The 115343-nt window shown below is 69.0% G+C and carries 100 protein-coding genes and 4 tRNA genes (2 of these 104 cut by a window edge); 50 read left to right on the top strand and 54 right to left on the bottom strand.

The genetic code is table 11. The features are described 5' to 3' along the window. The 6 genes from tuf to IPK71_33735 all read right to left on the bottom strand — a co-directional run. A protein-coding gene (tuf, locus tag IPK71_33710; protein ID MBK8218715.1) for an elongation factor Tu crosses the window boundary here: on the bottom strand, positions 1 to 658 show its 5' portion. 533 nt of this gene lie to the left of the window's left edge; 658 of the gene's 1191 nt are visible here — the first part of the coding sequence; it begins with the start codon at positions 656 to 658; its stop codon lies off the left edge, out of view. Between the two features lie 61 nt (positions 659 to 719). Next, positions 720 to 791: transfer RNA gene (locus tag IPK71_33715), tRNA-Thr, on the bottom strand. Positions 792 to 833: 42 nt separating this feature from the next. Continuing rightward, positions 834 to 909, bottom strand: a tRNA-Gly gene (locus tag IPK71_33720). 76 nt (positions 910 to 985) lie between these two features. Beyond that, positions 986 to 1067 (bottom strand) — tRNA-Tyr (locus tag IPK71_33725). A gap of 80 nt (positions 1068 to 1147) precedes the next feature. Then, a tRNA-Thr gene (locus tag IPK71_33730) sits at positions 1148 to 1220 on the bottom strand. A 219-nt stretch (positions 1221 to 1439) separates the two neighbouring features. Beyond that, entirely contained in the window at positions 1440 to 2603 is a 1164-nt protein-coding gene (locus IPK71_33735) for a hypothetical protein (GenBank protein ID MBK8218716.1), read from the bottom strand. Positions 2604 to 2882: 279 nt separating this feature from the next. Between IPK71_33735 and IPK71_33740 the strand changes: the two genes are divergently transcribed. The 4 genes from IPK71_33740 (at position 2883) to IPK71_33755 (ending at position 8693) form a co-directional block, all read left to right on the top strand. Continuing rightward, positions 2883 to 5000 (top strand): serine/threonine protein kinase, encoded by a 2118-nt coding sequence (locus tag IPK71_33740; protein MBK8218717.1) that lies wholly within the window; start codon positions 2883 to 2885, stop codon positions 4998 to 5000. A 132-nt stretch (positions 5001 to 5132) separates the two neighbouring features. Then, on the top strand, positions 5133 to 5999 hold the full coding sequence (locus IPK71_33745; protein MBK8218718.1) for a hypothetical protein: 867 nt from the start codon (positions 5133 to 5135) through the stop codon (positions 5997 to 5999). Then, the gene (locus tag IPK71_33750) at positions 5989 to 7566 is read left to right on the top strand and encodes a serine/threonine protein kinase (GenBank protein ID MBK8218719.1); all 1578 of its coding nucleotides are present in this window, start codon (positions 5989 to 5991) and stop codon (positions 7564 to 7566) included. The genes IPK71_33745 and IPK71_33750 overlap by 11 nt, the downstream gene beginning before the upstream one ends. Continuing rightward, positions 7566 to 8693, top strand: a complete 1128-nt coding sequence (locus tag IPK71_33755; protein MBK8218720.1) for a hypothetical protein — start codon at positions 7566 to 7568, stop codon at positions 8691 to 8693. Before IPK71_33750 ends, IPK71_33755 begins: the two co-directional genes overlap by 1 nt. A 42-nt stretch (positions 8694 to 8735) precedes the next feature. Here IPK71_33755 and IPK71_33760 read toward each other — a convergent pair whose 3' ends face one another. After that, positions 8736 to 9386: a hypothetical protein gene (locus tag IPK71_33760; protein MBK8218721.1), complete on the bottom strand. Its 651-nt coding sequence runs from the start codon at positions 9384 to 9386 to the stop codon at positions 8736 to 8738. A gap of 1 nt (position 9387) precedes the next feature. Next, positions 9388 to 10038: a tRNA (guanine-N7)-methyltransferase gene (locus IPK71_33765; GenBank protein ID MBK8218722.1), complete on the bottom strand. Its 651-nt coding sequence runs from the start codon at positions 10036 to 10038 to the stop codon at positions 9388 to 9390. Between the two features lie 108 nt (positions 10039 to 10146). Between IPK71_33765 and IPK71_33770 the strand changes: the two genes are divergently transcribed. Continuing rightward, complete coding sequence (locus IPK71_33770) at positions 10147 to 12249, top strand: hypothetical protein (GenBank protein MBK8218723.1); 2103 nt, start codon at positions 10147 to 10149, stop codon at positions 12247 to 12249. An 11-nt stretch (positions 12250 to 12260) separates the two neighbouring features. Here IPK71_33770 and IPK71_33775 read toward each other — a convergent pair whose 3' ends face one another. After that, the gene (locus IPK71_33775) at positions 12261 to 12659 is read right to left on the bottom strand and encodes a helix-turn-helix domain-containing protein (GenBank protein MBK8218724.1); all 399 of its coding nucleotides are present in this window, start codon (positions 12657 to 12659) and stop codon (positions 12261 to 12263) included. Positions 12660 to 13141: 482 nt separating this feature from the next. After that, positions 13142 to 14287 (bottom strand): ester cyclase, encoded by a 1146-nt coding sequence (locus IPK71_33780; protein MBK8218725.1) that lies wholly within the window; start codon positions 14285 to 14287, stop codon positions 13142 to 13144. Positions 14288 to 14409: 122 nt separating this feature from the next. Between IPK71_33780 and IPK71_33785 the strand changes: the two genes are divergently transcribed. From IPK71_33785 to IPK71_33805, 5 genes are all read left to right on the top strand, one after another. Further along, positions 14410 to 15366, top strand: coding sequence for an aldo/keto reductase (locus IPK71_33785; protein MBK8218726.1), 957 nt, complete (start codon positions 14410 to 14412; stop codon positions 15364 to 15366). Further along, a complete protein-coding gene (locus IPK71_33790; protein ID MBK8218727.1) occupies positions 15363 to 16190 on the top strand; it encodes a 3'(2'),5'-bisphosphate nucleotidase CysQ in 828 nt (275 codons plus the stop codon). The genes IPK71_33785 and IPK71_33790 overlap by 4 nt, the downstream gene beginning before the upstream one ends. Positions 16191 to 16255: 65 nt before the next feature. After that, positions 16256 to 17392: an FAD-binding oxidoreductase gene (locus IPK71_33795; protein ID MBK8218728.1), complete on the top strand. Its 1137-nt coding sequence runs from the start codon at positions 16256 to 16258 to the stop codon at positions 17390 to 17392. A 177-nt stretch (positions 17393 to 17569) separates the two neighbouring features. Next, complete coding sequence (locus tag IPK71_33800; protein MBK8218729.1) at positions 17570 to 19312, top strand: hypothetical protein; 1743 nt, start codon at positions 17570 to 17572, stop codon at positions 19310 to 19312. 32 nt (positions 19313 to 19344) lie between these two features. Continuing rightward, the gene (locus tag IPK71_33805; protein ID MBK8218730.1) at positions 19345 to 21282 is read left to right on the top strand and encodes a sigma 54-interacting transcriptional regulator; all 1938 of its coding nucleotides are present in this window, start codon (positions 19345 to 19347) and stop codon (positions 21280 to 21282) included. Positions 21283 to 21322: 40 nt separating this feature from the next. Here the strand turns inward: IPK71_33805 and folK are convergent, their stop codons facing one another. The 3 genes from folK to IPK71_33820 all read right to left on the bottom strand — a co-directional run bounded on the left by folK (position 21323) and on the right by IPK71_33820 (position 23914). Next, positions 21323 to 21805 carry a 2-amino-4-hydroxy-6-hydroxymethyldihydropteridine diphosphokinase gene (gene folK / locus IPK71_33810; GenBank protein MBK8218731.1) on the bottom strand — a complete coding sequence of 161 codons (483 nt, stop codon included), beginning with the start codon at positions 21803 to 21805 and terminating at the stop codon, positions 21323 to 21325. After that, positions 21802 to 22383 carry a hypothetical protein gene (locus tag IPK71_33815; protein ID MBK8218732.1) on the bottom strand — a complete coding sequence of 194 codons (582 nt, stop codon included), beginning with the start codon at positions 22381 to 22383 and terminating at the stop codon, positions 21802 to 21804. Before IPK71_33815 ends, folK begins: the two co-directional genes overlap by 4 nt. 61 nt (positions 22384 to 22444) lie before the next feature. Further along, positions 22445 to 23914 (bottom strand): hypothetical protein, encoded by a 1470-nt coding sequence (locus IPK71_33820; protein ID MBK8218733.1) that lies wholly within the window; start codon positions 23912 to 23914, stop codon positions 22445 to 22447. 340 nt (positions 23915 to 24254) lie between these two features. On the opposite strand from IPK71_33820, the gene IPK71_33825 reads away from it, so the two are divergent. Next, a complete protein-coding gene (locus IPK71_33825) occupies positions 24255 to 26315 on the top strand; it encodes a serine protein kinase (GenBank protein MBK8218734.1) in 2061 nt (686 codons plus the stop codon). Positions 26316 to 26506: 191 nt separating this feature from the next. Continuing rightward, a complete protein-coding gene (locus IPK71_33830; GenBank protein ID MBK8218735.1) occupies positions 26507 to 26788 on the top strand; it encodes a hypothetical protein in 282 nt (93 codons plus the stop codon). Positions 26789 to 26849: 61 nt separating this feature from the next. Here IPK71_33830 and IPK71_33835 read toward each other — a convergent pair whose 3' ends face one another. Further along, positions 26850 to 27863 (bottom strand): alpha/beta fold hydrolase, encoded by a 1014-nt coding sequence (locus IPK71_33835; GenBank protein ID MBK8218736.1) that lies wholly within the window; start codon positions 27861 to 27863, stop codon positions 26850 to 26852. Positions 27864 to 28060: 197 nt separating this feature from the next. Between IPK71_33835 and IPK71_33840 the strand changes: the two genes are divergently transcribed. The 7 genes from IPK71_33840 to IPK71_33870 all read left to right on the top strand — a co-directional run bounded on the left by IPK71_33840 (position 28061) and on the right by IPK71_33870 (position 40128). After that, positions 28061 to 29014, top strand: a complete 954-nt coding sequence (locus IPK71_33840; protein ID MBK8218737.1) for a hypothetical protein — start codon at positions 28061 to 28063, stop codon at positions 29012 to 29014. A 13-nt stretch (positions 29015 to 29027) separates the two neighbouring features. After that, positions 29028 to 33449, top strand: a complete 4422-nt coding sequence (locus IPK71_33845) for a sigma 54-interacting transcriptional regulator (GenBank protein MBK8218738.1) — start codon at positions 29028 to 29030, stop codon at positions 33447 to 33449. Between the two features lie 228 nt (positions 33450 to 33677). Next, positions 33678 to 34883 carry an iron-regulated protein gene (locus IPK71_33850; protein ID MBK8218739.1) on the top strand — a complete coding sequence of 402 codons (1206 nt, stop codon included), beginning with the start codon at positions 33678 to 33680 and terminating at the stop codon, positions 34881 to 34883. Between the two features lie 50 nt (positions 34884 to 34933). Beyond that, positions 34934 to 36301 carry a thiol oxidoreductase gene (locus IPK71_33855; protein MBK8218740.1) on the top strand — a complete coding sequence of 456 codons (1368 nt, stop codon included), beginning with the start codon at positions 34934 to 34936 and terminating at the stop codon, positions 36299 to 36301. After that, positions 36298 to 37623 (top strand): thiol oxidoreductase, encoded by a 1326-nt coding sequence (locus IPK71_33860; GenBank protein ID MBK8218741.1) that lies wholly within the window; start codon positions 36298 to 36300, stop codon positions 37621 to 37623. Before IPK71_33855 ends, IPK71_33860 begins: the two co-directional genes overlap by 4 nt. Beyond that, positions 37623 to 38741 (top strand): imelysin family protein, encoded by a 1119-nt coding sequence (locus IPK71_33865; GenBank protein ID MBK8218742.1) that lies wholly within the window; start codon positions 37623 to 37625, stop codon positions 38739 to 38741. The genes IPK71_33860 and IPK71_33865 overlap by 1 nt, the downstream gene beginning before the upstream one ends. 1 nt (position 38742) lies before the next feature. After that, a complete protein-coding gene (locus IPK71_33870) occupies positions 38743 to 40128 on the top strand; it encodes an HTTM domain-containing protein (GenBank protein MBK8218743.1) in 1386 nt (461 codons plus the stop codon). Here IPK71_33870 and miaA read toward each other — a convergent pair. Genes miaA through IPK71_33885 form a run of 3 tightly spaced genes read right to left on the bottom strand, consistent with a single transcriptional unit; the run spans position 40122 to position 43484 of the window. After that, positions 40122 to 41048 (bottom strand): tRNA (adenosine(37)-N6)-dimethylallyltransferase MiaA, encoded by a 927-nt coding sequence (gene miaA / locus IPK71_33875; protein ID MBK8218744.1) that lies wholly within the window; start codon positions 41046 to 41048, stop codon positions 40122 to 40124. The two genes, IPK71_33870 and miaA, sit on opposite strands and share 7 nt — an antisense overlap. Beyond that, on the bottom strand, positions 41035 to 42867 hold the full coding sequence (gene mutL / locus IPK71_33880) for a DNA mismatch repair endonuclease MutL (protein ID MBK8218745.1): 1833 nt from the start codon (positions 42865 to 42867) through the stop codon (positions 41035 to 41037). The genes miaA and mutL overlap by 14 nt, the downstream gene beginning before the upstream one ends. Then, a complete protein-coding gene (locus IPK71_33885) occupies positions 42864 to 43484 on the bottom strand; it encodes a hypothetical protein (protein ID MBK8218746.1) in 621 nt (206 codons plus the stop codon). The genes mutL and IPK71_33885 overlap by 4 nt, the downstream gene beginning before the upstream one ends. 109 nt (positions 43485 to 43593) lie before the next feature. On the opposite strand from IPK71_33885, the gene IPK71_33890 reads away from it, so the two are divergent. The 10 genes from IPK71_33890 to IPK71_33935 all read left to right on the top strand — a co-directional run bounded on the left by IPK71_33890 (position 43594) and on the right by IPK71_33935 (position 55241). Next, entirely contained in the window at positions 43594 to 44214 is a 621-nt protein-coding gene (locus IPK71_33890; protein MBK8218747.1) for a sigma-70 family RNA polymerase sigma factor, read from the top strand. Beyond that, complete coding sequence (locus IPK71_33895; GenBank protein MBK8218748.1) at positions 44211 to 44720, top strand: hypothetical protein; 510 nt, start codon at positions 44211 to 44213, stop codon at positions 44718 to 44720. The genes IPK71_33890 and IPK71_33895 overlap by 4 nt, the downstream gene beginning before the upstream one ends. A gap of 39 nt (positions 44721 to 44759) precedes the next feature. After that, the gene (locus IPK71_33900) at positions 44760 to 46028 is read left to right on the top strand and encodes a hypothetical protein (protein ID MBK8218749.1); all 1269 of its coding nucleotides are present in this window, start codon (positions 44760 to 44762) and stop codon (positions 46026 to 46028) included. An 80-nt stretch (positions 46029 to 46108) separates the two neighbouring features. Further along, the gene (gene pap / locus IPK71_33905; protein ID MBK8218750.1) at positions 46109 to 47734 is read left to right on the top strand and encodes a polyphosphate:AMP phosphotransferase; all 1626 of its coding nucleotides are present in this window, start codon (positions 46109 to 46111) and stop codon (positions 47732 to 47734) included. Then, positions 47727 to 48620 carry a hypothetical protein gene (locus IPK71_33910; protein ID MBK8218751.1) on the top strand — a complete coding sequence of 298 codons (894 nt, stop codon included), beginning with the start codon at positions 47727 to 47729 and terminating at the stop codon, positions 48618 to 48620. Before pap ends, IPK71_33910 begins: the two co-directional genes overlap by 8 nt. A 150-nt stretch (positions 48621 to 48770) precedes the next feature. Next, complete coding sequence (locus IPK71_33915; GenBank protein MBK8218752.1) at positions 48771 to 50000, top strand: hypothetical protein; 1230 nt, start codon at positions 48771 to 48773, stop codon at positions 49998 to 50000. Between the two features lie 96 nt (positions 50001 to 50096). Then, positions 50097 to 51968, top strand: a complete 1872-nt coding sequence (locus tag IPK71_33920; protein ID MBK8218753.1) for a hypothetical protein — start codon at positions 50097 to 50099, stop codon at positions 51966 to 51968. Between the two features lie 111 nt (positions 51969 to 52079). Continuing rightward, the gene (locus tag IPK71_33925) at positions 52080 to 52436 is read left to right on the top strand and encodes a hypothetical protein (protein MBK8218754.1); all 357 of its coding nucleotides are present in this window, start codon (positions 52080 to 52082) and stop codon (positions 52434 to 52436) included. Continuing rightward, positions 52433 to 53857 carry a TolC family protein gene (locus IPK71_33930; protein MBK8218755.1) on the top strand — a complete coding sequence of 475 codons (1425 nt, stop codon included), beginning with the start codon at positions 52433 to 52435 and terminating at the stop codon, positions 53855 to 53857. The genes IPK71_33925 and IPK71_33930 overlap by 4 nt, the downstream gene beginning before the upstream one ends. A gap of 4 nt (positions 53858 to 53861) precedes the next feature. Next, the gene (locus tag IPK71_33935; GenBank protein ID MBK8218756.1) at positions 53862 to 55241 is read left to right on the top strand and encodes a copper oxidase; all 1380 of its coding nucleotides are present in this window, start codon (positions 53862 to 53864) and stop codon (positions 55239 to 55241) included. A 128-nt stretch (positions 55242 to 55369) separates the two neighbouring features. On the opposite strand, the gene IPK71_33940 is transcribed toward IPK71_33935, so the two are convergent. The 15 genes from IPK71_33940 to IPK71_34010 form a co-directional block, all read right to left on the bottom strand. Continuing rightward, a complete protein-coding gene (locus IPK71_33940; protein ID MBK8218757.1) occupies positions 55370 to 55837 on the bottom strand; it encodes a cytochrome C oxidase subunit IV family protein in 468 nt (155 codons plus the stop codon). Between the two features lie 13 nt (positions 55838 to 55850). Continuing rightward, on the bottom strand, positions 55851 to 56576 hold the full coding sequence (locus tag IPK71_33945) for a cytochrome c oxidase subunit 3 family protein (GenBank protein ID MBK8218758.1): 726 nt from the start codon (positions 56574 to 56576) through the stop codon (positions 55851 to 55853). 52 nt (positions 56577 to 56628) lie between these two features. Then, the gene (ctaD, locus tag IPK71_33950) at positions 56629 to 58293 is read right to left on the bottom strand and encodes a cytochrome c oxidase subunit I (protein MBK8218759.1); all 1665 of its coding nucleotides are present in this window, start codon (positions 58291 to 58293) and stop codon (positions 56629 to 56631) included. A 15-nt stretch (positions 58294 to 58308) separates the two neighbouring features. Continuing rightward, positions 58309 to 59265 (bottom strand): cytochrome c oxidase subunit II, encoded by a 957-nt coding sequence (coxB, locus tag IPK71_33955; protein MBK8218760.1) that lies wholly within the window; start codon positions 59263 to 59265, stop codon positions 58309 to 58311. 54 nt (positions 59266 to 59319) lie between these two features. After that, positions 59320 to 60240, bottom strand: coding sequence for an SCO family protein (locus IPK71_33960; GenBank protein MBK8218761.1), 921 nt, complete (start codon positions 60238 to 60240; stop codon positions 59320 to 59322). 4 nt (positions 60241 to 60244) lie between these two features. Continuing rightward, positions 60245 to 61069 (bottom strand): OmpA family protein, encoded by an 825-nt coding sequence (locus IPK71_33965; protein ID MBK8218762.1) that lies wholly within the window; start codon positions 61067 to 61069, stop codon positions 60245 to 60247. 9 nt (positions 61070 to 61078) lie between these two features. Then, positions 61079 to 62515: a hypothetical protein gene (locus tag IPK71_33970; GenBank protein MBK8218763.1), complete on the bottom strand. Its 1437-nt coding sequence runs from the start codon at positions 62513 to 62515 to the stop codon at positions 61079 to 61081. Beyond that, positions 62512 to 63144, bottom strand: a complete 633-nt coding sequence (locus tag IPK71_33975; GenBank protein ID MBK8218764.1) for a cytochrome c — start codon at positions 63142 to 63144, stop codon at positions 62512 to 62514. Before IPK71_33975 ends, IPK71_33970 begins: the two co-directional genes overlap by 4 nt. Further along, entirely contained in the window at positions 63141 to 63731 is a 591-nt protein-coding gene (locus IPK71_33980; GenBank protein ID MBK8218765.1) for a DUF3341 domain-containing protein, read from the bottom strand. Before IPK71_33980 ends, IPK71_33975 begins: the two co-directional genes overlap by 4 nt. Then, positions 63731 to 65182 (bottom strand): polysulfide reductase NrfD, encoded by a 1452-nt coding sequence (gene nrfD / locus IPK71_33985; protein MBK8218766.1) that lies wholly within the window; start codon positions 65180 to 65182, stop codon positions 63731 to 63733. Before nrfD ends, IPK71_33980 begins: the two co-directional genes overlap by 1 nt. Before the next feature lies 1 nt (position 65183). Then, positions 65184 to 68093: a 4Fe-4S dicluster domain-containing protein gene (locus tag IPK71_33990; GenBank protein ID MBK8218767.1), complete on the bottom strand. Its 2910-nt coding sequence runs from the start codon at positions 68091 to 68093 to the stop codon at positions 65184 to 65186. 359 nt (positions 68094 to 68452) lie between these two features. Next, positions 68453 to 69079 carry a cytochrome c3 family protein gene (locus IPK71_33995; GenBank protein ID MBK8218768.1) on the bottom strand — a complete coding sequence of 209 codons (627 nt, stop codon included), beginning with the start codon at positions 69077 to 69079 and terminating at the stop codon, positions 68453 to 68455. A gap of 281 nt (positions 69080 to 69360) precedes the next feature. Then, positions 69361 to 69795: a hypothetical protein gene (locus tag IPK71_34000; GenBank protein MBK8218769.1), complete on the bottom strand. Its 435-nt coding sequence runs from the start codon at positions 69793 to 69795 to the stop codon at positions 69361 to 69363. A 68-nt stretch (positions 69796 to 69863) separates the two neighbouring features. Further along, positions 69864 to 70328, bottom strand: a complete 465-nt coding sequence (locus tag IPK71_34005) for a GNAT family N-acetyltransferase (protein ID MBK8218770.1) — start codon at positions 70326 to 70328, stop codon at positions 69864 to 69866. Continuing rightward, the gene (locus IPK71_34010) at positions 70325 to 70726 is read right to left on the bottom strand and encodes a hypothetical protein (protein ID MBK8218771.1); all 402 of its coding nucleotides are present in this window, start codon (positions 70724 to 70726) and stop codon (positions 70325 to 70327) included. The genes IPK71_34005 and IPK71_34010 overlap by 4 nt, the downstream gene beginning before the upstream one ends. A 66-nt stretch (positions 70727 to 70792) precedes the next feature. On the opposite strand from IPK71_34010, the gene IPK71_34015 reads away from it, so the two are divergent. Beyond that, complete coding sequence (locus IPK71_34015) at positions 70793 to 71473, top strand: RNA polymerase sigma factor (protein ID MBK8218772.1); 681 nt, start codon at positions 70793 to 70795, stop codon at positions 71471 to 71473. Then, positions 71470 to 72138, top strand: coding sequence for a DUF1109 family protein (locus IPK71_34020; GenBank protein ID MBK8218773.1), 669 nt, complete (start codon positions 71470 to 71472; stop codon positions 72136 to 72138). Before IPK71_34015 ends, IPK71_34020 begins: the two co-directional genes overlap by 4 nt. Positions 72139 to 72253: 115 nt before the next feature. On the opposite strand, the gene IPK71_34025 is transcribed toward IPK71_34020, so the two are convergent. From IPK71_34025 to IPK71_34040, 4 genes are all read right to left on the bottom strand, one after another. Then, complete coding sequence (locus IPK71_34025; protein ID MBK8218774.1) at positions 72254 to 72862, bottom strand: hypothetical protein; 609 nt, start codon at positions 72860 to 72862, stop codon at positions 72254 to 72256. A 268-nt stretch (positions 72863 to 73130) separates the two neighbouring features. Beyond that, positions 73131 to 74711: a hypothetical protein gene (locus IPK71_34030; protein ID MBK8218775.1), complete on the bottom strand. Its 1581-nt coding sequence runs from the start codon at positions 74709 to 74711 to the stop codon at positions 73131 to 73133. Positions 74712 to 74949: 238 nt separating this feature from the next. Next, the gene (locus IPK71_34035; GenBank protein ID MBK8218776.1) at positions 74950 to 76503 is read right to left on the bottom strand and encodes a hypothetical protein; all 1554 of its coding nucleotides are present in this window, start codon (positions 76501 to 76503) and stop codon (positions 74950 to 74952) included. A gap of 233 nt (positions 76504 to 76736) precedes the next feature. After that, entirely contained in the window at positions 76737 to 78269 is a 1533-nt protein-coding gene (locus tag IPK71_34040) for a hypothetical protein (protein ID MBK8218777.1), read from the bottom strand. Between the two features lie 253 nt (positions 78270 to 78522). Between IPK71_34040 and IPK71_34045 the strand changes: the two genes are divergently transcribed. Together IPK71_34045 and IPK71_34050 are read left to right on the top strand one after the other, a co-directional pair. Further along, entirely contained in the window at positions 78523 to 80271 is a 1749-nt protein-coding gene (locus tag IPK71_34045) for a glycoside hydrolase family 44 protein (GenBank protein ID MBK8218778.1), read from the top strand. A gap of 87 nt (positions 80272 to 80358) precedes the next feature. Continuing rightward, positions 80359 to 81021, top strand: coding sequence for a hypothetical protein (locus IPK71_34050; GenBank protein MBK8218779.1), 663 nt, complete (start codon positions 80359 to 80361; stop codon positions 81019 to 81021). A 1-nt stretch (position 81022) separates the two neighbouring features. On the opposite strand, the gene IPK71_34055 is transcribed toward IPK71_34050, so the two are convergent. After that, entirely contained in the window at positions 81023 to 82153 is a 1131-nt protein-coding gene (locus tag IPK71_34055; GenBank protein ID MBK8218780.1) for a hypothetical protein, read from the bottom strand. Between the two features lie 62 nt (positions 82154 to 82215). Between IPK71_34055 and IPK71_34060 the strand changes: the two genes are divergently transcribed. The 3 genes from IPK71_34060 to IPK71_34070 all read left to right on the top strand — a co-directional run bounded on the left by IPK71_34060 (position 82216) and on the right by IPK71_34070 (position 86002). Continuing rightward, positions 82216 to 83589 (top strand): sigma-54-dependent Fis family transcriptional regulator, encoded by a 1374-nt coding sequence (locus tag IPK71_34060; protein MBK8218781.1) that lies wholly within the window; start codon positions 82216 to 82218, stop codon positions 83587 to 83589. A gap of 189 nt (positions 83590 to 83778) precedes the next feature. Next, entirely contained in the window at positions 83779 to 85113 is a 1335-nt protein-coding gene (locus tag IPK71_34065) for a Stp1/IreP family PP2C-type Ser/Thr phosphatase (protein MBK8218782.1), read from the top strand. 13 nt (positions 85114 to 85126) lie between these two features. Further along, positions 85127 to 86002: a hypothetical protein gene (locus IPK71_34070; GenBank protein ID MBK8218783.1), complete on the top strand. Its 876-nt coding sequence runs from the start codon at positions 85127 to 85129 to the stop codon at positions 86000 to 86002. Here IPK71_34070 and IPK71_34075 read toward each other — a convergent pair. Next, entirely contained in the window at positions 85989 to 86858 is an 870-nt protein-coding gene (locus IPK71_34075; protein ID MBK8218784.1) for a DUF3445 domain-containing protein, read from the bottom strand. The two genes, IPK71_34070 and IPK71_34075, sit on opposite strands and share 14 nt — an antisense overlap. Positions 86859 to 87077: 219 nt before the next feature. On the opposite strand from IPK71_34075, the gene IPK71_34080 reads away from it, so the two are divergent. The 4 genes from IPK71_34080 (at position 87078) to IPK71_34095 (ending at position 90536) form a co-directional block, all read left to right on the top strand. Beyond that, complete coding sequence (locus IPK71_34080) at positions 87078 to 88385, top strand: Glu/Leu/Phe/Val dehydrogenase (GenBank protein MBK8218785.1); 1308 nt, start codon at positions 87078 to 87080, stop codon at positions 88383 to 88385. Between the two features lie 183 nt (positions 88386 to 88568). Further along, complete coding sequence (locus tag IPK71_34085; GenBank protein ID MBK8218786.1) at positions 88569 to 89288, top strand: hypothetical protein; 720 nt, start codon at positions 88569 to 88571, stop codon at positions 89286 to 89288. Positions 89289 to 89327: 39 nt separating this feature from the next. After that, positions 89328 to 90146 carry an alpha/beta fold hydrolase gene (locus tag IPK71_34090; protein MBK8218787.1) on the top strand — a complete coding sequence of 273 codons (819 nt, stop codon included), beginning with the start codon at positions 89328 to 89330 and terminating at the stop codon, positions 90144 to 90146. 75 nt (positions 90147 to 90221) lie between these two features. Further along, positions 90222 to 90536, top strand: coding sequence for a hypothetical protein (locus IPK71_34095; GenBank protein MBK8218788.1), 315 nt, complete (start codon positions 90222 to 90224; stop codon positions 90534 to 90536). 143 nt (positions 90537 to 90679) lie between these two features. Here IPK71_34095 and IPK71_34100 read toward each other — a convergent pair whose 3' ends face one another. Together IPK71_34100 and IPK71_34105 are read right to left on the bottom strand one after the other, a co-directional pair. Next, the gene (locus IPK71_34100) at positions 90680 to 92221 is read right to left on the bottom strand and encodes a hypothetical protein (GenBank protein ID MBK8218789.1); all 1542 of its coding nucleotides are present in this window, start codon (positions 92219 to 92221) and stop codon (positions 90680 to 90682) included. Between the two features lie 185 nt (positions 92222 to 92406). After that, complete coding sequence (locus IPK71_34105) at positions 92407 to 93204, bottom strand: phosphatidate cytidylyltransferase (GenBank protein ID MBK8218790.1); 798 nt, start codon at positions 93202 to 93204, stop codon at positions 92407 to 92409. Positions 93205 to 93393: 189 nt separating this feature from the next. Here IPK71_34105 and vanZ point away from each other — a divergent pair, with 189 nt between their 5' ends. Then, positions 93394 to 93813, top strand: coding sequence for a VanZ family protein (vanZ, locus tag IPK71_34110; protein MBK8218791.1), 420 nt, complete (start codon positions 93394 to 93396; stop codon positions 93811 to 93813). A gap of 27 nt (positions 93814 to 93840) precedes the next feature. Here vanZ and uppS read toward each other — a convergent pair whose 3' ends face one another. Continuing rightward, positions 93841 to 94794 carry a di-trans,poly-cis-decaprenylcistransferase gene (gene uppS / locus IPK71_34115; protein MBK8218792.1) on the bottom strand — a complete coding sequence of 318 codons (954 nt, stop codon included), beginning with the start codon at positions 94792 to 94794 and terminating at the stop codon, positions 93841 to 93843. Positions 94795 to 94867: 73 nt separating this feature from the next. Between uppS and IPK71_34120 the strand changes: the two genes are divergently transcribed. Continuing rightward, positions 94868 to 96067 (top strand): 3-keto-5-aminohexanoate cleavage protein, encoded by a 1200-nt coding sequence (locus IPK71_34120; protein ID MBK8218793.1) that lies wholly within the window; start codon positions 94868 to 94870, stop codon positions 96065 to 96067. After that, a complete protein-coding gene (locus IPK71_34125; protein MBK8218794.1) occupies positions 96067 to 97497 on the top strand; it encodes an anthranilate synthase component I family protein in 1431 nt (476 codons plus the stop codon). Before IPK71_34120 ends, IPK71_34125 begins: the two co-directional genes overlap by 1 nt. Positions 97498 to 97522: 25 nt before the next feature. Here IPK71_34125 and IPK71_34130 read toward each other — a convergent pair whose 3' ends face one another. The 3 genes from IPK71_34130 to IPK71_34140 all read right to left on the bottom strand — a co-directional run bounded on the left by IPK71_34130 (position 97523) and on the right by IPK71_34140 (position 101593). Then, positions 97523 to 98179 carry an AgmX/PglI C-terminal domain-containing protein gene (locus tag IPK71_34130; protein ID MBK8218795.1) on the bottom strand — a complete coding sequence of 219 codons (657 nt, stop codon included), beginning with the start codon at positions 98177 to 98179 and terminating at the stop codon, positions 97523 to 97525. Positions 98180 to 98258: 79 nt separating this feature from the next. After that, positions 98259 to 100091: a HAMP domain-containing histidine kinase gene (locus tag IPK71_34135; protein MBK8218796.1), complete on the bottom strand. Its 1833-nt coding sequence runs from the start codon at positions 100089 to 100091 to the stop codon at positions 98259 to 98261. Beyond that, entirely contained in the window at positions 100088 to 101593 is a 1506-nt protein-coding gene (locus IPK71_34140; GenBank protein MBK8218797.1) for a HAMP domain-containing histidine kinase, read from the bottom strand. The genes IPK71_34135 and IPK71_34140 overlap by 4 nt, the downstream gene beginning before the upstream one ends. A 314-nt stretch (positions 101594 to 101907) precedes the next feature. Here IPK71_34140 and IPK71_34145 point away from each other — a divergent pair, with 314 nt between their 5' ends. Continuing rightward, positions 101908 to 102345: a hypothetical protein gene (locus IPK71_34145; protein ID MBK8218798.1), complete on the top strand. Its 438-nt coding sequence runs from the start codon at positions 101908 to 101910 to the stop codon at positions 102343 to 102345. A gap of 268 nt (positions 102346 to 102613) precedes the next feature. On the opposite strand, the gene IPK71_34150 is transcribed toward IPK71_34145, so the two are convergent. Both IPK71_34150 and ybeY read right to left on the bottom strand, forming a co-directional pair. Then, positions 102614 to 102928: an HU family DNA-binding protein gene (locus IPK71_34150; protein MBK8218799.1), complete on the bottom strand. Its 315-nt coding sequence runs from the start codon at positions 102926 to 102928 to the stop codon at positions 102614 to 102616. A gap of 270 nt (positions 102929 to 103198) precedes the next feature. Beyond that, positions 103199 to 103750, bottom strand: a complete 552-nt coding sequence (gene ybeY, locus IPK71_34155) for an rRNA maturation RNase YbeY (GenBank protein MBK8218800.1) — start codon at positions 103748 to 103750, stop codon at positions 103199 to 103201. 254 nt (positions 103751 to 104004) lie between these two features. Here ybeY and IPK71_34160 point away from each other — a divergent pair, with 254 nt between their 5' ends. The 3 genes from IPK71_34160 to IPK71_34170 are packed head-to-tail and all read left to right on the top strand — an operon-like array spanning position 104005 to position 106915. Further along, a complete protein-coding gene (locus IPK71_34160) occupies positions 104005 to 104775 on the top strand; it encodes a glycosyltransferase family 2 protein (protein ID MBK8218801.1) in 771 nt (256 codons plus the stop codon). Next, positions 104772 to 106250 carry a hypothetical protein gene (locus IPK71_34165; GenBank protein MBK8218802.1) on the top strand — a complete coding sequence of 493 codons (1479 nt, stop codon included), beginning with the start codon at positions 104772 to 104774 and terminating at the stop codon, positions 106248 to 106250. Before IPK71_34160 ends, IPK71_34165 begins: the two co-directional genes overlap by 4 nt. Positions 106251 to 106252: 2 nt before the next feature. Further along, positions 106253 to 106915 (top strand): outer membrane lipoprotein carrier protein LolA, encoded by a 663-nt coding sequence (locus IPK71_34170; protein ID MBK8218803.1) that lies wholly within the window; start codon positions 106253 to 106255, stop codon positions 106913 to 106915. 92 nt (positions 106916 to 107007) lie between these two features. On the opposite strand, the gene IPK71_34175 is transcribed toward IPK71_34170, so the two are convergent. Then, entirely contained in the window at positions 107008 to 107178 is a 171-nt protein-coding gene (locus tag IPK71_34175; protein ID MBK8218804.1) for a hypothetical protein, read from the bottom strand. A 230-nt stretch (positions 107179 to 107408) separates the two neighbouring features. Between IPK71_34175 and IPK71_34180 the strand changes: the two genes are divergently transcribed. Together IPK71_34180 and IPK71_34185 are read left to right on the top strand one after the other, a co-directional pair. Then, on the top strand, positions 107409 to 107789 hold the full coding sequence (locus IPK71_34180) for a hypothetical protein (protein MBK8218805.1): 381 nt from the start codon (positions 107409 to 107411) through the stop codon (positions 107787 to 107789). An 85-nt stretch (positions 107790 to 107874) separates the two neighbouring features. Continuing rightward, entirely contained in the window at positions 107875 to 108459 is a 585-nt protein-coding gene (locus tag IPK71_34185; GenBank protein ID MBK8218806.1) for a GNAT family N-acetyltransferase, read from the top strand. Between the two features lie 9 nt (positions 108460 to 108468). Here the strand turns inward: IPK71_34185 and IPK71_34190 are convergent, their stop codons facing one another. The 7 genes from IPK71_34190 to IPK71_34220 all read right to left on the bottom strand — a co-directional run bounded on the left by IPK71_34190 (position 108469) and on the right by IPK71_34220 (position 114426). Further along, positions 108469 to 109368, bottom strand: coding sequence for an ABC transporter substrate-binding protein (locus IPK71_34190; protein MBK8218807.1), 900 nt, complete (start codon positions 109366 to 109368; stop codon positions 108469 to 108471). A gap of 68 nt (positions 109369 to 109436) precedes the next feature. Next, entirely contained in the window at positions 109437 to 109784 is a 348-nt protein-coding gene (locus IPK71_34195) for a hypothetical protein (protein MBK8218808.1), read from the bottom strand. Then, on the bottom strand, positions 109777 to 110268 hold the full coding sequence (locus IPK71_34200) for a dihydrofolate reductase (protein ID MBK8218809.1): 492 nt from the start codon (positions 110266 to 110268) through the stop codon (positions 109777 to 109779). The genes IPK71_34195 and IPK71_34200 overlap by 8 nt, the downstream gene beginning before the upstream one ends. Beyond that, the gene (locus IPK71_34205; protein ID MBK8218810.1) at positions 110265 to 111107 is read right to left on the bottom strand and encodes a thymidylate synthase; all 843 of its coding nucleotides are present in this window, start codon (positions 111105 to 111107) and stop codon (positions 110265 to 110267) included. The genes IPK71_34200 and IPK71_34205 overlap by 4 nt, the downstream gene beginning before the upstream one ends. A gap of 116 nt (positions 111108 to 111223) precedes the next feature. After that, positions 111224 to 112594, bottom strand: coding sequence for a hypothetical protein (locus tag IPK71_34210; protein ID MBK8218811.1), 1371 nt, complete (start codon positions 112592 to 112594; stop codon positions 111224 to 111226). Then, the gene (locus tag IPK71_34215; protein MBK8218812.1) at positions 112594 to 113202 is read right to left on the bottom strand and encodes a penicillin-binding protein activator LpoB; all 609 of its coding nucleotides are present in this window, start codon (positions 113200 to 113202) and stop codon (positions 112594 to 112596) included. The genes IPK71_34210 and IPK71_34215 overlap by 1 nt, the downstream gene beginning before the upstream one ends. A gap of 189 nt (positions 113203 to 113391) precedes the next feature. Beyond that, positions 113392 to 114426, bottom strand: a complete 1035-nt coding sequence (locus tag IPK71_34220; protein ID MBK8218813.1) for a thioredoxin domain-containing protein — start codon at positions 114424 to 114426, stop codon at positions 113392 to 113394. Positions 114427 to 114536: 110 nt separating this feature from the next. On the opposite strand from IPK71_34220, the gene IPK71_34225 reads away from it, so the two are divergent. Beyond that, on the top strand, positions 114537 to 115343 hold the start of the coding sequence (locus tag IPK71_34225; protein MBK8218814.1) for a VacB/RNase II family 3'-5' exoribonuclease. The gene runs 1665 nt beyond the window's last position; 807 of the gene's 2472 nt are visible here — the first part of the coding sequence; the start codon lies at positions 114537 to 114539; its stop codon lies beyond the right edge, outside the window.

Genomic DNA, 115343 nt, shown 5'->3' on the forward strand with positions numbered 1-115343 from the left:
CGTCCTCGATCGCCATGAGGAAGGGCTTGTCGACGTCACGCTCCGGCTCGGGGATCTCGCTGTCGAGCGCCGCGATGAGGTTGCCGATCGACTCCTCCCACTTGGGCTCGCCCTGGAGGGCCGGGAAGGCCGCCACGCGGACGATCTTCGCGTTGTCGCCGTCGAACTTGTACTTCGAGAGAAGCTCGCGGACTTCCATCTCGACGAGGTCGAGCATCTCCGCGTCCTCCACCGCGTCGCACTTGTTGAGCGCGACCACGATGTGACGGAGACCGACCTGGCGAGCGAGGAGCACGTGCTCGCGCGTCTGCGGCATGACCGAGTCGAGCGCCGACACGACCAGGATCGCGCCGTCCATCTGCGCCGCGCCCGTGATCATGTTCTTGATGTAGTCGGCGTGGCCGGGGCAGTCGACGTGCGCGTAGTGGCGCTTCTCCGACTCGTACTCCACGTGCGAAGCCGCGATCGTCACGGTCTTCGTCGCGTCGCGGACGGTGCCGCCCTTCGCGATGTCCGCGTACGAAATGACCTTCGCGAGGTTCTTCTTCGACTGAACCTTCACGAGCGAGGCCGTGAGCGTCGTCTTGCCGTGGTCGATGTGACCGATGGTGCCGACGTTCACGTGGGGCTTGCTGCGGTTGAATTTCTCTTTCGCCATCGGAAAGCTCCTGAAAAGACGGGCTGAACGGTCGGCAAGACGCCGAAGGTGCGGTAACTCGAGCCCACCACGGGGCTTGAACCCGTGACCTCTTCCTTACCAAGGAAGTGCTCTACCACTGAGCTAGGTGGGCGGTGGGGTGCGTAACGGAGAAGAAGCAGAAGGTGACGAGGCGTGGAGCGGGCGACCGGGATCGAACCGGCGACATTCAGCTTGGAAGGCTGAAGCTCTACCGACTGAGCTACACCCGCGATGGCCGGTCTCGTGAGCCAGCGCCACGAACGAGAAGAAAGAAGAAGAGACGAAACGTAAGGAAGAGAAACGGGGTGGAGGGTGATGGATTCGAACCATCGAAGGCAGTGCCGGCAGATTTACAGTCTGCTCCCTTTGGCCACTCGGGCAACCCTCCGAAACTACTAACTATTTTGACGCCTTTTGAGGGGCGCCGGTATCGGTGCAACGTCGAGCTGTCAAGGATCGCCGAGGCGGAGCTAGCGAGGGGAGTTGAACCCCTAACCGCCGGTTTACAAAACCGGTGCTCTGCCAATTGAGCTACGCCAGCGGATGCGGGCCGTAGCTACCTCACCTTCGGGAGCAGCGCAAGCGGTGAACCTGCCCTGCCCTCGCTTGGCTTGCGAGGCCCCTCGGGTTGGCACGCCTCGACGAATCGAGCCGTACCCGCGCCGAGAAGACACACGTTCGCCGTGGGAGGGATGCGCCAGATAGTCCAGGCCGGTGGACGTGTCAAGCGCGGCCGACATGCCCCGGGTCGGCTTCGATCCTACGGCTTCGGCTTCAACGGCGGTACCGGCTTCCCTTGAGCCCGGAGGAGGGCGCGCTCGCGCATCATCTCGAGGGAGCGCTCGACCTCGGCCTCCGTGTACGGGAGGGTCGCCAGGATGGCCTTCTCTTCTTCGAGCGAGCGCATCATCTGGTCCCGGGCCTCGCGCGCCCGGGTGACCCAGCCCGACTCGTCCTCGGTCTTCTTCGCGAAGTCGATCGTGCGGGTCATCATCTCCATGCCCTTCTCGACGAGCACGCGGTAGCGCACGTGCATGATGGCGTAGAAGAGGTTTTTGTCCGAGGCCGTCTTCGCGCGATCCGGGGGGATGGTCATGAGCTCGGCGTGCAGCGTGCGGTACATCTCGCCCACGCGGACACCGCTCATTTTCGCCCAGATCGGGTCGCTGCTGCGGATGGCGTCGGCGTAGGCGCTCTGCGCGTCGAGGAGGCCTTGGCAGCGCATCTCCATCTTCACGAGGAAGTCGTCTCCCACGGGGAGGAGGGCGATCTTCTCGGATTTGGTGCGGCGCACCTCGGCGAGGGCGAAGCGGAGCTGCGCGGCGGGCACCGGGAGCCTCCCGGCGGCGCCGTAGTGCTTCGCGTCCATGATCTCGAGGCCCTCGTTCGTGTCTCGGAGGGCGCCCACGTCGTCCTTCTCTTGCACCTTTCGGAGGGCGCGCGCCCCGAAGCCGAGCATGCGGTCCACGTCGTCGGCGCCGGGCTTCGCGAGGAGCCTCTCCCCGAGCTCGCCGAGGGCCTTCCAGTCCTCGAGGTACGCGTCGAGGGAGGCCTCGCGGACCTCGGCCCCACGCACCTGCGGGTCGGTCGGGAACCGCGAGACGAGCGACCGGTAGACCTCGCGGGCCTTCTTCAGATCGCCGAGCCCCTCGTACGCCGCACCGAGCGACGCGAGCCAGAGGGGCATCTCTTTGGCCGTGGGCTCGCCCGCCACGAGGGCCTCGTACGCGTCGACGGCGTCACGCCACTTGAGCTGGAGGAGCGCCCTCTCCCCTCGCTCGGCGAGCTCACGGGGCGTCCCCTCGGCGCGTGTACCGACGATCTGGTGGCTCGCAGCCTCGGATCGCGGAGGAGGCATCGCCGGCGGGAGCGGCGGCTCGGCGCAGCCCATGACGAGCGCGCCTGCCGCAAGACCTAGCGCCACTGGGGCTCCGTATCGAAGGTGTCGTCGCATGGCCGCTCCGAAGGTCGCGTCGCTCCCCGCCGTCACCCCTCGGACGCCCCGACGGGCGCGAAGGTTCCACACGAGCGCTCCGACCTCACCGTACACCACCCCGAAGCCCCGGGCGGCCGCAGGAATGGGCCGCGAGAGCACGCCGATCCCAAGGTGGGCGATTTGACCACAAAGGGGGCGCGAACTAGGGTTAGGAAGGCCTGTTTCCGCCGGGCCATCGCGTGTACCGTCTCGCCTGCCCGAGGAGACATGTCTCGCTCTTCCGTCCCAGCCCTCGTTCCTAGCGCGCCCTCGTCGGCCCCTCCCGGCCCGCGCGAGTCGATCCCGAGCGCGCCCTCGGGGACGAGCCTGGCCGCGCCGCCCATGTCGCACGTGCCCGCCGTCGGGCTCGTCGCGGACGACGAGGCCACGAGCGGGATGCCCGCGCGGTTCGGGAAGTACACGCTCCTGCGCAAGCTCGCGCAGGGAGGCATGGCCGAGCTCTTCCTCGCGATCCAGCGCAGCGTCGCCGGCTTCGAGAAGCTCATCGTCATCAAGCGCATCTTGCCGGCGGTGAGCCAGGACACGGCCTTCATCGACATGCTGCTCCACGAGGCGCGCGTCGCGGCGACGCTCTCGCACCCGAACATCTGCCAGACGTTCGACGTCGGCCAGGTCGACGGGAGCTTCTTCATCGCGATGGAGCACGTGCACGGCGAGGACCTCCGCTCGATCGTGCGCCAGATGAAGAAGCGCGAGGTGCTCGAGTTCCCGGTGGAGCACGCGCTCGCCATCGTCCTCGGCATGTGCGCCGGGCTCGCCTACGCGCACGAGCACCACGACATGAACGGCGCGCCGCTCCAGATCGTGCACCGCGACGTGTCGCCGCAGAACGTCGTCGTCACCTTCCAAGGGGACGTGAAGATCGTCGACTTCGGCATCGCGAAGAGCGGAAAAATGCTCACCGAGGCCAAGACCGGGAAGCTCAAGGGCAAGGTCCCTTACATGTCGCCCGAGCAGGCGCGAGGCGAAGAGGTCGACGCCCGCACCGACATCTTCGCCACCGGGGTCATGCTGTTCGAGCTCACGACCGGCAAGCGGCTCTTCAAAGGAGCGAACGAGCTCGAGACGCTGAAGCTCATTTGCGAGGAAGAGTACCCGCGCCCCTCGCAGGTCCGGCCCGACTACCCGAAGGACCTCGAGTCCATCGTGATGCGGGCCCTCGCGAAGAACAAAGAAGAGCGGTACCCGTCGGCGCGAGCGATGCAACGCGATCTCGAGGAGTTCGTCCGGCGCCACCGCGTGCCCGTGAGCAACTCGGCGCTCCACACCTTCATGAACGAGCTCTTCCAGGACAAGCTCGCCGCGCAGAAGCAGGCGATCCTCCAGGGAAAGCAGCTCGCCGACATCATCGATTCGCAGCACGGCGGTCGCCTCGAGTCGACGCTCGAGCTCGACGCCCTCGGGAGCGGAGCGCGCGCCGCGACGCCGAGCATGCCGGCCGCGGCCCACACGGTCACGGACGCGCCGGTCCATCGCCCGAAGTCCCGATGGCTCCTCACCGTACCTTTCGCGGTCATGATCGCCGTAGGCGTGGGCGTCTTCGCGGGCCTCCGCGCGCGGCACGAGGCCGAGGGCACGACCACGCCGACGCCGGCCGCCGCGAGCACCAAAGGCACCGTCAAGGTGACGAGCGAGCCTCCCGGTGCGTCCATCTGGGTCAACGGAGACCTACGCGCCGAGGTCACACCGGCGACGCTCGAGCTCCCGAAGGGCGTCGAGATCGATCTGAAGCTCTCGATGCCCGATCACGAGCAGTCGCGGCACAAGCTCACGCTGACGGACCTCGCGCCCGACCACGAGGTCAAAGCGGAGCTCCGCAAGGGCTCGGTGAGCGTCGACGTGAACGTGCTCCCGCAGGGCACGCAGGCCACCCTCGTGCTCGACGGCAAGCCCGTTCAAGGCCCCGAAATCGCGGGCCTCGCCTCGGGCGTCGAGCACACCCTCGTGGTGTCGGCGCCCGGCTTCGGCGAGAAGTCGATCACGTTCACCGGGTCGGCCCAAGAGCGGAAGAAGCTCGACGTCACGCTCGAGAAGAGCGCCCACCACGACACGACCGCGAAGGCCCAAACGGGCGGTCCCACTCCGACCGGGAAGCCGTCGGCCACGCCTGCCCCCGCCGGGAGCGGGAAGCTCAACGTCGGCGCGAGCAACGGGTGGTGCAACGTCACGGTCGACGGGCAAGGCCGCGGCGCGACGCCCATCGCGGGCCTCGAGCTCTCGGCCGGGCCGCACAAGGTGACGTGCACGACCGCGGACGGGAAATCCCAGAACGCTGTCGTCACGGTCCCGGCGGACGGGGTCGCCCGCTACAAGTTCTCGCTCTAACCATCGAGAATTACACACAATATCGGCATTGTCGCCACCTCGCTCCTCCCGAGGTGTCGGCGGGGCAAGAGGTCCGAACGGCGGCGCTCCGTGTTTTGTGCGGCCTTCGCGCGGCGTGGTAGGCTTAGGGGAATGCGCGTCCGTGCGCCCGCGATCGTCGTAACGCTTTCGGTGCTGGCTCCCCCGGTCGCCGCGCTCGGTGCTCCATCCAAAGAGCAATGTGTCGCCGCCTACCAGGGCGCCCAGGTCGACATGAAGCAGAGCAACCTTGGCGCGGCGCGCGAGAAGCTCGCAGCTTGCCTCTCGCCGAGCTGCCCGTCGGCCCTCCACTCCGACTGCGCCGACTGGTTGAAAGAGGTCGACCGCAGGCAGCCTTCGGTCGTTCTCTCCTTCAAAGACAAGGCGGGGGCGGTCGCGTCCGACGTGACCGTGGAGCTCGACGGCAAGGTCGTCGGAAAGTCCGATGGCAAGTCGGTCGACGTGGATCCGGGCGAGCGCACGTTTCGGTTCACGCCGAAGGGCGAGGCCCCGGTCGACGTTCGCCTCGTCGTCCGCGAGGGCGAAAAGTCCCAGCGTGTCGACGGCGTGTCGTCCCTCTACGTGGCCCCGGTGGAAAAGCCCAAGGGCGGCCTCGAGCCATCGCGCCCCGAGGCTCCGACGGTTCGCGAGCGGCCGATCCCTTGGACGGTCTATGCCCTTGGCGGCCTCGGCCTCGTCGGAGCGGGCGGCTTCGCGGGGTTCGGCCTCGCGGGCACGAGCGGCAAGAGCGATCTCGAGGCGTGCAAGCCTTCGTGCCTCGAGGACGACGTGTCGTCGGTGCGCACGAAATTCCTGATCGCGGACGTGTCGCTCGTGGTCTCGGTGGTCGCCCTCGGCGCGGCCACGGTGCTTTTCCTCACGCGCCCCGAGGTGGCGAGGCGGTCCGAGGCCGACATGACGAAGACCGCCAAGGCGCCTGCCGTGCGGTGGCTCGGGAGCGGGGTGCGCCTTGAGCTCTGAGGGGAGCGGCCGCTCGGCGCGCAGCGGGCGCCTCGTGTTTCCGGCGTCGACGTCCGCGCCGAGCGCCGACGCGAGCGGGTCCATTCGCATCGGTCGGTACGCCCTCCACGGCATCCTGGCTGCCGGAGGGATGGCCACGGTGCATCTCGCACGGCTCATCGGAGAGGCAGGATTTTCTCGCACCGTAGCGGTGAAGCGCCTCCACCCGAACTTCGCGCAGGAGCAAGAGTTCGTGGCCATGCTGCTCGACGAGGCCCGACTCGTCGCGCGCATTCGTCACCCCAACGTCGTGCCCATGCTCGACGTGGTGCGCGAGCCGTCCGAGCTCTTCCTCGTCATGGAGTACGTGCACGGCGAGTCCTGGAGCCGGCTCATCGCCGCCAGCCTGAAGCGTGGCCGCGAGGTCCCCGTGCCGATCTGCGCGGCGATCGCGATCGACGTGCTCAACGGGCTCCACGCCGCCCACGAGGCGCGCAACGAGCGCGGTGAGCCGCTCGGCATCGTCCACCGCGACGTGTCTCCGCAGAACGCGATCGTCGGCGTCGACGGCGTCACCCGTGTGCTCGACTTCGGCGTCGCCAAAGCTTCAGGCAGGCTGCAATCGACCCAGAACGACGAGCTCAAGGGAAAGCTCGCCTACATGTCGCCCCAACAGATCATGGGCGAGCCCGTCGACCGCCGCGCCGACGTCTGGTCCGCGGCGGTGTGCCTGTGGGAGTCGCTCGCGGGCGCGAGGCTCTTCAAAGCCGAAGTGCAAGCCACCGTAGCCGTGAAGGTGTTGAACGACGCCGTCGAGCCCCCGAGCAAGTACCGCCCCGAGATCCCGAAGGCCCTCGACGACGTGCTCATGAAGGGGCTCGCGAGAGAGCCGGACGAGCGCTACGCGACCGCCCGAGACATGGCGATCGCCATCGAAGAGGCGTGCCCCCCCGCGACCGCACGGGCCGTGGGCGAGTGGGTCTCGGAGCTCGCCGCGGAGGCCCTCGGCTCGCGTGCGACGAGGATCGAAGAGATCGAGAGCGCCGTCGAGCCGAACCCGAGCCTCGGAAAGCTCCTCGCGGCCGTTCCGCTCGACACCCCCTCGAGCCGTAGCGTCGTCACGAGCCCCGAGGTGGCGGCCTCGAGCGAGACGTCGTCTTCGGCGACCGCCGCGCGCCTCGGGCTCGCGCGGGACGAGGCTCCACCACCTGCGGCGTCGAAGTCGCGCAGCAGCGTGATCGTCGCGGCGGCGCTCGTGTCCGTCGCGCTCGTGGCGGCCGCGCTCATCGTGTCGCGCCGGGCCCCGAACGGCGCCACCGCGGCGGCGCCCCCCGCGCCCCCGCTCCCGTCCGCGAGCGTCACCGCGGCCCCAACGGCCGTCACCTCGGCGGCAGCGCCTCTCCAGAGCGCGGCGCCGCCCGCAGCGGCTCCCGCACCGAGCGCGCCGACGGTCGCAAAACACGCCCCGTCGAAGCCCGCGCCCACGCCGGCAAAAACCACGGCCAAACCGGCGGCGCCGGCGCCCAACTGCAGCCCGAACTTCGTCATCGAGGGCGGGATCAAGAAGATCAAGCCGGAGTGCCTCTGATGCGCCTCGGGCGTGGCCTGGCCGCGCTCGGAGGGCTCGCGGTCGTCCTCGCGGCGTGCAGCCTGTTGAATCCGCTCGACGGATACACCGGGGGAGACGCGGCGCCCCCCACGACGCCGGACGCGACCGAGCCTCCCGCCGACGTGGAGAGGCCCGACGCGGCCATCGCGTGTACTCCACACATACCTCCGGGGCGCCCTGCCCCGACCGACACGGCGACGTCTCTCACGGTGCTCCTCGCCGCCGAGACGCTCGATCTCGGAGGGGCCACGGACGGCTTCGATGTCGACGGGCTCTGCACGTGCCCGGGAAAGCCGGCATGCGCCCCTATCAACGCCACGGCGCGCACCGTGTGCGACAGCGACGGCGGCATCGACAACTCACTCGGCCCGGAAATCAAAGCGGCGACCGCCCTCTTGCCGAAGATCGACGGCCTCGATCCGACGAGCGGGACGGGCTACATCCAGCGCGGCAAGAGCACGTTCTTCATCGAGCTCCGCGGCTACAATGGCACCGCGAGCGACGACGAGGTGCGCGTGGGCGTGTACGCGAGCGGAGAGATCGAGCCACGCGACGACGCCGGACCGGACGCGGGCCCCCGCTTCGACGGTGTCGACACGTGGAGCGTCGATCGCGACTCGGTGCTCGGTCAGGGCGCGCCGCCCTACCAACCGCGGGTCGAGGACGCGCGAGGGTACGTGCGTGACGGCGTGCTCGTCGCCAAGTTCGACGTCGACTTGAAGGTGGGCCTCGTCCGCGCTCGCATCAAGGAAGCGAGCCTCGTGGCGCCGCTCGTTCGCGACGGGGAGGCGTTTCGGGTGAAGGGCGGCCTCGTGACGGGCCGCGTGCGCGCCGGGGATCTCCTCACCGCCCTCGAGACGCTGAAATCGCCGCTCGCCAACACGTACCTGTGCCGTCAGGATCCCATCTATCAGGAAGCCAAGCGACGCCTCTGCGCGGCGCTCGACGTAGCCCCGACACGCGCCGACGACGGAGCCGAGCGCGCCTGCGCCGCGATCACCATCGCGGTCCGCTTCACCGCCGGAAAAGCGGCAACCGGGTCGCTCGTCACGGTGCCCGTCGAGAAGCCCTGCGGCACCGACTGGTACGACGACTGCACGCGTTGAGTCACACAGGCGACGTAACCTCACGAAACGCCACGGTTTTTGTCAGGGACGGACCGCCTTGTATCTCGCACGGTCCACGTCCTCGAGCGCGGGGAAACGCCCCGCCGCGTCCTCGCCGAGACGCGCGAAGCCCTCTTCGGCCAACCGTTTTTCGTCGCGGGCCCGCCGCTCGTCGCGGGCGGTGAGCGCGGCGAGCGTGGCGAGCACGTGCGCCTCGGGGAAGAGCTGGTCACTCCCCTCTTCGAGCACGGCCGCGGGACCTCGCGCGTTCACCGCGTCGACCAGGGCGAGCGCGATGCGAGCGCGGTCGGCGCGCCCCGACAGAGAGAGGACGACGATCGCGCGATAGATCCGCTCGAACCGCGTGTTGCAGCCGCTCGCCTCCCCCGGACGCATGGCCCACGCCACGACCACGTCCGTGAGGTCGCCGACACCCCGCGCGAGCGCGCGCTCGAAGGCCGGATCGAACGTCGCCCCGTCGCACGCCTTCACCGTCCCCTCGGCGATCGCGAGATCGAGCTCGGCGAACAAGGAACGGTCCTCGACGTGCGACGCTGCTTGGGGCACGCTCGGCTCGGCGCGGGCGGGCGCAGGGCGAACGAGCTCGGGTACGGCCGGCTCGCGGGAGACGCATCCCGCGACCGCGAGCGCGCTCGCGACGGCGAGGCACGCCACCCGGAGGCCGCGGCCCACGTCAGCCCTTCTTGCGGAAGCGCATGCGGTAGACGGGCAGGCCGTCTTTGATGGCGCGGTGCTCGCGCGGGCTCCGCGCCCCGTAGGGATTCTCGGCGAGCCAAGGGCTCCCGTCAGCGTCGCCGAAGGGCTCGAACCCGCCGTGGGCCGAGATCTGCTGCGCGTAGCTCTCGGCGCGATCCTCGACGTCCGTTTGGATGTAGAGCTCACCCATCGGGCGCAGAAGCCGAACGACCTCGTTCATGAACACGTCGCCCATCACGAGGCGCTTCTCGTGGCGCTTCTTCCACCACGGGTCGGGGAAGTGCATGAACACACGCGCCACCCCCGCGTCGGGTTGCAGCCTCGGCATGGCGATTTTCGCGTCCTCGGCGAACACACGGCACCTCGACGAGAGGCCTTGTTTCGCCACGCGCTCGTCGACGATGGTCGCCCATTTCCGCCGGACCTCGAGCCCCACGAGGCCCACCGAAGGAGCTGCCGCGGCGCGCTCGAACACGAACACTCCACGCCCGCAGCCGATCTCGAGCTCGATCTCGTCGCCGGAGACGAGGGATCGCAGGTCGACGGTCTCGCCTTCCGGGAGCCGAGGGCAGTGCGCGTACGGGTTCTTCTTGGGGGTCGTTCGGGGGGCGTCGTCGCGGGGATCCATGGCTCGGGCTCGGGCATCGTGTACACGAACCGGGCCCGAATTGGGATCCCCACCGCCGAAGAGCGGTCCTTCTCAAGCGCCTTTCGCTCGACTAGGTTCCGCGCGCCCATGGCCCTCGCCGATTCGCCGGAAAAGACACCACGACACGCCCCCGAAGGCACGTGGGCCGACGCGACACGCGAGCTGCTCCTTTGGCTCCCTGTCGTGCTGCCCACGGTGCTCGTGGCCATCGTCACGATCCGCGCCGTGCTCGCCAAGGTGGGGTACCCGGCCGCCACGCTCGACGACTCCTACATCCACTTCCAATACGCGCGCGCCATCGTCGAAGGGCACCCGATGCGCTACCAGGGAGGCGAGCCCGTCTCGAGCGGCGCGACCAGCCAGCTCTGGCCCGCCCTCTTGGCGCCCTTCTACGCCGTGGGATTTCGCGGCCACGCCATCATGTGGCCGGCGTGGGGGCTCTCGTACGTGTGCTTCGGTGCGCTCGTGTACGAAGCGTACGCGCTCGCCCGCGGGCTCGTGTCGAAGCCGATGGCGATCGCGGCCGGGGCCATGGTCCTCTTCTTCGGAGGCCACGTGTGGTGCGCGGCGAGCGGCATGGAGGTCATCCCGTTCGCCTGGCTGCTCGCGAGGAGCGCTCGAAGGGCCTCGGAGTGGTGCGAAGACGCGCGATACCGAACATCGAGGGGCCTCGCCGAGCTGTCGATCCTCTCGGCGGCCGCGCCGCTCATGCGCCCCGAAGGGGCCCTCGCGTCGGTGCTCGTGGCGCTCGCCGTCGCGGGCATTCCGCGGAGCCCTACGTGGCGCGCACGCGCCCTCGGGCTCTTGCCTCTCGCCGGGGTCCTCGTCACGCCGCTGCTCCTGCTCGTGATGACCGGGAAGACCACGACGAGCACGACCCAGGTGAAGCTCGCCGTCGGCAACCCGTACCACGCCTTCGCCCCCACGTTCGTCGCCAACGCGCGCATCCTCGTGTACACGCTCCTCAACGGCGAGGTGTGGTCGGTCGAGTTCTTGCCACGCGGCGGCGCCAAGGTCGCGCTCGTCGCGCTCGCCGCCGTGCCGCTCCGTGGGATCGCCACGCGAAGAGTCGAGCGTAGCCTCGCCGTGCTCGCCTTCGCGCTCGCGATGTTCGTACCGTGTGCCTACATCACCTTTCTTTGGAACAGACTTCGCTACCTTTGGCCATTTGCGACGGGCTGGTTCGTGGCCCTCGCCTGCTTGGGCGAAGTGCTCGGTACGGCCGCGAGCCGCGTGCGCAAGAGTTACGGGATCGTGGGTCCGGTGTTCGGGTTCGGTGTGGCGGGGATGCTGGCGACACGCCTCGATTGGGTGATCGACGACGTGGCGGGCTCGGCGAGCGGGATCGCGAGGCAACACGGAAAGATCGCGGCGTTCGCCGCCGAGAAGCTCCCTTCGGACGCGCGCATCGGACTGAACGACACGGGCGCGATTGCCTATTTCGGCGGCAAGAAGACCTTCGATATCGTCGGCCTCACGACCCCGTCGGAGGCGACCTATTGGCTCGGGGGGCCGGCGTCACGGTTCGAGCACTACGAGAGATTGTTTTCGACCGACAAGGGACGACTCCCTACGCACTTCGCCGTCTATCCCGAGTGGATGGGGTGCGACCAAATCCTCGGAGAGACGCTCGTCGAGGCCACGGTGAAGGACGCGACCATCCTCGGTGGGCAGACGATGAAGCTCATGACGGCCGATTATTCGCGCCTCGGCTCCGGTGAGCTCCCCCGCGCCCCGCTCCCGGAGATCGTCGACACGCTCGACGTGGCCGACCTCGAGAGCGAAAAGGCGCACGGGTACGAGCTGCTCAGGGCGCTCGAGGGCGAGCAGACCGTCGAGTCGTTCCCGATGAAAGACGACCCGGACGCACCCGAGGCCCTCGACGGGGCTCGAACCATGAGGAAAGCGGAGCGGTTCTTCGCCATGCTGCGTCCAGGGGCTCCCCATCGCCTCGTCGTACGCGCTCGCGCGACCCCCTCGGGAGACGACGAGGTCATCGCCCACGTGCGCGTCGGCGGGGTCGACATCGGGACGCTGCGCGCCTCGGGCTCGGACGTATTCGAAGGCTCGCTCGTCGTGCCGTCGGCCGCCGCGACGGACCGCGCGGTCGTCGACCTGCGCGTCGAAGGAGGGACCCTCTCCATCGCCCACTACTGGTTCGGGCTCGCGCGCGACGAAGCCCCTCGCTGACGGCTCGACGGCTATTTCTGCGCCTCGTCGAAGGTCGTGCCCTCGTCGTGCCGAACGGAGACGAACGTCGGAGGGGGCTCCGACTTGGCCCGGACGATCCCCGAGAAGACGCGCTCCACGACCCGTTCCCCTCCGAGAGACTCGACGGCGAGGAGGGCCACGAGCACCCACGAGCGTGCGTCGACCTCGCGTGCCTCGTTCTCCCAGCGCGAGATGGTCCCCACGCTCACGCCGAGCGAACGCGCGACCTCCCTCGCGCGGAGGCCCGCGGCCTTCCGGAGGAAACGGAACGTCGCCCCGGCGACACGCCCCGAGTCCGCGACGAGGCGAATCGAGGCCTCGTGGATCGCGCGCTCCGTCGCCGCGGGGCGCTCGAGCCTCCCGCAATGGGCACACGCGCGAGCCGACACGACGATCCTCGTTTTCCCGGGAATCCCGGTCTCGACGTCTCGCGAGACGTCGATCGTGTGCAGACCATCGAGTCCACAGCCAAGGCATCCCAAAGGCCACCTCGAACGAACCAGGAGCCCGCCGCTCGGCCGAGCCTTTCGTCATCGACAGGACCCGCCCCCCGGGCGGGGACGGCTCGAGCCCATGACCACGACCTGCGCCGCCGGAGAGCGCGACGCAGCCACGACTCCGTACCACCGACACCGAAGCGGACCAAGCTCGACGCCAATCGCTTCTCTTTCGGATTGACGAAAAGCATATCCCGACGCGCGCGTTGCCGATAGCGCACCTCCGCGTCACGGAAGCGCGCGGGCTTCCCGGCCGGGCAGACGGGGTCGCGCCCACACGTCGGCCGAGTGCCAATCACCGACATCGACGTACAAAACGCGAGCACGCGGCGTCCTCTCGGCGCGCCGCGTGCTCGTGTCGGTGATTCGCTCGACTACTTCTTCGGAGCGGCCTTCGCCGGGGCCGCCTTCGCGGGCGCGGCCTTCGCGGGCGCGGCCTTCGCGGGGGCCGCGTCCTTCGGCTTGGGGAGGAGCCCGAGCTGCTCGGCGACCTGCATGCCGTTGCCGAAGCTCCAGCCCTTCACGATCTTGCCGTCCTTCATCTGGACGAGGTCGGCCGAGTCCATCGAAACGGCCTTCTTCGTCGCGGGCTTGCCGAAGAGCGGCCCGGTGTTCGTGCCGGTCATGGTGACCTCGGAGACGACGAAGTCACCGAAGCCCCACGAGCTCTTGACGTTCATCTTGGCGTCGGGGAAGGCCTTCATGTGGGCGTCGAAGAACTTCTTCGCGTCGGCCTTGCCCTTCGACGGAGCCGGCTGCGTGTTGTCGTTCCACTCGCTCGTGTCGGTCATGAGGGCGGTGAAGGCGTCGGCCGACTTCTTCTCCATGGCGCCGTACATGCCCTTCACGAGATCCACGTTCTTGGTCTCGGCGTCGTCGCCCTTCGCCGTGACCGCGGTGGTGGTGGCCGCAAGCTGTGGGATCGCGGGGGCCTTCATTTTGGAGAGGCCGATTTGGGACATCATGGTGCCGTTGTCCCAGTAGGCGTGCTCGTCTTTGATCTGGCCCTCGGGCGTCCAGAACTGGATGGCGATCGCTTGCCAGCCGACCGGCTTGTTGGTCGCCTTGATGGGGCCCATGTCGCCCTTGTGGGTCGCCGTGAGCGCGAACTGGGTGACCGTGACGTCGCCCTTCGTGAGCACCACCGCGTTGGCGATCTTCATGTCGGGGAACGTCTGGAACATCATGCCGACGGCCTGCTCGATTTTCTCCCGGCCGGTCGTATCGGGCGCGCCGGGGAACTTCCAGGTGGCGGTCTCGGCGTAGAGGGCCGCGACCTTCTTCGCGTCGTGGGCGTTCATGGCCTCGACCATGGCGCCGAGCGCCTTCGCCTGGAGCTCCGCGAGCGTCGGCTTCGCGGGCTCGGGCTTGGGCTCCTCCTTGGGCGGCGCCGGAGGCGGCATGTCCACCTTCGCGGCCGTGGGCTCGGGGGCCTTCGGGGGCGGCACGGCCTCTTCCCCGCCGCAGCCCATGGCGGCGGCCGAGAGGACGAACGAGAGGGACAAAATGGTCTTTTTCATGCGCGTAGCTCCTTGGGGTCGTCGCGCCCGGACAGAGAGGCGCCTCGGCCGAAACGGCGGAGCTTCGGGTAGACAGGGACGAGCTTCCCGTCAAGCGCTTTGACCGTGGTAAGACTCGAGGGGTGAGGCAACGCGCGCTCGGAAAAACAGGTCTCGTCGTGTCGGAGCTCTCGGTCGGTACGTGGGGGCTGTCCGGTGAGCCCTACGGCCCCGTCGACGAGAGCGACGCCGAGGCCGTGCTCAAGGCCGCCCTCGACATGGGTATCACCCTGTTCGACACGAGCGACTCGTACGGCGGCGGAAAGATGGAGGCCCTGCTCGGGCGCGTCTGCAAGGGCCGCGACGACGTCGTCATCGTGACCAAGGGAGGCACCGATAGAAGGCTCGAGCCACCGATCAAGCGCTTCGACGAGACCTACCTCCGAGGCTCGGTGGAGCGCTCGCTGAAGCGCCTCGGGCTCGAGGCGATCCCGGTCTTCCTCCTCCACTGTCCCTCCCGTGACGCCATCACCGACTCGGTCGATCGAAAGAGCGCCCTCGAGACGCTACGCACCCTGAAAGACGAGGGAAAGATTCGGTTTTTCGGCGTCTCGTGCTGCAACGAGGACGTGCTCGAGGGCGCAGTGGAGGGGGGCGCGGAGGTGGTCTGTGTACCCTACAACCTCTTCCACGCAGGGCCACTCTCCCACCAAACGGGCAACATCATGGTGAAGCGACCGGGGGTGCTCGCGCGGTCCGTGCTGAACTACGGCGTGCTCGCCGGAACGTGGACCCGGGACCGAGAGTTCCCCGACACGGACCACAGGGCGCAGCGGTGGACACGCATGGAGCTCGAGCACCGCATCGACCAGATCGAGGCCATTCGCTTCCTCGTGAAGGGCGACGTGAAGACGCTAAGGGGCGCGGCGGTGAGGTTCGCCCTCGCGAGCCACGTCGTGTCGAGCGCGGTGCTCGGGCCGCGAACCGTGACGCAGCTCGAGGAGCTCGTGCGCGAGACGGGTGGAGGCCCACGTTACCTGCGGGACGAGGATCTCGGCCGCCTCTACACGGAGCTCGAGAAGGTGGGGGTGCGCTCGTGACCCCGAGAGACGCACGGCTCCTCGGCGACGTGATGCTCGCGTGCGCGCTCGGCGCCCGCGAAATCGTGATGAGCGTCTACGACCAAGCAGACCGCGGGCTCTCGTTCAAGGAGGGTGACGACCCGGTCACCCGCGCCGACAAAGAGGCGAACGCGTTCCTCATCGAGGCGCTCCAAGTGGCCGTCCCCGGCGTGCCGATCGTGGCCGAAGAGAGCGACCCGTCGACCTACGCCGGGTACCCCTCGGCCGACGCGGCGTTCTTCGTCGATCCTTTGGACGGGACACGCGAGTTCGTCGCGAAAAATGGCGAATTTTGCGTCATGCTCGGCTTCGCGGTCGAGGGCGTGGCGACGCTCGGGGTGGTGGTCGCGCCCACGTGGAACGAGGCGTTCGTCGGCGCGCCAGGGCACTACGCCGAGCGCGTCGACGCGAGCGGCACGAGGTCGCCCGTCCACGTCTCGGCCCCGGCGAGCCTCGCTGTTTCGAGGGCCCTCATCTCGCGTTCGCACCGCAGCGAGGCGACCGACCGCATCCTCGCGCGGCTCGGGGCGAAGGAGCTCCGGCCCTATGGCAGCGCGGGGCTCAAGGCCCTCCAGGTGGCCACCGGCGCGACGGATCTCTACGTGCACCCCGGGCCCTCCGGCATGCTGTGGGACTCGTGCGCCCCCGAGGCCATCGTGCGCGCCGCTGGCGGCCTCATGACCGACGCCGACGGCCACGCGATCGACTACCGACGGCCGACGCTCGCGAACCTCCGGGGCGTGCTCGCGGCGTGCCCGGCCATCCACGCGGAGGCCCTCGCGAAGCTCGGAGCCCTCGCGTGAGCGGGGGGCCTTCGCGGCGCGCGCTCCGCGACGAGGCCGACGTCGTCGTCATCGGGGCGGGCATCATGGGCCTCTCGATCGCGTACCACCTCGCGAAGCTCGGCACGACCAAGGTGCTCGTCGTCGACAAGGGCTACCTGTGCGGCGGCGCGAGCGGGCGAAATGGGGGCGGCGTCCGCGCCCAGTGGTCGACCGAGGCGAACGTGCGGCTCATGCAGGAGAGCATCCGCATGTGCCGCGATTTCGCGAGCGAAATGAAGATCAACGTGTGGCTCCGCCAAGGAGGCTACCTCTTCCTCGTGCGCTCCGAGGAGAAGCGACGCGCCCTCGAGGCGAGCTGTTCGGTGCAGAATACATGTGGTCTCCCGACGCGCATGCTCAGCCCGACCGAGGCGCGCGCGATCGTGCCCGAGCTCGACGTCACCGACGTCGTGGCCGCGAGCTACAATCCCGACGACGGCGTGGTGTTCCCCTGGCCGTTCGTGTGGGGCTTCGCGACGGCCGCCGAGAAGCGCGGCGTCGAGGTGGCCACGTTCACCGAATGCACCGGCTTCGAGACCCGCGGCGCGGCCATCACGGGCGTGCACCTCCGCACCCTCTCGCACGACGGAGAGCACGAGACGGGGCGCGCGTTCGTCCGCACGCGCAAGGTCGTGAACGCGTGTGGGGCGTGGGCTCCGCACGTCGCCCGGATGCTGGGCGTGGAGCTGCCCAACAAACCGCATCGCCACGAGATCTGCTCGACCGAGCCGCTGAAGCCCTGGCTCCGCCCCCTCGTCGCCGACCTCACGGACGGCCTCTATTTCAGCCAGTCGACGCGCGGAGAGATCGTGGGCGGCATCGGGCAGGAGCACGTCCCCGAGGGCATCGACCAGAACAGCTCCTTTGCGTTCCTCGGGCTCTACGCGCGCTCGCTCGTCCGGGCGTGCCCGACGCTCGCCAAGGTCAAGGTGCTCCGGCAATGGGCCGGCTGCTACGATCTCACCCCCGACCAAAACCCGATCGTGGGCGCCGTCGACGACGTCGAAGGCTTTTTCCAAGCCTCGGGCTTCATGGGCCACGGCTTCATGATGGCCCCCGTCATGGGCAAGCGCATCGCCGAGCACGTGGTCACGGGGGAGGTCTCGCCCCTCTTCGAGCGCTGGAACCTCCGGAGGTTCCGCGAGGGCAAGCTGCTCTCCGAGTCGATGATCATCGGGTGACCGCGGTCGGCGCGCGTGGCTCGGCTCGTGCCGCACCTCGTCATTCTGCCCTACCCTGCCCTACATTTACGCCGTGAAGCGTCGTTGACACTCACCCCGAGGGGAGCGATACCTGTTCGCGAGTTTTCCCGGGCTTTTCGCCCGCGCACGCAAGCCAGAGGCGGAGGAGAGAGAGCAATGATGAGGCACGCGAAGTCGCTCAAGACGGTCAGGTCGCTCACGTTCGCCGCGGCGGCCTCCATGGCCATTCCCGCGGTTCTCGGCGCAGGTGCGCTCGTCGTCGGTGGATCGATGCTCACGGCCTGCGCCGACGAGAACGATCCGAAGACCTGGGTGAAGCGCCTCGACGATCCGGCCCAGCGCGGCGCCGCCGTGAAGCGTCTCCAGCAGTTCTTCGAGGACAGCCTCTCGAACGCCAAGAAGGACGCGAACGATCCGAAGGTGAAGGCCCTCCTCGACGACATCGTCGAGCCCCTGACGAAGCAGTACACGGGCGGTACCGTCGCCGACGAGAAGACCCGCAAAGACCTCATCAAGTTCCTCGCCGACACGAACGATCCGCGCACCGCTCCCGCGCTCGCGAAGGCCCTCAAGGACTACGAGCCCAAGAAGAGCGACGACGACGTGCGCTACGCCGCGCAAGCGACGAAGAACATGGCCAACGCCGGGAAGCTCTCCGACCAGGCCCTCATCGACGCCCTCTGGGAGTGCTTCGCGAAGTTCCGCGCCTCGCAGACGAACTCGATCAACCTCGTGACCGAGCTCCACGACGCCGTGCTCGCCGTGAAGCACCCCTCGTACGGCCCGAAGGCCGTCGAGAAGCTCGCGGGCCCCGTCGATCCGAAGAGCCCCGAGTCGATGCGCGACCAGGTTCAGTTCTGGCAGATGACGGCGATCCAGCTCATCGGCGAGCTGAAGCTCGGCTCGGCCGCGAAGCCCCTCGTCACCGTGCTCCTCACGCCCACGAAGGGCGACCTCCGCGCCACCACGCGCACGGCCCTCCTCAAGATGCCGAAAGAGGCCGAGGCGCAGCTGCTCGCGGCCATGAAGGGCACCGACCCCGACCTCGCGAAGCTCGCCGCGTCCTTCCCCGAGAAGGCCCACGTCGCGATCCTCAGCGAGACCCTCGCGTACATCTCGAGGAACGGCGGGCGCGACGCGATCGTCGAGGCCCTCGCGGCCGCCGACAGCGACCAAAACCGCACGATCCTCGCGATGAACCTCATTCACTTCCCGAACGACGCGAAGATCGAAGAGGCCTTCATGGGCGCGTACGCGAAGATCGCCCCGGACGCCGGCATCCCCCTCATGGGGGGAGGCAACGGCCGCTCGATCCTGATCCAGGCCTCGTCGCACTTCTACGATCCGAAGCTCGTCGACTGGATCTTGAAGGAGAAGAACGCGGCCAAGGGCGACCACGCCGAAGAGGTCACGGCGGGCGCGCTCGACGCGGCCGTGAAGCTCATGAAGGCCGATCAGGTGAAGCAGGTCGGCATCGTCGTGGGTCAGCTCACGGGCCCCGCCACCGAGAAAGAGAAGTTCAACGCCGGCAGCAAGGTCCTCGAGAAGTGCAAAGAGGACGCCGCCTGCTACGTGAAGGTGCTCGACGAGCCCATCCCGTCGTCGCCCGAGACCGCCAAGTTCGCGCACGTGAAGGCCACCTGGATGGCCGCGGCGTTCGGCAACGACGGCACGCGCAAGGAGCTCCTCGGCAAGATCGACAAGATCAAGGACCCGAGCGTGCGCCTCGCCATGGCCGAGGCCATCGACCACCTCGGCCCGAAGGGTGACGTGGCCGCGGCCGATCAGCTCGACAAGATGGTCGAGGCCGACAAGTCCTCGGGCAACAAGGCGCTCCTCCAGGCGGACGACGCGGTCGCCAAGGTGTCGCTCAAGCTCCGCTCGCGCGCGACGCAATAACAAGTCATTTCGAACACTTACGGAATTCGCGCATGCTCAAGCTCGTGGTCGTTCGCGGGGCCCTCTCGGGCCAAACCCTGTCGTCGTCGGCCGATGCGATCCGCATCGGTCGGGCCGAGGGGAACGACTTCGTCATCCCCGACGAGCACGTCTCGAGCGAGCATGCGCGGATCGCCCTGGTCGGCGACCGCATCGTGCTGCGCGACCTCCGCTCCACCAACGGCACGTGGGTCGTTCGGGGCGAGGCGCGCTCTTCGCTCTCCGACGTGCGCGGCCGCGAGATGACCATCGAGCAGGGCGACGTGATCGAGCTCGGCTCGGGCGACAAGTGCGTCGCCATGCAGGTCGTGGTCGACGCTTCCCCCGACGCGCGCGTCTTCGCGCTGCGCCGCATCGAGGACCTGGCCCCCGCGACGACCATCGTCGAGAAGGACGAGGGCCGCCTCAAGCTGCTTTACGAGGCGCAGAAGGCCATCGGCGCGGCCACCGATCTGTCCGAGGTCTTCGCGGCGATCGCCGAGGCGTGTTTCGACCTCGTCCAGAAGGCGAGCCACGTCACGGTCGTCTTGAAGGACGACGAGGACGACGCGAGCAAAGGCAGCTCCGCCTACGTGCCCGTGATGACCCGGGTGCGAGGCCAATCGGGCCCACCGTCGACCCCGGTCCCGGTCACGCGCAGCATCTACCGCAAGGTCGTGACCGAGCGCGCCGCCGTGCTCGCGGCCGACGCCACGAGCGAGGTGAGCCAGAGCGAGTCCCTCATGGGCACGCAGATCCGCGCGACCATGGGCATCCCGCTCTGGAAGGGCGACGACATCCTCGGCATCCTCCAGGTCGACAACCGCTCGGACGCGGGCGTCTTCTCCCCGGGCGACCTCGAGATCCTCGCCGTGCTCGCGCACAACGTGTCGCTCGCGGTCGCCAACGCGCGCCTCGTGCGACGCCTCAAGAACGCAGAAGACAGGCTCAAGAAAGAGAACGCGTTCCTCAAGGGGCGCGAAGAGACGCGGCGCTCGGGCGGGAAGGGCCAGGTCGAGATCATCGGGCAGAGCGCGCCGATGAAGTCCCTCTCGCACCAGCTCGACAAGGTCGTCGACACACGCGTCACGGTCCTCATCGAAGGCGAGACGGGCGTCGGCAAGGAGCTCGTCGCCTCGGCCGTGCACTACCGCTCACGCCGCAGAGACAAGCTCTTCATCTCGCAGAACTGCGCGGCGATGCCCGAAAATCTGCTCGAGAGCGAGCTCTTCGGTCACAAAAAAGGGTCCTTCACGGGCGCGCACGAAGAGAAGAAGGGCCTCTTCGAGATCGCCGACGGCGGCACCTTGTTCCTCGACGAGGTGACCGAGATGCCGCTCTCGCTCCAGTCGAAGCTGCTCCGCGCCCTCCAAGAGGGCGAAATTCGCCCCGTCGGATCGACCACCGAGAAGCGCGTCGACGTGCGCATCGTGGCCGCGACGAACCGGAACCTCGAGAAAGAGGTGGCCGAGGGGCGCTTCCGCGAGGACCTCTACTACCGCCTCAAGGTGTTCCCGCTCCGCGTGCCGCCGCTCCGCGAGCGCCGCGAGGACATCCCGCTCATCGCCGAGCACTTCTTGCTCCGGTTCTCGAGCGAGTTCGGCAAGCCCGCCGCCGGGTTCACCCAGCAGGCGATGGAGCTCCTCCAAGGCTACGATTGGCCGGGGAACGTGCGTGAGCTCCAGAACGAGGTGCAGCGCCTCTGCATCCAGGTCGAGCCCGGGGGCTTCGTCACGCCCGACCTTCTCTCGCCGCGTGTGCGTCAGGTCGAGGGCATGCTCGATCGCGTGAAGCCCACGAAGGGCACCCTCAAAGAGATGATGGACCAGGTCGAGCGCTGGCTCCTCATCGAGTCTCTCCGCGAGCACGGGAACAACAAAACCGCGTGCGCCAAGTCCCTCGGGATCACCCGAGAGGGCCTCCACAAGAAGCTCCGCAGCTTCGGCCTGTGAGCCCACCGCGCGCCCGCGGTGCGAGGCGCCGCGACGCGGGCTACGTCCAGGGCGTGATGGCGACGATGCCCTCGGGCTCCCCGCGAAGGTAGGGAGCGCCGCGTGCGTCGGTCGCGAAGGGGGCCACGTCGACGAGCGGCCACAGGGCGAACGCGCGCTCGTGGAGGCGCGGGTGCGGCACCGTGAGCGCCTCGTCGTTCACGACGACCCCCTCGATCCACAGGACGTCGAGATCGAGCGTGCGCGGCCCGTACCGGACGTCACGGACCCGCCCGCGGCGCTGCTCGATGGCCAAGAGGTCCTCGAGCAGGCCGTGCGCCGTAACCGAAATATCCAAGAGTATCGCTGCGTTGATATAGGGGCCCTGAGGCACGTCGCCCCAGGGCGCCGTCTCGTAGAGGCGAGAGCACGCGAGCACGGCGTGGCGCTCCGCGAGCTCGGCCCGCGCGTAGTCGAGGTGGGACCGGCGGTCGCCGAGGTTCGAGCCGAGCGCGACGACCGCGCGGCGAAGCGGGAGGGTCAGGGTGTCTTCCCTTGGAGCTTGATCGGGTTCGTGAGCGTGCCCTCGTAGCCGCCGTTCAGCTTGCCGTCTTGCACGAAGAAGAAGAGGACGTTGTCGGCGCGCCCGTCGAGGGTGACCTCGAGGGTGACCACACCTCCCGGCGGGGCGTCGAAGCGGATGCCGTCGTTGCGGGTGCCGATCGTGCGGCGGAGCACGACGTCACCGCCCGTCGTGGCGATGGGTTTTCCGGACTCGTCGACCACGTTCGACACCTTGCCGGCGGCCGACTGCACGCGCACCTGGTAGTCGCACTCCCGCTTCGTCTGGTTCGTGTCGCACGCCCAGAAGAGGTGCCATTTCCCACCCGAGGCGTACTCGGCGAAGACGCCCACACCTTCGCCCGGGTCGGCCTCGAGCTTGGCGTTCGTGTCGATCTCGACGAGCACGGGAGATGGGCTCGCGGGCTGCGTCCCTTCGACCGGGTCCCCCGACGAACCAGACCCGTACGCGCGCGGCGGAGGGTCGTACACCTCGATCGAGCAGGCGAGCGTCGACAGGGCGAGGAACGATACGACGGAGAGAGCGGGAGCGATCTTCATGGGGCCTCGGCGGCGAACGAGAGTGGCACGAACGAAGGGCGAGACGAGACGAGCCTGAGGCTCAACGGCGAACACGGGGCGTCGACGCGCGCGGGGCGGACGTCGTGGCTCTTCCCCCTCCCCCGCCCGAGAACGACGGCGACGACGACATCCGCGACGGCGCGGAGAAGCTCGGCGACGACGCCCGCGGCGCGGACGGCGCGGAAAAGCTCGGCGACGACGACATCCGAGACGGCGCGGAGAAGCTCGGCGACGACGCTCGCGGCGCGGACGGCGCAGAGAACGACGGCGCGCTGTACGAGGGCGTGGACCGCGAGGGCACGTACGTCGACGAGCCGTACGAAGGCGACGTGTGATGCTCGACGAGCGAGGGGGAAGATCGCCGCAGATCGCTCATGCGCGGCACGACCTGACGGTCTCCGCCGGGCGCTACGGCGCTGACGGGAGGAATGCGGGCGGGCGCCGACGCGACGGGGGGATGGTCGGGAGCCATGGGTCCCGTACCACCGACCCGCGCCGGCCCGGCGAGCGTGGACGACGGCGGGTGAGCGAGCGCACCGAGCGGGCGCGGCGTGGACGACGGCGCGCGTGCTCCGAGGGCCACGGCCGTCGACGGAGCGCCGAGGGCGTAGGCACGTTGGATCCCCTTGTCGCCCTCGGGGGCGCGAGGAAGCGACTTGGCCTCGAGGCCGAGGGACGCGGGGGCGGGTCCGTCGGCACCTCGCCGAAGCTGGGGCGCGACCGCGGAGGGGGCCCCCTCGACGCGCGGGCTCGCGGCGACACGTGCGTCGGACACACGCGGATCGGCGGGAACGTAAGGCTCGGTGCGGCGGCCGATGTCCCCCGCGAGAGGCCCGCGCACGACGCGGTTGCCGACCTGCGGCTGGAACACGTACCGGTTTTCGCAGAAGTAGTAGGGAGTGCGGTACCCGCCGGAGAAGCCGTACGCGTAGCCGCCGCGCCAGTACCACGAGGGAGGCGCCGGGCCCCACCCGACGTACCCGAAGCCGGAGGGCCCCGTGCGCCAGACGACCCACGCGCCACGGTAGACGCGGCCCGGGATCCACGCCCACCCTCGCCCGCCGATGTAGACCCACCGACCGTAGTGGAAAGGCGCCCAGCCCCACTCGTAGTCGGACACCCAGACGTACCCATCGTCGTAAGCCCAGCGGCCGGCGGTGACGTACGGGGTGAAGTCGCTACCGACGACCGTCGCCGAAGGGACCCAGACGGTGCCGTAGGTGTCGTCGTCGACCCAGGTGCCGTGCGGGTCGAGCGTGGCCTTGAACTCGGTGAGCGCGCTCGGGTCGGTCTCGCGGTAGAGCGTCTCCGGGTCGTTGTCGCCGCCGACGATCATGTCCTCGCTCTCGGCCGGAGGGGGCGGAGGTGCCGCCTCGGGCATCGGGGCCTGCGCCACGGCCTGCCTCGACGGGGGCTCGGGGTAGACGGGCTCCTCGTAGAGACCTCCGCACCCGACGAGGCCGAGGAGGCTCGAGAGGCCGAGGGCGAGGGCTGTGAGGCGGAAGGACATGCGGCTGCTCCTACGATGAACGTGGGCCCGGTGGGGAAGATTGGCTACTCCGTAAGAAGCAAAGGGCGCGCCCTCGTGTCGGGCGAGCGTGGGGTCGCATGCCCCCAATCTAGACCCTCGAAATGACGAACATTTCGTAAGGCTCTTCCCCTCGTGCTCCTCCGGCAGGTGGGCCCGTGAACGCGGCTTCACGGGCGCCCCGCAAAAAAAGTGGCGAAAAAGGCGCACCTAGGGCGGCGCCGAACCGGCCACGAGCCGGAGGGCTTGCACAAGGGCCCGGTCGTCCCGTCTACTCCCGAGACTCGCCGCGCCGACCGCGCGACGCCTGCCGAGGAGAACCATGGCGACCGAGACCCCGATGACCGACCGCATCGCCGCGATGCAGGACTACGCGGCCTACAAGGAGCTCACGTGGGAGGGCTCGTTCGACGAGTACCTCGAGCTCGTACGCAAGAGGCCGCAGGTCACGCGCAACGCGTACCAGCGCATGTACGACATGATCATCTCGCACGGCAGCGAGGAGTACATCGACAACAAGAAGAAGCTCGTTCGGTACAACTTCTTCAAGGACGAGGCGAACAAGGGCCAGAACGCGGTGTTCGGGCTCGACATCCCGCTCATGCGCCTCGTCCACGTGCTCAAGGCCGCGAGCGAAGGCTACGGCCCCGAGAAGCGCGTCATCCTGCTGCACGGCCCGGTGGGGTCGTCGAAGAGCACGATCGCGCGGCTCTTGAAACAAGGGCTCGAGGCCTACTCGAAGACGACCGACGGCGCGCTCTACTCGTTCGACTGGGTGAACCTCGAGGGGACCGAGCTCGCCGGCAAGGGGCAAGACCGCTTCGCGAGCCCCATGAACGAGGAGCCCCTCCGGCTCATCCCGCCCGACTGGCGCGCGAAGGCGATCGAGGAGCTCGGGCTCTCGAACGAGAGCTTCCGCGTGCGCGTCGACGGCGACCTCGACCCGGCGAGCCGCTTCATCTTCAAGCACCTCATGACGCGCTACCAGGGCAACTGGGCGAAGGTCATGCAGAACCACATTCGCGTCCGCAGGCTTACCCTCTCCGAGAAGGACCGCGTCGGCATCGGCACGTTCCAGCCGAAGGACGAGAAGAACCAAGACTCGACCGAGCTCACCGGCGACATCAACTACCGGAAGATCGCCGAGTACGGCTCGGACTCGGACCCGCGCGCGTTCAACTTCGACGGCGAGTTCAACATCGCGAACCGCGGCATCGTCGAGTTCATCGAGGTGCTGAAGCTCGACGTGGCCTTCCTCTACGATCTGCTCGGCGCGTCGCAGGAGCGCAAGATCAAGCCGAAGAAGTTCGCGCAGACGGACATCGACGAGGTCATCATCGGCCACACGAACGAGGCCGAGTACAAGAAGCTCCTGAACAACGAGTTCATGGAGGCCTTGCGCGACCGCACGATCAAGATCGACATCCCCTACATCACGAAGCTGACCGAGGAGATGAAGATCTACGAGAAGGACTTTTCGTCTCGGAAGATCAAGGGCAAGCACGTGGCGCCGCACACCATCGAGGTGGCCGCGCTCTGGGCGGTGCTCACGCGCCTCGAGGACCCGAAGAAGCACAACCTGTCGCTCCTCCAGAAGGCGAAGCTCTACGACGGCAAGGTGCTGCCCGGGTACACGCAGGACACCGTGAAAGAGCTCCGCAAGGAGACGAAGCGCGAGGGCATGGAGGGCATCTCGCCGCGCTACGTGCAGGACAAAATCTCGAACGCGCTCGTGAACGAGTCGGGCGAGGGCACGATCAACCCGTTCATGGTGCTGAACGAGCTCGACAAGGGACTCAGGCACCACTCGCTCATCACCAACGACGAGCAGCGCAAGCGCTTCCAGGACATCATCGGCCAGGTGAAGCGCGAGTACGAAGAGATCGTGAAGAACGAGGTGCAGCGCGCGATCAGCGCCGACGAAGACGCGATCGAGAAGCTCGCGGCGAACTACATCGACAACATCAAGGCCTACACCCTCAAGGAGAAGGTCAAGAACCGCTATACCGGGCAAGACGAGGAGCCCGATGAGCGCCTGATGCGGTCGATCGAGGAGAAGATCGACATCCCGGAGAACCGGAAGGACGATTTCCGCCGCGAAATCATGAACTTTATCGGGGCTTTGGCCGTGGACGGCAAGCGCTTCGAGTGGAACACGAACGACCGCCTGCGGCGCGCCCTCGAGCTCAAGCTCTTCGAGGATCAGAAGGACTCCATCAAGCTGAAGACCCTCGTCTCGGCGGTGGTCGACAAGGACACGCAGGAGAAGATCGACATCATCAAGTCGCGGCTCATGAAGAGCTTCGGCTACAACGAGGTGTCGGCGACCGACGTGCTGAACTACGTCGCGAGCATCTTCGCCCGCGGCGACGCGAAGGACTGACGCGGCGCCGTCCACGTCCCGAGGTGGTCGTGCCCGAGGGGCCCGTGGCGGACACGCCGCGGGCCTCTCGTGTTTCGCCGCGTTCCTCCAACATAACGGACGCAATCGGCGCCCAAACGCCCGGAAATTCGGGGTGTTTCGTTCCCGTGGCCCTTCCGTAACGCCCTCGCGAAAAGCTACGCTCTCGCCGCATGAGCGACCTCAAGAAGTCCCTGATGAAGCAAGGCCTCAAGCTGATGAGCGACCCGCGCGTGGCCAAGCTCCTCCAGGACCCGCGGGTCATGAACGCGCTCATGCAGGCGATGGCCATGCCGGGCAAGATGCAGAGCTTCACGAACGAGCAGCTCGAGAAGCTCGCGAAGTCGATGTCGCTCGCCACCGAAGACGAAGTGAACGACCTCAAACGCACCGTGCGCCGCCTCGAGGACGAGCTCGCGCGCCTCGAGCGTGACCGCGACGACAAGACGCGCTGAAGCTCGGTCGGCGGGCGTCCGCGCGCCTCGAGCGCGATGGGCCACGCGCATGCGGCTCGGCTCAGCGTACGCGGGCCACCATCCAGTCGCGGATGTCGCGCCAGATGGTGGACGGAGCGTCTCGACCGACCACGAGGTCGACGTGGCCCGCCACGTACTCACGGTACGTCTTGTCGGTGGAGAGGCTCCGGTCGTACGCCGGGCGCACGGCGCGGGGAGAGGCGAGATCGTCTTTCGTGCCGGCGATGACGAAGAGCGGGAGATCTCGGGATCGCTCGAACCGCTCGGCGTATCCGCGAGCGCCACCGAACCTCCGCTCCCACGCCCAGTCGAAGAGGTTTCGGAGATCCTCGAGGCTCGCGCGATCGAACGCGAGGTCGATGTGCTCCTCGAGGACGTGCTGCTCGAGGCCGGCGTCGTGCCAGGCGCGGATGGGGAGCGGGTGCGCGCGATCGCCGAGCACGCGCTTCATGCCTCGAAGGGCGACCCCCACGGGGCGCAGCGTGAGGGGGACGTTGCCGAGCGGGACACGGAGGGTTCGGAGGCCGGCGTTGAGGGCGCGCACGGCGCCGAGGAACACCGAGCCGCTCGTGAAGTGGTACGGGCTCCCGAGCGAGACGACCCCGGCGACGTGCCCCGTGAGGCTCGGCGCGGCGGCATACGAGACGAGCCCCCCGAGGGAGTGACCGACGAGAAAAACCGGGCGATTTCCGGAGAGTGCGCGCACCTCGGCCACGGCCTGAGGCAGGTCCTCCTCGACGTAGCAGTGCGCGCCGAGCGACCTCACCGTCCCGAGCTTGCGCGAGCGGCCGTGGCCACGGAGGTCGACGTTGAACACGTCGAAGCCCTCGGCCGCGAGGTAGTTCGAGAAGCTCCGCGACGGCAAGTGGAACGCGTACCGGTTCTGCCCGAACCCGTGGACGAGCAGGACGGGCGCGCGCGTGGTCTCGGCGCCGGCGAGCCGCTTGCGCACCATCGCCAGAGGGACCCCCGCCGTGACGGCCACCTCTTTGCGGAAGGTGGCCACCTTGTGGTGGTCGATCGATTGTTCGACGAGGCGCCCGTAGAGGATCACGCTGCCTCTTAAGATAACTCCGCCGAGGCCGCTCGGAAACCGGCGCACGTGCCGCGAATGCAGCGGGCGCGCGCAAGAACGGTGTTCTCTCGTTTTTTTCCCTGGATTTCGTGTCTTCGGGTACGCTCCGACCCATCCTCGAGGGCGACGTTTCGGGCCGCCGGCCCGGGCGCTCTCGAACGACCGGAGATTCGAAGATGCTCGCCCGAACGTCCGCCGCTTGGTTCCTCGGACTCGCCACGGTCACGCTCGCGTCGACGGCGCTCGCCGACCCGAAGCCCGAGGCCGCCGCCGCCCCCGCGCCGAAGGCCCCCGCGCCCTCCGACACGTCCGGTGTCGCGAAGGTGGAGCAGGCGCCCCCTGCCGAGATGGGCTCGAACATGAAGGACGTCACCGAGACGTTCGAGCGCACCTACCTCTTCGCGGGGCTCCGCTACCGCGGCGTCGTGCTGCCGAAGTTCCTGCTCGACGCCTTCGTCGACGGCGGGCAGACGGTCTACACGAACCAAATCGGGCTCGAGCTCGACATTCGCAAGAACGGGTTCTCGATCATCCCGGCCATCAGCTACGCGGAGTTCGGCACGGGCGACATCCTGTTCAAGGACAAGAACGCCGCCGATTTCGTCGGAAACTACGCGGTCGCCAACAGCAGCCTGAAGGCCATGCAGCTCTCGGTCGACCTCCTGTGGTCGGCCAAGATCCATCGCATGATCGACTTCGAGTACGGCATCGGCCTGGGTGTCGGTTTCGTGTTCGGAAACCTCTTGAACAACTGGGTCCGCGAGGGCACCGGCAACCCGCAGTACACGGGGGAGAACGGCAAGTCGTACGTTCCCTGCCAGACCGAGGACGCGGTCGGTACGGGCTGCAACAAACGCGACCACCAAAACTCCGAGGTCGCGCGCGTCGGCGGGTACCTCGAGCCGAGCTGGGCGAACGGCGGGTCGAAGCCCAACGTGATCCCGTGGGTGGCCATTCCGCAGATCGGGCTCCGCTTCAAGCCCATCAAGGCGTTCCAGGCGCGCCTTGGGCTCGGCATGTCGCTCACGGGCTTCTGGTTCGGGCTGAGCGGAAACTACGGCTTCGAGCGCCCGGTGAGCCGAGGCCCCGAGACGGCCCGTGCCCCCGAGCCGCCTTCGTTCAACCGCTGAGTCGTAGCTCCACGTGAAGCTCCCCGAACGTTACGAATCGGTCGCGCGCCTCGGTAAAGGCGGCGGCGGTGAGGTGTGGGCCGTCCGCGACCGCGTGACCGGCGCGAGCCTCGCGCTGAAGATGCTCGCGAAGGGCTCGGGCGAGGCCGAGGACCAGGCGCTCGTGCGTGAGGCCGTCGCGCTTTCCGCGCTCTCGGGCCTCGGTCTGCCGCGCATCGAGGGCTTCGGCACACTCCCGAGCGGGGAGCGGTACATGGTGCGCGAGCTCGCCGTGGGCCGCTCGCTCGACGAGATCTTCCTCGACGAGGAGGCCTCGTGGCTCGGCCCGATCGCCGACGCCGCCGATCAGCTCACCCTCATTCATCGCGCCGGGCTCTTTCACGGCGACATCAAGCCCGCCAACGTGGTGGTCGGCCCGAGCGGGCGAACGACGTTCGTCGACCTTGGGCTCGCGCGACCCTTCAAGCGCGGCCAAGCCCTCGGACTTACTCCGAAATACGCAGCTCCCGAGCTGCTCGACGGGGAGCCGATCGGCGTGCGCGCGGAGGTGTACGCGCTCGGGGCGACGCTCCAGGAAGGGCTCGACGAGCGCGGCCACGAGCTCGACAAGGCCGCGTTCGACGCCCTCTCGCGGGTCGCGAAGAGAGCCACGCTCGGCGAGCCCGAGGACCGCTACCCGAGCGTGGACGAGCTCGCTTCGGCGATGCGTCACGCGGGTGGCCTCGGGAAGCGCGCGTTCGAGGGCGTGCTCGGGTGGCCGATCCTCGGCCTCGACGCGGCGTTCGTCTCGCTCGAGTCGGCGGTCGTGTCGCTCGCGCCGGGAGAGAGCCTCTTTCTCGTCGGCGCGAAGGGCTCGGGGCGCAGCACGTTCCTTCGGAGGCTCGCCTTCTCTCTCGGCCTTCGGCGCGTGCCTGTCGCCGTCGTCGAGCCCCCCACGACCGGTCTCTCGGCGGTCGATGGGCTCCGGCTCGCGATCGGCGACGACACGCCGGACGAGAGCCTCGTCGTCTGCGTCGACGACCTCGACGCGCTCCCGGACGACGCGCTCCGGGCGATCGAAGGGCGCCTGAATCGCGGCGCGCGCCTCGTCGGGACGGTGGCCGAAGGTACGACGCGGGACATCGCCGGTCGCGCGCCGAAACGGCACGACATGCCGAGGCTCGAGCCCAAGGCGGCCGCCGAGCTCGCACGAAGGACGATCGTCTCGCTGCCCGAGTCGCTCGTCGTCCACCTCGTCGAGCGCGCCGCCGGGAGCCCGGGGGCCTTGCGCACGATGCTCGAGAAGCTCGGCCACGAGACCCTCGTATCGACGACCGACGTGGACCACGCGCTGGCGCCGTCGACCCGGGAAATCCCGGACAATCAGCCGATCGACGCGGTGCTCGTCGAGGCCCAAGGGCTCACGGATCGCGGGCGCTTCGACGCCGCTTCGGCGCTGCTCGACGGCGCCCTCGCGGACACCTCCGACGACAAGGTGCGCCTCGCGACCCTGCGCGCCAAGATCCTCCTCGCGCGCGGCGACGCCGACGGCGCGCGTGCCGAGCTCGATCGGGCCGAGGGGCTCGTGACGCCCGAGACGTCGCGCACGTTCGAGCTCGTGGGCGCGAGGGTGAGCCTCCGCCTGGGGGACCTCGATCGCGCGCTCCTCCTCACCGAGCGTCCCACCTCGGGCCGGCTGGAAGACGCGATCGCGTCCGAGGCCTTGTCGGTGCGCGGGATCGCGCTCGCCTACAAGGGGGACGACGCACGCGCGCGGCAGACCCTCGAGTCGGCCGTGATGGTCGCGAACCTCGCGAGCGACGCGCGGGCCCTCGGCATCGCGAAGGGGTCGCTCGGGATCGCTCACCAACGCGCGGGGCGGTCCAAAGACGCGCGCGCGGCGTACGAAGAGGCCCTCGCCGCGGCCGAGAGCGCGAACGACGCATGGACGGTCGCGACGATGCGCCTGAACCTCGCCGGCCTCGCGCAGGCCGAGGGGGATCTCGGTCGCGCCATCGCGCACCTCGAGGCGGCCACCGACCTCGGCGCCAAGGCAGGAGGCTCGCTCGCCGCGCGCCAGGCGGCGCTGAACCTGGCGAACCTCGATCTCTACCTCGGGAGGCTCGCGCGGGCCCAGACGAGCCTCGACGCGCTCGTCGCGGTCGAGGGAGAGCTGCCACGGGCGGCGCGAGCTCAGCTCCTCGGCCTCGACGCCGATCTGGCACAAAAAAAGGGCGAAATCGCGGTCGCACACGACAAGTACGTGGCGTGCGCCTCGGCCTACGAGGGCCTCGGTCGACCGCTCGACGCCGCCGAGGCCAAGCTCGAAGCGCTGCTCATCGCCTCCAAGGAGCCCGGCGCGGACCCGCGCGCCCTCCTCGACGAGATCGACGCGACCGAGCAAAAGATGGACCCGGTCGCGGGCTTCGCCGAGCACGCAGCGCTCGCGTCGATCGTGCGCGCGAGCTGCCTCGTCGTGCAAGGGGACGAGGTCGCGGCCAAGGCGGCCCTCGACTCGGCCTACGAACGCGCGAAGAAGGACGCACGTCACGAGATCGGCTGGCGCGCGCTCGAGGCCCGCGGCGCGCTCGCGCTCTCCCAAGGGAGCACGGCCACCGCGCGCCGCGACACCGAGGCGGCCTTGGCCATGCTGGAGGAGGTCGCCGCGAAGCTCCCGCGCGATCTTCGCGAGGTCTTCTGGAACGACCCGAAGCGCCGCGCGTTGCGGGCGCAGGTGGCGACGACGTTGAGCACGGCCAAGGAGCCCGAGGGCCAACCGAAGCGCCTCGGAAAGACGACCGGGCTCGTGCGATCCGCGCACCTCCCCGAATCCGACAGGCTCACGCGAATCTTCGAAATCACTCGAGATTTGGCCCGCGAGCGGGACCTCGAGAGGCTCCTCGAGCGGGTCGTCGATCACGCCGTGGCGCTCGTGGGCGCGGAGCGTGGATTTTTGCTCTTGGTCGACGACGGCGGCAAGCTCGTCGCGCAGACCGTACGCGGCCAGACCGCCGACGACGGCCACGCGAAGTTCTCGCGGAGCGTCGCCGACAAGGTGATCTCGGAGGGGGAGCCCGTCATCGCGACGAGCGCGCGCGACGACGAACGCCTCGCGCAGGCCGTGAGCGTGCATCAGCTCATGATCCAGTCGATCGCGTGCGTGCCCGTCCGCGGCTCGGCGTTCACGAGCCCGGTCATCGGCGCGCTCTACCTCGAGACGCGGCTCCAGAAGGGCCTGCGCTTCCGCGAAGAGCTCCCTACGCTCTCGGCCTTCGCCGACCAGGCCGCCATCGCCATCGAGAGCGCGCGCCTCATCGAAGAGAACCGGCAACGCGCGAACGAGCTCGCCCTCGCGAACGACGAGCTCGAGCGCGCGCGCATTCGGCTCGAAGAGGCCCTCGGCCGGCGCACCGAGCAGCTCGCCGCCACCCGGAGGGACCTGCGGCAGGTGCGCGCCGAGCTCCGGAGCCACTTCGGGTACGCGGGGCTCGTGGGCACGAGCGCGGCGATGCGAAAGCTCTACGCGATCCTCGAGCGCGTCAAAGACACCGACGTGCCCGTGCTCATCACGGGCGAGAGCGGCACAGGAAAAGAGGTGGTCGCGCGCGCGATCCATCAGGCCTCGCCGCGCGCGAAGAACGCGTTCATCGGCGTCAACTGCGGAGCCATCCCCGGGAACTTGCTCGAGAGCGAGCTCTTCGGCCATGTGCGCGGCGCGTTCACGGGCGCCGATCGCGAGCGCAAGGGCCTCTTCCGCGAGGCCGAGGGTGGCACCATCCTGCTCGACGAGATCGGCGAGATGCCGCACAAGATGCAGGCAGGTCTCCTACGCGTCCTCCAAGAGAAGACCGTTCGCCCCGTCGGCGGCGTGTCCGAAGAGTCGGTCGACGTGCGGGTCGTCGCCGCCACGCACCGCGAGCTCTCGCAGATGGTGCGCGAGGGCACCTTCCGCGAAGACCTCTACTATCGGCTCCACGTCGTCACGGTCGAGATCCCACCGCTCCGCGCGCGCCTCGACGATCTTCCGGCCTTGGTCGATCACTTCCTCGGGATCTTCGCGGCGCGGCACCGGCGCGAGCGGAAGACGGTGAGCCGACAGGCCATGAAACGCCTCTCCGCGTACGACTGGCCGGGCAACGTGCGCCAGCTCGAGCACGTGCTCTTGAACGCGTGGCTCATGAGCGAGTCCGACGATCTCGGACCGGACGATTTCTCTCTCCCCACGTCGCAGGTCGAGGCGAGACCCGGCACGGCGGCCGTGCGTGCGCGGACCCCGGGCGAGTTCCGCAGCTCCGAGAAGGAGCGCATCCTCGAAGCGCTCGGGCGCGCGGGGTGGAACCGCATGCAAGCCGCCAAGCTCGTCGGAATCCCCCGCCGTACGTTCTACAGGCGCCTCAAGGAGTACGGGATCCTCGTGCCCGAGGGCGAAGGCCACGCCGAGGGCGACGAGGACTGAGCGCGAGCGACTGCCGCGGGCGCCTAGGCTAGGAACGAGGCGGACGACGACTCGCCGCGGGCCTCTCGCGTGAGGCGCCTCACGCGTCCTCGAATCGCTCGATGAGACGACGCGGGCTCGTGTCTCCCACCGCCCACCGGCGGCGCAGGGCGGTCCCTTTCACGCAGCTCTTGATCTTGAAAGTGATTTTCATTATCCATCGGGAAGGCCATTTTTCTCGGAGGTTCTATGAAGTCGTTTCGCCGGTTGTTCCCTCTCTGGGTGGGGTGCGCGTTCGTCCTCGTCGGCGCGCAAGCCGCGTGCTCGTCCACCACGGTCGAGGGCGCCGACGCCGGAGTGGCCTCGTCGGCGCTCGAGCAGGAGACCGTGAAGGGCTACGCGAGCCTCGTCCACGAGACCTACGCCGCGTCCCTCGCGGGCGCCAAGGCACTCAGGGCGGCTGTCGACGCGTTCGTCACCACCCCGTCGCAAGCGACGCTCGACGCCGCCAGGAAGGCCTGGATCGACGCGCGACCCGCGTACATCCAGACCGAGGCCTTCCGATTCTACGGGGGCCCCATCGACGGCGACGACGGCAACGAGGGCGCCATCAACGCGTGGCCTCTCGACGAAGCGTACATCGACTACGTCAAAGGAAACGAGAACGCCGGCATCGTCAACGACACCGCGAAGTACCCCCAAATCACGAAGGAGCTGCTGCTCGAGCTCAACGAGAAGGACGGCGAAAAGAACATCTCGACGGGCTGGCACGCGATCGAGTTCCTCCTCTGGGGGCAGGACACGAGCGAGACCGGCCCTGGGAACCGGCCGTTCGCGGACTTCCTCGAGACGGGCGGGACCGCGAAGAACCAGGCGCGCCGAAAGGCCTACCTCACGATCGTGACCGAGCTCCTGGTCGAGCACCTCGAAGAGCTCGAGAAGGCCTGGCGCATCGATGACCCGTCCTCGTACGGCGCGAAGATGGTCGCTGGCGACACGAAGGCAGCGCTCGGCAACATCTTGAAGGGAATCGGGGCGCTAGGCGGCGTCGAGCTGTCACGGGAGCGCATGAACACCGCATACGAGACGAAAGACCCCGAAGAAGAGCACTCCTGCTTCAGCGACACCACGGTCCCCATCGACCACCTGAACGACGTCGTCTCCATCGAGAACGTGTACCTCGGCACCTTCGGTGGAAAGACCATCTCGGGCGGCCTCTCGAAGCTCGTCGCCTCGAAGGATCCTTCGCTCGATACGAAGATGCGCGACGTCCTCAAGCGCTCCCGCGACACGGTCGCCGCCATCCCGGCGCCCTTCGACACGGCCATCCTCGGCGACGACTCGGCGCCAGGGCGAAAGAAGCTCAAGGCCGCGATCGACGCGACGAAGGAGATCGGCGCGGCCACGGTCGACATCGCGACCGCCCTCGGCACCAAGATCAACCTGGAGGAGTGATGCGACGGGTGACACTAGGGGTCCGCGCGACGACGTTCGCCGCGTGCACGATGGCGGCGTGCGCGGCCGTAGAGGACGGGGCTCCCGACGGCCTCGCGCTGGACCATGATCGCGACCTCTCCGGCGGCGAAGGCACCATCTTCGACACGACCACGAACGCGTTCGCCTACCCACTCCGAAACCTCTCGAGCGCGCGGCGCGACGACTTCGCGGTCGGGGACCACCTGTTCAATCGCGCGTGGGTTCCTGCGGGCACACCGAGCCCATCGGGCGATGTCGGCTTGGGCCCGACCTACAACGCGACCTCGTGCTCGGCGTGCCACACGAGAGACGGCCGCGGCGCGCCCCCAGAGGGTGACTCGCCATGGGTGGGCATGCTCGTACGCCTGTCCGTCCCCGGAGAGGGCGAGCACGGCGGCCCACTCGGGGAGCCTTCCTACGGGGGCCAGCTCAACCCGGTGGGCATCGAGGGAATTCCAGGGGAAGGCACACCACGTGTATCTTACACTGATGTGCCTGGCACCTACGGGGACGGAGCTGCCTTCGTCCTTCATCGACCCGAGTACCGCATCGAGGGGCTCGCGTTCGGTCCGCTCGCACAAGGTACGATGACGTCCCCGCGCGTGGCTCCGGCGACCTTCGGCCTCGGCCTGCTCGAAGCCATCGACGAAGCGACCCTCGCCGCGCTGTCGGACCCCGACGACAAGGACGGCGACGGGATATCGGGCCGCGTGAATACCGTGTGGGACATTGGGCGGGGCACGCGCGCGGTCGGACGGTTCGGGTGGAAGGCGAACGAGCCCACCATCCGCCAACAATCGGCCGGCGCCTTCTTGGGAGACATCGGGATCACCTCCGCTCTCTTCCCGAGCGAGAGCTGCCCCGGCGCACAAGAGGCGTGCGCCAAGAGCCCGCCCGGCAAACCTGGGGGCCACGAGCTCCCCGAGCGCACCCTCGAGCTCATCACGGCCTATGGCCTCACGCTCGCGGTGCCCGCCCGTAGAGACGTGAACGACACCGAAGTAGAGCGCGGCGAGCGCCTCTTTTACGCGATGGGCTGCACGGGCTGCCACGCTCCGAAGCTCGTGACCGGGCACTACCCGGATATCCCGGAGCTCTCACGACAGACCATTCGACCCTTCTCCGATCTCTTGCTCCACGACATGGGCGAAGGCCTCGCCGACGGGAGGCCCGATCACCTCGCGACCGGCAGCGAGTGGCGGACGCCCCCGTTGTGGGGAATCGGACTCGTCTCCAAGGTGAGTGGCCACGAACGCTTCCTCCACGACGGACGCGCGCGCGGCTTCGAAGAGGCGATTCTGTGGCACGACGGCGAGGGCAAGAAGTCCAAAGAAGCGTTTCGGACGGCACCAGCGGCGGACAGGGCGGCGATGATTCGTTTCCTGAGGTCTCTGTGACGACGAGTGCATGGCTCGGCGCGGGTTGCCTCGCGATCGCGGCGTGCGCGAGCACGAGCGGAGGCGACGCGACGCTCCCGTCCACCGAGAGCGGGGGCGCGACCACCGTCCACGACGGCTCACGCGATGCGTTCTCGTACTCGGCGCGGAACCTCGATCCCGCGGGCCGCGATCGTTTCCTCGCTGGGAGGGGCCTCTTCCGACGCGCGTGGGTCACGGCCCCGGCGTCGACGGAAGGTGGGGACGGGCTCGGCCCGACCTACACGGCCACGTCGTGCAGCTCGTGCCACGTCCGCTCGGGGAGAGGCGCTCTCCCGACCGCGGAGCGCCCTCACGCGCTCGGCCTGGTGACCCGGCTCGTGCGCTCCGACGGCACACCCGATCCGAGCTATGGGCGAGTCCTCCAGCCGTTCGCCATCGAGGGCGTTCCGGCCGAGGGCAGGCTCGAAGTCGCCTTCGAAGAAATGCGGATCGTGCTCGCCGACGGTACGAAGGTCGCTCTCCAGAGGCCCACGTTCCGCGCGTCGGGGCTCGCGTTCGGGCCCCTCGATACACACACGACCCTCGATGTGCGTGTAGCTCCGCACCTCGTCGGCCTCGGGCTCCTCGAGGCCATTCCCGACGAGACACTCACGAACCGCGCCGATCCGAACGACCGCGACGGAGATGGCATTCGCGGGGAGGTTGGCAGCGCCGCAAGAGGCGCCCCGATAGGGCGCTTCGGGTGGCGCGCGCAGGCCGCCACGATCCGGAGCTTCGTCGCCGACGCGTTCCACGAGGACATCGGCATGACGTCCGACGTGTATCCGCAGGAGCGCTGCCCGCCGCCCCAACGTGCGTGTGCGGACGCTCCCCACGGTGGCGAGCCAGAGCTCTCCACGGACAAGCTCGACAGGGTCGCCTACTTCCTCAGCACCGTCGCAGTTCCCGGGCGACGCGACGTCGACTCCCCCGAGGTGAAACGCGGCGAGGAGGCCTTCACCACGATGGGGTGTGCGGCGTGCCACGTCCCCCGCGCGGCGACCGGGCACACGAGTGAGCCCGCGCTCTCCGAGCAGATCATTTTTCCCTACACGGATCTCCTCCTGCACGATCTCGGATCTGGGCTCGGCGAGACGAAGACGCGCACCCCTCCTCTCTGGGGGCTCGGCCTCCACGCCGTCGTGAACGGCAACGTCACGCTCCTCCACGACGGGCGCGCCCGGACGATCCCCGAGGCGATCCTCTGGCACGGCGGCGAGGCCACCCGGGCGAGGGACGCCTTTTCACGCGCGGACGCGCCGACACGCCACGCCCTTCAACGCTTCTTGGAGTCTCTCTGATGGTGCTCTCACGACGATTTTTCCTTGGGGCTATCGGTGCAGCGTTCGTCGCCGCTGCCCTCGGCGCGCAGGCCTGCGAGACACCGGAGACATCGGCAGAAGACCCGCGCCCCGTGCTCTCGGAGCTCGCCTCGAACGTCGTCGTCCCCGGGTTCGCCGCCTTCGACGCCGAGGCCGAGGTGCTACGGGCGGCGCTCGCCGACGCCGCGAGGAGCCCCACGGAGCCCACCGTGGCACGCGCACGCGACGCGTTCTTCCGCGCGCGCGCCGCCTGGAAGCGCACCGAAGGCTTCCGGGTGGGGCCAGCCGACATCGACACCTGGAGGGCCTCGATCGACTTCTGGCCCGCGAGCCCCGACGCGATCGCCAAGGCCATCGCGATGCCCGGCCAGCACACGAAGGAGAGCGTCGCGGCGCTCGGCGCGAACGCGAAGGGCTTCATGGCGATCGAGTACGTCCTCTTCGACTCGTCGACCGAGCATACGAGCGTGCTACCGGCACTCACGACCGCGAGCGACGCCTTGGCCCGACGCGCCTACCTCGTGGCGCTCGGCGAAGCGCTCCGCGCGGACGCGGCGAGGTTCCACGACCTCTGGCGCGCCGAAGGGATGAATCTGGGGAAGGAGCTCGCCGAAGGGACCGGGTTCTTCGTGAGCACCAAGGTCGCCACGGACCAGCTCGTGCGGCAGGCCTGCTTCGCCGCTATCGCGCTCGAGAGCACCCACATCGGCAAGCCGCTAGGCCGACAGAACGGAGGCACCCCCGTCCCCTCGCTCGAAGAGTCCCCTCGGAGCGATGGCTCACTCCGCGATCTCGCGTCCGCGCTCGAGGGGATCTCTGCCGTGTACCTCGGCCAAGGTGAGCGAGACGGGATGGGGCTCTCCGATCTCGTGCGCGCCCGCAGCGCCGTCTCGGATGACCACGTCATCGGGCACCTCGCCGCGACCCAAAAGGCGATATCCGACATCCCCCCACCACTTCGAGTTTCGCTCCTTCGAGACACGGCCAAGGTTCAGGCCGCCTTCGAGGCGAGCCGCGCCCTGAAGACGTCTCTGACGACGGAGGTCGTGAGCGCGCTCGGGACGACGGTCACCTTCAGCGAGTCGGACGGAGACTGACGTGGTCACCCTCACGCATGCCCCGGCCCGACCTGGTCCCTCCTCGAAGGTCGGCGCGCGCCTCGCCGAGCTCCGGGCATATTTGGAGGACGAGGTCGACGGCGCGTCCCTCGGGCTCTTTCGCGTGGGCCTCGGGCTGACGCTCGTCGTCGCGGCGGCCCGCTTCTTCGTGCACGGGTGGGTGACGAAGTACTACGTCGAGCCCACGTGGTTCTTTCCGTACGAGGGGCTCTCGTTCGTCAGGCCACTCCCCTACCCTGGGATGCTCGTCCTCTACGCCGCGATTGGCATTCTCGGCCTCGCGCTCGCCTACGGCGCCCACCACCGAGGGGTCGGAGGGGCCGCCTTCGTGGTCTTCTCGTACGCCCACTTCTGCGACAAGACGAACTACCTCAATCACTACTATTTCATCAGCCTCGTGCTGCTGCTCGTGACGCTCGCGCCCATAGGCCGAGGCGCGCGCGGGTTCGCGCCGAACCGGGTTCCGCGCCTGTGGCTTTGGCTCTTTCGATTCCAGCTCGCGTGCGTGTACCTCGGCGGTGGGCTCGCCAAGCTCCGCCCCGACTGGCTACTCCACGCGCAGCCTCTCGGCATCTGGCTCTCCTCCCATGCTGGAATGCCGGTGCTCGGACCGCTCTTTGCCAGGAAGTGGGTCGCGTTCGCGATGAGCTGGGCGGGCGCGGCCTACGATCTCTCGATCCCGTTCCTGCTCCTCGCGCGGCCCACGAGGAAGGTCGCTTACGCGCTCGTGGTGGTCTTTCACGTGCTCACGGCCATGCTCTTCCAGATCGGCCTCTTCCCCTACGTGATGATGTTCGGCTCGCTGCTCTTCCTCGATCCGAGCTACCCGCGACGTCTGCCCTGGGTCCAAGGTCTGTCGGCACCCGAAGCGGCCGGCCCGCGCCGAGGCAAGCCGCTCCCGACCGCGCTCTACGCGTTCGTGCTCGGGTACGTCGCGCTCCAGGTCACGGTCCCGCTCCGTCACCTGGCCTACCCCGGAAATGGCCTATGGACCGAGAACGCCTTTCGGTTCTCGTGGCACGTGATGCTCATGGAGAAAAATGGCTCTCTCGAGCTCACCGTCGTGGACCCCGCGACGGGGAGGCGCTTCGGCGTCGAACCGCACGACTACCTCACTCCGCAACAGGCCAAACAGATGTCGACCCAGCCCGACATGATCATCGCGTTCGCCCACATGGTGCGCGACGACTTCGCGCGGCGGGGTGTGCCCGGTGCGCGCGTCTACGCGACGACCTCGGAGGTGTCGCTCAACGGCCGCGCGCCCGAGCCCCTCGTCGAGCCGACCGTCGATCTCGCCGAGGTCGAGGACGGGCTCGGACCGTACACCTTCCTGCGGCCGGCGCCGACGTCGCGCCCGCTCTATTGACGGCGCCCGAGGGAGATCACGGGCTCGTGGCCGAGCCACGTGCGCTGGCGTCGCGCGAACACGCGGCTCGCGCGCACGATGGAGTCCTCGAGCTCGGCCTCGGGCAGGCGCCCCTCGAGCACGGCGAGCGCCTCTTTGTACCCAACGGAGCCCATCGCGCGCGCCTCGCGGTATCCGTCGGCGACGAGCCCTTCGACCTCGGCGACGAGGCCGCTCGCGACGAACCCTCGCACGCGGAGCCGGAGGCGCTCGGTGAGCTCGTCTTGGCTACGCGCCACGGTGAGCAGCAGCGACGGATACCTCGCCTCGCGGAAGCCGTGCGCTTCTTGAAGCTCGGAGAGCCGCCTGCCCGACACCTCGAACACCTCGAGGGCGCGACCGACCCTGAGGACGTCGTTCGGATGCAGGCGCTCGGCCATGCGCGGATCGATCTCGCGCAGGCGAGCGTGAAGCGCCTCTCTCCCCCTCTCGGCGACGAGCGCGGCGTGGCGCGCGCGGACCTCGGGATCGCCCGGCGGCGCCGCGGAGAGCCCCGAGAGCAGCGCCTTCACCCACAAGAACGTACCTCCACACACGATAGGTCGCCGACCGCGCGCGCGAATGTCCGCGATCGCGGCGTCGGCCATCACGACGAACCTGGCGGCGTCGAACGGCTCGAGCCCGTCGGCCACGTCGACGAGGTGGTGACGCGCGAGGGTGCGCTCTTCCTCCGAGGGTTTCCCCGAGGCGGCGTCGAAACGTCGGTAGACCTGCACGCTGTCGGCGCTCACGATCTCTCCACCGAGCGCGCACGCGAGGTCGATGGCGAGATCGGTCTTGCCCGAAGCCGTCGGACCGACGACGCACACGAGCGCGTCTCCTGCCTCACTCACGTGGGCGAGCGCCGCGTCGAGCCTCGCGCGACGGTCACCGTCCGACACGACGCGCGAGCTCCTCGAAGGACAGACGCATGACGATGGGGCGGCCGTGGGGGCAGTGTCCCGAAAAGTCGACCTCGTCGAGCGCGGACAAGAGGGCACGAACCTCCATCGGGTCGAGGGTGTCTCCCGCGCGAACCGAGGCGTGGCAGGCCATGGTCGCGAACACGAGATCGACCCGCGCGCCGAACGCGCGGCCCCCTACGCGCGAGAGCTCCGACAGCACGTCACGAAGGAGATCTCCGGGCCTCGCCTTGCCTCGCGCGAGGAGGAGCGGCACGGCGTGCACGGCGAGCGTGCGTTCCCCCGCAGCCCGCACATCGAGGCCCATGCGCGAGACCTCTTCGGCGGCCTCGTCGAGGAGCCCCACCGCGCGCTCTCCGACCTCGACGAGCTCCGGCAAGAGCAGGGTCTGCGAGGCCACCTTGCGCTCGGCATACGCTCGCCGGAGCGCGTGGTAGGCGACACGCTCGGCGGCGGCGTGTTGGTCCAAGACGTAGAGCCCGTCGCTGCCTTCGCACAGGAGGAAGGTCTCTCGAGACTGCGCGAGGTACCGGAGCTTCGAGTAGAACCCCTCGACCGCGGGAGCGAAGAGCGCGCCGTGGAGGTCTTCGGTGGGCGCCTCCGGGAAGAGCGCGCTCGCCGCACGCGAGGGAACGTAGGGCGGCACCGCGGGCTCACGGAGCTCGGCGTGCGACGCAGGGGTGGCCGCGAGGATCGGCGAGGGCAGCGTGATCGGGGGCGCCGAGTGCGAGGGCGAGGGCGTGTCGCCGGCCGTTGCGATCACCGGGACACGCGACGGTCCGAGGCCGAGCGCCGGGATCGCGAACACCCGACCGAGCCCCTCGTTGAGCACGCGAATGACGGCGCCTTGCACCTCGCGCGCGTCGTGGAAGCGCACCTCGGCCTTCTGCGGATGCACGTTGACGTCGACCCCCTCGGGGGGCATGTCGATGTAGAGTACACCGACAGGGTAGCGGCCCGGAGGGAGGACCGAGCCGTAGCTCTGGGCCACCGCGCGGGCGATCGCTCGGTCCCGCACGGGCCTGTCGTTGACGAAGACGTCGAGGCCAACGGCGCCGCTCCGCGCCCGCTCGGGGGACGTGAGGTACGCCTCGATGCGGTAGGGGCCACGCGCGCCGCGTACCTCGCGGAGCTCTTCGCCCGAGACCACCTGAGCCACGCGCTCTCCGCGCGAGCGCGCGCGGAGGTAGTCGCGGGCGACCTTGCCGTCGCGTACCAGCCGGAACGCGATTTCGGGACGCGCGAGCGCCGCGTTCGAGACGACCTCCCCCACGTGGGCGCTCTCGGTGGCCGGAGCCTTCAAGAATTTTCGGCGCGCCGGCACGTTGAAGAACAGATCGACGACGTCGATGCGCGTGCCCGGAGGCGCGCCGGCAGGCCCACGAGACGCGACCTTTCCCCCGACGACCTCGACCCGGTAGGCCTCGCTCGCACCATGTACGCGGGTCGTCAGGGTGAGCTTGGAGACGGAGGCGATGCTCGGGAGCGCCTCGCCACGAAATCCGAACGACGCGAGCCGCTCGAGGTCTTCGATGCGGGCGATCTTGCTGGTGGCGTGGCGCTCGAGCGAGGTCTCGGCGTCCTCGCGGATCATGCCGATGCCGTCGTCGGTCACGGCGAGCCGGGCGAGGCCTCCTTGCTCGACCTCGACGGTCACACGTGTCGCCGACGCGTCCACCGCGTTCTCGACGAGCTCTTTGACCACGCTCGCCGGGCGCTCCACGACCTCGCCCGCCGCGATCTGGTTCGCTAGCGCGTCGGAGAGCTTTCGGATCCGCGGAGAGCCCTCTCCGTTCACTCTTCGGCGCCCGCAGGCTCGAGCAGCTCCCTCGCCTTCGGACGGGTGAGCGCGAGCACGACGAAGAGCGCCATCATCGTGCGCACCCCGAGCATGGCCGGATAGAAGAGCGTCAAGAGACCACGAAAGCCCGCCTCGACCTGGGCGCGTTCTTCGGGTGGTGGGGGTGGCTTCGCGCCGGCGAGCCCTTCGGCGACCACCTTCTCACGCTCGGCCCAACGAACCTCGCGCGTCGCGCCGAACGAGGCGTAGGCGAGCACCGTCTGCGCGATCACGATCTGCACGAGGGCGCTTCGACCGCCGGGCTTCCCTGCGAGGCCGCGGGCCGCGAGCGAGAGGAGCGCCGCGCCGAGCACGAACGCCGCGACCCCGAGGGGAAAGGCGACCTTCTTCGCGTCGTCGCGGACGCGGATGTAGTGGTCGGTCGTGGCGTCGACCCGGGGCTTGTCCTCGGGGTTCCGGATCACGGGGCCGGCCGCGCGCACCTGCGTCTCGTCGGCCTGGTAGTACGAGATCGTCTCGCAGCCCGAGACCCATCCGCTCGTGCCCAGCATGAAGCACACGACGAACGCGAGCACGAGGAAGAACGGACGCCCCTTCGAAGGGCTCGAAGCCACCGGTTCCACGCCCTTCGACTAGCACGCAAACCCTCGAATTTCCCCCAAATCGCGGAAATCGACCGGAGGACGTGAAATTTTCGCCCGCCTCCCGTCGACTTCCTTTGCGATGCTCGCGGCGTTGCTCACCACGGCCGATGCGCTTTTGCCCCGAAAGGCCGATCCGGCCTTCGCCGGGGAGATCGCCGCCCTCCGCCCCCTCGTCCGGGCCGTGGTCGCGCAGGTGCTTCGCGAGCCGTTCGACCACCCCGACGTCGAGGACGTCACGCAGGAAGCGCTCCGGCGTGCGGTCGAGGGGAAATCCCGCCCGTCGGGGCCTCCACGGCCGTGGCTCCTCGGGATCGCGCGGCACGTCGCGCTCGACACCATCCGCGTCCGGCGCCGCGATCGCGGCCGGTTCGACGACGGCCAAGGCCCCGCCGCGCCCGAGAGCTCGCCGTCGCTCCTCGTCGAGCGCCTGGCCGACCCGGCGAGCGACGTCTGCGAATCCCTCCTCGAGCAAGAGCGGCGCGCGAGGGTGCTCGCCGCGATCGCCCGCCTCCCCGAAGGCCCTCGCGCCGCGCTCGAGCTCTTCCACGGGGAGGGCCTCGCGTACGCGGCCATCGCCGAGCGACTGTCGGTCCCGCTGGGCACGGTCGCCACCTGGGTCACGAGGGGGCGGCGCGCCATCGCCGAGGCCCTCGCCGAGGCCCCCGAGCCTCTCCCCGAACCTCCCGGAAGGACGCCATGAGCTCCGAGACGCTTCCCGACGAGTACCTCTACGCCGAAGACGGCCACGCGAGCGACGTGGCGCTGACGTGCCTCGCCGACGGGCAAGACGACGTGGTGCCCGAGGCGTTGAAGAACCACGTGCTCGCCTGCCCGACCTGCCACGCCCACCTCGGCAACGCCGCGCTGCTGTCGCTCCGGGCCGACACCGAGGTGCGCGCCCATCTCCGTGAGAAACACGCCGCCGCGACGCGGGTCGACTCACCCTACGTCGCGCTCGCGTTGGGACTCGCCCTCGCCGTGCTCGGCGCGCTGCCGCGGCTCGTATCCCTCCCGTCCGACGTGATCGGCGGGGCCCACACCTTCGTCGACAGCGCACCGACCCTCGTCCGCGCCGCGGCCCACGCGGCCTCCGCGCTGGGGAACGCGGAGCACGGGCGCCTCGCCGCGTCCGTCGCCGCGGCCGCCATCCTCCTCGCCATCGCCACCCTCGTCGCGCGGAGGGAGACCCGCGCGCAAAAGGGTTGACACACACTTTACGCCACACGCAACACCACGGAACATATCATGAAAACACGCACCTTCGACCCCATAGCGGCGCTCGCGACCCTGCTCTTCGCGCTCGCCCTCCTCGTGCCTCGTCAGGCCCTCGCGTCCGTCGAAAAGAAGGGCGCGTGGCCGACCGACGAGAAGCCCGTCTCGTTCAAGTACCAGGGGCCGCGCGCGGATGGCCTCGACAAGCTCGCCTCGGCGGCGGGGTGGTCGCTCGTCGTGACGGACAAGAGCGCCGTCGCGTCCGACCGCACGATCGCCTTGTCGCTGACGGAGCAGCCGCCGGCCGACGTGCTCGAGGCGCTCCTCGACGACGGAGAGTTCGTCGCGACCCGCAAGGGTACCCTCGTGCGGATCGACGTCCGCGACGCTGGCGCCGCCGACGCCACGCCCCCGAAGGACGCGGCGACCGCCGACGGGGTCACGACGACGAACGGCGACGACGACGTGAAGGTGATGGGCGGGCACGGCGAAATTTCCAAAGGTCGTGTCGCGCGGCACGTCACCGTCATGGGTGGCTCGTGCGACGTCTACGGGCGAGTCACGGGAGATCTCTCGGTCATGGGAGGTCGGGTCACCCTTCACGACGGCGCGGTCATCGAGCGCGACATCACGACGATGGGCGGCCACGTGGAGATCGAGAAGGGCGCCGAGGTGCGCGGTCACACGCTGACGCTCGGAGGCACCATCCACAAGGACGAGGGCGCGAAGGTCGGGGAGGGCTCGGCGGTCGGCACGGAACACTCGGAGGGCACGAAGAACGAGGACAAGGGGTTCCTCCGCCGTGTCGGCGACGCCATCTCCAACACGGCGCTCCTCTTCGTGCTCGGCGTCGTGATGCTCGCCGTCGCTCCGAAGCGCATGGAGACCCTGCGGGTCGAGGTGGCGCGCTCTCCGATGCGCCAGGTCGGGCTCGGCATCGTGGGCTTCGTGGGCTTCCTCGTCGCGGTCGTCGTGCTCTGCATCACGGTCGTGGGCATCCCCGTCGCGCTCATCGGGGTCTTGCTCGGTGTCGTGGGCCTCTACGGTGGAATGGTGGCTGCGCTCACGGTGCTCGGCGCGGCCCTCGTCCGACACAAGAGCGAGAACGTGTACGTGCACCTCGCGGTCGGGTGCGGGGTCTTCCTCGTGGTGTATCCCCTGCCCTTCGTCGGGCCTCCGCTCACGTTCGCGCTCCTCTTCGTCGGCGTTGGCGTGCTCGTGTCGACGCGCTTCGCCGGCTACTTCCCTGCACGAAAGAAGGTGAACGCCGCCGAGCTCGACGGCGAAGGTCCGTACCGGTGAGGTGAGTCTCCGGAGAGACGGTCGATTTTCGGCGCGCGGCACTTCCGCGCGCCGAGACTTTTTGTAAGCCTGGGTCTCCCATGGCCAAGACAGCCCCGAAGCGCCGCGCACGTCCCGAGCCTTCTGCCCCGCCCGCCTCCGAGGGCAAGAGGCGCACGAACCCGAGGGGCCGCGCGAAGGAGGCTCCTCGGGCGAAAGAGGCCCGCCCGAAGAGCGGCGCGGAGCACGCCGACCTCGACCGCGAGACCTTCGACCAGCTGGAGACCGAGGTGCGAAACGAGCTGCTCGCCGCGCAGCTCGCGCTCGTCGAGAAGAAGCCCAAGGCGGTGCTCGTGCTCGTCAACGGGCTCGCCGGCGCGGGACGCGGGGAGACCGTGAACCTGCTCGGCGAGTGGATGGATCCGAGGCACGTGCGCACCTTTGCCTACGGCGCCCCCATCGAAGAAGAGAACGAGCACCCGTTCTCGTTCCGGTTCTTTCGAGACCTCCCGCGACGCGGCCAGGTCGGGTTCTACTTCTCGAGCTGGTACGAGGAGCTGATCGCGGCCGCGTCCAAGGGCAAGAAGGTCGACGTCTCCCGCGTGCTCGGCCTCGAGGCGACCCTCGCCGACAACGGCGTGCACCTCGTGAAGCTCTTTTTCGACCTCGACAAGAAGGCACAAAAGAAGCGCTTTCGTGAGCTCGAAGGCGACAAAGACACCCGCTGGCGCGTCACGAGCGACGACTGGGAGGCGAACCGTCGGCACGCGGAGATCCACCGAGGGGCCATGAGCGTGCTCCGCGCCACGAGCACCCCGAAGGCCCCGTGGCAGATCATCGATGGAGCGCGGCCTCGCGCCGCGAGCCTCGAGTGTGGGCGCGCGCTCACCGCGGCCATCCGGGCGACGCTCGAGCCCTCACGCGCCGCCGAGGGCAAGGGCACGACCAAGAGCACGCCGAAGCTCGTGCTCCCCGCGCCGTTGACGAAGCGCCGCCTCGCGCCGGCCACGCGCATCGAAGACCTCGCCTACGGAGAGGTCCTCGACGACGACACCTACGGAAAGCGCCTCGAGCGCGCACAGCGACGGCTCGCGCTCCTCACGCGGCACAAGCGGTTCCCGAAGCACGGCGCTGCCGTGGTGCTCGAGGGGATGGACGCGGCCGGCAAAGGCGGCGCGATCCGGCGCATCACTCGGGCGCTCGACGCGCGCACCTACGAGGTCGTGCCGATCGCCGCGCCCACCGAGGAGGAGCGGCTCTACCCCTATTTATGGAGGTTTTTCCGCAAGTTACCGCGGCACGGGCGGTTCTCGATTTTCGATCGTTCGTGGTACGGCCGCGTGCTCGTCGAGCGCGTCGAGGGCTTCGCCACGCCGGACGAGATCGCCCGGGCGTACGGCGAGATCGTCCGCTTCGAGGACGACGTTCGCGCGCACGGCGTGGCCGTGGTGAAGGTGTGGCTCGCGATCGAGAAGGACGAGCAGCTAAGGCGCTTCAAGGAGCGCCAAGAGCTCCTCCACAAGCGCTTCAAGATCACCCACGAGGACTTCCGGAACCGCGAGCGGTGGGACGCCTATGTCGGCGCCGCGAACGACATGTTCGAGCGCACGAGCACCCACGAGGCGCCGTGGTACGTCATCCCCGCGAACGACAAGCGTTACACGCGCGTGGCCGTCCTCGAGCACCTCGGCGACCGGCTCGAGGCCCTCCTCTCCGGCGATGCCTGAGGGAGACTCGGTCTTTCGCGCGGCGTCGCGGGTGCGTGTGGAGTGCGTCGGGCGCGCCGTGCTCGACGCCGAGACGCGCGGCCCGGGGCCCTCGTTCGGGAGGCTCCGAGGGGCGACGCTCGACGAGATCGAGACCCACGGAAAGAACCTCTTCTTCAAGTTCTCCTCGGGCCTCGTCGTGCACGTTCACCTGAGAATGACGGGCAAGCCGCGCGTCGTTCGGGGGAACGCCTCCGGCGGCGCGTTCCGGGCGCGGCTCGTCCTCGGCCCTCGCGAGGGGGCGGCCTCCGAAGCGCAAGGAGAGGGCACGACGACGCTGCTCTTCCTCGGGGCGCCCGTCGTGCGGCTCGTCACGCGGAGCGAGCTCGTCGCCATCCGCGCGCGGCTCGGCCCGGATCCCTTGCGTGGCGAGATCTCCGAGCCCGAGGTGGTCGAGAAGGTGCTCGCCTACGACGGCACCTTGGGCGAGGCCCTGCTCGTTCAGCGGGTCATGGCAGGTGTCGGCAACATCGTGAAGTGCGAGGCCCTCTTCCTCGCGAAGGCCGACCCGTTCCTTTCATGTGCATCCTGCACCGAAGAGACGGCCGGGCGCGTCGTCACCAAGGCGGTCGAGCTCCTGCGGGCCTCGGTCGCGCGGAGGGGCGGCGCACCACGCGACGACGACTCGGCCCCGTTCGCGACGCCGTTTCGTATGACCCGTGGAAGGCCCGACCCCTATCGCCCAGCCGACCGCCGCGAGACCACCTGGGTCTACGGCCGCTCGGGCGAGCCTTGCCGCGCGTGTGGGACGCGGATCGTGACCCGCCCGCAAGGCCACCCCCCACGGACCACCTACTTCTGCCCGACGTGCCAAGGCGGAGCGACGAAGGCCGCCGGCGTTCCCTGAGCGCGCACGGCTGCCGCGAGCGCCTTGGTAGGGAACAGGCCGTCGATCCGTCGTCGGCCTCGAAGCGAAATCGCGACTCTTCTCGGTGGGACATGTGGTGTACGGTAGGGATCTCCGGTCTGCCTCCGCGGCCCCTTCCCCCGAGCCATCATGCGCGCCTTCCTCTCTCGCCGCCTCGTCGTCACCACCCTCGCTCTCGCCTCCGCCGTCTGTGCCCTCGCGCCTCGCCCGGCGCACGCGCAAGCGCAGCTCTCCGAGGCCGAACGCAAGGCCACCGCGCGCACGCTCTTCGCGGACGGCGCCAAGGCCCAAGACTCGGGGAAGTACGCCGACGCGCTCGTGCTCTTCGAGAAGGCCCAGAAGCTCTACGACGCGCCGACCCACCTGCTCCACATCGCGCAGTGCCAGGTCATGCTCGGCAAGCTCGTGCAGGCCGCCGAGACCTACGAGACCCTGAAGCGCGCGCAGCTCGCCCCCGGAGCCCCCGAGGTGTTCGTGCAGGCGAAGGCCCAAGCCGAGGCCGAGCTGCCCGGAATTCGCGCCCGTATCCCGACCCTCAAGGTGGAGCTCTCGCCGAAGCCCGAGCAGCTCAAGAACCTGCAGCTCGTCGTGAACGACGTCATCATCCCGACCGAGCTCGTCGGCGTGGGGCGCCCCGTGAACCCTGGACCCGCCAAGATCGTCGCGCGCGCGGACGGCTACAAAGACGCCCAGCTCGAGGTCGCGCTCAAAGAGAAAGAGACGCGCTCGGTCTCGCTCGCCCTCGTCCCTGGGCAAGGCACGCTTCCCCCGCCGGTGGTGGTCCCTGCCCCGGCCGACCCTCAAGGGAACCCCCGCCCGGAGCCGAAGAACTACGAGCCGGAGCCCCCGAAGCCGAAGGTGCCGGGCACCCGCATCGGAGCCGTGTACTTTCCACACATCCCGCTGAACGGGAACAACGACCTCAGCCTCGACGCGCTCCAGCACCACATCGGCGTCGAGTTCTCGTTCGGGAAGAGCCTCGTCCGTTACCACCTGACGCTCGCGTATTCTCAGGCCAAGATCGGCGTGGCCTCGATCCAAGGGTTCCGCATCGAGCCCGCGACGCTCGGCTTCGGATTCAACGCCCACAAAACTGAGAAAATGCGCGTCGAGATCGAGCCCACGATCGCGATCCTCAACCTGAGCGCCGCCGGGGCGAACAACGCGGGCTTCGCCGCCCTGTCGAGCGGCATCGACGTGCGCGTCAACCTGGTGTTCGGCCACTTCCACCTCGGGCTGAGCCCCGTCGGTCTGGACGTGCGTTGGGCGGCCGCTGGCGCTGCCCTCGGGGGAGCTGGCGCGGGGTTGGGGTCCGCTGTCGACTTCCGCCCGCGCATCTTCGTGGGCGCCGAGTTCTGACCGGGCATCGGGCGCGCCCCACCGTTCGCGGAAGGGGGCGTTCGTCCCTGATTTCCGTAGTATCGACGCAAGCGCGAGGGATGTAGCCTTCCTGCCATGCGCTCTCTCCGTACTCTCGTCCTCGCTCCGATCGTCCTCGTCGCGTGCGGTGGACCGCCCCCGGAACCCCCCAAGGCGCCCACGCCGAAGCCCACGGCCGAGGTCGTGAAGGCGCCACCGCCGCCGGACACGAGCCCCGTCCCCGAGCCCGCGGGGCTCATCGTGCGCGGCCGCTTCGGGAAACCCGAGGACACCGCGAAACACGCGGCGATGCTCTCCGGCATGCCCGTACCCTCGGCCGCCGAGATGGTCGCGTTCGCGACGAACGAGGAGCTGGGCAAGGCCGTCGACATGGAGAAGACGGTCGACTTCGCCGTCGCTTTCGCGGGGGCCGGGCGCATGCCGAAGCCCGTCATGGCGATCTCGATCCCGCTCAAGTCGTTCGACGACGCCAAGGAGAAGCTTGGAAAGTACAAGCTTATCCCTTCGGACAACGGCGCGCTCCGCGTCGAGGGGATCCTGCCACCCGAGGAGGAAGGCGCCGAGCCGCACACGTGTGTGCTCGCGCCCGCCGCCGGCCCCGCCACGGCCCGCCTCGTGTGCGGCGAGGTCGCAGGCGTGGAGACGCTCGCGCCGTACCTCACCCGGACGTTCTCCCGTGATCCCGTGGTCACCGGCGACGTGCACGTCGAGGTCCTGACGGGCCGCGCGCGCGAGGGCATCGAAGGCGTGCGGCGCCTCCTCCCGAAGCTCGCGCAGAACGAGCTCGGCTCGGGCCTACGGAAGAAGCCCGGTGTGACCGAGCTCGTCGAGACGTTCGTGGGCGACGCGACCGACTTCGCCACCGACTCGGACAAAATCACGCTCGACATCGAGACCAAGGGAGACGGCGCGCGCGCTCAGCTCCGCGTGCATTTCAAGTCGACCAACGCGACCGCGACCAAGCTCGCGCTCGGGCAAGGCTTCCCCGCGGCTCCCCCGGCGAGCGTGTCGCGCCTCCCGGCCGACACCGCCTTCGGCCTCTGGTCGACCGGCACGCCGACCGCGCTCATCGAGCACTTCCAGGGTGTGGCGAAGCGCGCCATGGCCGACATCATGCTCGACGCGCCGGGCCTCACCGAAAAGGAGCGCGCCGACATCCCGCGCCTCGCGTTCGACAAGCTCGCGCCCATGTTCGACTCGGCTTGGTCCTACGGCGGAGGCTTCGACGCCGAGAGCGTCACCAAAGCCGAGGACGCGGTCCGCACCGCCGACGACAAGACGCGCCGCGAGAAAGAGATGAACGCCGAGCTCGCGAAGCTCGGGTTCCACCTGGTCCACCTGACCCGCCCATTCGCACAAGTGTCCGAAAACACGAAGTCTTTCGGCGGTCTTGTGGGCTCGCTCGTCGCCAAATCGCAGGACAAGTCCCCCTACGGTTGGAAGATGTCCTGGAAGCCCGGCCCCGCCCCTCGAGGGCTCCCTGCCGGCACGCTCCACTACGTGCTGGCGCGCGAGTACACGCCGCCGAAGGACGTGAAGGAGCCGAAGCGCAAGGCCTCGTGCCACCTCTACGTCACGAAGGACGGAGAGGGCTCCGCCGCCGGGTTCGGCTGCGACGAGAAGGTCCTCACGGCGAAGCTCGCGGCCTCGCTGTCGAACGCGGTCAAGCAGCCAGGGCTCCCGACCGAGGTGCTCCAAGCGAACGGGCATCGTGGCGCGTTCCTCACGCCTCGAGGCATCGGGTGGATGGTGGCGATGGGGCGAGGGATTCGGCGCACGAGCCTCGGGGGCGCTGGCTCGGCGGACACGAAGGTACCGATCCGCATCACGTTGAAGAACGAATCTCCGAGCCTCTCGGGCCCGGCGGGCACGGCGCTCGTGACGATCGACGCGCCGAAGCAGGCCATCGGGGGCATCGTGGCGACGGCCCTCCGCGGCGCTCGCTGAAGCGCGACGCCACGTTCGGCGCGGGGTCCCTCGAAGGGTCCTCGCGCCGTCGCCTTTTTGTCGTTCGTGGGTCACGCCTCGCAGGCCCATGAACTAGAACGAGGCGTTCCCATGCCTCACGCGCTCGTCTCCCGTCTGTGTACGGTCCTCTGCCGCTTCGGGCCCCTCGTGCTCGTCACGGCGGTGGGCTGCGCGTCGCGCACCGTCCCCGATGCGTTTCCTCGCGCGTCGCCGGCGTCGACCCAGGCGCCCGAGCTTCCACCCGCGCGGGTCGATCGGGCGCTCTCGGGAGACCCTCCGCTGCCTGGACAGTCGACCGAAGGGTGGCCTGGCCTGCGCGCACCCGACGACCCTGCGGACGATGGCCCCTCGACGCACGTGTACGCGTGCCCGATGCACCCCGAGGTCACGGCGAGCAAGCCGGACGTATGCCCCAAGTGTGGAATGTCCCTAAGGAAAACCAAATGAGCTTGCGGGCCGGGTCGACGCTCTTGGGTGTGGCGCTCGTGTGCCTCGCCGCCGCGTGCGCGCCTCCTCCGCTCGCGACCGACGTGAGCCGCGTTCGCGACCTCTCCTCCACGAAGAAGCTCTCGCCGCTGGAAGAGGGCGAGGTCGAGCTCGTGACGACCGAGGAGGTGCGCGGCATCCTCGCGAAGCCCATCGACGTCGAGGCGGCCGTGCGGGTCGCCCTGCTGAACAACCGGGAGCTCCGCGCGAGGCTGCGGGAGCTCGGCGTCGTTCGAGGGCAAATCACCCAAGCGGGGACGCTGCCGAACCCCCTCGTGGAGCTCGAGCTCTTGCCCGAGCGCAACACGACGCTCGAGGCCAGGGTCGAGTACGACGTGACCCGCGCCGTGCTGGCCCCGCTGCGCGCGCGTGCCCTCGCGCCCGAGCTCGAGGCGTCACGGGTGCGCGTCGCAGGGGAGGTCGTCGACCTCGGATACCGCGTGCGCGCGGCGTTTTACCGGGCCCAAGCGGCCGAGCAGCGCCTCGCCTTCGCGCAGAAGGTGCTCGACGCGTTCGCTGCCTCGCGCGACGCGACCAGGGCCATGCACGCGGCCGGCAACGTGAACGAGCTCGCCCTCGCGAGCCACGAGGCCGCCTTCGAGCGCGCGCGGGTCGTCGTGGCGAAGCTCGAGCTCGACGTCGTCTCGACCCGCGAAGAGCTCCGCCGCCTCCAGGGCACCCACGGCGACGAGGCCGACACGAAGCTCGCGGGCCCGCTGCCTCCTCCGCCCGAACGCGCGCCGATCCCCGAGAAGATCGAGACCGCGGCGCTCCGTGCGAGCCTCGAGCTCGTCGAGCGAAAGCACCGCATCGAGAGCCTCGCGAGGAGGGCCGGCATCACCCGCGTCGAGGGCCTCGTGCCCGACGTCGCCCTCGACGTGCACGGGCTCACGGGCAACCCCGACGCCCCCTCGGGAGGCTCGGGCATGGGGCCGTGGCGCCTCGGAGGCGGCATCGCCGTCGGAGTGCCGCTGTTCGATCGAAAGCAGGGCCAGGTGAGCGCGCTCGAGGCCGAGCTCGACGCGACCTTCGAGCGTTACCTCGCGATCGCCGTCGACGTTCGCTCGGCGGCGCGGGAAACGCGCGCGCGGGTCGTCTCGACGCACGCGCGGGCACGCCAATACACGAACGTCATCGTCCCCGCGCAGCACCGGGTCACCGAGCAGACGCTGCTCCAGTACAACGCGATGCAGATCGGGATCTATCCGCTGCTCCAAGCGCACCGTGAAGAGCTCGAAGCCGAGCTCGCCCGAGTCGACGCGGTCGCCGAGTACTGGACGGCGGTCGCCGAGCTCGACGCTTTGCTCGCCGGGAAGCGCGTTCGAGGAGGCCCCGAAGGCCCCGCACCCACGCGCATGACCGCGCCCACAGGAGGGCACTAACTCCATGAATCGACGAGGTTTTCTCCAGTACGGTGGGGCGGCGCTCGGGGCCGCCATCGTGGCCAAGGTCGACCGCGCCGAGGCCGAGCGCGCCGCGGCGGGCCTCGTGGATCGCGGTCAGGCTCCCGCGGGCACACGTGTCGTCGCGCCGGGCGGGCAGATCGCCGTCACGACGCCGAACGGGACGACGCTGCCCCTCCGCACGGTGGGCGGCGTGAAGATCGGGCACCTCGTCGCCGAAGAGGTCTCGCACGAGTTCGCGCCTGGGCTCACGGCGACCTGCTGGGGCTACAACGGAGGGACCCCGGGCCCCACCATCGAGGTCATCGAGGGGGACAAGCTCCGGCTCTACGTGACGAACCGCCTGAACGAGCCCACGACCGTCCACTGGCACGGGCTCATCTTGCCGAACGGCATGGACGGCGTCGCTGGCCTCACGCAGCGCGCGATCGCCCCCGGGGAGACGTTCGTCTACGAATTCACCGTTCGTTACCCGGGTACGTTCATGTACCACCCGCACTTCGACGAGATGACCCAGATCGCGATGGGCATGACCGGCATGTTCGTCGTGCACCCCAAGGTGCCTCGTGGGCCGCGCGTCGATCGCGACTTCGTGCTCATGACACACGAGTGGAAGCTCGACGTCGGGGCGAGCCGTCCCGATCCGAACGAGATGAAGGACTTCAACCTCCTCACCTTCAACAGCAAGGTGTTCCCGGGCACGGCGCCGCTCGTGGTCGGTCGAGGCGAGCGTGTCCGCATTCGGCTCGGGAACTTGAACCCGATGGACCACCACCCGGTCCACATCCACGGGGTCTCGTTCCGCGTGACCGCGACCGACGGCGGCTACATTCCCGAGTCCGCTCAACACCCCGACACCACCGTGCTCGTGCCCGTGGGGAGCACACGCGTGATCGAGCTCGTCCCCGAAGAGCCGGGCGACTGGGCCATGCACTGCCACATGACCCACCACGTGATGACCCAGATGGGCCACGGGCTCGCGCCGGTCGTGGGCGCCGACATGAAGAAGGTCGACGAGCGCATGCGCCGCGTGATGCCCGGCTACATGACGATGGGCACGAAGGGCATGGGGAACATGGGCGACATGAAGATGCCCATCCCGCCGAACAGCCTCCCGATGCGCGGAGGGCCGGGCCCCTTCGGCTCGATCGACATGGGCGGCATGTTCACGGTCCTCAAGGTCCGCGAGAACCCGGCGAGCGCCGATCCGAATGGCTGGTACGCGCACCCCGCGGGCACCGTCGCCACGCTCGCCGATCCCGAGCGCATGAAGGCCGACGGCGTCGAGATCCCCCCCGCGAAGAAGCCCCCTCCCGCGGGTCCTCACGGCGGCCGAGAGGGCCAGGGCGGCGCGGGCCACTGAGCCGCCCGAGACCTCGATTCATGAAAGACATCCACGGGTTACGAACCATTCCGCGATCCTGAAACGCACAAAAGCAGAAGGCCCCTCGCGTTCGGGCGAGAGGCCTTCGGAGAGCGCCGAGGCGCGTCTCAGTGGTGCGCGCCACCCGCGGCAGGTGCACCCTCGCCGGCGGGCGCGGCCGCGTGGGCCGGCTCTTCTTTGCGAGGCTCCATCGAGCCGGGAGCGAGCTCGCCGTTCCGCGGGTTCACCCAGACGCTCGAGTCGGAGTCGAACTCTCCGCGGTGACCGACATCGTTGAAGGTGTACACGAAGAAGACGCCGATGAAGGCGATGCACCCGACCACCATGAGACCGTTGAACTTGTGGTCGTGGCGGATGTGCATGAAGAAGAGGATGACCAGCGAGGCCTTGAGGCTCGCGATGAGCACGACGGCCGCGAGGTTCAGCTTCCCGAGGTCGACGTAGGACTGTCCCACGGTGAGCGCGGTCAGGAAGAGGAGCCCCATGAAGATCCCCGCGTAGAACGGGACGGAGCCGACGTGGGCGTGAACGGCCCCATCGTCGTGGGCGTGTTTGGAGTCGTGGTTGTCGCTCATGATGGGGCTCGCTTCAGATGAGGTACATCAGGGGGAACAGGTAGATCCACACGAGGTCGACGAGGTGCCAGTAGAGGGCCGCGAGGTCGACCGGCGTGAAGAACTCCTTGGAGAAGTCCCCGCGCTGGTTGCGGATGTAGAGCCAGATGAAGATGCCGATGCCGATGATGACGTGGATGCCGTGGATCCCGGTCATCATGAAGTAGAGCGAGAAGAAGATGTGCGCGTTGCCCGGGAGGGGCGCCGAGCCCGGCTTCAAGTGGTCCATGTGCGGGTGGAAGTAGCTGCCCGGGAGCAGGCCCGCGTGGAACTTGTGCGAGTACTCGAAGTACTTGATCACGAGGAAGATGCAGGCGCACGCGATGGTCGCGAGGATGTAGCGCCCGGTCTCGTCCTTCTTTCCGAGCTGCGACGAGCGCACCGCGAGGGCCGCCGTGAAGCTCGAGAAGAGGAGGACCACGGTGTTGACGGCGCCCATCTCTTTGTTGAGCTGGTGCGACGCGGCGACGAACATCTCCGGGTACCAGTTCCGGAACACGCCGTAGGCGACGAAGAGCCCGCTGAAGAAGAGCAGCTCCTGGACCAAGAAGGCCCACATGCCGATCTTGGCGGTGTCGAACTGCTGCGCGGGCGTGTCGAAGTGGTGCTGCAGCCAGGCAGGCCCATGGTGGCCATGGTCGTCGTGGCTGTCGTGCCCTTCGGCGTCGTGACCTTCGGCGGTCGCGGCTTCGGTGCTCATGAGAATTCTCGACTCGTGTGGGGGAGGCGGTAGGACGGAAAGGGGCTCGCGCTCAGTCCTCGGAGAGCTCTTCGTCCGTGGCGAGGTGATACTCGTAGGGGCCGCGCGTGACGACCGGGGACTTCACGAAGTTGTAGAGGGGCGGAGGGGTCGTCGTCTGCCACTCGAGGGCCGCCGAGCCCCAGGGGTTCCGGGGGGCCTTCTTGCCGCTCATGAGCGACTGGACGAAGTTGTAAAGCAGGATGACGAAGCCCACGCCGAGGATCCACGAGCCCATCGTGGACATGCGGTGGAGACCCTCGAACTCGGGGAGGTAATCGTAGTAGCGGCGCGGCATGCCACGCGAGCCGAGCACGAACTGCGACATGAAGGTCACGTTGAAGCCGATGAAGACGAGGGCCCAGCCCGCGACGGCCGGCTTCTCTTCGTACATCTTACCGGTCATCTTGGGCCACCAGTAGTGGAGACCGCCGACGAAGCCCATGACCGTGCCGCCCACCATGACGTAGTGGAAGTGCGCGACGACGAAGTACGTGTCGTGGAGGTGCACGTCGACGGCGAGGGTGCCGAGGAAGAGGCCCGTGAGGCCGCCGATCGTGAAGAGGAAGATGAACGAGAGGGCCCAGAGCATGGGGCTCTGGAGGGAGATCGAGCCCTTGTAGAGCGTCGCGACCCAGTTGAAGACCTTCACGCCCGACGGGATGGCGACGAGGAAGGTGAGCGCCGAGAACACCATCGTGGCGTACTCGCTCTGACCGGCGACGAACATGTGGTGACCCCACACGAGGAAGCCGACGAGCGCGAGGCCGAGGGAGCTCATCGCGATGAACATGTACCCGACCGGCTCGCGGCGGCTGAACGTCGCGATGATCTCGCTGACGACGCCCATGCCGGGGACGATCATGATGTACACGGCCGGGTGCGAGTAAAACCAGAAGAAGTGCTGGTAGAGGACCGGGTCGCCGCCGAGGCGCGGGTCGAAGATGCCGAGGCCGAACGCGCGCTCCATCGTGAGGAGGAGCAGCGTGATCGCGAGCACCGGCGTCGCGAGGACCTGGATGACCGAGGTCGCGTAGAGGGCCCAGATGAAGAGCGGGAGGCGGCGCCACGACATGCCGGGCGCGCGCATCTTGTGGACCGTCGCGATGAAGTTCACGCCGGTGAGGATCGACGAGAAGCCCATGATGAACGCGGCGAGCGTCATCGGGACGACGGAGCTCTGCGAGCCCACGACGGACGACGAGCTATACGGGACGTAGAACGTCCAGCCCGTGTCGACGCCGCCGTTCACCATGCTGTAGAGGCCGAAGCAGGCGCCGAAGACGTAGATGTAGAAGCTCAAGAGATTGAGCTTCGGGAAGGCGACGTCTTTCGTGCCGAGCTGGATCGGGAGGAAGATGTTCCCGAGGGCTGCGGGGATCGACGGGATGATGAAGAGGAAGACCATCACCACGCCGTGGAGCGAGAACATCCTGTTGTAGGTGTCCTGGTCCATGATCGTGTGGCCCTTCGAGAAGAGCTCGACACGGAGCACCAGCGCGAAGATGCCGCCGATGAGGAACGAGATGAGGACGGAGATGAGGTACATCACGCCGATCCGCTTGTGATCGAGCGTGTAAATCCAGCTCCAGAGGCCCTTCTCGACCTCCAGGTAGCTCTTTTCCTCGTTCTTCCCGTGTCCGTTTTCGCCGGTATGCGGGGTCGTTACGGCTGCCATGGTCTCTCCGGTCCTCTACTTGACGGACTTGATGTAAGCGATGAGGGCGTCGATCTGCGCGTCCTTGAAGACGAAGGGCGGCATCTGCGCGTTCTCGAACCCGGTGACGATCTTGGCTTGGGGCTTCAGGATCGACTCACGGAGGTAGTTTTCGTCGGCCACGATCGAGCCGGCGTTGGTGGGCTGGGGCGTCCCGAAGATGCCCTTCATCGAGGGGCCGACGATCTTCGAGCCGTCGACGGAGTGGCAGCTCGTGCAGTTGTTCTTCTTGAAGAGGGACTCACCCCACTTGGCGGGGCCCTCGACGCCGAGCGACGCGAACTCGTTCGGCATCTTGCTGAGCTCGTCGATGTGCTTCTTGTACTCCTCGTCGGTCACGACGTGGATCTTCGCGAGCATGTAGGAGTGGTCTTTGCCGCAGTACTCGGCGCAGAACACCTGGGCCTCACCGAGCTGGTTCGGCGTGAACGTGATGAAGCTGTACATGCCCGGCACGGCGTCGCGCTTCTGGCGGAACGCGGGAATGTAGAAGCTGTGGAGCACGTCCTCCGAGGAGAGGATGAGCTTCACGGGCTTGTTGACCGGGAGGTAGAGGTCGTTCGGCTCCGAGTCGCCCGTGGGGTACTCGAAGGCCCAGCTCCAGCGCTTGCCGCGCACGCGGACTTCCATGGAGCCTTCGGCCGCGGTCGCGTTGTGGACGTACGCGGTGTAACCCCAGTGGAAGAGGAAGACGATGCCGATGAGCGGCGTGATCGTCCAGAAGAGCTCGAGCTTCGTGTAGTCCTGGGTCGGCTCGGCCTTCACGCCCTTCTGGCGCTTGTACTTCACGACGAAGTAGGCGGTCGCACCCCAGATCACCACCGTGAAGACGACCGAGAACCAGTAGAGAAACATGTACAGCCAGTCGACTTCGGCGGCGCCAGTCGACATGGCCGGGGGGAGCTGGAAGTTCTGCTCTTGGGGTACGATCATCGTGCGCTCTCGGGAACGTTGGCGGTGCGGGGCACCCGAACGTGGGGAAATCTCTTACGTGTGAAAAGCCGGGGCGTCGGGGTTCGGGCGGGGGCGCTGATGCTTCGGTTCGAGCTTTGCCAATAGCCCGCCTTTTTGCCGCTCACGAGCCCAAAATACGGTGAGCACGGCCCCGAGGAGGAGCGCCGTCGCACCTCCTCCCACCTGCATGACGCGGGTGGCGACGAGGACGTATTTTCCGCCCTGGGGGTCGTAGTGGTAGCAATAGAGAATGATCTGCTCGACGGTGGAGATGCTCCGGCCCTCGGAGGCCTCGAGAAGGCCGAGGCGCACGTCGCCTGGGTCGAACTCGAGGCCGTAGAGGTAGCGGGCCATGTGGCCCGAGGGCTTCACCAGCATCATCACCGAGGGGTGGGCGTACTGCTGCTGGCGCTCGTCGTACTCGTAGGAGAAGCCGACCGCCTCGGCAACCCGGTCGATGTTGGTCTTGGTGCCGACGAGGAAGTGGAAGCCCTTGCCGTCACCTCGGCCGTAGTCGGCGATGACGCTCGCCCTCTTGGCCGAGGTGCGCTCGAGGGTGTCCTTCGGGTCGATCGAGATGACGACGACCTCGAACTCTTTGCCCGCCGTCCAGGTGGTCTGCCCGAGCGAGCGGACCACGGCGCTCAGCACCATGCTGCAGAGCACGGGGCACGAGTGGTACGCGAAGACGAGCACCACGGGGCGCTTGCCATCGAAGAACTGCTTGAGCCGCACCGGTTCGCCGGTGTGGTCGCGAAACTCGGTCTCGAGCGGGAGCGGGCCGTCGAGGTGCTCCTTGACGGCGACGTGCTCGAGCTCCTTCGGCATCACGGCCGGGGTCGCCTTGACCTCACTGTCCGGCTGGAACCTCTGCGCGCGCGCGTTCCCCGAGACGAGCCAGATGGCCGTCAAGAGGAGCGCCGTGAGCGCGCGGAGGGCAGCGGAGCGGGTCATCGTCTCAGGGGCAGTGCGTGGTGACCGTGATGGTGATGCGCCGGTTCACGTTGCGGATGGCCTCGAGCTTCTCGGGCCCGAGCTTCTTCGCGTCGTCCGAGTCGGCCTCGGGCTCGGGGATGGCAGGCTGCGTCGATCCCGCGCCCGTCACCTTGCCCACGGCCGCTTCGGGAACGCCCGCGGCGACGAGCGTCTTCTTGACGGACGCGGCGCGCTGCTCCGAGAGCTTCTGGTTCTTGTCGGCCGCGCCCTCCTTCGAGGTGTGGCCGGTGATGTCGAAGCGGAGCTCGGGGCACGACTGCGCGAAGGCGACGAGCTCCTTCAACGCGGCCGCGCTCTCGGGCTTGTCGGTGCTGATCTTGTCCGAGCCCGGGGCGAAGTCGATGTCGTTGAAGTTGACCGAGCCGCCGTGCGCCTTGACCTCTTTTTCGAGGGCGAGGCGCGCGTCCTTCTTCGAGGCGTCTTTGCAGGCCTGGACCTCGGCGCCCGAGGGGACCGCGAGGCCCTTCTTGGGAGCCTTCGACCAGCCTGTCATCGGACCGAGATCGTCGGACGGCTGAGGCGCGATGTCGGCCGGGCGAGCCCCTTGCGCGAGCTGCTGCATCGCGACCGAGATCGGCGTGGGCGACGAGTTGAGGTTCTTCTGCTCGCCCTCGCGGAGCTTCTGGAGAGGCTCGTAGTTGGCGGGCATCTTCTCGGCCGCGACGGCCTCGTTCATCTGCACGAAGTACGAGTCGAGCGCGAACTTCACCCCGACGAGGGAGACGAGCGCGATGACACCCACCTTGGCGATGAACCCTGTTTTTGGCTCGGATTTATCGAAACCCATGACTTCCTCTCAGGCCTGCTCGAAGGCGAGGGCGCGCTTGAGGCGCGGGTCGCCGACGGGCACGAGCTGGTGCTTGCCCATGAAGTAGAAGACGACACCGAGGTACGCCCCGCCCACGCCGAGGAGGCAGGTGATGTCGAGCCAGTGGGGCGTGAGCTCCTTCGAGTAGTTCGGGAGCACGAACCAGTAGATGTCGACGATGTGGACGACGAAGAGCCACGCCGCGCCCATCTTGAGCACGTCCAGGTTCCGCTTCGCGTGCCGCGAGATGAGCATGAAGAACGGAATGATGAAGTGCGCGGCCATGAGCCCGATGCTGATCATCCGCCACGAGCCCTCGGCCGGGCCGAGACCACGCGCGTGGTACCAGGTGGTCTCCTCGGGGAGGCCCGCGTACCAGATCAGCATGTACTGCGAGAAGCCGATGTAGGCCCAGAAGCCGTTGAATCCAAAGAGGATTTTGCCCATGTCGTGGAAGTGCTCCACGTTGACCATGCCCTTGAGCGGCCCGTCCTTGAGGAGGAGCAGCACGAAGGTGAGCACGGCCATGGCGGCGACGGCGCTGCACGAGAAGATGTACACGCCGAAGATCGTCGAGAACCACGCGGGCTCGAGCGACATGACCCAGTCGAACATCGAGAACGTCAGGGTGAGACCGAAGCCCCAGGCCGCGAGCGGCGAGAATTTCTGCGCCGTGACGGTGTCCTTCGGGTCCTTCGTCGTGTCCTGGCGGGTCGAGATGGTGAGGAACCACCAGCCGAGCAGGCACCACACGGCGAGGTAGATCGCTGCGCGGACGTAGAAGAAGCTCTTGTTGAGGTAGGCCGTCTTGGCCGCGAGCGTGGTCGCGTGAGCCTGGTGGAGGGCCGCCTCTTGGCCGGAGTGGTGATCCCCGTGGCCGAGGCCGGCCTTCTGCCCGTGACCAGGCTGCTCACCCGCAGGGGCCGCGTGCTCGGCGCCCGCAGGAGCCGGAGCTCCGTGACCGGCCGGGGCCGCGTGCTCCTGGGCGTGCGCCTCGGAGACGATGGTGATGGCAGCGTGCTCTCCCCCGCCCTCGTGGTGCCCCTCGTTCCACCAGGGGAAGAGGTGGCCCGTCGAGAGGAGGATCGGGATGAAGAGGACCGGGAACACCACGAGGCCGACGCCGAAGAACTCGGCGGTGCGGCGGACCGTGACGCTCCAGCCGGCGCTCGTGAGCCGATTGATGAGGATGAAGAAGATCGACCCGAGCGCCACCGTGAGGAAGACCACGAAGGCGAAGAGGTACGAGAACGCGAAGCGCTTCGCGTCCATCGTGAGGCCGAGCATCGACACGACGAGGAACACGGCGCCGAGGCCACCCGCGATCTTCCAGGCGTTCGCCCACGGCGTGCCCTCGATCGTGTAGGTCGCTTCCTTACCTTTTCCGGCCTTCTTGGCGCCGGTCTCCTTAGATTTCTCGCTCACAGCGACGGCTCCTGAGGCACTTTCGCCTGGCTGAGCTGGAGCGCGCGCACGTACGCGACGATCGCCCAGCGGTCGTTCACTTGGATTTGCGGGTAGGCGGGCATGTTGCTCTTGCCGTTCGAGATGGTGGCGTAGAGCTGGCCGTCGGGCATGTGACGGATGCGGTCCTGGTGGAACGTGGGCGGGACGAAGGCCGCAGCGCCGCCGGCGACCGCGCGCTTCTTGACCATCCCCTGACCGGAGCCGGTGTTGTCGTGGCAAGGAGCGCAGTAGATGCCGTAGCGCTCATGGCCGCGCTCGAGCGTCTTCTCCATGCCGCCGTAGGTGTCGACGACCGACTTGGGCACCGCGAGCACGTAGCCCATGTTGTCTTCGGTCCGACCGCTCGTCACGGTGAGGTCCGGGTTCTGCTCGCGCGAGACGGCGCCTTCGGGGATCGGGCGCATCGTGCGCTTGTCGTCGAAGTACGCGCTCTCCTCTTGGTCGTCGTAGCGCGGCTGGTCGTACATGTTGCGAATGCCGAAGACGGGCGGATCTTTGCTCGTCTCGCCACGGCAACCTGCGGCCGACAAGGCCACGGCAGCGAAGAGGGCGAACGTAGAAACGGTGGTGAGCTGGGAGCGCTTCATCCGTGCTCCTCCTCCTCGGAGGGCATGTCGCCCTCGTTGTCGTCGAAGACGACCTCGATGTTCGTGGCGTGGCACTGCTCGAGGAGCTTCTTGGTCTTTTCGAGATCGAACTTCGGGTCTTCGGCTTCGATCGAGACGAAGTACTTGTGGTCGGTCGAGGCCGAGAAGCGCTCCGAGTTGAAGATCGGGTGATGGTGGCGAGGCAGGCGGTTCAGGTGAAGCATGCCGAAGACCGTCGAGAACGCCGAGAAGAGAACGGTCACCTCGAACATGATCGGGATCTGCGACGGGAGCGAGAAGCCCGGTTTTCCGCCGATGATGAGGGGATAGTCGACCCCGTTCATCCACCAGATCATGAAGAAGGCGAGCGTGGTGCCGGTCATGGCGGCCGGGAACACGATGGCTCCGAGCTTGCTTTGACCGAGGCCCATGGCCTTGTCCATGCCGTGGATGGGGAACGGCGTGTGCGTGTCCCAGTTCTTGTAGCCGGCGTCGCGGACCTTCTCGGCCGCGTGCACGACGTCCTTCGCCGTGTCGAACTCGGCGAGGAGGAGCGCCGGCTTTTTGTCGCTGCTGTCGTCGCTCATCACTCGGCCTCCGCGGCGGCGGGCTCGCCCTCGTGACCATGCTCTTCGTCATGGTCGTGGTCGTGGGCTTCGTTCGGGTCGTGGTGGGGGTCGGCCTCGGGGAGCGTGGCCTTGACCTCGGCGATGGCGATCATCGGCACCCAGCGGATGAAGAGGAGGAACAGGGTGAAGAAGAGGCCGAGCGTGCCGAGGTAGATGAAGATGTCGATCAGCGTGGGGCGGAAGTAACCCCAGGACGACGGGAGGAAGTCGCGGTGGAGCGACGTCACGATGATGACGAAGCGCTCGAACCACATGCCGATGTTGATGAGGATCGACACCACGAACATCACCGGGATGCTGGTGCGGAAGCGCTTGAACCAGAACACCTGCGGCGAGAGCACGTTGCAGGAGACCATCGTCCAGTACGCCCAGGCGTAGGGGCCCGTCGCGCGGTTGACGAAGAAGACGTAGCGCTCGTACTCGTTGCCCGAGTACCAAGCGATGAAGAACTCCATCGCGTACGCGTAGCCGACGAGGCTGCCCGTCGTGAGCATGATCTTGTTCATCAGCTCGAGGTGCTTCATCGTCACGATGCTGCGCATGCCGTACACCGCGCGGGTGATGAGCATGAGCGTCATGACCATCGCGAACCCCGAGAAGACGGCGCCGGCGACGAAGTAGGGCGGGAAGATCGTCGTGTGCCAGCCCGGCATGACCGAGGTGGCGAAGTCGAACGAAACGACCGAGTGCACCGAGAAGACGAGCGGGGTCGAGATCGCGGCGAGGATGAGGTACGCGCGCTCGTAGTTCTGCCAGTGGCGGTTCGCGCCGCGCCAGCCGAGTGCGAGAGCTCCGTACACACGCTTACGCAGCATGTTCTTCGCGCGGTCGCGGAGGGTGGCGAGGTCGGGGATGAGGCCCACGTACCAGAAGAGCGCCGAGACCGTCGCGTAGGTCGAGACCGCGAAGACGTCCCAGATGAGCGGGCTCTTGAAGTTGGGCCACATCTGCATCTCGTTCGGGATCGGCCCCATGTAGTAGGCGAACCAGATGCGGCCGACGTGGATGCCCGGGAATATCAGGGCGCACATGACGGCGAAGATCGTCATGGCTTCGGCGAAGCGGTTGATGCTCGTTCGCCACTTCTGGCGGAAGAGGAAGAGCACCGCGCTGATCAGCGTGCCGGCGTGGCCGATGCCGATCCACCACACGAAGTTGGTGATGTCCCAGGCCCAGTAGATCGGCGCGTTGTTGCCCCAGACACCGATGCCGGTCCAGAGCAGGTAGCCGATGGCGAGGCCCATGATGCCGGTGAAGTTGGCCGCCAAGAGGAAGCCGATCCACCAGCCGCGCGGCGCCTTGTTCTCGGTCACGCGGCAGACGGTCTCGGTGATCGACTTGATGGTCGTCCCCTCGCCGACGAGCGGGACCTCACCGATTTCTTTGATGGGAAGATTCGGGCTGCTCATCTCAGGCCTTCCCCATTTCGGGATTCGGGTTCCGGATCTTTCCGAGGTACTTGGTCCGCGGGCGCGTGCCGATCTCGGCGAGGAGGTGGTATCCGCGGGTGAGGGCGTCGACCTGCGACACGCGGCTCTTCGGGTCGTTGAGGTTGCCGAACACGATGGCCTGGGCGGGGCACGCCTGGGCGCACGCGCTGACCACGTCTCCGTCCTTCATCTCGCGCCCCTCGCGTCGAATGGCGATCTTGGCCTCTTCGATGCGCTGGACGCAGTAGTTGCACTTCTCGATGACACCGCGCATGCGCACGGTGACGTTCGGGTTGAACTTCATCTTCTCGACCTCCGGCACCTCTCCCAAGTTGCCGTGATAATTGAGGAAGTTGAAGCGACGCACCTTGTAGGGGCAGTTGTTCGCGCAGTAGCGCGTGCCGATGCAGCGGTTGTACGCCATGTCGTTGAGGCCGTCGGGCGAGTGCTCGGTCGCGTTGACCGGGCAGACGTTCTCGCAGGGGGCCTCTTCGCACTGCACGCAGGCGACGGGCTGGAAGCTGACGTCGGGGTTCTCGATGTCGTCGCCGACGAAGTAGCGGTCGATGCGGATCCAGGCCATCTCGCGGCCGCGCATGACCTGCTCCTTGCCGACGACCGGGATGTTGTTCTCGGCCTGGCACGCGATGACGCAGGCATTGCAGCCCGTGCACGCGGAGAGGTCGATGTTCATGCTCCACTTGTAGGTGGCCTTCGAGTAGTCGACCTGCTTCCAGAGCGGGCCGACCGCCGGGTCGGGCGTGCCGTACTTGCGGTGGTGCTCGGGGGCCGGGAAGAGCGGGAAATCCGGCTGCTTCCGGTACTCCTCGACCGTCGCGTCGATGGCGATCGGGCGACCTTCCATCTCGTGGTGGTCTTGCGTCTGGGCGAGCTTGAAGCGGCCCGTGGCGACGTCGTACGGCCCGTCGGGCTCGACGCGACCGGGGGCCGGAGAGTCATTGCCCGAGATGCCGGGGCGACGGAGCTTGTCGGCGAGCTTGTCGCGCTCGTCGGCGCCCATCTTCGCGACGGTCACGCCGTCGGCGAAGTCCATCGCGTCGATCGTGCGCAGCGACCCGGAGTTGAAGCCGTGTTTGTCGCCGTAACGACCGGCCTCTTGACGACCCCAGCCGAGCGTGAGCGCGACGGAGTTGTCGGCCTGGCCGGGCTGGACCCACGCGGCGATCTCGAGGGTGGCCTGGCCGCGGGTGAGGCGGACCATCTCGCCCGACTCGAGCCCGAGGGCCTTGGCCGTGGCAGGCGAGAACGAGGCGACGTTGTCCCACGTGAGCTTGCTCGCGACCTCGGGGAGCTCGAGCAGCCAGGGGTTGTTCGCGTACCGGCCGTCGAAGAGGCGCGAGTCCGGGGCGAACGTGACCTCGAGGTTGTCTTGGCCGAGCGGCTTCGACGAACGCGTGGCCTTGGCGATGGCTTGCCCGATCTCGGCCGACTTGGGCTTGAGACCGCCGCGCGCCTTGGGCTCGGCGCCCTGGACGATGCCCTTGTTGAGGGCGCGGGTCCACATCTGCTCGAACGCCGGCGCGCCGCAGGGCTTGCCCCCCTCGAGCGGGAGCGAGCGCAGCGTGGCGCGGACGAGGTCGTAGCCTTTGCGGCTCGGCTCCCCGGCGAGCGCCGCGAGCACCTCGATGTCGCTTTTGCCCGAGTGGATCGGCTGGATGAGCGGCTGCTGCACCGCCACCGAGCCGTCGAGGCCGCGGGCGTCGCCCCAGGTCTCGAGCTCGTGCGCGCGGGGGAAGGCCCACGTCGACGCGAGCGCGGTCTCGCTCATGTGCGACGTGAAGGTCACCGACGTGAGCACGCTGTGGATCTTGTCGGCGAGCTTGAGATCGGCGGGCGCGTCGTAGGCCGGGTTTCCACCGAGCACCACGAGGAGGTCGACCTTGTTCCCTTCGAGGTCGGCCGCGAGGGCCTTGAGCTCGTCGAGGCTCTCGGTCACCTCGGGCGCGGGGAAGAGGTTCACCGTGCGGCCGATGTTGCCGAGCGCCGCGTTGATGGCGTGGACGGCGGCGTGGACACGAGCGGGCTGACGCGCGCCCACGAGGACCGCGCCCTTGCCCTTGTTCGCCACAAGCTCCTTCGCGACGACCTTGAGCCACTTCTCCGGGATGCCCTTCACCTCGGCCTTCGCGGCCTCGGCGGCGATGGGGGCGAGCACGTCGGCGCCGGCCCCGAGCGCGGCAATTTCCTTAGCGAGTGCGAGGACATAGCCCTCGATGTCGCGCGCCGCCAGGCGGAGGCGGTGGTCGGCGTTCGAGCCCGTCGTGGTGAGCGCGGGCTCGACCACGTAGAGGCGGTTCATCGGGTCGTTCGGCGTCTTCGGGCGGCGCGCCGCCGAGAAGCCTCGTGTGTTGCGGACGGCGCCGGCTTCGAGCCCGAGGAAGTCCGAGTCGATGGCGACGATCGTCTCGGCTTGGGCGAGGTCGTGGGCCACCGAGAGGCTCTCGCCGAACGCGAGCTTCGCGCCGGCGCGCACGTTCTCGTCGCTGACGGGGGCGTACGCGACGAGCTTCGCCTGAGGGAAGCGCGCCTTCACGCCGTCGATCAGGCGAAGGAAGGTGGGCGAGGTCGACGGCTGGTAGAGCACGCGGAGCTTCTGCCCGCCGTTGCCCGCCTGGCCACGAATCGCCTCTTCGAAGGCCTGCTCGGCGTCGGCGAAGGCCTTCGGCTGGTGCCCGATGTTGCGGGTGCCCTCGCGGTGCGCGTTCATCGGAGCGCGGATGCGGTCCGGGTCGTACACGTCGAAGATGCTGGCCTGCGAGAACGCGTCGGTCTTGCCGCGGCTGCCGGGGTGGTCGGGGTTGCCCTCGACCTTGGTGGGGCGACCCTCGTGCGACTCGACCACGAGGCCGATGGCCTCGCCGCGGTGCATACGCACGGTAGCGTAGTGCTCCGACACGTTGGGGAGCGCGTACTCCGGAGCCTTCGTGTAGGGCAGGATCTTCTCGACGGGGCGGCGCGCGCAGCCCTCGGCGAAGAGGGCCGTCGTCAGGCCGGCGAAGAGCATGAACCCGCGACGACCGACGCTATCGGCCGGGTCGACGTCTTTCACGGCCTGCGAGGACACGACCGGCAGGCGCTTGGGGCCACCCTTCGTCTCCTCGAAGCCGAGGGGGAACTCGGCGGCCGCGCGCACGTCCCGTGCTTCGGGGTTCTCTTTCGATTCGAGGCTCTTCCAGAAGAGCTTCGCGCCGTCTTGGGGTTTGTCGAATTCGTAGGGCGTTCGGCGGCTCATCGGTGGCACCCGGAGCAATGCGTGGGGGGATTCACGGCCGGAGGAGTGAAGTTGCTCGCCTGGGCAGGCGTCCACTCCATGTTGGTGACCTGGTCCTTCGGGCGAAGGTTCGGCGTGGGGTTTCGGTGACAATCGAGGCACCAGCCCATGTTGATGGGCTGATCGGAGCGCACGACTTCCATGCGATCCACGCGGCCGTGGCATGTCGCGCAGCCGACGCCGACGGCGACGTGCACCGAGTGGTTGAAGTAGGCGTGATCGGGGAGGTGGTGGATCTTCACCCACTCGACCGCCGTGCCCTTCTCCCAGCTGTCGCGGACCGGCTTCAGCTTGGCGCTGTCGGTCTTCACGATCGCGTGGCAGCCCATGCAGGTCTGCGTCGGCGGGATCATCGCGTGGGCCGCGGTCTCCACGTTGGCGTGGCAATACCGGCAGTCCATGCCGAGCTGCCCCACGTGCAGACGGTGCGAGTACGGCACGGGCTGGGTGGGCGCGTAGCCGACCTGGAAGTTCTTCGGCGTGAGGTAGTACCACACGAGGAGAACCACCACGGCCGGGACCACGGCGCCTACGGCACCGAGAATCTGCGGGAGCTTGTTGAGCGATCGGGGGAAGATCTGCATAGGCGTCCGAGTACTGCGGGGGTGTCGAGCTCAGCGAGTGTGGGCCGACACCCGGCTACTGTGTCGCGCGTCGCGCGCTCTGCGTGCCCGCGGCAAAAGCCGTGAGATCGCAGGGCGCCTTATGGCGGCGCTCTTATAGAGGAGTGGAGGGTTTCGGTACAAGTCGGTTCCGGCGACAAAATGCCGCGGTGCTACGATCGGCCACGGCATCATGGAACCATTCGAATTCATTGAACAAATATCTTGAGAGATTCGCGAAATTCTTGCGCTGCCGGAAGAGCTCACGGCGCACCCTTCACGAGACGGTCGGCTTCGTCCTTGTGGGTGGGGCAGTCGCGGGAGAGCCAGGTGAGCTTCACGTGGGGCCCGTCGTGCTCTCGCGCGATGACCGCGCCCGCCGTCACTTCGCGAGGCAGGAGCGACGCCGAGGGGTCGTGAGGATCGAGGGTGGCGCGGATGGCGACGAGCATGCCGGAATGGAACTCGAAGCGAACGGTGGGGACGGTGCCCTGGTCCGGCGAGTAGTCGAGGAGCATTTCTTCGCCGGGCGTGGCCTTCCACGTGCCCTTCGGCCCCTGGAACCGCTGCCGTACGTCGCCCGCGGTCATGCCGAGCTTCACGCCGTGAAAGTCGCTCGAAGGTTTCGCCCCTTGGCACGCCGCTCCCGCGGAGACCCCGAAGGCCATCGCGAACGCGAAGACGAGCGCGCGCATCATGGGCGGGGCGTTATGCCCACCCGGTCCACGCGTCAAGGGGGAGGGCCCTTCGCGCCGGGGCGGGCGCGCTACAAAGGCTTACCGAGCCAGAGGCTCAGGGGAGAGTCGGGGTAGCTTCCGAAGCGCGGCACGTCGACGTAGCCCTCCGCGCGGTAGAGGGCCACGGCCTCGGGCTGGCGGGTGCCGGTCTCGAGCACGATGCGGGTCTTTCCGAGATCGCGCGCGGCGGCCTCCAGCGTACGCAAGAGGCGACGCCCGAGCCCGAGCCCGCGGGCCTCGCGCGAGACGTACATGCGCTTCACCTCGGCCGTGCGCGCGTCGATCGATCGCACGGCGCCGCACGCCACCGCCACGTCCCCCCGGTACGCGAGAAAAAAGGCGCCGCGCGGCGCTTCGACCTCTTCGCCGCGAAGATCGAAGAACCCCTCCCCCTCGTCCGGATAGAGCGCCAGCAGCTCGGCGTCGAGCTCTCGAACGAGCGAGACCGCGGCGGGCTCGAGGAGCGACGCGCGACGAACGACGATGTCCGTCATTTGGCGGGAGACGCGATGGCCTGACCGGGCCACGCCACCGCGTACGCGAACGCGGCCGTCGCGACGGCACCGAAGATCGCGGCCGCGGCCAGCCCCGCCCGACGCCGCTTCCCCTGCGATACGAGCGCCAAAACGAGCCCGAGCCCGGTGACGAGCCCGAAGGCCGTGGGCGCGTACCAAGTGGCCGCGAGCCTCACGATCCACGGGGCCTTCTCTCCTATCCCCTCGAACATGGAGCGGAAGCGCCCGGTCACGAGCGAAAACCCGAGCAGAAACACCGACGTGTTCCCTCCTACGAGCACACACATCCACTCCACCGGGGTGAGCTTGCGGGGCGCGTCGAGGGGTTTGTCGGCCTTCGAGGGCTCGATCGCGAGCGGGGCCGTCGATTCACTCATGAGCGGCTCTATAGTGCTTCGTGGGTTCGTGCGAAACCCAAGGCGAGCGCCGGCGTAGTGGGGAGCATGCAGGTCCTCGCGACCCCCTTCGCACCCGGGTTCGCTCGCCTCGAGGCGGGGACGACGCGCATTTTCTCGTCGTTCGTCGCGTTCGCGGCTAGCCTCCGGTCCGTGAACGGCGATGGTCCCGACTCGAAGGCGAGCCTCGCGATGGCGCGCTACGGCCGGGGCGACGACAGCGCCTTCGCCGACGTCTACGACGAGCTCTCCCCTCGCCTCTTCCGCTACCTCGTGCGCCTCACCCGCGACGATGCGCGTGCCGAGGACGTGCTCCAGCAGACGTTCCTCCAAATGCACGACGCGCGTGGCCGCTTTCAACAAGGGGCGGACGTCGTCCCGTGGGCGTACGCCATCGCCCGCAGGCTCTTCATCGACGGCACCCGGCGACGGAAGCGCGATCACCTCCACGACGCGTACGAGGAGGAGCACTCCGCGCAGCTCAACACCCACCCGTCCGGCGAAGCCGTCACGCAGGCGCGCGAGCTCTCCGACGCTCTCCGCGCGCGCCTCGAGACGCTCCCCGAGCTCCAACGCGAAGCGTTCCGTCTCGTGCGTGAAGAGGGCCTCAGCATCGCCGACGCGGCCCAGATTCTGGGGGTATCCGAGGCCGCCGTGAAGCTCCGCGCCCACCGCGCGTACGAGAGCCTCCGCGACGTGCTCGCCGAGCTCGAAGGAGGGCAGTCATGAGCGCCGAACGCCCGAGCGACGCCGTGAGGGCCCGCATCCTCGCGGCCGCCAAGGCCACACCGTCGAAGACCCACGCCGAGGTCGCTCGGACCCGAGTCGTGCTCTCGCTCGCGGCGGCCGTACCACCGGTCGTCATGCTCGCGGTCTTCGGTGCCGGAGCGAAGGGGCGCCCGCTATCGCTCGCCGTCACGGTGGCCTTCCTCTGGTCTTTGCTCGCAGTGACGAGCACGGTGCTCACGCTCGTCTCGTCGTCGCCGCTCGGGCCACGAACGCCTCGCCTCGCCGCGCTCGCCGTGGGCGGTCCGATCGCGGCGTTCGTGCTCGGGACGCTCGGCGTCGTCCTCTGGCCCGACACGTGGACGGCCGCCACGAGCCCCCACAAAGACGTGGTGTGCATCGGCCTCGGGCTCGTGATGGGCGCGGCCCCGCTCTCCGTCCTGCTCACGCACTTCCGCGGGCAGGATCCCGTGACCCCGCGGGTGCGGGGGGCGTCGTTCGGGGTGGTCGCGGGAGCCTGGGCGGGCGCCGGAATGATGCTCGTTTGCCCGAACAACACGGCGACCCACGTGCTCGTCGGCCACGCGCTTCCGGTGCTGCTGTTCGCTTTCATCGGAGCGCTCGTGGGGCAATCGGTCCTCGCCCTCCGCCGGCGCGACCCGCGCTGAAACCACCGACGGCGTATCTTTCGAGCCGTGCGAACGATGGTTCGACACATCGCTCATGACCTACGAGGACGACCCGGGGCGAGGCACCGTGTGGCCTCGCCCCTTCGTCTGCCCCTCACGGGCCGGCGTCCATCCACATGGCACGGCGGGACGGGGGCCCCTCGTCCTCCTTCATGGTGTCGTGCTCGGCGTCCCAGCCGGCGCGCGTCGAGGGCAAGGAGTCGGCGGGTTTCTCCGAGTCACCGAGGAGCGAGGCGCGCTCCCCGGCTTTCCACGCGGCGCGCTCGGCGTCCGACGAGGCCTCTCCTTCGCGCTCACGCATCGTCGGTCGGGCGCCACCGTCCCACGCGGCCTCGCGTTCCCCCTCGGCGAAGGGGGCGAGCCGCGCCGCTTTGACGGTGCTCGGCGGAGCGCCGTCCCACCCACGCGCGCTCTCGGCGGCCGAGAGCGGCGCGAGCACGCCGTCCTTCATCGTCGGGCGCGGCCCGGCATCCCAAGCGGCCTCGTGCTCCCACGCCGGGGCAACGAGCCGACCCGGCTGCATCTTGGGGGCACCCGCCTCCCAACCGGCGCGCTCCTCGAGGGGTGCACCGGGAGAGGGCGCGACGAGGGCGCTCTCGACGGCCTCCTCGTCGGAGCTCGGATCTCCCGAGGGAGCCGCGCAGGCGACCGCAGCCGGAACGAAGAGGGCAGAGACGATGAACGAAAGTACGAAACGACGCATGGCAAACCTCCTTGAAAAAGCGGGGTGAAGCGCGAACCGTTCGCGTTCCCCATGCCCTCTCGTCGGCAGGTCCCCGGCGCGTGTTGCGAACAATCGACGCGACCTTCGTTTTTTTCTCCCCTTCGCTTCGGACGCGACGAGCACGCGCGCGCGTCGCGCCTCGCCAGAAACGCCGCCGTTCGACGCGACCCAAGAACGACGAAGGCCCCGTGGCGGATGCCACGAGGCCCGTGTCGCGCTCTCGGGAGCGCCCGCGCGAACGTGTAGACTACATCGATTTCGCGCCCGTCGCCGCGCCGGAGGGAGAGGCGGGCAGCGTGCGTCCGCCCTGGGTCACGGCGTCGACGCCGGCGCCGCCGATACCGAAGCGCGTGGTGGTCTGCGACTGGATGGGCGCGAGGCCCTGGTAGGCGATGGCGATCGACGGGCCTCCCGCACCGCTCCCCGAGATACCGGCGTTACCGCCCGCGCCGCCCGGATACGACTTCGTGTCGTCCGCCGTGAAGACGTTGTCGTTGCCCCCTTTGCTGCCTGCGGTCGCGTTGCTGCCGATGGCGCCACGCCCACCCGCGCCGCCGTTGGCCGACTCGACGACGACGGTGTCGAAGCGCACCGGGCTGCGCACGAGGGCCGCGCCGATGCTCGCTCCGCCGCCCTTTCCGGCCGTGCCCGCGAGCCCCGGACACCCTCCAGCTCCGCCGCCAGGACCCGTGGTGCCGTAGTGACGCCCGACTCCGCTGTACGAGATTTGCGGCGGCGGCTGACCGTTGCCACCGTTTCCTCCCGTGCCGACGTCACCGTCGGTCCCGGGGGTTCCGTCGCCCGGCACGTAGCCCTCGTCCCCGAGCTGTCCACCCGTGCTCGAGGCGCCGTTCACGCCGTTCGCCCCTGCCGGCGTGACCGCTCCGCGCGAGACGAACGAGCCCCCCGGAATGGCGACCCACTCAGCGCCCGAGGTGGAGCGGTTGAAGACCCCGCTGGGGCCTCCGCTGCCTCCGTTCGCGAGCTTGAAGAGGGTCATGTCGGGGCGCAGGCACTGCGTGATCCCGCCGCGGCCTCCGTCGCGTGGGACCGGGAGCACCCCCGAAGGCAACGCCCCGTAGGGCACGCCGGCCTCGGCGGAAAACGCCGAAAACGCGACAAGTTGCGCACCTTCGACGCCATCGTCGCCTTTCATCCCACTCCCTGCGCGGATCGAGCCGTTCGCGAAGGTGAGGGCGTTCGAGTCGACCGCGAGGAGGCCGATCGACGACCCGGAGGGTGTGGCCGCGTCGGGGGCGACCACGTTGAAGTGGTCGAGACGCGTCGCCCTCGTGATCCCCGAGGCGCGGATGGCCGGGCTCGTGGGGCTCTCGATCGCGCTGCGTTTGTCGGTGAGCTTCCACGTGGGGCCCGAGCAGTCGAGACCGCCGACGAGCGAGATCCCGTTGGCGAGCTCGATGGCCTCGAGGTACGTGCCTTCGCACACGAACACGCGGCCCTTGGCGTCGGCTTCGGCCTTCGCGATCGCCTCGGCGATGCTCTGGAGCGGCGCTTGGCGGGTACCGGGGGCACCGGCCGCTCCGTTCAGCGCGACGAAGATCCCTTGTTGCTCGGTGATCTCGTCGGCCTTCGGCGGGGGCGCGGGTGGCTCGGCAGGTTTTCCTCCGTCGCTCGGCGGCGGCGGTGGGGCGGCGTCGGCCGAAGGCGCCGAGGAGCCAGACGACGAGGGAGCGGGCGGCGCGCCCGGGGTGGGCCGAGTGCCACCGTCGACGCCGATCACCGGGACCTCCTCGGCCGCGGAGCCGCAAGCCACGAGAGGAGCCGAGACCGAACCGATGGCGATGGCCGCAAAAACGAAACGACGCATGAGTACCTCCGAAAGAACACGATCCGGCGGCTCCCCCCGAACCCTTCGAGAGGTCGCCGTCCGTGCTCGTGGGTCGGCGGGAGCCACGAGGGTGTTGCGCACGATCGACCGGGCTCGTCGTTTTTTTATCGACTCACGAAACACCTATTTTCATCCTTGTTCGTTCACTTCCGACGCCCGACGCAGAGAGGCCCGCGGAGCACGTGGGCTCCGCGGGCCTCTCTCGGAACGAAGCGCCTCAGTACGCGCGCACGGCCTCCGCCACACCGGCAGGCGACGCCGGGATCGTGCGAGCTCCCTGCGAGACCGCGGCCACGCCGGGCCCTGCGACACCGGGCTTCGACGTCGACTGAGCGACGATCGGCGCGAGCCCCTCGTGGGCGATCGCGATCGACGGACCACCCGCACCGTGACCGGAGATACCGGCAGCGCCGCCGAGGCCACCGGCGCTCGTTCGCTCCGGGCTCATGACCCACGGGAGAGCGTCGTCGGCGCCCGAGCTGCCGCCGGTCGGGTTGCTGCCGAACGTGCCCCGCCCACCGGCGCCACCCGCGCCCGCCGTGAGCGCCATGCCGTCGAAGCGCACCGGGCTCCGCACGAGGGCAGCCGCGATGCTCGCGCCACCGCCTTTTCCTGCCGTGCCCGCGAGCCCGGGGCACCCTCCCGCGCCACCGCCACCGCCCGCGCGACCGTACGCGTGCCGGTTCGCGGCGACACCGATCGTGGGCGCCTGTCCCTTCGCGCCGCGCCCGCCGATGCCGACCTCGCCGTTCGTGCCGGCGGTCCCGTCACCGGGGACGTAGCCGTCTTCGCCGAGCGTGCCTCCGGTGCTCGAAGCGCCGGCCTTTCCTTCCTTGCCCGAGCCAGGCGGCGCGCCGGGATCACCGGGGTTCGCGGGGTACGTGAACGGAGCGACGCCGACCACGGCAACGTTCCACGACCCGAAGAACTCCGAGTAGACACCCGAAGAGCCGCCGGTGGCGCCCGCCGTGCGCATCGAGGGGAGCCCATCGGGCGTCTTGCACACGGCCGTCGCGCCGGCGCCGCCCGCGATGGGCGCCCCTGGCCGCTCCATCAGCACGACGTTGCCCCCACCGGCCACCGCCGCGGTCTCGACGGAGAGCACGAGCGGCTCACCCTCGACGCCGTCGTCGCCCTTCATGCCGTCCCCCGCGGTGATCGAGCCCTTCGCGAACGTGAGCGCGTTCGAGTCGACCGCGAAGAGACCGATCGACGAGCCCGACGGCGCGGTCGCGTTCGGGGCCTTCACGTCGAGCCCGTCGACGCGCGTCGCCGTCGTGATGCCGACCGCCCGGATCGCGGGGCTCGAGGGCGCGTCGAGCGTGCTGCGCTTGTCGGTGAGCTTCCACGTGGGGCCCGAGCAGTCGAGGCCTCCGACGATCGACACGCCAGCCTCGAGCTCGAGGCTCTCGAGGTAGGTGCCTTCGCAGACGTAGACGCGGCCCTTCTTGTCGGCCTTCGCCTTCGCGATGCCCTCGGCGATGCTCGCGAGCGGCGATTTGCGGGTGCCCGGGTTCTCGGCCGTCCCATCCTTCGCGACGAACACGCCGTACTGCTCGGTGACCTCTTCGGCCTTCGCCGGAGGCGCGGGCGGCTCGGCGGGGCGACCGTCCCCACGCCCGCCGTCGGCTCCGGGAGCTTGCCCAGGAAGCTCCGAGCTCGCCGCCGGCCCCCCGTCCGCGCCAAGAGCCGGGAGGGGCTCCGCCGCCGAGCCACACGCCACCGAACCGAACGAACCGAGGACCAACGCAACGAGAGCCAACCGACGCATGACACACCTCCGAACGACCTTGAGGACCGAAGGCGCTCCCGCGAACCGCTCGCGAGCTTGCCTTCGTGCCCCCTCCGTCGGCGCCCTCGCGCGATTCGTTGCGTCCTTTTTTTCGAGCCCCTGCCGATTCTTGTAAGTGTTCGATTCTCAATCCGATTTGGCCCCGACAAAGTGCGCGAGGCCCGCGGGGCTCGTCGCCACCGCAGGCCTCTCGTGCGTTCGGATCGGTCGGCTCAGTAGGCCTTGACCGCCGCGCTCTCCCCTGCCGCCGAAGCCGGCAGCGTGCGGCTGCCCCTCGTGACCGCGGCGACGCCCTCGCCCGCCGCGCCGGGCTGCGTGGTGGTCTGCGTGAGGATGGGCGCGATGCCCTCGTGGGCGATCGCGATCGAAGGACCGCCGGCGCCGTGACCGGACACACCGGCTTCGCCGCCTTTCGTTCCGGGGCGCGATTTGTAGGTGGCGTCGTTGTCGAACAGCGACGCGTCGTTGCCGCCCGTCGAGCCCGCGGTGGGCTCGCTCCCGACGGTGCCGCGACCTCCTGCGCCGCCCTGACCGGACACGAGCGTCATCCCGTCGAAGCGCACGGGGCTCCTCACGAGAGCGACCGCGAAGCTCGCGCCGCCGCCCTTACCCGCCGTGCCCGCGAGCCCTGGGCAACCCCCGGCACCGCCGCCCGCGCCCGACTCCCCGAACCAACGGCCCGTGCCGAACACGCCCCGGTCCACGGCCTTGCCGGACGCGCCTTTGCCACCGAGCCCGATGTCTCCGTTCGTGCCCGCGGTGCCGTCTCCGGGAGCGAAGCCTTCTTCGGTGAGCGTGCCACCCGAGCTCGACACGCCGCTCTTGCCCGCGGCGCCCGTGCCCGTGGGGTTACCGGGGCCGCCGGGCCGATTGAGCTCGTTCCACGGCTCGTTCACCACGCTGCGCGAGTACATGCCGCTGTCGCCTCCGCGGCCGCCGTACGACCGCATGACCTCGGTGCCGTCAGGACGCCGGCACACGCCCTCGGACTCGAGCCCACCGGCGCGAGGGGCGAGGATGCCCGACGCCGACGCGGGCGCCTGCCCTATCTCGCCGTTTCGGGCGGAGAAGGAGAGCTGCTCCGCTTCGACGCCGTCGTCGCCCTTCATGCCGTCCCCCGCGGTGATCGAGCCCTTCGCGAACGTGAGGGCGTTCGAGTCGATCGCGAAGAGGCCGATCGACGAGCCCGACGGCGAGGTCGCGTTCGGAGCCTTCACCTCGAAGCCATCGACGCGCGTCGCGATCGTGATGCCGACGGCGCGGATCGCGGGGCTCGAGGGGGCCTCGAGCGTGCTGCGCTTGTCCGTGAGCTTCCACGTGGGGCCCGAGCAATCGAGGCCGCCCACGATCGACACGCCGCTCTCGAGCTCGAGGCCTTCGAGGTAGGTGCCCTCGCAGACGTAGACGCGGCCCTTCTTGTCGGCCTTGGCCTTGGCGATGCCCTCGGTGATGCTCGCGAGCGGCGATTTGCGCGTGCCCGGGTTCTCGGCGGCGCCGTCCTTCGCGACGAACACGCCGTACTGCTCGGTGACCTCTTCGGCCTTCGCCGGAGGTGCAGGAGGCTCGGCCGGGCGACCTTCCGCGCGACCACCGTCGGCTCCGGGCGCTTGCCCTGGAAGCGGCGACGGCTCGCTCGCGGCGGGCCCTCCGTCGCCCCCCACCATCGGCAACGTCTCCGCCGCCGAGCCACACGCCACCGAACCGAAGGAACCGAGCACCAACACCACGAGAGCCAACCGACGCATGACACACCTCCGAACGACCTTGTGACCCGAAGCCGCTCCGCGAACCGTTCGCGTGCTTGCGCTTCGTGCCCCCTCCGTCGGCGCCCTCCCGCGATTCGTTGCGTTCTTTTCTCGGGGGCGCCCACATTTTTGCAAAGACTTGAATTCACAAATATTTTTGCCCATGCCATGCGGGGCGGCGGGGCTCGGTTGGCCGACGGGCCTCACGCACGAAGCGGTTCGGGAACGGTCATCGCTCGGGTAGGGTGCGCCCATGCTCCCCCGTGCGGCCTTCGTCACTCCCCTCGCCGCCCTCGCGCTCGTCGGCCCCGGCATGTCGTCGTGCAAGCCGAACCGCGTGCCCCCGCCGCCCGAGGCCGCGGCCCCGCCCTTGCCGAACGTCACGACGTCCGCACCGGCGCCTTCGGCGAACGTCGCGCTCGACGGCGCCGCGACGCCAGCGCCTCTCACGAGCGTCTCGAAGGTGACCCTGCCCGCGCGCACGCTGCGGACCGCGCTCGACTGCAAGAAGCCCGGCAAGAAGGTAAGCGACCACATCTACGGCATCGCCTGGGATCTCGGCGATCCCGCGCCTCAGAGCTTTCGCATGGGCGCGACTACGCGGCGCTGGGGAGGCAACGCGAGCTCTCGGTACAACCCGGAGATCGGCGCGTGGAACAGCGCGCACGACTGGTACTGGGAGAACCACGGCATCACCACGCACCAGGTCTTCTTCAAGCAGAACCGCGAGAACCGGCTCACGTCCGCGTTCACGGTGCCCATGCTCGGGTGGGTCGCGAAGGACAAGACCTCGTACTCGTACCCCGTCGCCAAGCACGGGCCGCAGAAGAAGGTCGACCCGCAGAAGCCCGACGCGGGTAACGGGGAGACCCCGGACGGCAAGCCCATCCCCTCGCCTCCTCCCGAAACGACGTCGATCGCGGCGCCGCCCGAGCTCGTCGCGAAGTGGGTGAGCGAGCTCCGCGCCTCGAGGGAGGCCGGCCAGAACGACGTGGGCATCTACATCCTCGACAACGAGCCCGCGCTCTGGAGCTCGACGCACAGGGACGTGCACCCTCAGCCGCTCGGGTACGACGAGCTCATGGATCGCACCTTCCGCTACGGCGACGCCGTGCGCGCGGCCGATCCGAAGCCCAAAATCGCGGGGCCGGCCGAGTGGGGGTGGCCCGGGTACTCGTTCTCCGCGAAGGACGCGGCCGCGGGCTTCCAGAACAAACCCGACAGGCTCGCGCACGGCGACGTGCCGCTCTCGGCGTACTACCTGCGCACCATCCGCGAGCACGAGAAGAAGACGAAGAAGAAGCTCCTCGATCTCTTCGACCTGCACGTCTACCCGCAGGGCGAGGGCGTCTTCAGCGACAAGAGCGATCCTGCGACCCAGGCCCTGCGCCTCCGCCAGACGCGCGGCCTCTGGGATCCTTCGTACAAAGACGAGTCGTGGATCCGCGACACGGTGATGCTGCTCCCACGCATGCAGAAGTGGGTCGACGAGAACGCCCCGGGCGTGGGGCTCATGATCGGCGAGTGGAACTACGGGGGCGAGCTCGATCAGAGCGGCGCCCTCGCGGCAGCCGAGGTGCTCGGGAAGATGGCCGAGCACGGGGTCGAGGTGGCGTACTACTGGCGCGTGCCAAAGGACCTCTCGTCGGTGTACTGGGCGTTCCGCGCGTTCCGCGGCTTCGACGAGAAGGGAGGCCGCTTCCAAGACGAGCTCGCCGCGGTCACGTCCGACGAGATGGGCCGCGTGTACGTCTCACGCGACGCCTCGGGCACACGTATGGTCACGATTTTGCTAAACTTTTCGACCGACACCCCCTTCGGCGCCGAGGTCCGTGTCGACGGGTGCGGGGCCAAGTCGGCGACCGTGCTCGACTACCGCGACGCCGCGAGGACGGGGCTCCGCGCGAGGGAGGGTGGCGGTGCCGAAATCTCGGGCCAGCACGTTCGTGTGGTGGTCCCGCCGTACACGCTCACCGTGCTCGACGTGGCGCTCGCGCCGTAAGCGAGCCCGGGGGAGAGCGACGAGGCCGCGGACACGAACGGAGACCCGCCGAGGAAGGTTCCGGGGCGCGCCGCGTAGATAGGTCGCATGAAGCTCATCGCCCTCGCGCTCGCGGCCTCGGCTCTGTCGGTCGCATGCACCGTCGAGACGTTGGTCCCGGGGAGCTCGGATCCGGCGCCGAGCACGACGAGCCCCGACGCCCCCTCGGCCAGCGCGGAGAGCGACGCGGGCCCCGACGCCCCGGCCCCTTCGGCGAGCGGCACCACCCCCGACGGCGGGCCCGCCCCGCGGGATCCGAGCGCGACGAGCGAGCTTCGATTCTCGGGCGAATGCGCGCCCGATCTGCGCGATCTGGTCGTCGCGACGAACATGGGCGCCTACGACTCGATCGGCGTGTCGAACGCCACCGCGCCGGCAGACGGCTCCGTGCAAATCGCGCTCGTCTCCGGCAAACGCGAGCTCTCCTTGTCGACGAAGGACCGCACCGCGGACCGCGACGTGCTGAACGTGATGGCCGGGGGCGTCGTCTACACGAACCTCTGCAATGCGAGCGCGGGCGTGTGCTCCTACGACGCGGCGACGACCTCGTGGAAGAACGACCCGGTCACCGGCAAGGTCAGCGTGCGCGCCTACGACCCGCGCTCGGGCACGCTCGACGTCACCTTCGACGGCGTCGTGCTCTCGTCGACGCGAGGCTCGGGCCTCTGCCGCGTCTCGGGGAAGCTGCGCGCCTATCGCCTCGGGCGATAACCTACGGGCAGGTAGCTACCCACGTGTCCCCACATGGGCGGGGCACGGTGGGCGCGGTCATGACACGCCCGAGCTGGGCCGGCTCGGCCGCGAACCCGATGGCGAGCGAGAGGGCGTCGCACGGGCTCTCCTTCCCGTCGAGCGTCGGGTCCGTGGGGAGATCACGCGCGCGGCACACGCCGTCGCGTACGGACTTGTAGATGGGGTTCTCGCCGCATAGGGGCCCCGTCTTCGACGAGCTTGCGGCCTCGAGGCCGGTGAGGAAACGCGACGCCGAGAAGCGGCCCGAGAGCACGCCGCTCTCGAGGGCGTAGAGCTCGCCCTTCTTCACGATCTTCGCCGTGAAGTACCCGAGCGAGATGGGAAACGTGACGTCGCCCACGCGGATGGGCGCCTTGACCTCCGCGACCACCGTGCCACCCGAGACGTACGCGCGGGTGTCGACCGCGACCGGCAGATACGGCGTGCCACCGAGGAGGGAGCGCGAGTCGATGGTCCACAGGTCCGTGCCGTCGCGCTTCAGGGTGCCGGTGCCGCCGTCGGCCCGGACCTCGGCGCCGAAGGTCTCGAAGACGGCGACCTCGACGAGATCGTCGTCGGGGAGGTCGTTGTAGTTCTTGATGCGCACGACGAGCCCCTCGTCGCCGCGCCCGACGCGCGTCGCCGTCCCGCCCTGCTCGATGACCGACTCGACCACGAGCCAGAACTCGCCGAACGCGTTGTCGACCCCGCGAGGCAGGTCGCATACGCCCGCCTGGGTGCTCGGGACGCAGGCGCGCGTGCCGGGGCAGGTGCAGAGGCCATCGAGATCGTAGGCATCGGCGAACGGGCGGGACGGATCTTTGGAGTCGGCGAGGGTGAAGGTCGAGAGGGCGACGACGAAGCTGCTCGTCCCGGTGACCGAGCCTTGAGGAGGCCGGGCCGGGGGCCTGCTTGGAGAGCAGGCCTCGCCGTCGGGCCCGGCGTCCGGGGGGGGTGGGGGCGGGCCTGCCTCGACGGTGCCCGTGGGAGGTGGGCCGACGTCGATCGCCGCGTCGCCCCCGCCGGTGTAACCGTCAAGAGAGTTTATCAAACTGCAGGCGGCCGCCGGCAGGAGCGCGAGCCCGAGGAGCACGAACGGCCGCTTCCGCATTTTCCTGAGCGTACCTCGCGTGCGCCCCACAATCGACGCCGATCGTTGCTAAAACCGCAGGCATGCCCCGCGCGCATCTCTTGGTGGTCGACGACGAGCCGGCGATCCTCACCACCCTCCAGAAGGCCCTCACCCTCGAGGGCTACGGCGTCGACGTGGCCGGTGGAGTGAAAATCGCCGAAGAAAAGCTGAAGAAGCGCTCGTACGACCTCTGCCTCTTCGACGTCATGCTCCCCGACGGAGACGGCATCGATCTGCTCCAGCGTGTGCGCGCGGCCGGCATGGACGCCCCCGTCATCATGATGAGCGGGCACGGCACGATCGACACGGCGGTGCGAGCCACACGTCACGGCGCGCTCTCGTTCCTCGAGAAGCCGCTCAACACCGATGCTCTGCTCATCGCCATCGAGACGGGCCTGCGCCTCGAGAGGGCCGAAAAAGAGGCGAGTGAGCTCCGCGCGGCGACGTTCGGCGAGCTCGTCGGCGAGAGCGCGGCCATCAAGCGCCTCCTCGAGCAGGTGGGGCGCGCGGCGAAGAGCGCGGCGAGCGTGCTCGTCACGGGCGAGCGCGGCACGGGGAAAGAGCTCGTGGCGCGCGCCATCCACGCCATGTCGCCCCGCGCGAAGGGCCCTCTCGAGAAGATGAACTGCGCGGCGCTCCCGAGCGAGCTCATCGAGAGCGAGCTCTTCGGCCACGAGGTGGGCGCGTTCACCGGGGCCACCAAACAACGGCGCGGCAAGTTCGAGCGCGCCTCGGGGGGAACCCTCTTCCTCGACGAGGTCGGCGACATGCCGCTCGCCATGCAGGCGAAGCTCCTCCGGGTGCTCCAAGAGCGCGAGATCGAGCGCGTCGGGGGCAGCGAGGTCATCAAGGTCGACGCACGTGTGGTCGCCGCGACGAACCGAGATCTCCTCGCCGCGTGCGAAAAAGACCTCTTTCGGCCCGACCTCTACGATCGCCTCAACGTCGTGCCGCTCGCCATCCCGCCGCTCCGCGCGCGGCGCGAGGACATCCCGGTCCTCACACGCCACTTCCTCGCGCTCGCTGCCAAGGCCAACGACCGGCGCGGCATGCAGATCGATCCGGCGGCCATCGACGCGCTCGCCGCCCACTCGTTCCCGGGCAACGTTCGAGAGCTCCGTAACCTCGTGGAACGGCTCGTGATTTTGACGCCGGACGACGTCATCAAGGAGACGGACGTCCGCACGTGCCTGCACGGCGGCGCGCAAGCCAAGACCCAGAGCCTCTACCGCCCGGGGGTCCCGTTTCGTGTCCTCGTCGAAGAGGCCGAGCGCGTCATCTTGACCGACGCGATGGCGCACCACGGCGGGCAGATGGCCGCGACCGCGCGGGCGCTCGATCTCGAGCGGAGCCACCTCTACAAAAAAGCGCGGGCCCTCGGCTTGCGGAAGTCCGAAGGCGACGAGGACGAGTAGGAGCGGCGGCCGCGGGGGAGCGCCCGCACGGATCGCACGTGCCCCACCCCGTGGGGGGCGAGAGACGCGCTTTTGCCGTGCGAAGGGCTCGCGCTATGGTAGACGCCGAAGGTCCGGTCACGCGCGGCTGAAGGGCCGCGCGCACGTGTCGCCACGAGCTTCTCCCCCGAGCCTGATGTTCCTCCAAAGATGACGACGAGCCCCGAGCCCATCAAGTTCTTCGCCGCGACCGACGTCGGGCGGGTGCGCGAGCACAACGAAGACAATTTCCTCGTCGACAAGAAGCTCCAGTTCTTCATCGTTTGCGACGGCATGGGCGGGCACGCCGCGGGCGAGGTGGCGAGCGCCATCGCCGTGCGCGCGGTGCACGAAGAGGTGAAGAAGGAGCGCGAGATGCTCCAAGACTTCGCCCGAGGCGCGCGTGGCTCCTCCCGCGTGACGAAGAAAGACGTGCTCGCCTTGCTCGAGCACTCGGTGCAACGCGCGTGCTCGAAGGTGCACGAGGCCGCCCAGAGCGACGACGGCAAGCGCGGCATGGGCACGACGCTCTCGGCGCTGCTCCTCCTCGGGCACACCGCGTTCATCGCGCACGTCGGGGACAGCCGCATCTACATGGAGCGCTCCGGCGGCGTCTCGCAGATCACCGAAGATCACACGGTGATGAACGAGCTCATTCGCCGCGGCAAGCTCACCGAAGAGCAGATCGCCAAGGTGAAGCAGAAGAACGCGATCACACGCGCCGTCGGTGTGTACGAGCGCGTCGACGTGGACACCCTGACGTTCGAGGTCCTCCCGGGAGACTCGTTCCTGCTCGCGTCGGACGGGCTCACGGGCTACCTCGAGACCGCCGACGAGCTCGCCGACTACCTCGTCGCGGAGGACGGGCAAGCCGCCGTGCGCGGCCTCGTGTCGCTCGCGAACGGCCGCGGCGGCAAAGACAACATCACCTGCATCCTCGTGCACGTGCAGGGCGAGATCGACGACGCGAAAGAGCGCGCCGCCCGCGTGGCTCAGAAGCGCGAGGTCCTCGCCAAGATGCCCATCTTCGCGCGTCTCGCCGAGAGCGAGCTGATGCGCGTCATGCAGGTCGTCGAGGTGCGCGCCTTCGCCAACGGCCAGACCGTGATCACCGAGGGTGAGAAGGGCGACGAGCTCTTCATCGTGCTCACGGGCGCCGTGAACGTCCTCCGCGGCAACGAGGAGCTCGCGCGGTTCGGACCGGGGGAGCACTTCGGCGAGATGGCCCTCATTCGCTCGGTGCCGCGCTCGGCCACCGTGACGAGCGCCGGGTCGAGCGAGCTCATGGTCATCAAGCGCGCGGATTTCTTCGAGATTTTGCGCAACGAGCACCAGACCGCCGTGAAGATCCTGTGGCAGTTCTTGGGCGTGCTCGCCGACCGCCTCGATCAGACGACGAGCGAGCTCCGCGACGCCCGCATGAAAGAGATCGAACAGGACATCGAGGTGGACGATGCGACCGTGGAGATCTTCCCGACCTTCTCGTCGCACGCCGCGCGGCGCTGAGCTCGCCCCCCTCGTGGTCGCGGCCTTCGTCGTGGCCGCGGGCGCGTGCGACGACACGAAGCGCACGGCGCCCCTCCCGAACGACGCGAACGCTCCCACCGCCGCGCCGCAGCCTTCGCAGCCTCCCATCGACGCGACCCCGTCGTTCGCGACGTTCGTAGACGCGTCCTCTCCCAAGCCGTCCCCGCCTTCGAGGAGCGATCTCCCCTGCCGCGTGATCGAGGGCGCGGGCCCGCTCGCACACGACGGTGACGCGGGCGCGCGGCTCCCTCCCGGGGCCACGATCGCGAAGGGTCAGGCCGTGGTGCTCGGAGAGGGCGGCGTCGCCACGGTGAAAGACCCGGAGAGCGGGCGTGAGCTGCGGTTCGAGGGCCCGTCGAGGTTCGTCCCGTGCGCGAGGACGGACGAGGCGTGGCTCCTCGCGGGCACCCTGGTCGTGCGCCCCGGCTCGGCCGACGTGCCCCTCGGCGAGCTGCTCGTCGTGGTGCGCGAGGGCGCCCTGCGCGTCCCGAGCGGCGCGGCGGTGCGTGTCTGGTCGAGCCCCGAGAAGACCGTCGTCGTGACACGGAGCCGCAGGCCCGAGGTGTGGGCGGCACGACGCGCGACGCTCGTGTGGGCGAGCCCCGACGGAGGCGTCGATGGCGGCTCGGAGACCTTGGGCACGCTCACGCTCGCCAAGGCCGACGCCACGGTGGAGGCCGCGGCGACCGAGTGCGCCGAGAAGAGCAAGGCCCAGAAGGCGCTGGCCGCGGCCATGCTCGAACGAGACGCGAGCCTCTCGGAGCTCTCTCCCAAATCGATCGAGGCATCACGCGAAGAACGCTCGGCCTGCGCCGTGGCCGACGCACGCGCCCTCGCGGGCCACGCTAAGCTACCTACAAGCCGCTGAATTCGCCCACGAATTTGGCGATCGCGGCGTCGTCGAGGCCCTTGTAGCGGCGGATCTCCGGGGGCATGTTCGCGAGCGCCTCGGCGAGCGTGCGCACCCGCTCGGCGCCGAGCGCGGCGATCGGGTACACGAAGGTGCGGATCACGAAGAGGGACGCCGAGACCTCGGGGAAGGGCCACGTGAGCTGCCGCTCGACGCGAAAGTGCGTGATGGTGGTCTTCGGCGCGCGGAGCCCCGAGTCGGGGTGGTGATCGAGCGCGTCGTCGGCGCACACGGTCCACACGAAGCGCACGTACGGACCGCGCTTGATCATCGCGTCCATCATGCTGCGCGCAGCCGCGGCGCGGACCTCGGCGTCGTCGCCTGCACGCCCGGGGAAGCCCGGCACGGGCCCGTGGATCTCGCGGAAGCTCGTGCCCGCCACGTGCTCGGGGCGCCACCCGCTCGGGAAGCTCACGTGCACGAGCACGGCTCGGCCGGTGCCATCGGGACCTGCGTGCATGACGACGAGATCCTCTTGGAGCGCGCGCCCGAGGGCGTCGAACGGCGACGTCGCGCCCGTGTCCGTGTCGGCCGCGGCGAGCCTCTCGGGGGCCTCGACGGCGAGCCGCGCGCGGACGAACGCCGTCACCTCGTCGGCCGCGCGGCGCTCGTCGGGCGTCTCGATGCGATCGAACGAGCGACGATCCGCGAATCCTTTGCGCTTCTCGGCGACGGCGCGGGCGAGGTCGTCGTCGACGAGGAAGACGCGGGCGTCGGCGTCGCCATGTCCGAAGTCGTGGGGGAACCGGATGAGCCCCGCCTTCATGGTGAGCGGCGCGGGATCGACGGGGAAAAAGAGCAGCTTCTCGGGCACGGCTCGCGTGTCTTACCAGAGAGTGACGTGGGTCGCAGGCACTGTGCGATCCCGAACGCGTCACGACGCGCGAGGTCAACGCGTCGCAGCGTGGGCTTTTTTCCGGTCTCTCACACGCGACGGCGGAGAAGTGGTGCTAAGTAAGCCCGGCTCGCGGGCGAGGGCACTCTGCACCCCCGCGAGAAGAACCCACGACCTAGCCCCCCGAGACTTCCAACGATGGCAAACCCCGAAGCTCCGAAAGAGTCCGTCGCGCCCGCTCGCGTCCACAAGGAGTACGACTTCTTCAAGGTCGTGCAGGAGTACCTCGACCGCGCGGCCAAGGTGATCAAGCTCGAGCCCTTCGTTCAGACGATCCTGAGCCAGCCGAAGAACGAGCTCATCATCAACTTCCCCGTGAAGATGGACAACGGCGAGGTCAGGCTCTTCAAGGGCTACCGCGTCCAGCACAACAACCTCCTCGGGCCGTTCAAGGGCGGTATGCGCTACCACCCGAGCGTCACGCTCGACGACGTGAAGGCGCTCGCGGCGATGATGACGTGGAAGTGCGCGCTCATGCGCATCCCGTACGGCGGCGGCAAGGGCGGCATCAAGTTCGACCCGGCGTCCGTGTCGAAGGCGGAGCTCCAGCGCATCACGCGCCGCTTCACGCACGCGCTCGGCGAGAACATCGGGCCCGACTACGACATCCCCGCGCCGGACATGGGCACGAACAGCCAGACCATGGCGTGGATGATGGACACCTACGCCAACATGATGGGGCACTCGAACAAGCAGAGCGTGAAGGGCGTCGTCACGGGCAAGCCCGTCGCGTCCGGCGGCACGCTCGGCCGCGGCAAGGCCACCGGCCAGGGCATGGTGTTCTGCATCGTCGAGTGGGCGAAGGCGAACGGCTTCAACCTCGAAGGCAGCACGATGACCGTGCAGGGCTTCGGTAACGTCGGCTCGCACTGCGCCGTGATCCTCTCGCGCCTCGGCGTGTCGACGGTCGCCGTGGGCGATCACTCGGGCTACCTCGCGAACCCCGAGGGCTTCAACGCGCACAAGCTCCAGGAGTACGTCGCGAAGAACGGCAGCATCAAGGGTTACCCGGGCGGAAAGCCGATCACCCGCGAGGAGTTCTTCGCGACCAAGGCCGACATCTTCGCCCCGAGCGCGCTCGAGAACCAGATCGGCGAGGCCGAGGCCAAGGCGCTCGACGTGAAGCTCGTGGTCGAGGGCGCGAACGGCCCGACGACCCCCGCCGGCGAGAAGATCCTCCTCGATCGCGGCATCACGATCCTCCCCGACGTGCTCGCGAACTCGGGCGGCGTGACCGTGTCGTACTACGAGTGGGTGCAGAACAAGCGCTCCGAGAGCTGGACCGAAGAAGAGGTCGACGAGAAGCTCGAGAAGGCCATGGTCCGCGCGTACCGCGAGGTCGCCGACTTCGCCCGCACGAACAAGGTCGATCTCCGCGTCGCCGCGTACGCCCTCGCGCTCCAGCGCATCGAGGCCGTGTACAAGGAGCGCGAGATCTTCCCCTGAGACCGGGGAGGTCCTCGTTCCTTCGCGGAAGGCGCCTGGGAGACCGGGCGCCTTTCGCCATTTTGTCCCACCCGCGCCGCGCGACTGGCAACGAAGCCCGTCCCACCGCCAAGGTGGCAAACGTCCCGACGAAGGAAATGAACGCGTCGCACCAGGCCTTTCGAGCCGCACAAGGAGCTCGAAATGACCAAGTCTCGTTATGTTGCGATGGCCTTCGTCGCTGTCCTCGCGATCCTCCCGAACTCTTCGCGCGCCGCGGAGCCCGAGAAGGTCGCGACCGTCCTCGGTCGCAGGGGCACCGTCGTCCTCGACCGGATCGTCGGACTCTCGATCATGACCCCGCTCGGAGCTCCACGGCTCGGTGCGCTCGGCGTCTACCAAGCGGGCTTTTTCACCTTCTCCAACGGGTCGAGCTCCTTCGGCGGGAACGAATCGAAGGGAGGCGCGATAGGCCTCACTCCGTCGTTCGACGTCTTCATCGGCAAGAACCTTACGCTCGGCGCCGAGGCGCAGCTCACCCACCAGTTCTCGACCCAGCGATCGCCCGGGCCCTACGCGACCACCGAATCCTCGTGGACCTCGACCGGTTTCGCGGCGATGCCACGGGTCGGCCTCTACTTGCCAGTCTCGGACGCCGTCGCCCTGTGGATCCGACTCGGTCTAGGTGCAGGATACACCTACACGAACGAGTCCCAAGGGCAGCTCGCGTGGAGCCGCAAGGCCCTCACGCTCGCTGTCGCCCTCGACGTCGCGATGGTCATTCCCCTGACCCGAGCTCTCTCCCTCCAGGTCGGCCCCAAGCTCGCCGCGAGCACCACGGCGGAGCTCGACCCCGGGCTCACGAAGGAAGAAAGCTCGGGCGTGGCCCTCGGCGTGGGAGGATCCCTCTCCTACGCCTTCTAGCCCTCCCGGACGGCGCTTCGTGTACCCTCCTCTGCCGCGATGCCCTACGTCTCGACGCGACTCGGTCGGTGGTTCTACGAAGAGCACGGCGACTCCTCCCAGAAGCTCGCCATCGTCTGCCTGCATGGCCTCCTCTTCGACGGGGGCCAGTGGAAAGAACAGGTGGGCCCGCTCTCCGCGATCGGACGGACGATCGTTTTCGACGGCCCGGGGCACGGCAAGAGCGAGGTCCCTCCGCTCTTCACGCTGAACGACCACGCCGACGCGCTCGCCGACGCGCTCGCGGAGCTCGGGGTGGAGCGCGCGGCGCTCGTGGGCCTCTCGTGGGGCGGCATGCTCGCCATGCGCTTCGCCCTCCGCCACAGGAGCATGCTCCTCGGCATGGCCTTGCTCGACACGAGCGCCGAGCGTGAAAAACCGGCCCTCCGCGTCCGCTTCCGCGCGTTCGCCCTGTTCCACGAGCACGTCGGGATCCCCTACGCGCTCTACGCCCGCGACATCGCCCCGCGTATGTTCGGCAAGGCGACCCGACGAAACAAGCCCGACCTCGTCGAGCGCACGGGGCGCGCGCTCCTCGGGTTCCCTCGGCTCGGGGTGGCACGGGCGGCGCTCGCGGTGGTCATCAACCGCGACTCGGTGCTCGAGGAGCTCTCTCGCGTGCAGGTCGAGAGCCTCGTCGTCTGCGGCGACGAAGACCGCGCGACGCCGCTCTCCAAGAGCCGGAACCTCGCGAGGGTGCTCGGGGCTCGGCTCGTCGTCATCGCGAGCTCGGGCCACATGACCGCCCTCGAGCGCCCGGCCGACGTGAACGCGGAGCTCGTGCCCTTCCTTTCGGGCCTCCTCTCCTCGCGCGCTTGACGAACCAGGGGCCACCCTGCGAAATGGGGCCCTTCCCCCTACCCGAGAGGCGTCGCCTCCGGACGCGAGGCTCCCGTGAACATCAAGAAGCTCGTCCAAGTGTCTCTGCCCCTCTCGGCGATCGCCCTCGTGGCCCTGCTCCCGGCCTGCGGCGGCTCGGTCGATTTCGACACCTGCTCGTCGGTCAAGGTCGGCGACACCCGGAGCGACGTCGACTCCAAGCTCGGAAGCGCCGAGAGCGTCACGCCCGGCGGGAACGGCTCGTTCGTGGTGGCCCGCTACGAGACCGAGAAGGACGGCGTGCTCTCGTGCTGCATCGTGAAGCTCACGGGCGAGGCCGACGAGGCCGTCGCCATCGCGCAGCCCGAGTACCAGCCCGTCTGCAGGTGACGCGGCCCGCGCGGCTCGGCTCCGCCGGGCACGCGTCTCCCGAGCCTCGGCCCGAACCGGCCGGGGCTCCGCTCATTTCGGCGCGCCACAAAATTCGAAAAGGCCCGATTTCTCGAGCCTTTTCAACAGCTTAGAGCAAGGGTTCAGGCGCGCTTTTCGCGCCGGCGGGAGCCCGCGAGGACCGCGATGCCCACGATGGCGAGGAGCGCCCCCGAGCCACCTGCGCCCGTGCCACGCGTGCTGCAGCCCGAGGCTTGGTTCTGCCGACCGAGCTCCAGGTCCGGTCCTGCTCCGCTCGCCAGGCTCGACGTGCGCTCGTCGCGCTGAGGCGGCGGAGCCGAGTTCGTGACCGGAGTGTCGCCGCCCTCGAGATCGGGGTCCTCGGCCGACGGCGCGGCAGGATCCTCGCCGGGCGTCGGGGGCTCCACCGGCGGCTCGACCGGAGGCTCGGTGCCCGCGTCGGCGGGAGGGGGCCCGGCGTCGTTGCCACCGCCGCCATTGCACGTGCCGATGGCGCTCGTGGTGCTCGAGCAGGTCTCACCCGCGGGGCAGCGGTTGCCACCCGTGCCGCGGCAGCCGTCCGTGCACACCTTCGACGCCCCGCAGACTCGACCCGACGTCGCCGTGCCGCAGTCCGTGTCGGAGTTGCAGCCGCACGTCTTGTTGGGCATGCAAGCCGAGCCCGCCCCGTCGACGTCGCAGTTGGCGGTCTTGCCCGTCGTGCACTCGACACACTTCTTGAGCGTCGTGTCGCACACGTCGCCGCCCGTGCAGTGCGAGTCTTGGAGGCAGCCGACGCAGGTGTTGGTCGCCGTGTCGCAGATGGGGAAGTCCGGGTTCTGGCAGTTGCACGACCCGCCATCACGCACCGGGCCCGCGTCCTTCGTCGGCGCCTGAGCGTCCTTCGTCGGGGTCTGCGCGTCCGTCGTCGTGGTGGGGCCGGCGTCGCCCGTGGCGCTGCCCGTCGTCGCGATGAGGTGCGCGTCGGTGAAGCGCTTCAGCACCTTGAAATACAGGCTCGTCCCGCCGACGCCCGTCTTGCCGCCGCCGGACTCGCCGACCCACGGCGTGTAGGTGTAGAGCGTCGCCGTGGCAGCGTTCTGCGGCATGATGTCGAGCTGGTCGAGCGTCTTCTTCGAGGTGCCGCGCTTCCAGCCCGAGATGGTGGTGCCCCCGGCCGTCTGGCGATCGAGCGAGCGACGCATCGAGCCGGCGGCGCACGCGGCCTGGTTGGCGAGCCCGTAGTACTTCGGCCCGCACGACGCGCTGTCGGGGCAGCCGCAGCCGAAGGCGATGTCGGTGACGCTCTTCGAGGCCGTGGTCTTCGAGATGAGGCCCTGCTCCGTCTGGATTCGCGCGAGGAGCGCGAGGGGGCTGATTTTGTAGGTCGCGGCGGCGTCGAAGAGGATCTCGGCGGCCGTCTTGCCGTTCTCTTTGTAGGCCGCGAGCGCGCTCTTCCCGCCGTAGGGGGTCTTGTCGAGGAAGCGCTGGATCTGCGCCTCGGTCATGGTGCTCGCCTGGAGCTCCTCGTCGCTCACGACGTTGTTCTTGTCGAACTGCGCCTCGAGCGCCGCGTCTTGTGAAGCTGCGCCCTCGTCCTCGGACATCGCGCTGCACGCGACGCCGCCGAGCACGAGCGAGAGACCGAGGATGCGAGAGGCCGTGAGCGAACGGGGGAAAGCCATGAGGGACCTCGAAGCGGCAGGAGCTGCCGGACACGAACAAGGTTAGCGAGAACCATGCCGCCCACGAACCTGGGCAATCTCCGGTGATCCTGGATCTTTCCGGAGATCTCCGCCCGCGAAAAGGATCACACGTGATCCAGCAGGAGGGTTCACCACATCGGCCTACCCGCGGCCTCGGTCACGCGTCAGCGGGCCCAGACGGTGTAGAGGTACACGCAGGTGGCGGTGATCATGAGCGCGTCGACGCGGTCGAGGATGCCGCCGTGCCCGGGCACGATCGCGCCCGAATCCTTCACGCCGGTCGAGCGCTTCAGCACGGACTCTCCGAGGTCGCCGGCTTGGCCGAGCGCGGTGGCCACGAGCGCCAGCGGGATCCCGTGGGCGAGCGGCATCGACTTCAGGAAGACCGCGCGAGTGAAGAGCATGCCACACAGGCCACCGGCGAGCCCCCCGAGCGCGCCCTCGACGGTCTTCTTGGGGGACACGGCCTCGTATAGCTTGTGTTTCCCGAGGAAACGGCCCGCGAAGTAGCCGCCGGTGTCGCTCATCCAGGAGAAGAAGAAGACGAGCATGACGTAGGCTGGGCCGTCGTCGCCGAGATCCCGCTTCAGCACGCCAACGAGCGCGAGCGAGCTCCCGACGAAGAGCGGGCCCATGCCCATGGCCGTCGCGCGGAGGGCCGCGGTCTTGATGTCGCCCAGTCGAATCAGCGTGGAGAGCGGCCCGAAGAGGGGCACGACGAGCAGCGTCGTCACGAGGATTCGTGGGTCCTTGACGCCGAAATACGTGCCGAGCGACGCGAGCACCGTCGCCACGACGCCCATGACCTGCGAGGGGCGATCGCCCGGGTGGGTCATCGAGAAGAGCTCGAACGCGCCCACGATCGACGCCGGCAGCACGAGGCAATAGAGGCCCCACGGCGGCCCCTTGAAGATGAGCAGGAGAATGAGCGGGACACCCACGAGCGCCGTGGCGACGCGCACGGCGAGGTTGCGATTTTGGCTCTGCGTCTCGCTCTTCTGCGGGTCCGACATCCGAGGGAGCGGCCTTAGCACGGATCGCCTGGGGCGCCTCTCTCTTCGCGTGTCTCATCCGCGACCCCTCGGCCGCGCCTTTCGACCGCTCGCGCCGAGAGGGCGAGCCCGTGGTCCGACCTGCGCGGACACTGGGGCATGCCCCTCCCCGAACGCCGTCCCTACGCCCGACTCTTCTCTCGACTTCGACCCTCCCAGGTCGCCCTCGCCTTCGTGCTCGCCGCCATCGTGGTGCTCGTCGCGCTCGACGACACCGGCCACCTCGGGTGGGTGGTGAGGCCGCTCACCCGCGTCCCCTATGGCGACAAATGCGGGCACTTCCTGATCTTCGGGACGGCCGCGTTCTTCGCGGCTCGCGCGTTCCCGGCGCCGCGGGCCATGGGGACCGTGCCGCTCGTGGTGCTCGGGCTGCTCGGGCTCGCCGGCCTCGAGGAGCTCTCGCAGGCCTTCGTGCCCACGCGCCACTGCGACATATGGGACTTCGCCGCCGACGCCGCGGGGATGGCCGTGTTCTCGACGTTGGCGGCCGTGGTCCCGCGGCGCCTTACCGAACGGTAAGGTTCCTCTGACCCTTCGGTAGGTCCTTCAGCCCGCGAGGCGGACGTCGTTCCCGACGAAAGTGGGGGCTGCCGCCTTGCCCACGAGGCCGAACCGGCGCTCGCGCTGCTGGTAGCTCTCGATGGCCGCGTAGAGGTGCTCGGCGCCGTAGTCGGGCCAGAGCGCATCCTCGAAATAGAGCTCGGCGTACGCGAGGCCGTAGAGCAAGAAATTCGAGATACGGCGCTCGCCGCCCGTGCGGATCACGAGGTCGGGATCGCCCACGCGCAGGCTCGGCATGAGGCCGTGGAGCGCCTCGGCCGTCACCTCTTCGGGGCGGCACTGCCCCTTGGCGACGCGCGTGGCCAGCTCTTGGGCGGCCTGGGCGATCTCCTCGCGGCCTCCGTAGCTGAGGGCGAGCGTGAGGGTCATGTCGGTCTTGCCAGCGCTCTCGTTGCGGAGCGGGTCGAGCACGGCGCGGACGATGCCCGGGAGGCGGCCGAGGTTGCCGATCGCGTTCAGGCGAATGCCGTTGTCGAGGATCTCGTCCCGCTCGGAGAGCAAGAACTCGCGGAGGAGCAGCATGAGGGCGTCGACCTCTTCGCCCGGGCGAGCCCAGTTTTGCTCGCTGAAGGCGTAGAGCGTCAGGGCCGAGAGGCCGAGGCGGCGGGCCGTGCGGACCACACGACGGACCGCGGCCGAGCCCTCGCGGTGGCCTTCGACACGGTCTTTGCCGCGCATCTGCGCCCAGCGACCGTTGCCGTCCATGATGATGCCGACGTGGGAGGGGAGGTTGCGCGCTTCGACGATGGGGTTCACGGTAAGGGGCCTTTCGCTACCACGGTCGAAGCTTCGCCGCAATGTGTCGACGGCCCGCCATGGTCTACCCAACCTGACGTGGGGGCGCCGCCGTGGCTCGCCGGCCGCATCGGGGTTTCGACCGCTCGCGCCGACGCGCCCGGGCCGCCCGAGGGCGCTCGACCTGTGGTAGCTCGGAGCCATGAAGGTGACCCTCCGTGTGCGGCTCTCGGCCCACGACGCCCACTACGCCGGCGAGCTCGTCGACGGCGCGCGCATGCTCGGCCTTTTCGGCGACGTCGCCACCGAGCTCCTCATTCGCCTCGACGGCGACGAGGGCCTCTTCCGCGCCTACGAGAGCGTCGAGTTCCTCGCACCCGTGTTCGCGGGCGACTACGTCGAGGTCGAGGCCGAGCTTCTGTCGGTCGGCGCGTCGAGCCGCAAGATGCGCTTCGAGGCCCGCAAGGTCATCTCGAACGTGCGCGCCATGGGCGTACCCCCGAGCGCCGCCGACGTGCTCGAGACACCCGTCGTGGTGTGCCGCGCGATCGGCACCTGCGTCACCCCGAAGGACCTGCAACGAAAGCGGGGCCTCCCCTCGCCCGCGCTCCCCCCGGCGACGCGGCCCGCGCTCGGTCAAGGCTCGACGTTGCCCGAGGAGCTCGTGCTCGCGGCGGCCATCGTCGGCGCCGAAGTGACGCGGGCGCAGACCCCCTATCTACCCATTACTGCTCAGGAAATCGCCGACGAAGCCGCGCGGTGCCGCGAGGCGGGCGCGGCGATCGTGCACCTCCACGTGCGCAACCCCGACGGCTCGCCCACGCAGGCCGAGGACAGGTTCCGCGAGGCGATCGAGGCCATCGCCAAGAAGACCGACGTCATCGTCCAGACGAGCACCGGCGGGGCCGTGGGCATGAGCATCGCCGAGCGCGCGGGCCCCCTCGCCTGCAAGCCCGAGATGGCCACGCTGAACCTCGGCACCGTGAACTTCGGCGACGACGTGTTCGTGAACACGCGCCCCGACATTCGCAAGCTCGCGGGGCTCATCCGAGAGGCGGGCAGCGTGCCCGAGCTCGAGTGTTACGAGGTCGGTCACGTCGAAGAGGGCGTCCGGCTCGCCAAGGAGGGCCTGCTCTCGGCGCCCTACCATTTCCAGTTCGTGCTCGGGATCGCGGGCGCCATCGGCGCCACGGAGGAGAACCTCCGCACGCTCGTGTCGCGGCTCCCCGAAGGGTCGACGTGGGCGGTGGCCGCCACGGGGCGAAACCAGCGCCCGATGACCGAGCTCGCGATGCGCCTCGGTGGGCACGCGCGGGTCGGCCTCGAGGACAACATCTACCTCGAGAAGGGCGTGCTGGCCGAGGGCTCGGCCCCGCTCGTCGCGCGGGCCGCGGCCTACGCGAGGAGCATCGGACGAAAGCCCCTCGAGCCCGAGGCCGCCCGCGCGCACCTCGGCCTCCCGTCGAAGCGCGTGTGATGACGAAGCTCTTCTCCGAGACGCGCCCGAGCGACGCGCTCACCCCTGTCGCGGCCTACGCGGCCCTCCGCGCCCACGCGGGCGACGGCGCGTCGTTTTTGTTCGAGAGCGTCGTCGGCGGCGAGCGCTGGGGGCGCTACAGCATCCTCGGGTACAGGCCTCGCTACGAGGTCGTGCACGGCTGGGACGGCATCTCCGTCGAAGGCGCGCTGCCCGAGGGTCGTGAGCTCGCCGACGCGGGCGATCCGCTCGATCGCATCGCCCCGCTGCTTGCGCCCGTAGGCCCGGCGAAGACCCCCGCCGAGCGCTTCGCCTCGGGCCACGTGGGCTTCTTCGCGTGGGACCTCGTTCACCGCATCGAGGCCGTGCCGCCGGGCGACCCCATCGTCTGGAAGAGGCACTTTCTTCCGTTGTTCCGAATACTTGGCGGGCTCATCGTGGTGGTCTTCGACAACCTCTCGCAGACGTACACGGTCTCCGCCGACGATCCTGCGAGGGTCGCGCGCGCCCTCTCCGATCTCGAGACGCGCGTCCCGCTCCGGCCGATCGATCTGCCCGACCGGTCGCGTGTGCCCGAGCACCGCGTCGACGTCGACGACGCCACGTTCTGCGCCCGCGTGCGCGAGGCCCAGGAGCTCATTCGCGCCGGCGACGCGTTCCAGGTCGTGCTCGCGCGCACCTTCCAATGCGACGCCCGCGGACGCGACGCCTTCGACGTGTACCGCGCGATGCGGCTCGTGAACCCGTCGCCGTACATGTACTTCCTCGATCTGCCCCCGGCCGAGGGCGAGGCCACGCGCACCCAGATCGCCGGCGCGAGCCCCGAGACGCTCATCCGCACCGAGGACGGAAAGGTCACCGTGCGCCCCATCGCCGGCACCCGCCCTCGCGGAAAGACCGAGGCCGCCGACCTCGAGGCCGAGCGGGAGCTCTTGGCCGACGAGAAAGAGCGGGCCGAGCACGTGATGCTCGTCGACCTCGGCCGCAACGACGTAGGACGCGTGTCGGAGCTCGGGACCGTGACCATCACGAAGCAGATGGTGACCGAGCGCTACTCGCACGTCATGCACATCGTGAGCGAGGTCTCGGGCACGCTGCGCGCCGACGCGAGCCCCGTCGACGTGGTGCGGGCCGGTTTCCCCGCGGGCACGCTCTCCGGGGCACCGAAGGTCCGGGCCATGCAGATCATCCGGGAGCTCGAGGCGCGACCTCGCAACATCTACGGGGGCGCCATCGGGTACGTCGCCGGGAGCGGCGAGGTCGATCTCGCGATCGCCATTCGCACGGCCGTATGCCGAAATGGCGTGTTCGAGATCTCGGCGGGGGCGGGCGTGGTCGACGCGAGCGTGCCCGAGAGCGAGGCGGAGGAGACGCGGAGCAAGGCGCGCGGCGTGCTGGCCGCGATCGCGGCGGTCCCCGAGCGGGCCTGAGCGAGCGGCGACCGACGACGGGCCGTCAGTGCTTCGCCGGCGGCACGACGTCGATCGGGTAGGAGATGGTCACCTCGCCGCCGGTCGGCTTCGGGAACGTGAGCAGCGCAAATTGATGCATCATGCATGCAGCGACCGCGCCGTTCGTCACGGTCTTGCTGGCCACCTGCGCGCCGCGCACCTTGCCTGCGCGAGTGACGACGAAACCGATCGTGACGTTGCCCTGGAGCGCTTTGTCGGTCTTGAGCCCCACGTCGTAGCAGGTGCGGAGCTGAGAGATGCGCTGACGCACGATGCGCACCACCGTCACCTCCGGGAGCGTTCCCTGGATCGAGGGCGCTCCGAGCACCACCTGAGGTGCCTTGCCGGGAGGCGGAAGGACGGAGGCCGTGCCCGTGGCCGGGGCTCCGGCGTCACCGGCATCGCGGGGCGGCTGCGGGGTAACGTCTGGACCGGAGCCACCGATTCTCGTCGGTCCCGCCCCGGCCGCTCCATGCCCTCCCCCGTCGGGAGCAGGGCCGTCGGACGGAGGCTCGTCCTCGGGCGCAGAGGTCGCCGAGGGCACGAACGCAGGCTCCATCGCCGGTGGCGGACGCTTCTCCACGTGTTGGGCACAGCCGGAGACGGACACGATCCCGAAGAGCCCCACGAGCGCACGGCCGAGCAGCGACACCTTCTTCACGACGTCGAGCGTAGTGCACGCGGCCCGGAACGCGACTCCCTTCGTGCAGGCCCCCTCGCGTTTCCCGTTCGACGGGGGCTCACGCGGCGGTCTGGGCCGGGAGGCGCATTCGGAAGAGTGTCCCTTCGGCGCCCTCGGCCGCCTCGATCTCGAGCTCGCCCCCGTGCGCGCGGAGGAGCGTCCGCGCGAGGGTGAGCCCGAGGCCCAGGCTCCCAAGCACACGCGCGCTCTCGGCGTTCTCGAAGGCCGCGAAGAGAGCGGCGCGCTCGTCGGCCGAGAGCCGATTTCCGGGGGCCTCGACGTCGATCAAGATCCCGACGTCGGCGCGGCGCGACGCGCGGAGCGACACGCCTTTGCCACCAAGCCGCGCCGCGGCGAGCACCACGAGCGTCACGGCCTGCGCGAGCCGCTGGGGATCGACCTTCACCGGCGGGAGAGCCGAGGTCACCTCGGCCACGATGCGGGCACCCTCGAGGTCGCGAGCGTCGAGCACGGCCGTGGTCACGACGTCCTCGATGTGCACCTCTTCGGGCGAAAGCTCGAGGGCCTTCGCGTCGGCGCGCGAGGCGTCGAGGATCGTGCGCACGAGGTGCAAGAGCTCGCGCCCCCGCTGCTCGATGATGGCGAGGCTCTCGCGCTGGCCTTCGGTGAGGGGCTGCCGCTTGACGAGCTCCGCGAAGCCGAGCACCGCGTTGAGAGGAGCCTTGAGGTCGTGGCTCATCGAGGCGAGGAAGAGCCCTCGCGTCTGCTCGACGCGGTGCTTGGCCACGATCGCCCGCTCCTGAGCGAAGGCGAACTCGCGGAAGATGCTGCCGAGCTTCTCGATGGCCACCGCGAGGTCGTGCACCGGGCGGAACGCCGCCTGCTTTCTCAAGCGAATTCCACGTCTTACATCACGTGCACCCATGGCATCGACCTGGAGCCGAGCGACCTCGACGTCGTGCGAGAGCGCCGAGCCGAGCCTCCCCCCGAGCACGGCGGCGAACGCGATCCCGAGCCCGGCCACGGCCACCACCAGCGAGAGGTTGTCGCCGGGGGCGCCCGCGTCGAAACGCACGACGACCGACCGCGTGCCGTACGGCGCGTGCACCGTCACCTCGCCGTGGGGATCGACCTGAGACCTCACCTCGTGGGCGGGCTCGTCCGACACGGTCATCGAGTACCCGTGCCGACCGGCGGCCATCGCGATCTCCTCGTACGCCCGGGGCTCGCCCTCGACGGGCTCGAGCGTCGCGCGGGTGAACGCGAGCGCGGCGTTCACACGAGCGTCCGTCGAGGCGGCGCGCGCGTGAGCGTAGACGAGCAAGAGCGCCCCGACCGCGACGAGCGCCGCAGGAGCCGCCACGGCCAGCGTGATGCGCGCCTCGACCCGGCCGCCGCCCGTAAGCGCCTCCGCCCGCGCGAGATCGAAGGCCTCGCCCACCACATCCGGAGGAACATCCTCCATAATTTCGGACACTTGCGAGCGAATCACCGTAAAGCTCGCGAGCGAGACAGCGATGACCAAGGTGACGGCGAGGGCGGCGAGCGCGAGGTGGGTCGCCTCGTCGGCGCGTGCCGAGCGCGTCGCCGTGAAGATCGCCACGAGCGACGTCGCGCTGCCGACGTACACGAACGTGAGGCGCGCGGGGAGCGCCTCGAGGGAACGCACCTGCTCCGGTGCCACGTCGGCCCCTCGCTCTTTCGCGTCGAAGAGGGGCGCGAGCGGCGAGACGACGGCGAACGTGCCCACGGCGATGGCCGTCCCGAGCAGCACGAAGAGCACCAACGCGACCGGCAAGAGCTTGTCCCGGAGGCCCGCCTCGAGCAGCAGCAGCGTGGGCGCGAGCGCGGTCACGACCGCCGAGATCGCCACGTGGGCGGCGAACGTGAGGCCAAACACTCGGAGCGCGAAGCGCGACGCGAGCCTCACGCGACGGGCTCCCGCGTGATCGAGACGGGCGGCGCCGACTCCCGGATGGCCCTCGGGAACGTGAGGAAGAACGTGGTCCCTCGGCCGAGGGCGCTCTCGAGGCGAATCTGGCCCCCATGGGCGACGACGAGGCGACGCGCGATCGCGAGCCCGAGCCCCGTACCGAGCGCCTTGCCCCGCCGTTCGCCCGCCTGCTTGTAGTCGTCGAACACGGTCGCCTGCTCGGCCTCGGCGATCCCCTTGCCCGTGTCCGAGACGGAGATGTGGACGTCGCGCTCGTCGGACTCGACGCGCACCTCGATGCGGCCCGCTTCGGTGAACTTCACGGCGTTCCCCACGAGGTTGCCGAGCACCTGCCGAAGGCGCCTCGAGTCGGCGAGCGCGAACACGGGCTCTGCCCCCGTCACCACCATCTCGACAGGCTTTTTTCCGAGCGAGAGCCTCGCCTCGCGCAGGACGTCGTTCGAGACGTGCACGACGTCGACCGGCGCGACCGAGAGCTTGAGCTGGCCGCTCTCGATGGCCGAAAACTCGAGGATGTCGTTGATGAGCCCGAGCAAGTGTTGACCGGAGCCGCGGATCTGTTCGACCTCCTCGCGCGCTTCGTCCGAGAGCGGCCCGTCGACCTCTTGGGCGAGGATGTCCGAGAAGCCCAAGATGGCGTTGAGCGGGCTCCTTAGCTCGTGGCTCACGGCGGCGAGGAACGCGGCTCGATCCTTGTCGGCCGCGCGCGCGCGAGAGAGGCTCTCGTGGTACTCGCGCTCGGCCGAGAGGAATCGCCCTACGAGCCGGTTGAACGCCACGGCGAGGCCGCCGATCTCGTCGATCGCTCGAACCGGCACGAGCTCTCCCGTAGGCTCCGATCGCACGCGGGCCATCCCCTCGATGCGACGGGTCACGTAGTCGATGTCGCGCCCGGCGTCGCGGCTCACGGCGGCGGCCACGGCGGACGCGGCGAAGACGAGCAAGGTGGTGAGCGCGACGAGGGCCTCGACGAACCGCGACTCGGTGTCGGCCGTAGGCTGTTTCCTCACGGAGAGCACGAGAAACGGGCCATTTCGAACACGTCGCGCGGCGAAGATGGCCGTGCCGAGGCGTGTCTCGGCCTCGCCCGTGCCGCGCGCGATGAAACCGCCGACGTCCACGTGGGACGCCCCGCCGATCGTGGCGTCGACGAGCACCGTCCCGTCGGGCTCCGCGAGCACCCCCTCCGCGGCCGTGCGACGCACGGCGAGCCGCACCGCCTCGGCGCGCCCGTCGGCCGACATCGGTTCGAGCCGCGCCGCGAGGGTGTCGGCCAAGAGCTCCACGCGTGCGCGCGCGTTCGCCTCCGCGGTGCGACGCATCGCGCGCACCCCGAGCGCCCCGATCGCGAGCGCGACCAACACGCCGAGGAAGCTCACGACCACCGGGGCGAGCACCGCGAGCGACAACGGCCGCCGGGCTCGGCGCGGAGAGAGGGGCGACGTCACGGTCGACGTGTCGGAGAACGAATCGCTCACGTGCCGGGGAGCCTACCACCCGGCGGCGCGGCGCCTCTGCGACGTAACACACGGGTCCCGAGAGCGAGCCGGGCGCGCCCTCCCATCGTCACGCGAGGCGGGAACAATCGGCCCCCGGTGAAGGTTCGAAGACCAACCGCGGATGCGGGCCTGCGCCGAGCGCTCTCGTCCCGGTGCGTCGAAGAGGCTGAGGTCTAACCTCTCGAATCCACGAGGGTTTCTAACACGCCGCATCATGCCGATTGTGCCGATTTGCCCTTTACGAATCGTGAATCTGAGTAAGAAGAGAAGTTCGTCCGAGTGAAGACCAAACGATGACCGACTCCGCCGCACGCCGTACCCACGGGCACTCGTCGCCTCCGCCTTCGCGGCGAGGCAGCCCGTCGTCACGGCCCGAGCGCCTCGAGGGAAGTCGCGAGGGCTTTCCGACGGCCGACGCGTTCACACGCGACCGCGAGTCCGGGACGCTCCCGGTCTCCCACGACATCGGCACGAGCCCGCTCCCCCGTACGCGTCCCGTCTTGGTCGCCGCGCCGCTCCGCGACACGAAGGTCACCCTCTGTGTGACGGGGTGGCGGAACGTCCAGCCCGGCCGGCTCTCCTGGGTGTTCCCCACGGTCGACTCGGCGGTCCACGCCGCGCAGGCCATGCGCAACGCGACCGAGTGGGTCGTGCTCGACGGCTCCCTCACCAGCACGGAGATCGACGGCGGCCACGCCGCGCGCCGGCGCGTCCTCGCCAAGAGCTCCTGAGCGCGAGCAGCTGCCGCGGGGAGGAAAGAGGGCGACGTCGTCAGCCTGCGAGCCCGAGCGCGGACCTTCTCGCGGTCGCAGGGCATCGCGCTCGCGACCTTGCCCGGGTTCGACGTCGGTCGACGGGGCACGCCCCGCTTGGCCTCACCGTCGGCTTCCTCTGCCCGTCGCGCGAGAGGCACGTCGTGGATTCGAAACGCAGCGGGCGCCACGCCGTTTCCGACGTCGCGCCCGCGGGATGCCATCCTCCGAGGAGGACGTCAGCCTGTCACTGGATGAGGTCCTTGAGGGCCTTGAGGGCCGTCGCGCGAACCTTCTTCGAGGCCGGCTTGCCCTTGATGATGATGCTCTCGCCGGTGAACGGGTTCTTGCCCGGGCGATCCTTGGTGGCCGGCTTCTTGACCGACTTGAGCTTGAGGAGGCCGGGGATCACGAACTCGCCGGGGCCGCGCGAGCCGAGCTGCTTCTTGATGAGCTCGGTGAGGCCGTCGAACACACGAGCGACGCTCTTCTTATCGAGCTCCGCGCTCTCGGCAATGTCGGAAATCACTTGGGCCTTGGTCAACCGCTTCGCTGCAGCCATTTGCGCTTCCTCCTGTTGGAATTTGTGCGCTCAATCGACGATTCTTTCGTGAATTCGTGGCGGAGAGATTTGGAATCGAGACCCCTCACGTCTCCGCTGAAAACTCGACCCCCGCTCGGCTGGGGCTTGAAAAAGGCTCCCAAAATCACGGGCTGGACACATGGCTAGCATCGGGCAATCGCCCCCCGCAAGGGAAAATCGGCGCTTTTGGACGTTTTCTTCGCCGGCGACTCGGAAAAAAAAGTGCGTACGGCGCATGGTGTCATGCGTTCAGCCCTTTTTCGGCGCTTTCTTGGGGGGCGCCCCAGGGCTTCGTTGGGCGATTGCCAGAGCCACCGTTCGCTTCTTTGAGGGCGCGCGAGCCTTCTTCTTCTTGGAGGCCGAGGCGAGCTCCGCTGCCGCGACGAGCACGTCGGTCTCGGCGCGCATGACGCGGTCCTCCTTGACCGTCGCGTGGTCGTAGCCGAGGAGGTGGAGGAGCCCGTGGGCGAGGAGCATGGTCAGCTCGTCGACGAGCGGCCGCTTCGCTTCGCGCGCCTGCCTCCGCGCGGTCGGCACCGAGACGATCACGTCGCCGAGGAGGCCCGTGTCCCGAGGACCGACGTCTCCCTCGGTGAGCGCGAACGCGAGGACGTCCGTAGGCTTGTCGTAACCGCGATATTCTCGATTTAATTCATGGATTTGTTTGTCGTCGGTTAGAAGGAAAGAAACCTCTTCGACTTCGAGGTTTCTTTTTCGCATCATGGCCTCGAGGCGAACCTTCAAGTCGGCGCGGTCGAGACCCGCGTGGGGCCCTCGGACGATGGAGAGGTGGAACGGCATGGGGTCCTCCGTGTTCGAGCGCGGCGTGGCCCCGGGTGGGCTTTGGAAGCGCGCGGAGCGGTCAACCTCGCGCATTTTTTCGCCGCTGAGAAGGCACGAAGTCCCGAGCCCGCGTCGACCCGAGGCTCCTCGTGCGGGCGTGACGGCGCGCGGCGCGTGGCCTTCGCGAGCGGGGGAAAGTGCGAGTAGGACCGCCGGCTCTTTGCTAAGGGGCGAGAAGAGGCGCCCGTTCGGCGTCCCTCGCCCCAGCATCGATGCCGACCGCCTTGAGCCCAAAGTCCCAAGAGAACCCGAGCGAGCCCCTCCCGTTTCGCGCGTGCACCATCGTGCCCGCATACGACGGCGCGAAGAGCCTCGGGGCGGTCGTCGAGGGCCTTCGGGCGGAGGTGCCCGAGGCCGCGGAGGGGGAGCGCCTCCTCGTCGTGGACGACGGCTCTCGCGACGGCACCGGCAAGCTCGCGAGGAGCCTCGGCTGCACGGTGGTCGCGCACGGCGAGAACCGTGGAAAGGGTGCCGCGCTCCGTACGGGGCTCGCGACGGCGCGTGCGCTCGGCTTCGACGTGGCCCTCACGGTCGACGCCGACGGTCAGCACCCCGCGGCCTCCGCGCGCACCATTCTCTACGCGTCGTACGATCGCGCGGCCCTGGTGCTCGCCGTACGCGACCTTTTGGCGTCGGGCGCGCCGAAGAAAAACCAGATGTCGAACCGCATCTCGAACTTCTTCCTCTCCTTTTTCTCGGGGAAGGCGCTCGCGGACACGCAGTGTGGCCTGCGGCGTTACCCGGTGGAGGCCACGCTGGCCCTCGGCGGAAAGGCGCCCGGCTACGCGTACGAGTCGGAGCTCTTGCTCCGCGCGGTGGCGGCCGGCATGCCGATCGTCGAGGTTCCCGTGCCGGTGTACTACCCCCCCGAGGACCTCCGGGTGACCCACTTCGACGGCGTGAGGGATCCGGCGCGTATCGTCGTGACCGTCGTGAGCACGCTCCACGACCTCTCGAAGGCTCGAGGACGCGAGCGCTCGTGAGCAAGGCGGGGGCGCATGGAGGCGGGCGCTTCGGCGCACGTCACGGGAGGTGGATTCGGCGCCTCCTCTTGGCCGTCACGGCGCCGTTCGTGGCCCACACCCTCGTCGACGTGGTCGCCAGCACGGCGCCTCCGTCGATCGACTACCCCACCCTCTCGCGTGAGCCTCGTGGCGCGCGCACGTACGCAGGAAGAGGCTATTTTTCCCGAGAGAGGGGGGTCATCGAGGCGCACCTCGAGGGGCGCCCCGAGGACATCGGAGCGCAGCACGGGACCCTCCTCTACGATCTCATGGTCGCGAACGAACGCGAGGTGTGGGACGGGTTCTCGGCCCTCGTGCCGTTCGCCCCGGCGAGGGTGCTCCTCTTCGACATGGGGCGCATCCTCCACAGGAACGCGGACGAGAACTTCCCGCTCTCGCGTCGCAAAGAGATCGCGGCCGAGGCGCGCGCGTTCTCCCCCGACCCTTACGCTGGGAAAATCCCGACCTACGAGCGCATGATCTCGCTCCACGCGCTCTACGACATCTCGCTCGGCTTCGAGCACTCTCCCCTCCTCGGGTGCTCGGCGTTCGCCCTCTCCGGCTCGGCCACACGCGACGGGCATACGATCGTCGCGCGCGCGTTCGACTTCGACGCCCACGACGTCTTCGACCGCGACAAGGCCGTCTTCTTCGTGAAGCCCGACGGAGCCATCCCCTTCGCGAGCGTCGCGTGGCCCGGCCTCGTCGGGGTGCTGACGGGGATGAACCGCGAGGGCGTGTTCGTCTCCGTGAACGGCGCGCGCGCGCGGGACGCCGAGTCGCGTGGGCTCCCGGTCGTCTCCTCGCTCCGCGCCACGCTCGAGGGCGCACGCACCACCGGGGAGGCCATCGCCATCCTGCTCTCCCAGGAGGTCATGGTGTCCCACATTGTCTTCGTGGCCGACGCCCGCGGCGACGTAGCGATCGTCGAGCGCGCCCCTCACGTCGAAGCGCACGTCGTACGCACCTTCGCCGATCGCGACCGCGTCGCCGTCACGAACCACTTCGAGGGGCCGCTCCGTGAGGATCCGAAGAACCTCGCCGTACGCGCCTCGTCGACCACGGTGGCGAGGCGGGCGCGGCTCGACGAGCTCTTGCCTCCCGTGCGAGAGGCGACCCCCGAGAGCGCCCTCGCGCTGCTCCGCGACAAACGCTGCCCTTCCACGGAGACGGGCTGCGCCCCCGGGGACCGCCGCACCCTCGACGCCCTCATCGCGACCCACGGGGTCGTGGCCGACACGACCGCCAAGGTCCTCTGGGTCAGCCTCGGTCCTCACCTCTCCGGGAAATTCGTCGGGTTCGACTTACGCCGCGAATTTGATACGAATTCGGGCGAGGGTTCGCTCGTCGAACCGGGGGACCTCCCCGAAGATCCCATCGTCCACGACACGAAGGCCTACGAAGCAGGCCGAACGCGCGCAGGGCCGCCCCTCCTCGCACCGAGACGCAGGTAAGCATGTCGATTCTCTCTCGTCGTTCTCTCGCCCTCGGCGCATCGGGCCTCGCGATGTCGGCGCTCGTGCCCTCCGTCGCGCGCGGCGACGAGCGCACCCCCATCACGGGCGCGAAGCTCGACGAGCTCTTCGCGGAGGTCGCGCGCGCCAGGAAGGGCGCCAAGAGCTTCGCGGGCCCCTTCACGCAGACCCGGAAAATGGGCCTCATGAAGGCTCAGATCGTCTCGCAGGGCCGCGTGTCGCTCGTCCTCCCCGACCGCCTCCGCTGGGAGCTCTTCCCGCCCGACGAGATCGTGTACTTCGTCACCCCGGACGGCCTCGCCTACCGAAACCGCTCGAGCCAAGGAGCGGTCCGAGCGAACGACGCACGCACCCTCGCGGCCGGCCTCGACGACCTCCGGGCGATGCTCGGGGGCGACCTCGCGCAGCTTCGCAAGCGCTACGATCTCAAGGCCTTCGCCGTGGGAGACGACGTCGAGCTCGAGGCCAACGCGCTCCCTTCGGCCGAGGGTCGGGGCATGAAGGCGATCAAGTTCGGCATCGGCAAGGACCGGATCCGACCGACGTTCACGCGCCTCGTCGAGAAGAACGGCGACAGCAGCGACATCCGCTTCGGCGAGCTGCGCATGAACGTCCCCATCGACCCCGCCTCCATGCACCTCTGAAGTGACCGCCCGCGCCTCGACGCGGGCTCACGGAGAGACCGTGCACGCGCGTTGACGATCCCCAGGAATCGGAGCGGTGCCTCGAAGGGGCCTCAGCCGTCGTCGATGCGGATGCGGTTCATCGAGCGCTTCGCGATGGCGAGCGCACGATCGAGCTCGTCCAAAAGCGCGGTGTGCTCGCCTTCGTTCGTGGGGCACGGTGTCGTCGGGCGCTCGCGATCGAGCGCGTCATCGTTCGCGTCGTCGTTCTCAAGGTTCGACATGCGGTCCTCGAGGCTCGGACAAAGCACGGCCGATGCCAGCACGATTTCTCGAGAAACCACGACACTCCGGCGAGACACCGTGAACGACCGTGCGTCCACTGCACACGAGCGCGCGCGAGGATGCACACCGCACGCATCCTCGACGAACGCACCTTGGGAGACACCGACACACACGAAGGTCGCGCCGAAAAACTTGGCCCGGCCCGCCGATCTTTCCGAAGGTGGCGCCCATGCAGGCCGCCGAATCGAAGTCGTCCGTTCCCCAGCAGCCCGAGCGTCGCCGTCACCGCGTGTACGTGACGCGCAACACGGAGTACCACTTCCGGGACGGGTTCTGCGTCGCCGTCCGAGACCGCAAGACCGGGGACTTCCTGCTCGGTCACCTCGCGCTGCGTCGCCGCATCCAGGGCTCCCTCCGCTTCCACAAGAACGGCGCGATCGTGCCGAACGCGGGTGAGCCCGAGGCGGGAGAGGCCCTCTTCTTCGCCCAGGGCGAGCGTGATCTCGTCACGAGCCCGCTCCAGGCGATCGAGCGCCCCACGAAAGAGCTCGTCGAAGCCTATCCGGAGCTCCCAGCCCCCAAGCCGAAGAAGCGCGCCCGCACGGCGTGACCCGCAAGGACCGCCCCCGCGCGACGGGAGCGTCGTTTTGGGTTTTGCGGCGGGGGTAGGATGGCGAATACTCGCGGTTCACGCCATGCTCGTCGTCCCCACCCGTGCCGAGGTACGTGCGCGCCCGCTCGAGACGGCCCGCCTCGTCTTGACCGCTCTGGACCCTCAAGACGCCCGCGAGATGTGGCCCGCCGTCGAGGCGTCGCGCGCCCACCTCGAGCCGTGGCTCCCGTGGGTGCCCTACACGTTCGACGCCGACTCCACCTACCGCTACGCCGACTCGAGCGCGTCCGACTGGGACACGGGCCGCGCGACCCGCTTCGCCATTCGCGAGCGCACGACCCGGCGCTTCGTCGGGATCGTGGGGCTCGAGTCGTTCTCGCACATGCACGAGAGCGTCGAGCTCGGGTACTGGCTGAGGCTCGACGCGGCGGGTCGCGGGTACATGACCGAAGCCGCGTCCCAGGTGGTCACGTGGGCGTTCTCCCAGCTCCGGGCCCACCGTGTGCGCGTCGCGGCCTCGACCGAGAACCACGCGTCCCTCGCGGTGATCCGTCGCCTCGGGTTCCGCTTCGAGGGGATCGCGCGCGAGGCCGAGCGTTGCCACGGGCGATGGCTCGATCACGCCGTGTTCGCGCTGCTCTCGACCGATCCGCGCCCGGCCCGCTGAGGGCCATCTTCACGACACGACGCGATACCGATCGATCACCGCGCGAAGCCGAGGGATACCGGTCACGGCGCGCGAGCCGTACCAGGAGATGTCCTTGCCTTCCGTGCGCACGACCGCACCCGAACGAGCCGCCGGTGTGCTCTGCGCGAGGAACACCTTCGCGTCCTCTTCCGAGAATGGGTGGGGCTCGTCCGGGAGGATCACGAGCTCGGGGGCGCGGCTCTCGACCTCGTCGAGCGGCACACGCGGGTAGCGCGTATCGCGGCCGGCGACCGCGTCCTTCGGGAGAGGATTGGCGCGACCGAGATCCGCCGCGAGGGGGTAGCGCCGCTCCCGATCGGCGAACACGTTCTGGGCCCCCGCGAGATCGAGCGCGTCGCTGATGTAGGTCTGGCCGTTGATCGTCATGAGCGGGCTCATCCAGATCGGGCAGAACGTGCGCAGCGGCGCCCGGTGTTTTCGCGCCTCTTCGGCCTCGCGGAGCATCGTGTACCCGTCTCGGACGAGGTCGCGGACGGGGGCCTCCGTCTCGGCGTGGAAGATGCGCGCGAGCCGGGCCATGTGAGCTATCCCCTCGGCCACGGTGCGGGGGAACGAGATGTAGACGCGCACGCCGCGCTTCACGAGGGCCTCGAGGTCGCCCTTCGTGTTCTCTTCTTTGTTGGCGAGCACGAGATCCGGCTCGAGCGCGCAGATCGCGTCGACGCTCGGGTTCTTCGTCCCCCCGACGCTCGGCACCCCGGAGACGACGTCGGCCGGGAGCTCGCAGTAGTCCGTGCGGCCGACGAGCGTCGCACCACGACCGAGGTCGGCGATCGTGAGGGTGTCGCTCGGCACGAGGGAGACGACACGCTTCGGTGGCACGTTGAAGACGTGCTCACGCTCGAGGCAATCGAAGAACGTTCGCATGGCGGCGGGTACTTAGCGCCTGCGCGCGCGGACGGGTAGAGGCTACGTGCTCCTCGCGCGCCTCACCTTCACTCGTCGAACGGATCGGGAGGAGGCAACGCGGGTGGGCCGCCGTCGGCGTGGGGCCCGACGAGCGCCGCGCACTCGGCCCAGGCCGTGTCGGTGCACCGCTTACGAGAGCGCGCGACACACGCGACGACGTGCGACGACTCGCGTTCGACGATGCGATCGAGCACGAGCTCGCACCCCCGCGCGCACTCGGCCTCCGAGCAGGCGGCCCCGGCCTTCTTGTGGCAGACCTCGGCGCACTGCTCGATCGGATGCGGCGGACGCGCTGCCGCCGGACATCCCAGGATCGCGAGGGAGACGGCGGACAAAACAACAACAGTTACGAGAAGATAGCTATCACTACGCACGAGCGATCTCCTTCCGCACGAGCACGGAGATCTCGAGGTCGGGGGTCTCGACGGGCACACGCGATGCGACCTCGAACTCGCCGAGCGCGGCGAGCGGGAAGAACGTGTCGCCGTCGACCTCGCGACGCAACCTCGAGAGGTGGATCTTGGTGGTCATCGGGAGCGCCTCTTCGTAGAGCGAAGCGCCCCCGATCACGCAGGGCTCGGCGTCGGTGAGGCGAGCCGCCGCGAGGGCCTCGCCGAGGGAGCCCACGACCTCGCACCCTGGAGCCGCGTACGTCGGGTCTCTCGTGACGACGATGTTGCGACGCCCGGGGAGCGCTCTCCCGATCGAGGCGTGGGTCTTGCGCCCCATGACGATGGCGTGGCCCATGGTCACGGCCTTGAAGTGCGCGAGGTCCTCGGGGAGGCGCCACGGGAGCGCTCCGTCTTTGCCGATGACCCCACGCTCGGCCACACACACGACGATCGCGAGCGGCTTCACACGCTCACCTCGGCCTTGATGTGCGGATGCGGATCGTACCCCTCGAGCACGATGTCCTCGTAGCGGTACTCCCAGGGAAGACGGGGCTCCCCCAAGATGCGCAGCGTCGGGAGCGGGCGAGGCTCGCGCGAGATCTGGAGCCGCGCTTGCTCGAGATGATTCAGGTAGAGGTGCGCGTCGCCGAAGGTGTGCACGAAGTCGCCTACGCGGAGGCCGAGCCCGTGCGCCAAGAGGTGCGTGAGCAGGGCGTAGCTCGCGATGTTGAAGGGGACCCCCAAGAAGAGGTCGGCGCTCCGCTGGTAGAGCTGGCACGAGAGCTCTCCGTCGTCGACGTAGAGCTGGAAGAGCGTGTGGCACGGGGGCAGCGCCACGGCGTCGGCCTCGAGCGGGTTCCACCCCGTGACGATGTGGCGGCGGCTATGGGGGCTCTTGCGGAGCTGCGCCACGAGCTCGGCGATCTGGTCTTTGCCGTCCCGCGCGTAGGTCCCGTCGGGGAGGCGCGTGGCGCCGAAGTTGCGCCACTGGTGCCCGTAGATCGGGCCGAGGTCTCCAGGCTCACGGCCGAAGCGCGCGGTCTGCTCGGGAGTCGCCCATTCGTCCCAGATACGCACGCCCGCCTGGGTGAGGGCCTCGGTGCGCGTCTCGCCGCGCAAGAACCAGAGGAGCTCGTGCACGATGGACTTCATGTGCACCTTCTTGGTCGTCACGAGCGGAAACCCCTCGCGGAGATCGAACCGAAGCTGGTGACCGAAGACCCCGAGGGTGCCGGTGCCCGTGCGGTCTTCCCGACGTTTGCCCTTCTCGAGCACATGCCGAAGGAGATCGAGGTACGCGCGCATGGGCGCTTCCTACCACACGACGCGCACCGTGGGGACGCACGAGGCCGCGCCACGCGCGCCGTCCTCGAAGGGGCCCCCGTCACGGTCCCGGGCCCATGCCAACGGCTCGAGCGGCCTCAGTTCAGCGCCATGAGCGAGACGACCTTGAAGCCGCCCTTCTCGACGACGATCTCTTGACGACGCTGCCACCCTCGAGCCGACAAGGCGACCGTGTGTTTTCCGGCGGGCAAGCGCAAGCGCGCGAACACGACGCGCGCAGGGAGCGTCTCCCAGCTTCGGGTGTCCGGGGTGTCGGCGGCCGTGAGCGCCGCCTGGGTGCCGAGAGACAGCAATGTGCCGATGATGTCTCCGTTCTTGCCGCCCGCGGCCGAGCCTACCGCGCCCACGGCCGAGCCCGCCGCGAAGCGCGCCACGGTCCGCGTGATGGCGCTCGCGATGACCTTGCCCTTGATGCGCTCCCACGCGCGTCGCACCTCGTGCGACACGTCGACGACCTGTGCAAGCTGCACGTACGTACCGTCGATCTGCGCGGCCGGGGTGGACATCGCCCCCTGCCCTGGAGCGAGCACGGGGAAGTTCACCCACGTCACGAGCCCCTGGAGCGCGAGCTTGTTGGCCGCGGCCACGTCCCCCGGGTGGATGTGGCCCGACGCGAGCGTGAGCGCGAGACCGATGGGGACCCGCTCGGCGACCTTGTGGGGCACCCGACCGTGACCGACGACCACGAGCACGTCGCCCATGTCCGCGTCCTCCGGCTTGGGCTCGGGCTGGGCCGCGGCGAGCGCGACGAGCCGAGGGCTCTTGTAGCTGCTCCGCGCGAGGAGCTCCCTCACCGCCGGTCCGAGCGACGGGTACTCTCCGAAGGCGAGAGCCTCGTCGTAGTAGCGGAGGGCCTCGTCCGTGTCGCCGCTCTTCTCGAACGCGAACCCCGCGAGCACGCCGCCGAGGGCGATCATCGCGTTGTCCGTTTCCTTCATGACATCATGGAGATAGCGCGTCATGACCGACAGACGCCGCGCCTCGACTTTGGCGCCCGACAGATCGCCCGTCTCGAGGTAGTTCACGATGTTGAGCGCGTTGACGAGGAGCTTCTCGTGGGGAGGCGCCACGTAGCGGCCCGCCGAGTCCGAGAAGATCCACGTGCCGATCGCGTCGAGCGACGACTTCGACAGGTCGAGCATTTCGATGGCCTTGTCGGCCGCCTGGAAGTCCCGTTTGGAGTCGTCGAACTGGAGGATGCTCTGTTGCACGCTCGCGCGATCGAGCACGAGGAGCGCGTTGTCGCCGACGACCTCCTTCGGGAGATCCTTCGACGACTTGACCTCGAGCTCTTCGTTGATCGAGGCGATGGCCTCTTTCGGGTTGCCCTCGTCGAGCGCGGTGCGCATGCGGAGCGTGCGTGCCTCGTGGCCGCCGCACCCTCCGAGACCGAGCGACGCGAGCGCGAGACCGATGGCCCCGAGACGCACGCGAGCGAGCCAGGGCATCAGCGCACCATTTTGGTCACGTAGGCTTTGTGCTGCCAGACGATGGCGCTCGTCTCGACCTCGATGACCTGCATGAAGAGAAAGTACTGCACGCGCCGCGAGTCTTCGAGGCGCTCGTCGGCCGCCTGGACCTTGCCCGTGATGTAGTACTTCACGCCGAGCTGGCGGCCGTACTTCGGAACGCTCGCCTGGTTGAACACGCCGTTTCGGCCGCCCTCGACCTCGGCGATCATGGCGTTCTGGCGCTCGCGGCTGATGAGCTTCACGACCTGCGAGTCGATGAGCCACGACTCGGTCTCGCTCAGGATGGCGTCGAGCTGCGAGTCGATGTGCTCGCTCGTGCTGTTGGCGAACGGGAAGATGGCGACCGTGGCCTGCGGGCTCTGCGTGCGCCATTGGTTCATGATCGGGGCGGCGCGGAGGTGGTTCAGGTTCTCGTGGAGCATCCGTTGGATGTCTTCTTTGTCGAGGCCCGTGCTCATCGCGGCGTTGTCGATCGAGGGCTCTTGCGACCCACGCACGACCTCGCGCCCACCACAGCCCGAAGCAGAGACGAGAAGGAGGCCCATCGCGCTGGCGAGGGCGAGGTTACGAACGAGCGAAAGCATACTTTTCCTCCACGAAGGCGGCGCTGCCCGTGAGACGGCGCAGCCGGAGTTTTTCGTCACTGCAAGATTCGGGCTTTGCGGCACGAGAAGCAAGCGCCGCCGTGACGACGGGCGTGGAGCGGACGTGGCCTCACCCCGATGTCAACCGACGGTCACGCGTCCCTCGAGAAGCCCGAGCCACGCCTGCGATCACGGGAGGCGAGCGAGCGCGCGACCGAGCGAGGCTTCGAGCGTCTCGCGATCCCTCGCCCCCTCGAGCCGCTCCGAGCCGATGAAGAGCAGCGGGAGCCCCCTCCCCCCCACGTCCTTGAAGGTCTGCTTGTCGGACGCGATCTGGGCTGCGGTCGCGGGATCGGCGACACAGGCTCGAAACGCGGCGACGTCGATGCCGGCCGAGGTGGCGATGGCCTCGCACCCGCCGGGCGTGAGGCTCGGAGGCTCCACCGAGAAGAGCGCCTCGGCCACCGCGTCGCCCTTGCCGAGCTTCTCGGCGCAGAGGGCCGCGAGGGCGGCGTTCATCGCGTGGAGGTGGATGCCGAGGGGCACTTGTTTGCGCACGACACGCACCTTGCCCTTGTGCTCCTCGAGGAGCGGCGCGAGCTCTTGATGGTTCGCGCGACACCACGGGCACTCGAAGTCAGCGAAGTCGACGATGGTGACCTGACCCTTGGGCGTCTTCTCGAGCTCGGCCACGATGGCCTTCGGGAGCTTCGGCTTCACGACGTACGGGAGGAGGGCGGGCACCACGAGCGCGAGCGAGAAGAGGGCCGAGGCGCCGAACGCCCACCCTCGTCTGCCGGGCAGATCCCACGCGCGCGCGTAGCGCGTCCAGGCCGCGACGAGCAGGACGACCGCGGCCGTATCGGACGCGATGCAATACGGGCAAAAGTGCCCGATCGCGATCTGCACGCCGATGAGCCCCACCGAGACCAACGCCGCCAGCGTGGCGAGCACGGACTGCGCGAGGCGCACCTTCGGCCCGCGAAAAAGCGTGAGCAGCCCGAGCGCGAGGAAACACAGCACCCCGAGGACCGGGGTAGGCACTCCGCCGACATGTGCGTACGACGTTTGTTTCACGGCGTCGCAGCCGCCGCCCGGCGCGCAGAACACCGGCACGGGGCGCAGGTAGTCGACGAGCAGCGTGACGCTCGCCGCGACCGACACGAGCGCCGGGAGCACGAGCGCCGCGAAGAGCCCTGCGTCGATCGCGACCGAACGCGACACGGACGGCTCTGCCGAGGCCGATGGGGACGCCGAATTGTTTTGGGGATCGGAGTGTTCCAAGGTGCGCTTCGTCTTTGTGGGGAGGCAGAGTTTCGCGTAATCGTCGGTGAATGTCGAAGATCGTCCTCCCAACCCGCGCTCGGGTGCTCGAATTCCTGGCGGATCAGGATCACGCGGTGCACGCCCACGAGGTCGCGACGCGCCTCGGAGTGCCCGAGTCGAGCTACCCCGGGCTCCTGCGATTGCTCGACGATCTCGTGTTCGACGGGCTGCTCCAGGCGCGTGACGGGCACAAATTCCGGACGGCGTCGCGCGGGAAGGCCCGCCAGAAGGCGGGAGAAGAGAAGCGCGCCGAAGCGAAAGCCGCGCCCCCGGACGTGCAGGCGAGGCCCGCGCGCGAGACCGGAGCGCAGGCCGCCATCGAGCGGGTCCGCGAGCGCCGCCCCGGCGAAAAAGAGGGAATCCTCACGGTGAACGCGCGCGGCTTCGGCTTCGTCTCGGCCGAAGGCGGGGACGACGTCTACATCCCCGGCGAGGCCCTCGGGGCCGGCCTCCACGGCGACCGTGTCGTGGTCAAGATCGTGGGGCGGAGCGCGCGCGGGGTCGAGGGGCGCATCGTCGAGGTCGTGTCGCGTGGGATGACCCGCGTCGTGGGTACGCTGCGGCGGCGAGGAAAATCGGCCTGGCTCGAGCCGGACGACACCCGTGTGCGAGGGCCGGTCGTCCTCACGAGCGACCGCGACACCGCCGGCGCCGAGGGCAACAGCGGCACCGACGGCCAAGCCGCGGTCGTGCGCATCACCCGCTTCCCGGAGAACCCGAACGAGAACGTCGAAGGCGTGCTCGAGGCCGTGCTCGGCACCCCCGGGGAGCTCTCGGTCGAGGCCGCGAAGATCCTCGCGATGGCCCAGATTCGC

This window comes from Myxococcales bacterium (assembly GCA_016712525.1).
Lineage (GTDB): Bacteria > Myxococcota_A > Polyangia > Polyangiales > Polyangiaceae > JAAFHV01.

Excerpts from the sequence above, each read along its gene's own strand:
- IPK71_33840 (MBK8218737.1), top strand. The coding sequence starts at position 28,061 with ATGCTCGCCCGAACGTCCGCCGCTTGGTTCCTCGGACTCGCCACGGTC.
- IPK71_34150 (MBK8218799.1), bottom strand. The coding sequence starts at position 102,928 with ATGGCTGCAGCGAAGCGGTTGACCAAGGCCCAAGTGATTTCCGACATT.
- IPK71_34120 (MBK8218793.1), top strand. The coding sequence starts at position 94,868 with ATGCTCGGCCTTTTCGGCGACGTCGCCACCGAGCTCCTCATTCGCCTC.
- IPK71_34005 (MBK8218770.1), bottom strand. The coding sequence starts at position 70,328 with ATGACGGACATCGTCGTTCGTCGCGCGTCGCTCCTCGAGCCCGCCGCG.
- IPK71_33830 (MBK8218735.1), top strand. The coding sequence starts at position 26,507 with ATGAGCGACCTCAAGAAGTCCCTGATGAAGCAAGGCCTCAAGCTGATG.
- IPK71_33890 (MBK8218747.1), top strand. The coding sequence starts at position 43,594 with ATGCTCGCGGCGTTGCTCACCACGGCCGATGCGCTTTTGCCCCGAAAG.
- IPK71_33795 (MBK8218728.1), top strand. The coding sequence starts at position 16,256 with ATGGGCCTCTCGATCGCGTACCACCTCGCGAAGCTCGGCACGACCAAG.
- IPK71_33850 (MBK8218739.1), top strand. The coding sequence starts at position 33,678 with ATGAAGTCGTTTCGCCGGTTGTTCCCTCTCTGGGTGGGGTGCGCGTTC.
- IPK71_34145 (MBK8218798.1), top strand. The coding sequence starts at position 101,908 with ATGACCGACTCCGCCGCACGCCGTACCCACGGGCACTCGTCGCCTCCG.
- IPK71_33865 (MBK8218742.1), top strand. The coding sequence starts at position 37,623 with ATGGTGCTCTCACGACGATTTTTCCTTGGGGCTATCGGTGCAGCGTTC.
- IPK71_33940 (MBK8218757.1), bottom strand. The coding sequence starts at position 55,837 with ATGAGCGACAACCACGACTCCAAACACGCCCACGACGATGGGGCCGTT.
- IPK71_33995 (MBK8218768.1), bottom strand. The coding sequence starts at position 69,079 with ATGCAGATCTTCCCCCGATCGCTCAACAAGCTCCCGCAGATTCTCGGT.
- IPK71_33805 (MBK8218730.1), top strand. The coding sequence starts at position 19,345 with ATGCTCAAGCTCGTGGTCGTTCGCGGGGCCCTCTCGGGCCAAACCCTG.
- IPK71_33975 (MBK8218764.1), bottom strand. The coding sequence starts at position 63,144 with ATGAAGCGCTCCCAGCTCACCACCGTTTCTACGTTCGCCCTCTTCGCT.
- IPK71_34035 (MBK8218776.1), bottom strand. The coding sequence starts at position 76,503 with ATGCGTCGGTTGGCTCTCGTTGCGTTGGTCCTCGGTTCGTTCGGTTCG.
- IPK71_34085 (MBK8218786.1), top strand. The coding sequence starts at position 88,569 with ATGACCAAGTCTCGTTATGTTGCGATGGCCTTCGTCGCTGTCCTCGCG.
- IPK71_34175 (MBK8218804.1), bottom strand. The coding sequence starts at position 107,178 with ATGTCGAACCTTGAGAACGACGACGCGAACGATGACGCGCTCGATCGC.
- IPK71_34185 (MBK8218806.1), top strand. The coding sequence starts at position 107,875 with ATGCTCGTCGTCCCCACCCGTGCCGAGGTACGTGCGCGCCCGCTCGAG.
- pap (MBK8218750.1), top strand. The coding sequence starts at position 46,109 with ATGGCCAAGACAGCCCCGAAGCGCCGCGCACGTCCCGAGCCTTCTGCC.
- IPK71_33755 (MBK8218720.1), top strand. The coding sequence starts at position 7,566 with ATGCGCCTCGGGCGTGGCCTGGCCGCGCTCGGAGGGCTCGCGGTCGTC.
- IPK71_34045 (MBK8218778.1), top strand. The coding sequence starts at position 78,523 with ATGCTCCCCCGTGCGGCCTTCGTCACTCCCCTCGCCGCCCTCGCGCTC.
- vanZ (MBK8218791.1), top strand. The coding sequence starts at position 93,394 with ATGCCCCTCCCCGAACGCCGTCCCTACGCCCGACTCTTCTCTCGACTT.
- IPK71_34020 (MBK8218773.1), top strand. The coding sequence starts at position 71,470 with ATGAGCGCCGAACGCCCGAGCGACGCCGTGAGGGCCCGCATCCTCGCG.
- IPK71_33815 (MBK8218732.1), bottom strand. The coding sequence starts at position 22,383 with ATGAAGATCGCTCCCGCTCTCTCCGTCGTATCGTTCCTCGCCCTGTCG.
- IPK71_33990 (MBK8218767.1), bottom strand. The coding sequence starts at position 68,093 with ATGCACCGCGGCGAGGCCATCGGCCTCGTGGTCGAGTCGCACGAGGGT.
- IPK71_33945 (MBK8218758.1), bottom strand. The coding sequence starts at position 56,576 with ATGAGCACCGAAGCCGCGACCGCCGAAGGTCACGACGCCGAAGGGCAC.
- IPK71_34125 (MBK8218794.1), top strand. The coding sequence starts at position 96,067 with ATGACGAAGCTCTTCTCCGAGACGCGCCCGAGCGACGCGCTCACCCCT.
- IPK71_34030 (MBK8218775.1), bottom strand. The coding sequence starts at position 74,711 with ATGCGTCGTTTCGTTTTTGCGGCCATCGCCATCGGTTCGGTCTCGGCT.
- ybeY (MBK8218800.1), bottom strand. The coding sequence starts at position 103,750 with ATGCCGTTCCACCTCTCCATCGTCCGAGGGCCCCACGCGGGTCTCGAC.
- IPK71_34205 (MBK8218810.1), bottom strand. The coding sequence starts at position 111,107 with ATGCGCGCGTACCTCGATCTCCTTCGGCATGTGCTCGAGAAGGGCAAA.
- IPK71_33825 (MBK8218734.1), top strand. The coding sequence starts at position 24,255 with ATGGCGACCGAGACCCCGATGACCGACCGCATCGCCGCGATGCAGGAC.
- IPK71_33925 (MBK8218754.1), top strand. The coding sequence starts at position 52,080 with ATGCCTCACGCGCTCGTCTCCCGTCTGTGTACGGTCCTCTGCCGCTTC.
- IPK71_33765 (MBK8218722.1), bottom strand. The coding sequence starts at position 10,038 with ATGGATCCCCGCGACGACGCCCCCCGAACGACCCCCAAGAAGAACCCG.
- IPK71_33935 (MBK8218756.1), top strand. The coding sequence starts at position 53,862 with ATGAATCGACGAGGTTTTCTCCAGTACGGTGGGGCGGCGCTCGGGGCC.
- IPK71_34050 (MBK8218779.1), top strand. The coding sequence starts at position 80,359 with ATGAAGCTCATCGCCCTCGCGCTCGCGGCCTCGGCTCTGTCGGTCGCA.
- IPK71_34015 (MBK8218772.1), top strand. The coding sequence starts at position 70,793 with ATGCAGGTCCTCGCGACCCCCTTCGCACCCGGGTTCGCTCGCCTCGAG.
- IPK71_34090 (MBK8218787.1), top strand. The coding sequence starts at position 89,328 with ATGCCCTACGTCTCGACGCGACTCGGTCGGTGGTTCTACGAAGAGCAC.
- IPK71_34180 (MBK8218805.1), top strand. The coding sequence starts at position 107,409 with ATGCAGGCCGCCGAATCGAAGTCGTCCGTTCCCCAGCAGCCCGAGCGT.
- IPK71_34210 (MBK8218811.1), bottom strand. The coding sequence starts at position 112,594 with ATGCCCTGGCTCGCTCGCGTGCGTCTCGGGGCCATCGGTCTCGCGCTC.
- IPK71_34170 (MBK8218803.1), top strand. The coding sequence starts at position 106,253 with ATGTCGATTCTCTCTCGTCGTTCTCTCGCCCTCGGCGCATCGGGCCTC.
- coxB (MBK8218760.1), bottom strand. The coding sequence starts at position 59,265 with ATGATCGTACCCCAAGAGCAGAACTTCCAGCTCCCCCCGGCCATGTCG.
- IPK71_33770 (MBK8218723.1), top strand. The coding sequence starts at position 10,147 with ATGGCCCTCGCCGATTCGCCGGAAAAGACACCACGACACGCCCCCGAA.
- IPK71_33960 (MBK8218761.1), bottom strand. The coding sequence starts at position 60,240 with ATGACCCGCTCCGCTGCCCTCCGCGCGCTCACGGCGCTCCTCTTGACG.
- IPK71_34215 (MBK8218812.1), bottom strand. The coding sequence starts at position 113,202 with ATGCTTTCGCTCGTTCGTAACCTCGCCCTCGCCAGCGCGATGGGCCTC.
- IPK71_33900 (MBK8218749.1), top strand. The coding sequence starts at position 44,760 with ATGAAAACACGCACCTTCGACCCCATAGCGGCGCTCGCGACCCTGCTC.
- IPK71_33915 (MBK8218752.1), top strand. The coding sequence starts at position 48,771 with ATGCGCGCCTTCCTCTCTCGCCGCCTCGTCGTCACCACCCTCGCTCTC.
- IPK71_34065 (MBK8218782.1), top strand. The coding sequence starts at position 83,779 with ATGACGACGAGCCCCGAGCCCATCAAGTTCTTCGCCGCGACCGACGTC.
- IPK71_33740 (MBK8218717.1), top strand. The coding sequence starts at position 2,883 with ATGTCTCGCTCTTCCGTCCCAGCCCTCGTTCCTAGCGCGCCCTCGTCG.
- IPK71_33895 (MBK8218748.1), top strand. The coding sequence starts at position 44,211 with ATGAGCTCCGAGACGCTTCCCGACGAGTACCTCTACGCCGAAGACGGC.
- IPK71_34060 (MBK8218781.1), top strand. The coding sequence starts at position 82,216 with ATGCCCCGCGCGCATCTCTTGGTGGTCGACGACGAGCCGGCGATCCTC.
- IPK71_34000 (MBK8218769.1), bottom strand. The coding sequence starts at position 69,795 with ATGATGCGCGCGCTCGTCTTCGCGTTCGCGATGGCCTTCGGGGTCTCC.
- IPK71_33910 (MBK8218751.1), top strand. The coding sequence starts at position 47,727 with ATGCCTGAGGGAGACTCGGTCTTTCGCGCGGCGTCGCGGGTGCGTGTG.
- nrfD (MBK8218766.1), bottom strand. The coding sequence starts at position 65,182 with ATGAGCAGCCCGAATCTTCCCATCAAAGAAATCGGTGAGGTCCCGCTC.
- IPK71_33855 (MBK8218740.1), top strand. The coding sequence starts at position 34,934 with ATGGCGGCGTGCGCGGCCGTAGAGGACGGGGCTCCCGACGGCCTCGCG.
- IPK71_33965 (MBK8218762.1), bottom strand. The coding sequence starts at position 61,069 with ATGGGTTTCGATAAATCCGAGCCAAAAACAGGGTTCATCGCCAAGGTG.
- IPK71_33980 (MBK8218765.1), bottom strand. The coding sequence starts at position 63,731 with ATGAGCGACGACAGCAGCGACAAAAAGCCGGCGCTCCTCCTCGCCGAG.
- uppS (MBK8218792.1), bottom strand. The coding sequence starts at position 94,794 with ATGGCTCCGAGCTACCACAGGTCGAGCGCCCTCGGGCGGCCCGGGCGC.
- IPK71_34010 (MBK8218771.1), bottom strand. The coding sequence starts at position 70,726 with ATGAGTGAATCGACGGCCCCGCTCGCGATCGAGCCCTCGAAGGCCGAC.
- ctaD (MBK8218759.1), bottom strand. The coding sequence starts at position 58,293 with ATGGCAGCCGTAACGACCCCGCATACCGGCGAAAACGGACACGGGAAG.
- IPK71_33745 (MBK8218718.1), top strand. The coding sequence starts at position 5,133 with ATGCGCGTCCGTGCGCCCGCGATCGTCGTAACGCTTTCGGTGCTGGCT.
- IPK71_33930 (MBK8218755.1), top strand. The coding sequence starts at position 52,433 with ATGAGCTTGCGGGCCGGGTCGACGCTCTTGGGTGTGGCGCTCGTGTGC.
- IPK71_34055 (MBK8218780.1), bottom strand. The coding sequence starts at position 82,153 with ATGCGGAAGCGGCCGTTCGTGCTCCTCGGGCTCGCGCTCCTGCCGGCG.
- IPK71_33820 (MBK8218733.1), bottom strand. The coding sequence starts at position 23,914 with ATGTCCTTCCGCCTCACAGCCCTCGCCCTCGGCCTCTCGAGCCTCCTC.
- IPK71_34190 (MBK8218807.1), bottom strand. The coding sequence starts at position 109,368 with ATGCGAACGTTCTTCGATTGCCTCGAGCGTGAGCACGTCTTCAACGTG.
- IPK71_34160 (MBK8218801.1), top strand. The coding sequence starts at position 104,005 with ATGCCGACCGCCTTGAGCCCAAAGTCCCAAGAGAACCCGAGCGAGCCC.
- IPK71_34100 (MBK8218789.1), bottom strand. The coding sequence starts at position 92,221 with ATGGCTTTCCCCCGTTCGCTCACGGCCTCTCGCATCCTCGGTCTCTCG.
- IPK71_33780 (MBK8218725.1), bottom strand. The coding sequence starts at position 14,287 with ATGAAAAAGACCATTTTGTCCCTCTCGTTCGTCCTCTCGGCCGCCGCC.
- IPK71_33800 (MBK8218729.1), top strand. The coding sequence starts at position 17,570 with ATGATGAGGCACGCGAAGTCGCTCAAGACGGTCAGGTCGCTCACGTTC.
- IPK71_34025 (MBK8218774.1), bottom strand. The coding sequence starts at position 72,862 with ATGCGTCGTTTCGTACTTTCGTTCATCGTCTCTGCCCTCTTCGTTCCG.
- IPK71_34040 (MBK8218777.1), bottom strand. The coding sequence starts at position 78,269 with ATGCGTCGGTTGGCTCTCGTGGTGTTGGTGCTCGGTTCCTTCGGTTCG.
- IPK71_33920 (MBK8218753.1), top strand. The coding sequence starts at position 50,097 with ATGCGCTCTCTCCGTACTCTCGTCCTCGCTCCGATCGTCCTCGTCGCG.
- IPK71_34080 (MBK8218785.1), top strand. The coding sequence starts at position 87,078 with ATGGCAAACCCCGAAGCTCCGAAAGAGTCCGTCGCGCCCGCTCGCGTC.